Annotated in this window: 92 protein-coding genes, 2 tRNA genes and 1 pseudogene; 37 read left to right on the forward strand and 58 right to left on the reverse strand. The window is 61.8% G+C overall.

All coding sequences use genetic code 11. The features are described from left to right. Window positions 1-257 precede the first annotated feature (257 nt). The 8 genes from ABD842_RS18980 to rpmH all read right to left on the reverse strand — a co-directional run bounded on the left by ABD842_RS18980 (window position 258) and on the right by rpmH (window position 8,239). Complete coding sequence (locus ABD842_RS18980) at window positions 258-1,580, reverse strand: serine hydrolase (protein ID WP_345117367.1); 1,323 nt, start codon at window positions 1,578-1,580, stop codon at window positions 258-260. A gap of 99 nt (window positions 1,581-1,679) precedes the next feature. Continuing rightward, window positions 1,680-2,891, reverse strand: a complete 1,212-nt coding sequence (locus ABD842_RS18985; protein ID WP_345117369.1) for a hypothetical protein — start codon at window positions 2,889-2,891, stop codon at window positions 1,680-1,682. Between the two features lie 92 nt (window positions 2,892-2,983). Further along, the gene (locus ABD842_RS18990; RefSeq protein ID WP_345117371.1) at window positions 2,984-4,300 is read right to left on the reverse strand and encodes an APC family permease; all 1,317 of its coding nucleotides are present in this window, start codon (window positions 4,298-4,300) and stop codon (window positions 2,984-2,986) included. Window positions 4,301-4,450: 150 nt separating this feature from the next. Beyond that, window positions 4,451-4,963: a DUF2480 family protein gene (locus ABD842_RS18995; RefSeq protein WP_345117373.1), complete on the reverse strand. Its 513-nt coding sequence runs from the start codon at window positions 4,961-4,963 to the stop codon at window positions 4,451-4,453. Window positions 4,964-5,053: 90 nt separating this feature from the next. Further along, a complete protein-coding gene (gene tsaB, locus ABD842_RS19000) occupies window positions 5,054-5,749 on the reverse strand; it encodes a tRNA (adenosine(37)-N6)-threonylcarbamoyltransferase complex dimerization subunit type 1 TsaB (protein ID WP_345117375.1) in 696 nt (231 codons plus the stop codon). A 140-nt stretch (window positions 5,750-5,889) separates the two neighbouring features. Beyond that, window positions 5,890-7,596 (reverse strand): S41 family peptidase, encoded by a 1,707-nt coding sequence (locus ABD842_RS19005; protein WP_345117377.1) that lies wholly within the window; start codon window positions 7,594-7,596, stop codon window positions 5,890-5,892. Window positions 7,597-7,623: 27 nt separating this feature from the next. Continuing rightward, window positions 7,624-8,040, reverse strand: coding sequence for a ribonuclease P protein component (locus tag ABD842_RS19010; protein ID WP_345117379.1), 417 nt, complete (start codon window positions 8,038-8,040; stop codon window positions 7,624-7,626). A gap of 40 nt (window positions 8,041-8,080) precedes the next feature. Then, the gene (gene rpmH, locus ABD842_RS19015; protein WP_073104628.1) at window positions 8,081-8,239 is read right to left on the reverse strand and encodes a 50S ribosomal protein L34; all 159 of its coding nucleotides are present in this window, start codon (window positions 8,237-8,239) and stop codon (window positions 8,081-8,083) included. Window positions 8,240-8,481: 242 nt separating this feature from the next. Between rpmH and ABD842_RS19020 the strand changes: the two genes are divergently transcribed. Together ABD842_RS19020 and ABD842_RS19025 are read left to right on the forward strand one after the other, a co-directional pair. After that, the gene (locus tag ABD842_RS19020) at window positions 8,482-10,215 is read left to right on the forward strand and encodes a M61 family metallopeptidase (RefSeq protein ID WP_345117381.1); all 1,734 of its coding nucleotides are present in this window, start codon (window positions 8,482-8,484) and stop codon (window positions 10,213-10,215) included. Window positions 10,216-10,241: 26 nt separating this feature from the next. Next, a complete protein-coding gene (locus ABD842_RS19025) occupies window positions 10,242-11,054 on the forward strand; it encodes a hypothetical protein (protein ID WP_345117383.1) in 813 nt (270 codons plus the stop codon). 109 nt (window positions 11,055-11,163) lie between these two features. Here the strand turns inward: ABD842_RS19025 and ABD842_RS19030 are convergent, their stop codons facing one another. From ABD842_RS19030 to ABD842_RS19040, 3 genes are all read right to left on the reverse strand, one after another. Continuing rightward, complete coding sequence (locus ABD842_RS19030) at window positions 11,164-11,493, reverse strand: hypothetical protein (RefSeq protein WP_345117385.1); 330 nt, start codon at window positions 11,491-11,493, stop codon at window positions 11,164-11,166. Between the two features lie 144 nt (window positions 11,494-11,637). After that, window positions 11,638-12,585: a PfkB family carbohydrate kinase gene (locus tag ABD842_RS19035; RefSeq protein WP_345117387.1), complete on the reverse strand. Its 948-nt coding sequence runs from the start codon at window positions 12,583-12,585 to the stop codon at window positions 11,638-11,640. Window positions 12,586-12,684: 99 nt separating this feature from the next. Then, window positions 12,685-12,758 (reverse strand) — tRNA-His (locus ABD842_RS19040). A 181-nt stretch (window positions 12,759-12,939) separates the two neighbouring features. Between ABD842_RS19040 and ABD842_RS19045 the strand changes: the two genes are divergently transcribed. Next, the gene (locus ABD842_RS19045; protein WP_345117389.1) at window positions 12,940-14,352 is read left to right on the forward strand and encodes a DEAD/DEAH box helicase; all 1,413 of its coding nucleotides are present in this window, start codon (window positions 12,940-12,942) and stop codon (window positions 14,350-14,352) included. A gap of 148 nt (window positions 14,353-14,500) precedes the next feature. On the opposite strand, the gene ABD842_RS19050 is transcribed toward ABD842_RS19045, so the two are convergent. The 3 genes from ABD842_RS19050 to ABD842_RS19060 form a co-directional block, all read right to left on the reverse strand. Continuing rightward, window positions 14,501-14,908: a hypothetical protein gene (locus tag ABD842_RS19050; protein ID WP_345117391.1), complete on the reverse strand. Its 408-nt coding sequence runs from the start codon at window positions 14,906-14,908 to the stop codon at window positions 14,501-14,503. Between the two features lie 265 nt (window positions 14,909-15,173). Continuing rightward, complete coding sequence (gene upp / locus ABD842_RS19055) at window positions 15,174-15,851, reverse strand: uracil phosphoribosyltransferase (RefSeq protein WP_345117393.1); 678 nt, start codon at window positions 15,849-15,851, stop codon at window positions 15,174-15,176. Next, complete coding sequence (locus tag ABD842_RS19060) at window positions 15,827-16,786, reverse strand: GNAT family N-acetyltransferase (protein ID WP_345117395.1); 960 nt, start codon at window positions 16,784-16,786, stop codon at window positions 15,827-15,829. Before ABD842_RS19060 ends, upp begins: the two co-directional genes overlap by 25 nt. 146 nt (window positions 16,787-16,932) lie before the next feature. Between ABD842_RS19060 and ABD842_RS19065 the strand changes: the two genes are divergently transcribed. Both ABD842_RS19065 and ABD842_RS19070 read left to right on the forward strand, forming a co-directional pair. After that, window positions 16,933-18,936 (forward strand): hypothetical protein, encoded by a 2,004-nt coding sequence (locus ABD842_RS19065; protein WP_345117397.1) that lies wholly within the window; start codon window positions 16,933-16,935, stop codon window positions 18,934-18,936. Between the two features lie 12 nt (window positions 18,937-18,948). Continuing rightward, window positions 18,949-19,308 carry a hypothetical protein gene (locus ABD842_RS19070; protein ID WP_345117399.1) on the forward strand — a complete coding sequence of 120 codons (360 nt, stop codon included), beginning with the start codon at window positions 18,949-18,951 and terminating at the stop codon, window positions 19,306-19,308. Window positions 19,309-19,430: 122 nt separating this feature from the next. On the opposite strand, the gene ABD842_RS19075 is transcribed toward ABD842_RS19070, so the two are convergent. Further along, window positions 19,431-19,871 carry a QcrA and Rieske domain-containing protein gene (locus tag ABD842_RS19075; RefSeq protein ID WP_345117401.1) on the reverse strand — a complete coding sequence of 147 codons (441 nt, stop codon included), beginning with the start codon at window positions 19,869-19,871 and terminating at the stop codon, window positions 19,431-19,433. A 103-nt stretch (window positions 19,872-19,974) separates the two neighbouring features. Between ABD842_RS19075 and ABD842_RS19080 the strand changes: the two genes are divergently transcribed. From ABD842_RS19080 to ABD842_RS19095, 4 genes are all read left to right on the forward strand, one after another. Beyond that, window positions 19,975-21,816 (forward strand): ABC transporter ATP-binding protein, encoded by a 1,842-nt coding sequence (locus tag ABD842_RS19080; protein ID WP_345117403.1) that lies wholly within the window; start codon window positions 19,975-19,977, stop codon window positions 21,814-21,816. 162 nt (window positions 21,817-21,978) lie between these two features. Next, complete coding sequence (locus ABD842_RS19085; RefSeq protein ID WP_345117405.1) at window positions 21,979-22,488, forward strand: hypothetical protein; 510 nt, start codon at window positions 21,979-21,981, stop codon at window positions 22,486-22,488. Window positions 22,489-22,498: 10 nt separating this feature from the next. After that, entirely contained in the window at window positions 22,499-23,083 is a 585-nt protein-coding gene (lpcA, locus tag ABD842_RS19090; RefSeq protein ID WP_345117406.1) for a D-sedoheptulose 7-phosphate isomerase, read from the forward strand. Between the two features lie 123 nt (window positions 23,084-23,206). Beyond that, the gene (locus tag ABD842_RS19095) at window positions 23,207-24,745 is read left to right on the forward strand and encodes a YifB family Mg chelatase-like AAA ATPase (protein ID WP_345117408.1); all 1,539 of its coding nucleotides are present in this window, start codon (window positions 23,207-23,209) and stop codon (window positions 24,743-24,745) included. A 53-nt stretch (window positions 24,746-24,798) separates the two neighbouring features. Here ABD842_RS19095 and ABD842_RS19100 read toward each other — a convergent pair. Continuing rightward, a tRNA-Lys gene (locus tag ABD842_RS19100) sits at window positions 24,799-24,874 on the reverse strand. Window positions 24,875-25,113: 239 nt separating this feature from the next. Here ABD842_RS19100 and ABD842_RS19105 point away from each other — a divergent pair. Beyond that, on the forward strand, window positions 25,114-26,145 hold the full coding sequence (locus ABD842_RS19105) for a quinone-dependent dihydroorotate dehydrogenase (protein ID WP_345117410.1): 1,032 nt from the start codon (window positions 25,114-25,116) through the stop codon (window positions 26,143-26,145). Between the two features lie 6 nt (window positions 26,146-26,151). Here the strand turns inward: ABD842_RS19105 and ABD842_RS19110 are convergent, their stop codons facing one another. Both ABD842_RS19110 and ABD842_RS19115 read right to left on the reverse strand, forming a co-directional pair. Beyond that, window positions 26,152-26,850: a DUF2306 domain-containing protein gene (locus ABD842_RS19110; RefSeq protein WP_345117412.1), complete on the reverse strand. Its 699-nt coding sequence runs from the start codon at window positions 26,848-26,850 to the stop codon at window positions 26,152-26,154. A gap of 183 nt (window positions 26,851-27,033) precedes the next feature. Next, window positions 27,034-28,161: an acyloxyacyl hydrolase gene (locus tag ABD842_RS19115; protein WP_345117413.1), complete on the reverse strand. Its 1,128-nt coding sequence runs from the start codon at window positions 28,159-28,161 to the stop codon at window positions 27,034-27,036. A 276-nt stretch (window positions 28,162-28,437) separates the two neighbouring features. On the opposite strand from ABD842_RS19115, the gene ABD842_RS19120 reads away from it, so the two are divergent. From ABD842_RS19120 to ABD842_RS19135, 4 genes are all read left to right on the forward strand, one after another. Beyond that, a complete protein-coding gene (locus tag ABD842_RS19120; protein WP_345117415.1) occupies window positions 28,438-29,184 on the forward strand; it encodes a porin family protein in 747 nt (248 codons plus the stop codon). Window positions 29,185-29,439: 255 nt separating this feature from the next. Continuing rightward, on the forward strand, window positions 29,440-30,138 hold the full coding sequence (locus ABD842_RS19125) for a porin family protein (RefSeq protein WP_345117417.1): 699 nt from the start codon (window positions 29,440-29,442) through the stop codon (window positions 30,136-30,138). Window positions 30,139-30,144: 6 nt separating this feature from the next. Further along, entirely contained in the window at window positions 30,145-30,732 is a 588-nt protein-coding gene (locus ABD842_RS19130) for a porin family protein (RefSeq protein ID WP_345117419.1), read from the forward strand. Window positions 30,733-30,862: 130 nt separating this feature from the next. Beyond that, window positions 30,863-31,474, forward strand: a complete 612-nt coding sequence (locus ABD842_RS19135; protein WP_345117421.1) for a porin family protein — start codon at window positions 30,863-30,865, stop codon at window positions 31,472-31,474. Window positions 31,475-31,536: 62 nt separating this feature from the next. Here ABD842_RS19135 and ABD842_RS19140 read toward each other — a convergent pair whose 3' ends face one another. From ABD842_RS19140 to ABD842_RS19155, 4 genes are all read right to left on the reverse strand, one after another. Continuing rightward, entirely contained in the window at window positions 31,537-32,901 is a 1,365-nt protein-coding gene (locus tag ABD842_RS19140) for a dipeptidase (RefSeq protein WP_345117423.1), read from the reverse strand. Between the two features lie 68 nt (window positions 32,902-32,969). Continuing rightward, window positions 32,970-33,386 (reverse strand): STAS/SEC14 domain-containing protein, encoded by a 417-nt coding sequence (locus tag ABD842_RS19145; protein WP_345117425.1) that lies wholly within the window; start codon window positions 33,384-33,386, stop codon window positions 32,970-32,972. Between the two features lie 202 nt (window positions 33,387-33,588). Beyond that, entirely contained in the window at window positions 33,589-34,275 is a 687-nt protein-coding gene (locus ABD842_RS19150; protein WP_345117427.1) for a hypothetical protein, read from the reverse strand. 626 nt (window positions 34,276-34,901) lie between these two features. Continuing rightward, on the reverse strand, window positions 34,902-35,456 hold the full coding sequence (locus ABD842_RS19155; protein WP_345117429.1) for a papain-like cysteine protease family protein: 555 nt from the start codon (window positions 35,454-35,456) through the stop codon (window positions 34,902-34,904). Between the two features lie 173 nt (window positions 35,457-35,629). On the opposite strand from ABD842_RS19155, the gene ABD842_RS19160 reads away from it, so the two are divergent. Beyond that, complete coding sequence (locus ABD842_RS19160) at window positions 35,630-36,082, forward strand: hypothetical protein (RefSeq protein ID WP_345117431.1); 453 nt, start codon at window positions 35,630-35,632, stop codon at window positions 36,080-36,082. A 4-nt stretch (window positions 36,083-36,086) separates the two neighbouring features. On the opposite strand, the gene plsY is transcribed toward ABD842_RS19160, so the two are convergent. From plsY to prmA, 3 genes are all read right to left on the reverse strand, one after another. Then, on the reverse strand, window positions 36,087-36,725 hold the full coding sequence (plsY, locus tag ABD842_RS19165; RefSeq protein WP_345117432.1) for a glycerol-3-phosphate 1-O-acyltransferase PlsY: 639 nt from the start codon (window positions 36,723-36,725) through the stop codon (window positions 36,087-36,089). Between the two features lie 295 nt (window positions 36,726-37,020). Next, window positions 37,021-42,480, reverse strand: a complete 5,460-nt coding sequence (locus ABD842_RS19170; RefSeq protein ID WP_345117434.1) for a hypothetical protein — start codon at window positions 42,478-42,480, stop codon at window positions 37,021-37,023. Window positions 42,481-42,510: 30 nt separating this feature from the next. Next, window positions 42,511-43,341, reverse strand: coding sequence for a 50S ribosomal protein L11 methyltransferase (prmA, locus tag ABD842_RS19175; RefSeq protein ID WP_345117436.1), 831 nt, complete (start codon window positions 43,339-43,341; stop codon window positions 42,511-42,513). A 309-nt stretch (window positions 43,342-43,650) separates the two neighbouring features. On the opposite strand from prmA, the gene ABD842_RS19180 reads away from it, so the two are divergent. Continuing rightward, window positions 43,651-45,285, forward strand: coding sequence for a S8 family serine peptidase (locus tag ABD842_RS19180; protein WP_345117438.1), 1,635 nt, complete (start codon window positions 43,651-43,653; stop codon window positions 45,283-45,285). A gap of 104 nt (window positions 45,286-45,389) precedes the next feature. Here ABD842_RS19180 and ABD842_RS19185 read toward each other — a convergent pair whose 3' ends face one another. The 5 genes from ABD842_RS19185 to uvrA all read right to left on the reverse strand — a co-directional run bounded on the left by ABD842_RS19185 (window position 45,390) and on the right by uvrA (window position 51,317). Beyond that, on the reverse strand, window positions 45,390-45,767 hold the full coding sequence (locus ABD842_RS19185) for a 7(1) septoil knot domain-containing protein (RefSeq protein WP_345117440.1): 378 nt from the start codon (window positions 45,765-45,767) through the stop codon (window positions 45,390-45,392). Window positions 45,768-45,901: 134 nt separating this feature from the next. Beyond that, complete coding sequence (gene tpiA, locus ABD842_RS19190; RefSeq protein ID WP_345117442.1) at window positions 45,902-46,666, reverse strand: triose-phosphate isomerase; 765 nt, start codon at window positions 46,664-46,666, stop codon at window positions 45,902-45,904. A gap of 483 nt (window positions 46,667-47,149) precedes the next feature. Further along, the gene (locus ABD842_RS19195) at window positions 47,150-47,956 is read right to left on the reverse strand and encodes a hypothetical protein (RefSeq protein WP_345117444.1); all 807 of its coding nucleotides are present in this window, start codon (window positions 47,954-47,956) and stop codon (window positions 47,150-47,152) included. Window positions 47,957-47,993: 37 nt separating this feature from the next. Beyond that, entirely contained in the window at window positions 47,994-48,407 is a 414-nt protein-coding gene (locus tag ABD842_RS19200) for a DUF2251 domain-containing protein (protein ID WP_345117446.1), read from the reverse strand. Between the two features lie 72 nt (window positions 48,408-48,479). Continuing rightward, window positions 48,480-51,317 (reverse strand): excinuclease ABC subunit UvrA, encoded by a 2,838-nt coding sequence (gene uvrA, locus ABD842_RS19205; RefSeq protein ID WP_345117448.1) that lies wholly within the window; start codon window positions 51,315-51,317, stop codon window positions 48,480-48,482. A 303-nt stretch (window positions 51,318-51,620) separates the two neighbouring features. Between uvrA and ABD842_RS19210 the strand changes: the two genes are divergently transcribed. Together ABD842_RS19210 and ABD842_RS19215 are read left to right on the forward strand one after the other, a co-directional pair. Further along, on the forward strand, window positions 51,621-53,105 hold the full coding sequence (locus ABD842_RS19210) for an alpha/beta hydrolase family protein (protein WP_345117450.1): 1,485 nt from the start codon (window positions 51,621-51,623) through the stop codon (window positions 53,103-53,105). A gap of 202 nt (window positions 53,106-53,307) precedes the next feature. Beyond that, window positions 53,308-54,714 (forward strand): alpha/beta hydrolase family protein, encoded by a 1,407-nt coding sequence (locus tag ABD842_RS19215; RefSeq protein WP_345117452.1) that lies wholly within the window; start codon window positions 53,308-53,310, stop codon window positions 54,712-54,714. Window positions 54,715-54,758: 44 nt separating this feature from the next. Here the strand turns inward: ABD842_RS19215 and ABD842_RS19220 are convergent, their stop codons facing one another. The 7 genes from ABD842_RS19220 to ABD842_RS19250 form a co-directional block, all read right to left on the reverse strand. Next, window positions 54,759-56,972, reverse strand: coding sequence for an LA_2272 family surface repeat-containing protein (locus tag ABD842_RS19220; protein ID WP_345117454.1), 2,214 nt, complete (start codon window positions 56,970-56,972; stop codon window positions 54,759-54,761). A 97-nt stretch (window positions 56,973-57,069) separates the two neighbouring features. Next, window positions 57,070-58,149 (reverse strand): FecR family protein, encoded by a 1,080-nt coding sequence (locus tag ABD842_RS19225; protein ID WP_345117456.1) that lies wholly within the window; start codon window positions 58,147-58,149, stop codon window positions 57,070-57,072. A gap of 120 nt (window positions 58,150-58,269) precedes the next feature. After that, window positions 58,270-59,112 carry a DUF4249 domain-containing protein gene (locus ABD842_RS19230; protein ID WP_345117458.1) on the reverse strand — a complete coding sequence of 281 codons (843 nt, stop codon included), beginning with the start codon at window positions 59,110-59,112 and terminating at the stop codon, window positions 58,270-58,272. A 6-nt stretch (window positions 59,113-59,118) separates the two neighbouring features. Next, complete coding sequence (locus ABD842_RS19235; RefSeq protein ID WP_345117460.1) at window positions 59,119-61,488, reverse strand: TonB-dependent receptor; 2,370 nt, start codon at window positions 61,486-61,488, stop codon at window positions 59,119-59,121. 109 nt (window positions 61,489-61,597) lie between these two features. Continuing rightward, window positions 61,598-62,326 (reverse strand): head GIN domain-containing protein, encoded by a 729-nt coding sequence (locus ABD842_RS19240; protein ID WP_345117462.1) that lies wholly within the window; start codon window positions 62,324-62,326, stop codon window positions 61,598-61,600. A 107-nt stretch (window positions 62,327-62,433) separates the two neighbouring features. After that, window positions 62,434-63,012, reverse strand: coding sequence for an RNA polymerase sigma-70 factor (locus tag ABD842_RS19245; RefSeq protein WP_345117463.1), 579 nt, complete (start codon window positions 63,010-63,012; stop codon window positions 62,434-62,436). 99 nt (window positions 63,013-63,111) lie between these two features. Continuing rightward, entirely contained in the window at window positions 63,112-64,419 is a 1,308-nt protein-coding gene (locus ABD842_RS19250; RefSeq protein WP_345117464.1) for an MFS transporter, read from the reverse strand. 255 nt (window positions 64,420-64,674) lie between these two features. Between ABD842_RS19250 and ABD842_RS19255 the strand changes: the two genes are divergently transcribed. The 5 genes from ABD842_RS19255 to nth all read left to right on the forward strand — a co-directional run bounded on the left by ABD842_RS19255 (window position 64,675) and on the right by nth (window position 67,703). Continuing rightward, on the forward strand, window positions 64,675-65,103 hold the full coding sequence (locus ABD842_RS19255) for a hypothetical protein (RefSeq protein WP_345117466.1): 429 nt from the start codon (window positions 64,675-64,677) through the stop codon (window positions 65,101-65,103). A gap of 85 nt (window positions 65,104-65,188) precedes the next feature. After that, a complete protein-coding gene (locus ABD842_RS19260; protein WP_345117468.1) occupies window positions 65,189-65,755 on the forward strand; it encodes a DUF6799 domain-containing protein in 567 nt (188 codons plus the stop codon). 314 nt (window positions 65,756-66,069) lie between these two features. Then, window positions 66,070-66,705 carry an RNA polymerase sigma factor gene (locus ABD842_RS19265; RefSeq protein ID WP_345117470.1) on the forward strand — a complete coding sequence of 212 codons (636 nt, stop codon included), beginning with the start codon at window positions 66,070-66,072 and terminating at the stop codon, window positions 66,703-66,705. Then, complete coding sequence (locus ABD842_RS19270) at window positions 66,644-66,874, forward strand: hypothetical protein (protein WP_345117472.1); 231 nt, start codon at window positions 66,644-66,646, stop codon at window positions 66,872-66,874. The genes ABD842_RS19265 and ABD842_RS19270 overlap by 62 nt, the downstream gene beginning before the upstream one ends. Window positions 66,875-66,983: 109 nt before the next feature. Then, window positions 66,984-67,703, forward strand: a complete 720-nt coding sequence (gene nth, locus ABD842_RS19275; RefSeq protein ID WP_345117474.1) for an endonuclease III — start codon at window positions 66,984-66,986, stop codon at window positions 67,701-67,703. 37 nt (window positions 67,704-67,740) lie between these two features. Here nth and ABD842_RS19280 read toward each other — a convergent pair whose 3' ends face one another. Both ABD842_RS19280 and gldB read right to left on the reverse strand, forming a co-directional pair. Next, on the reverse strand, window positions 67,741-68,943 hold the full coding sequence (locus tag ABD842_RS19280; protein ID WP_345117476.1) for a glycosyltransferase family 4 protein: 1,203 nt from the start codon (window positions 68,941-68,943) through the stop codon (window positions 67,741-67,743). 118 nt (window positions 68,944-69,061) lie between these two features. Then, window positions 69,062-70,057 (reverse strand): gliding motility lipoprotein GldB, encoded by a 996-nt coding sequence (gene gldB / locus ABD842_RS19285; protein ID WP_345117478.1) that lies wholly within the window; start codon window positions 70,055-70,057, stop codon window positions 69,062-69,064. Window positions 70,058-70,164: 107 nt separating this feature from the next. Between gldB and ABD842_RS19290 the strand changes: the two genes are divergently transcribed. Further along, entirely contained in the window at window positions 70,165-70,860 is a 696-nt protein-coding gene (locus ABD842_RS19290) for an outer membrane beta-barrel protein (protein ID WP_345117480.1), read from the forward strand. Between the two features lie 97 nt (window positions 70,861-70,957). Here the strand turns inward: ABD842_RS19290 and ABD842_RS19295 are convergent, their stop codons facing one another. The 3 genes from ABD842_RS19295 to ABD842_RS19305 form a co-directional block, all read right to left on the reverse strand. After that, complete coding sequence (locus ABD842_RS19295) at window positions 70,958-72,568, reverse strand: Rne/Rng family ribonuclease (RefSeq protein WP_345117482.1); 1,611 nt, start codon at window positions 72,566-72,568, stop codon at window positions 70,958-70,960. A gap of 328 nt (window positions 72,569-72,896) precedes the next feature. After that, entirely contained in the window at window positions 72,897-73,790 is an 894-nt protein-coding gene (locus tag ABD842_RS19300; protein ID WP_345117484.1) for a tetratricopeptide repeat protein, read from the reverse strand. Between the two features lie 73 nt (window positions 73,791-73,863). Continuing rightward, window positions 73,864-74,169: an HU family DNA-binding protein gene (locus tag ABD842_RS19305; protein WP_345071469.1), complete on the reverse strand. Its 306-nt coding sequence runs from the start codon at window positions 74,167-74,169 to the stop codon at window positions 73,864-73,866. A gap of 194 nt (window positions 74,170-74,363) precedes the next feature. Here ABD842_RS19305 and mutY point away from each other — a divergent pair, with 194 nt between their 5' ends. The 5 genes from mutY to ABD842_RS19330 all read left to right on the forward strand — a co-directional run bounded on the left by mutY (window position 74,364) and on the right by ABD842_RS19330 (window position 81,042). After that, window positions 74,364-75,455 carry an A/G-specific adenine glycosylase gene (mutY, locus tag ABD842_RS19310; RefSeq protein WP_345117486.1) on the forward strand — a complete coding sequence of 364 codons (1,092 nt, stop codon included), beginning with the start codon at window positions 74,364-74,366 and terminating at the stop codon, window positions 75,453-75,455. A gap of 94 nt (window positions 75,456-75,549) precedes the next feature. After that, window positions 75,550-75,969, forward strand: coding sequence for a single-stranded DNA-binding protein (locus ABD842_RS19315; RefSeq protein WP_345117488.1), 420 nt, complete (start codon window positions 75,550-75,552; stop codon window positions 75,967-75,969). Between the two features lie 160 nt (window positions 75,970-76,129). Next, window positions 76,130-76,726 carry a gliding motility lipoprotein GldD gene (gene gldD, locus ABD842_RS19320; RefSeq protein WP_345117490.1) on the forward strand — a complete coding sequence of 199 codons (597 nt, stop codon included), beginning with the start codon at window positions 76,130-76,132 and terminating at the stop codon, window positions 76,724-76,726. 66 nt (window positions 76,727-76,792) lie between these two features. After that, window positions 76,793-78,886, forward strand: coding sequence for an ATP-dependent DNA helicase RecG (gene recG, locus ABD842_RS19325; RefSeq protein ID WP_345117492.1), 2,094 nt, complete (start codon window positions 76,793-76,795; stop codon window positions 78,884-78,886). A gap of 749 nt (window positions 78,887-79,635) precedes the next feature. Then, the gene (locus ABD842_RS19330) at window positions 79,636-81,042 is read left to right on the forward strand and encodes a hypothetical protein (protein ID WP_345117494.1); all 1,407 of its coding nucleotides are present in this window, start codon (window positions 79,636-79,638) and stop codon (window positions 81,040-81,042) included. 126 nt (window positions 81,043-81,168) lie between these two features. Here the strand turns inward: ABD842_RS19330 and ABD842_RS19335 are convergent, their stop codons facing one another. The 9 genes from ABD842_RS19335 to ABD842_RS19375 form a co-directional block, all read right to left on the reverse strand. Beyond that, a complete protein-coding gene (locus tag ABD842_RS19335) occupies window positions 81,169-82,599 on the reverse strand; it encodes a Glu/Leu/Phe/Val family dehydrogenase (protein WP_345117496.1) in 1,431 nt (476 codons plus the stop codon). A gap of 296 nt (window positions 82,600-82,895) precedes the next feature. Then, a complete protein-coding gene (locus ABD842_RS19340; RefSeq protein WP_345117498.1) occupies window positions 82,896-84,680 on the reverse strand; it encodes an acyl-CoA dehydrogenase family protein in 1,785 nt (594 codons plus the stop codon). A 189-nt stretch (window positions 84,681-84,869) separates the two neighbouring features. Next, window positions 84,870-85,190: a 50S ribosome-binding protein YggL gene (locus ABD842_RS19345; RefSeq protein WP_345117500.1), complete on the reverse strand. Its 321-nt coding sequence runs from the start codon at window positions 85,188-85,190 to the stop codon at window positions 84,870-84,872. 73 nt (window positions 85,191-85,263) lie between these two features. After that, window positions 85,264-86,442: an acetyl-CoA C-acyltransferase gene (locus ABD842_RS19350; RefSeq protein ID WP_345117502.1), complete on the reverse strand. Its 1,179-nt coding sequence runs from the start codon at window positions 86,440-86,442 to the stop codon at window positions 85,264-85,266. A gap of 102 nt (window positions 86,443-86,544) precedes the next feature. Continuing rightward, window positions 86,545-87,018 carry a four helix bundle protein gene (locus ABD842_RS19355; RefSeq protein ID WP_345117504.1) on the reverse strand — a complete coding sequence of 158 codons (474 nt, stop codon included), beginning with the start codon at window positions 87,016-87,018 and terminating at the stop codon, window positions 86,545-86,547. A gap of 39 nt (window positions 87,019-87,057) precedes the next feature. Continuing rightward, window positions 87,058-89,466 carry a 3-hydroxyacyl-CoA dehydrogenase/enoyl-CoA hydratase family protein gene (locus tag ABD842_RS19360; protein WP_345117506.1) on the reverse strand — a complete coding sequence of 803 codons (2,409 nt, stop codon included), beginning with the start codon at window positions 89,464-89,466 and terminating at the stop codon, window positions 87,058-87,060. A 165-nt stretch (window positions 89,467-89,631) separates the two neighbouring features. After that, window positions 89,632-90,111 carry a MarR family winged helix-turn-helix transcriptional regulator gene (locus ABD842_RS19365; RefSeq protein ID WP_345117508.1) on the reverse strand — a complete coding sequence of 160 codons (480 nt, stop codon included), beginning with the start codon at window positions 90,109-90,111 and terminating at the stop codon, window positions 89,632-89,634. 147 nt (window positions 90,112-90,258) lie between these two features. After that, on the reverse strand, window positions 90,259-91,029 hold the full coding sequence (locus tag ABD842_RS19370) for a carboxypeptidase-like regulatory domain-containing protein (protein ID WP_345117510.1): 771 nt from the start codon (window positions 91,027-91,029) through the stop codon (window positions 90,259-90,261). Window positions 91,030-91,160: 131 nt separating this feature from the next. Then, on the reverse strand, window positions 91,161-92,939 hold the full coding sequence (locus tag ABD842_RS19375) for an AMP-dependent synthetase/ligase (RefSeq protein WP_345117512.1): 1,779 nt from the start codon (window positions 92,937-92,939) through the stop codon (window positions 91,161-91,163). 234 nt (window positions 92,940-93,173) lie between these two features. Between ABD842_RS19375 and ABD842_RS19380 the strand changes: the two genes are divergently transcribed. From ABD842_RS19380 to murQ, 3 genes are all read left to right on the forward strand, one after another. Then, window positions 93,174-94,325, forward strand: a complete 1,152-nt coding sequence (locus ABD842_RS19380; protein ID WP_345117514.1) for a formimidoylglutamase — start codon at window positions 93,174-93,176, stop codon at window positions 94,323-94,325. Window positions 94,326-94,492: 167 nt separating this feature from the next. Continuing rightward, window positions 94,493-94,756, forward strand: a complete 264-nt coding sequence (locus ABD842_RS19385) for a cytochrome b5 domain-containing protein (RefSeq protein WP_345117516.1) — start codon at window positions 94,493-94,495, stop codon at window positions 94,754-94,756. Between the two features lie 60 nt (window positions 94,757-94,816). Continuing rightward, entirely contained in the window at window positions 94,817-95,617 is an 801-nt protein-coding gene (murQ, locus tag ABD842_RS19390) for an N-acetylmuramic acid 6-phosphate etherase (protein WP_345117518.1), read from the forward strand. A 21-nt stretch (window positions 95,618-95,638) separates the two neighbouring features. Here murQ and ABD842_RS19395 read toward each other — a convergent pair whose 3' ends face one another. Continuing rightward, entirely contained in the window at window positions 95,639-96,109 is a 471-nt protein-coding gene (locus ABD842_RS19395) for a S24 family peptidase (RefSeq protein WP_345117520.1), read from the reverse strand. 143 nt (window positions 96,110-96,252) lie between these two features. Between ABD842_RS19395 and ABD842_RS19400 the strand changes: the two genes are divergently transcribed. Then, a complete protein-coding gene (locus tag ABD842_RS19400) occupies window positions 96,253-96,408 on the forward strand; it encodes a hypothetical protein (protein WP_345117522.1) in 156 nt (51 codons plus the stop codon). Window positions 96,409-96,698: 290 nt separating this feature from the next. Next, entirely contained in the window at window positions 96,699-96,911 is a 213-nt protein-coding gene (locus ABD842_RS19405; protein WP_345117524.1) for a hypothetical protein, read from the forward strand. 73 nt (window positions 96,912-96,984) lie between these two features. Here ABD842_RS19405 and ABD842_RS21245 read toward each other — a convergent pair whose 3' ends face one another. After that, entirely contained in the window at window positions 96,985-97,263 is a 279-nt protein-coding gene (locus tag ABD842_RS21245; protein WP_425553210.1) for a T9SS type A sorting domain-containing protein, read from the reverse strand. Next, a pseudogene (locus ABD842_RS19415) lies at window positions 97,246-99,714 on the reverse strand (choice-of-anchor I family protein); the annotation flags it as partial. The pseudogene ABD842_RS19415 and the gene ABD842_RS21245, both read right to left, overlap by 18 nt. 316 nt (window positions 99,715-100,030) lie before the next feature. Between ABD842_RS19415 and ABD842_RS19420 the strand changes: the two are divergent. Then, on the forward strand, window positions 100,031-100,597 hold the full coding sequence (locus ABD842_RS19420) for a hypothetical protein (RefSeq protein WP_345117531.1): 567 nt from the start codon (window positions 100,031-100,033) through the stop codon (window positions 100,595-100,597). 114 nt (window positions 100,598-100,711) lie between these two features. Here the strand turns inward: ABD842_RS19420 and ABD842_RS19425 are convergent, their stop codons facing one another. The 3 genes from ABD842_RS19425 to era all read right to left on the reverse strand — a co-directional run bounded on the left by ABD842_RS19425 (window position 100,712) and on the right by era (window position 103,522). Then, on the reverse strand, window positions 100,712-100,969 hold the full coding sequence (locus ABD842_RS19425) for a hypothetical protein (protein ID WP_345117533.1): 258 nt from the start codon (window positions 100,967-100,969) through the stop codon (window positions 100,712-100,714). Between the two features lie 169 nt (window positions 100,970-101,138). Continuing rightward, window positions 101,139-102,461: a ribosome biogenesis GTPase Der gene (der, locus tag ABD842_RS19430; protein ID WP_345117535.1), complete on the reverse strand. Its 1,323-nt coding sequence runs from the start codon at window positions 102,459-102,461 to the stop codon at window positions 101,139-101,141. A gap of 161 nt (window positions 102,462-102,622) precedes the next feature. Beyond that, the gene (era, locus tag ABD842_RS19435; RefSeq protein ID WP_345117537.1) at window positions 102,623-103,522 is read right to left on the reverse strand and encodes a GTPase Era; all 900 of its coding nucleotides are present in this window, start codon (window positions 103,520-103,522) and stop codon (window positions 102,623-102,625) included. Window positions 103,523-103,757: 235 nt separating this feature from the next. Here era and ABD842_RS19440 point away from each other — a divergent pair, with 235 nt between their 5' ends. Further along, window positions 103,758-104,801 carry an NAD-dependent epimerase/dehydratase family protein gene (locus ABD842_RS19440; protein WP_345117539.1) on the forward strand — a complete coding sequence of 348 codons (1,044 nt, stop codon included), beginning with the start codon at window positions 103,758-103,760 and terminating at the stop codon, window positions 104,799-104,801. Here ABD842_RS19440 and ABD842_RS19445 read toward each other — a convergent pair. Beyond that, entirely contained in the window at window positions 104,749-105,759 is a 1,011-nt protein-coding gene (locus tag ABD842_RS19445) for an AraC family transcriptional regulator (protein ID WP_345117541.1), read from the reverse strand. The two genes, ABD842_RS19440 and ABD842_RS19445, sit on opposite strands and share 53 nt — an antisense overlap. A gap of 95 nt (window positions 105,760-105,854) precedes the next feature. Here ABD842_RS19445 and hemH point away from each other — a divergent pair, with 95 nt between their 5' ends. Then, window positions 105,855-106,898, forward strand: a complete 1,044-nt coding sequence (gene hemH / locus ABD842_RS19450) for a ferrochelatase (RefSeq protein WP_345117543.1) — start codon at window positions 105,855-105,857, stop codon at window positions 106,896-106,898. The last annotated feature ends 99 nt before the right edge of the window (window positions 106,899-106,997 follow it).

The following is a 106,997-nucleotide window of genomic DNA, read 5'->3' on the forward strand; positions in this document are numbered from 1 at the left end:
ACCCAACTCTTTTTTTCAACCCCCTCCCCCGCAGAGGCCGGTCCTGAAATGCAGGCGAAGCAGGAAGTAGCGCCCTGCCGCGGTCCGGTTTGGGAGTGCAAAAGTGCAGGTCTTTTTTCGCCCTCGCAACCCCTAACCCAAGATTTCTCGTTCTGCTTGATCTTGCCAGGCATCTCTGAAGCCAGTAAAGCTTGGTTGGCTATCTGGAACACAACCGCTTATAAGAAAGTAGTAGACTGGCAGAAAACAAAGAAAATTCAATGGCTTGGGGTTGCGGAAAAGAGTTCATCTAGCTTTGGCCGTATCAAATACTGCCTTTTAGCTTCATATTGATACAATGTCTGGCCTAGCTCAGCCAGAAAGGGCAAGCCAATAGAGGTGTATTCATAGGCGCCATCGTTAATGATGCCATCATTGTTGACATATACGACTGCGCTTAGCATGAACTCAATCTGCTTGAGTGAGTCGGCGAAATAGGCGACATCAGCCAAATAGCCGTGTGACATCCCTACCACATTATACAGGTGTAGTCCTTGCTGAAGGGTTGAATTGGGATTGCGGCCGTAATAAAGATACTTTTTGTAAGCATCGAAGTACTTGTCAGAAGCAAAGGGCCGGAAAGCGGCGGCGTGGGGGGAACTGTGCAGATAGTAGCGGAGGTAGGCGTAATCGGTGGCCATAAGGTTGAAACGCTGGGCGGGGGCCACGGCCTGCGGGAAGATAACGGCCTGCAGAATATCGGTTGCTGACTGGAGCGGCAGGTAGTTGGCCGTGGTGAAATCATACGGGCGCGCCACCAACTGGCCGCCGCCGCGGTAGCCCCGGCCTTTTAGTATTCGACCTAAAGGAAAGCCTAGGGCGGTAGAATTGACGGCGGCGGGCTGCCGGTAGGCTACGGCACCCTGCTCGGTGTAGAGGGCAATGGGATTGGTATAGCGGTTGGCCGTCGTGTCGCAGGGAGCAAAGCGGCGCACGATGCGGATCTGCGGGTAGCCAAGCTGCCAGAGACGCTCGTTGAGGGGGCGCTGGCCGAGAAATTCGTAGAGGCGGTTGTAGGCGTTGTTATCACTGGCCAACAGCATCCGCTTGCAATAGTTGCCAACAGTGTTGAGGCGGTCGGAGTCGGCGGAGGCGACGTAGGAAACGGGGGTCTGGCAGCGGAAAGCAGTGCCCGTGGCCATGGGGCTACGCCGGGTGAGGCCGGCCTGGTGGAGACTATTGAGCTTTTCCAGCGCCAGCGCGGCTACCGGTAGCTTGACGAGGCTGGCGGGGTTGAAGTATTGTCGGGCATCGAGGTGGAAGCTGTGCTGGGTGAACTGCGGCCGGTTTTGCGTGTCGCGGTTTATCTGCGTGTAAATGATTTGCAGCTCATATTTCGCCGCCTTGTTGATAACGGGTGCCAAACGCGGGTTAGCGCGCAGCAAACTGTCCAGCAGCGGACTGTCGACGGGACGACTGGCGGCAATCCGGAGCCGGGGGGCGCGGCGCGGCGCGGCAGCCTGGCTGGTCAGCATCAAGCCCAACGCCAGGAGCGGCAGCGGGGCAGCGAGCAGACACAGAAGATTGCGGGGGTTTCGCATACCTATATTATAATAAGGAAAGGATCCGGGCTCCGGCGCTGCTGCCATTAAAAATGGAGCTGCGGGGAGGCAGCTCCATTTTTAATGGCAGCCAATGGCTTAGCTGGCCGGAGCCACGCGGCGGCGGGCCAGCAGCAGGTTGGAATCGTTCTGCCGCCAATTGTAGCCGGTGCCGAAGGGCAACGGGCGCGGGCGGCGGGTGGAGTCGGCGTAGGCTTTGGTCAGCGCGGGCTGGTACTGCTTGGCGAACAGGTTGATGGGCCGCTTGTAGACGCCGTAGTAGGTAAACTGCCAGTCGGCGGGGCGGAAGTACCTCATGGCAATGCCCGAGTCGTCCTGCAAAACGAAGCTGCTGCGCTCCAGCACCAGGTTGCGCACCTTGGAGAAGTAAGCTTTATGCATCAGGTAGGTGGCCGACTTGACGTAGGTAACCAGCGGCCCCAGGGTGCGGACGTATTTCAGTGCGGCCTCCTTATTGGTGCCCAGCTTCCAGTCGCTGAGGTCGGCGGAGAAGTAGTAGACCTGCTTTTTGCGGCCGGCCTGGTCCAGCAGCTGCATTTCGACCCCGGGAATGACTTTCAGGCCGGGCTGGCGGATAACGGCAGTATCGGCAGCAGTGAGCTGGCCCTGGCCATCGAGCTGCACGTAGCGGATAGCCGCCACCTGGTGGCCGGTGCGGGCGGCAAACAGCATCAGCAGGGGCAGCGAACCATCCAGCTCCACTGACTTCAGGTCAACGGCCATGTCGTTGGTGCGAAAGAAGCTGAAGTTGAGCACCGACCAGAGTGAGGCTTTCAGGGCCGGAAACAGCTTGGGATTTGCCAGCGTGCTCCGGCGCGGCACCGTGCCCACGGGCTCCAGCCCTACCAGTACGTAGGTCTGAGTGGCGGGGAACATCGTTGCCACGTTCAGAAAGTCGGGGCCGCTGAAAGGGTAAAAAACGGTTTGGGCGGCCCGGCGGGCCGAGTCCAGCTCGGTGGCGGCCCAGGGCTGGATCTTGTCGGTCCGGGTCTGGTGGTAACCAGCCCAGCTTTTGTCGGCATCGGCGGCAAAAGTCCGCCAACCCGGCTGGCTGGCCAGGGCACGCAGCTCCCCCTGCTGGCTGACGGGCATGCCGGCCAGATAGGCGGCCACATCCTGCACGGCAGCCGTATCGGCAGCGGCAGGCGCGGGTGGCGGCGGTACCGCGGCTACGGAGTCTACGGAAATTGGAGCCGCGGGCTTTTGCTGTTCGGTGGCCGTGGTTTTTTGCTCAGAGCAGCCAAAAGCGAGAAGAAGCAGCGGCAGCAGCCGCAGAACAGGGTAACGCATGGGAAGGAATGAACGGAGTGGAGCGGCAAGATACCGGGTTTGGGCTGCTTGTCCGGAGCTACTCCCCTCGCCGGAGGCTGGGCAAGCGGAGACTATGCCGGCCGGGTTCTTTTGCCCAGAAAGTAGGCTCCCAGGCCAATGAGCAAGGTCAGCAGACCAAAAAGGGACTCGGTGGGCTTGTCGCGCAGGATAAAAATCAGCGTCCAGCCGCTTAGCGCCAGGAAGATCAGGGGTGTGACGGGGTAGCCCCAGGTGCGGTAAGGCCGGGGCAGGTCAGGCCGGCGCAGGCGCAGGATAAACAGGCCCAGCACCGTGAGAAAGGTGAACAAGCTCAGTACGAAGCCGGCGTAGAGCAGCACTTTCTCAAAGGTCCCGGTGAGCACGAACAGCAGCGTGAGGCCGGTTTGCAGCAGCATGGCCCGGACCGGAATACCCGCCCGGCTGACGCGCGCCAGACCGCGCAAAGCCGGCAGGTCCTCCCCCATTACCTGCACGAGCCGGGGGCCGGCAAAAATCATGGAGCTGACCGTGGACACCAGCAGCCCGGCAATGACAACGCCCATCAGCCGACCCGCCGCCGGACCGAAAAGCTGGCCGGCGACCACGTAGCCGACTTCCAGCTGCCCGGCCAGCTTTGCAATCGGTGTGGAATAAAGAAATACGAAGTTCAGCCCAACATACAGCAGCAGCACCACGGCCGTACCGGCCAGCAGAATCCGGGGTAGGTTGCGCCCCGGCTCGGCCACTTCGCCGGTCAGGTACACGGCGGCATTCCACCCCGAATAGGCGTACGACACATATACGAGTGAAACGGCAAAAGCCGGGCTCAGCAGCTGCTGCCAGTCGGCGCGGAAAGGCACGAAGGAAATGGCCTGGGGCTGGGCCGTCAGCAAACCGGCCCCGATAAAGAACACCAGCACCAGCACCTTCACGGCCGTTATGACCACCTGCAGGCGGCTCCCTACCTGGCGGCTGGTGGCGTGCACGGCCGTCAGGGCTACCACTACCACCACCGACAGCACCTGCGGATTCAGCTCCGGCCACACGCTGGCGGCGTATTTGCCCAGCGCCAGGGCCGCCAGCGCGGTGGGGGCGGCAAAACCCACCGTGGCCGACACCCAGCCCGAGAGAAACCCGACGGCCGGGTGGTAGATCTGCGAGAGGTAGTGGTACTCGCCGCCGGAACGGGGCATGGCGGCGGCCAGCTCGCCGTAGCACAGCGCGCCGCACAACGCAATCAGGCCCCCCACCACCCACAGCATCAGCAGGGCAAAACCGCTCTGAATGCCCAGCACCTGAAACCCGAGGCTGGTAAACACGCCCGTACCCACCATGTTGGCAATGACAATGGCCGTGCCGGCCAGAAAGCTGATTTTGTAGGGGGAAACGGCAGCAGTAGCGGCAGACATAAGGAGGCGAGTGAAGCCCAAAGATGCGCAACAACGCGGCAGTAGAGCGACAAGAGGCACTAGACCGGAAAAAGGGGCCGCAAAAAGCCCCGCGCTCCAGGGGTGGAAGGCGGGGCTTGTTACGGGCAGGACAGACAACCGGCGGCCGGCTCAGGCTTTCGGGCGCTTGTACAGCGGCACGGTGCTGCACGGCTCGCCGTACATGATGCTGCTTGCCACCGGCAGCAGCTTCTGCATGATGGCCACGTAAGCATACGTGGGCACCGGAATGCTGCCGCAGCCCTTTACCACCACCTTCGCGTCGCGGTACGCTTCGGCGTCGATGCCGGCAATGGCTTCCTGGAACAGCTCCTGGTCCAGGGCTTCCAGGTTGCCGAATATGTAGCGGTGGGCGTGGTTTTGGAGCTTGGATGCCAGCAGCATGTAGGCCCAGGTAGGCACAATGGCATCGGCCGAGCAGATGATAGCCACGTTCCGGCCGTCGTACTGGGTCCAGTCATGGGTTTTCACAAACTCGCGAAAGTCCTTTTCGCGCAGCATCAGCCCGTGAAACAGGTTTTCCTTGATGTCATATTCTACCCGCTCACCCGGATGGATCAGCTCCTCCAAGTTCAGGGTAGTCAGCGCGCTTTGCGCCACGCGGTTGACAAAGATTTCTTCCATGGTTTTATGTCTGAGAGCTTAGAACGTGGATAGTAGAGCTTGGAATCTTGGCGTTTTTCTGCCTGATTTCTAAGCTTTGGGTTCTCTCATCTAACTTCTGGCCTTCGGGGTCGTGGTGTACACTTCTTTCAAATAAAACGGCTCGTAGTAGGCCACGTCGCGGAAATCCTGCCGTTCGAAGGCCGCCTGCGCCAGCATGCCCACCGCAACAGCGGAAGGCTCAACGCCGGGCAGGAAGCCCGCATTCAGCTGATCTGCCACGAGCGGCTGAAACTTCGCTGCGCCACTACCAAAGAACAACAAGCGGTGATGGGCTAATTGTTCGGCCAGCGTGGCTGAATCCAGCAGCAGCGGCGCGGGCGCCAGCACTTCCCGGCCGTCGGGGCGGTACAAAGCACTGTACACTTCCATCCGCCGGGCATCGAGCATGGGGCAGAACAGCACGTCGGCGGCCCCGGCGGTGCAGGCGGCCACCTGCGCCGCCATAGCGGGCAGGGTGCCAACGGCAATGAGGGGAATATCCAGGGCGAAGCACAGCCCCTTGGCCGCCGCCGCCCCGATGCGCAGCCCCGTGTACGACCCCGGCCCATCCGACACGGCCACCGCCGCCAGCTCCTGGAGCGTAACCTGGCTGTTTTCGAGCAGCTGGTTGACCAAAACGCTCAAATGGGACGAGTGCGACTTCTCCAGCCGCAGCTCCGACTGCCCCACGAGGCTACCGTCGCGGTGCAGGGCCACCGAGCAGATCGGGGACGAGGTTTCGAGGGAAAGGATGAGGGTGGGCATGCGGCAAAGGTACGCGCTTCACTTCTGCAGTTTCGTGCGCGCCAGTCATCATAAGGCCCAAGGCGAAAAAAGCTTGGTGTAAAAGCAGAAAAGCAGCCCCAGGATGAGGCTGCTTTCGATACCTTACAATACTTGGTAGGCTACTTCCCTCCCGCCGTCCTGCGGTTCGCCTCGGGCCGGGTCTTGGCTTCCGGGGTACCGGGCTTGAGCAGGGCGGTATAACGGGCCGGGTCGTTGAGCACGTTCATGGCCGTCAGGATGTTCGGGTCGTCGTCGAAGCCGGCTTCGATGCTGCCCTTCTGGAAGTAGTAGCGCGACACGATTTCCTGCTCCAGCATCTCCCGGATTTCGGGCTTGAAGCGCATCAGGTCGTTGCTCTTGTTGGTCGAAACCTTCTTGCGCATGGCTTCCAGCTCGATCTTCACGTCGTCGTAGTGCTTTTCGTCCTTGGCCTTTTTAGTCAGGTCGGTCAGGCTCTTCTCCATGTCGGTGCTGTAGCTGATGTCCTTGGTTTTCAGGAAATCGACAAACTTCTGGTAGTCGGCGTCAGCCAGCTTGAAGTCGCGGGCCGGGGCAATGGTAGCGTGCTCGGCGCGGTAGCGGGTGGCGTAGTCGAAGAGGTAGCTCTTCTGGATGAGCACCCGGGAAATATCGGCTATTTCCTTGTCGGCTACGGCCACGTCGGGGGCCACGCCGCCGCCGTCGTACACCACGCGGCCGGCCTGGGTTTTGAAAGCCGTGCGCAGCGAGTCCGGGAATTTACCCAGCGTGCCGTCGTCGGCGCGGTGGGCATAGTCGACTTCCTGAATGCAGCGGCCGCTGGGAATGTAGTATTTGGCCGTCGTCACCTTCAGCTGGGAGTTGTAGCTCAGCGGCCGGGTAGCCTGCACGAGGCCCTTGCCGAAGGTCCGCTCGCCCACCACCACGGCCCGGTCGTAGTCCTGCAACACCCCCGACACGATTTCGGAGGCCGACGCCGAGCGGTTGCTCGTGATGATGACCACCGGAATCTGGGTATCCAGCGGCGCGTCGAGGGCTTTATAGGTCTTGTTCCACTCCGTCACCTTGCCCTTGGTGCTCACCACGTCAAGGCCTTTATCGACGAAGATGTTGGAAATATTCACGGCCTCGTTGAGCAGGCCGCCGGGGTTGTCGCGGATGTCGAACACGATTTTCTTCGCGCCCATTTCCTTGAGCTTGCCCAGGGCCACGCGCACTTCCTTGCCGGCATCCACGGTGAAGCCCGTCAGCTGGAAGTAGCCGATTTCGGGCGTCAGCATGCCGTAGTACGGCACGTTGTCGACCTGAATCTTGTCGCGGGTGATGTTGACTTCGACGGGCTTGTCCTGGCCGTAGCGCGTTACTTCGAGCTTGGCCAGGGAGTTGGCCTGGCCCTTCAGCAGCTTGCTGATGTCGGCGTTGTTCTTTTTCTCAACGTTAACACCATTGATGGTCAGAATCTCGTCGCCGGGGAGCAAACCGGCTTTCTGGGCCGGATAGCCCTCGTAAGCCGCCTGCACGATGGTTTTGCCGTTGCGCTTCACCACCACCGCCCCGATACCGCCGTACTGCCCGGTGGTCAGGGTGCGGAAGTCCTCGATATCGTCCTCGGGGATGTAGTTGGTGTACGGGTCCAGCGACTTAAGCATCGCGTCGATACCGGTTTTTACCAGCTTGCCGGGCGTCACCTCGTCCACGTAATAAGTGTTCACCTCCTTGAAGAGGGTGGCGAAAATGTCGAGGTTCTTGGCGATTTCGAAGTACCGCTCGTTGTCAGAGGCCGGACGAAAGGATACGAGCAAGGCGGCGCTTCCGAGGAACAGGCCGGCAACGATCTTTTTACGCATAAAATCAGCTGGAGGCGAAAAAGTGAGCTACGAAGGAGACACCGCGGCAGCCGCGGGAGTTGCGTCTTGCAGCAAACGCTCCAGCCCTGAAATTAATTTTTTTTCAACCAGCGTAAAAGGCTTTTTTTCCTTGCCCGTGTAAATGAGGGCCAGCAGCGCCACCGGATGCCCGCCCGGCGCTTCCAGCAGCCGGTATTTGTTGAGCCGGTAGGCCTCGCGCAGCAGCCGCTTGAGGTAGTTGCGGTCAACGGCACGCTTAAAGCTGCGCTTCGACACGCTGACCAGCACCTGCGGCGGGGCCGTAGTAGGCGCTTCGGCCGCAATCCAGACGAGGCGCAGGGGGTATAAGCCAAAAGAAGAACCCCGGCCGAAAAGCTCAGTAATGAGCTTTTTGCGGCACAAGTGTTCTTCTTTCGGAAACGAGTAAGAGCGCGCGGCCGGCATCTGAGCCGGTTCGGGCGCCACGGCAGGAGCCGTCAGCGGTTTAGCGCTTGTGTTTGCCTTCGTCGGATACGGTCAGGCGCTTGCGGCCTTTGGCACGACGACGGGCCAGCACGCTGCGGCCGTTAACAGATTCCATACGCGAGCGAAAACCGTGTTTGTTGCGGCGCTTGCGCTGCGAAGGCTGGAAGGTACGTTTCATGATATGTTGAAGACTTCAGTGGCAGGTAAGGCCGGCAAAGGTAAGACCTTGATTTGGAAAAGACAACGCCTGCGCCGGCTTTTTCCGCTGGGCGCTAAGTTGGCGGCCCAGCAGGCTGTTAGGGCTAACTGCCGACCCTACCCCCCGGAATCCCGTAGGAAAGAATGGCGGGCTGCGGTTGATTCCGGGCGGATAGCCCTAGCTTTACCTTGGAATTTTCGGCCCTGCCGCCCTCTCCCTGCATGATTCACTACCACGTCGCCTTCGAGAACCCGCTGACCTTCTACCTGCAGCTGCAAATGACTTTCGAGGTGCCCGCCACGGCTCCCGAAGCCTTGGAGCTGCAGCTGCCGGCGTGGCGGCCAGGGCGCTACGAAATCCAGAATTTTGGCCAGAAGATTCAGCGCGTGACGGTGGAAGATGCCGCATCGGGGGAGAGCCTGCGCTTCCGCAAGCAGACCAAGGACCGCTGGGAAGTGACGGGCGCGGCGGGCCGCGCGGTGCGGGTGCGCTACAACTTCTACGCCCACCAGATGGATGCCGGTGGCTCCTGGCTCGACGAAACCCAGCTGTACCTGAACCCGGTTCAGGCCTGCATGTACGTGGACGGCCGCCAGCAGGAAGCCTGCGAAATGACGCTGGCGTTGCCCGAGGGCTGGCAGATTGCCTGCGGCATGCCCCAAAGCGCGCCCAATACGCTGCGGGCCCGCAGCTTCGAGGAGTTGGTCGACTGCCCGCTGATGGCCAGCCCGACGCTGGTACACCGCACCTACGAAGCCCAGGGCCTGCCTTTCTACTTCTGGGTGCAGGGTGAGTGCGCGCCCGACTGGCCCCGGCTGCTGCGCGACTTCAAGGCCTTCACCGAAGAGCAGCTGGCGCTGTTCGGCTCGTTTCCGGTATCGGACTACCACTTCCTGAACCAGATTCTGCCCTACAAGCACTACCACGGCGTGGAGCACGCCAACTCCACAGTGATTGTGCTGGGGCCGGCCGAGCTGCTGATGACGGAAGGGCTGTACAAGGAGCTGCTGGGCGTCAGCTGCCACGAGCTGTTTCATACCTGGAACATCAAGCAGATCCGGCCCGCCGAGATGATGCCCTACGATTATACCCGGGAAAACTACTTCCGCACCTGCTACATCGCCGAGGGCGTGACCACCTACTACGGCGAGTACCTGCTGGCCCGGGCCGGGGTGCGCACCGCCGAGCAGTATTTTCAGGAGCTGAACGTCGTGCTGCGCAAGCACTACGACGACGACGGCCGCTTCAACCTGTCGTTGGCCGATGCCTCGGTGGATTTGTGGCTCGATGGCTACAAACCCGGCGTGCCCGACCGCAAAGTATCGGTCTACCATAAGGGCGCGCTGGTGGCCCTGCTGCTCGACCTGACGCTGCGTCGCCTGAGCCACCACGAGCGCAGCCTCGACGACGTGATGCGCCGGCTGTGGCTGGAATTCGGTCAGCCCGGCATCGGCTACACCGAGGACGACTACATCCGCCTCGTAAACGAAGTGGCCGGGCGCGACATGCAGACCTACTTCGACAAGTTTGTGTATGGCACCGCGTCGCTGGAGGAGCCGCTGGGCAAAGCTCTGGAGCTGGTGGGCTGCCTGCTGCTGGCCGAACCGAACCTGTCGGCCTCAGAAGGGCTGTTCGGGTTCCGCACCATCGTCAGGAATGAGCGGACTGAGGTGACGGATATCCTGCCCGGCACGCCGGCGGCAGCTACTTTGACTGTCGATGATGAAATTATTGCGGTGAATGGCAGGAAGGTAGCCATGAATCTGCAAACTTTGCTGGACGATGGTGCCGCCAGCTACCAGCTCAGCGTATTCCGGCAGAACCGACTGCTAACCGTGACGCTGACCGCCAATCCGGAGCAGCCCTACTGGCCGAAAATCACCGTGCAAAAGCGGCCGGATGCCACGCCTGAGCAACGGGCCAGCTTCCGGCAGTGGCTCAAACAAGACTTCTAATACGCGCACTTCTTTACCTCCTTTTTATGTCTCGGCTTGGTGCGGTGGCAATAGCTCTGCTGGTGGCAGCAGGGCTCACGGCCTGTTCGCTACGGATGCAGCCCGCCGAACGGGCGCGGCCGTCGGTGAAACCAGTTCCGGCCGTGGCAGCGCTGCCACCGCCCAAGCCGCCGCGCATCTACCGCCTGGCCCACCTCGACACGCTGGTGAAGCTGCCCGGCCGCGTTATCAGCCTCTACCCGGCGCCGCGCCGCACCTACGAGCAGCTGCCCCCACCCGCCTGGCTGGCCCCACCAGCCGCCGAGTCGGAAGCCGAGGAGCTGGACTTGACGGTGGAGGAAAAGCGGCAGCTGCAGCAGGCGGGGCCAAAGGTGAAGCGCGTGGGCAAAACGCTCTGGCTACGCCCCACCGCGGCCCCCGCCGTGCAGCTGGTGAACAAGCTGGCCGACGATGACACCTACACCACCTACGAATACCTCACCGCGCTGCCCGACATCCACTACTGGCTCGTCTCGGTACACCTCTACGAAGGCGGCTATTACCTGCTGATAAACCAGCGGACGGGCAAGCGCACCCGGGTCTGGAGCCCGCCGTCGGTGGCGCCCGATGGCCGGCACTTCGTGTGCGGCAACTCCGACGTGCTGGCCCGCTTCGAGCCCAGCGGCCTGCAGGTGTGGTCTACCGACGGCCCGGCCCCGCGCCTGCTCTGGGAGCGGCAGACCGAGTGGGGCGTCAGCGGCCCGCGCTGGCTCGACAACAAAACCATCCTCTTCGAGCAGGACTTCTTCGACAACGGCGACGTGGACACCCGCGTGGTGCGCATGACGGTGGTGCCGTAGCGGCGGCCGGCCAGTGGTCGTCATCCGCAGCAGTTATGAAAGCCCGTAAACAAAGAAAACCCCGCCAGAATCCTCTGGCGGGGTTTTTCGTATGGAGTTGAACGCTCGATTAGTGCTTGGTGTCGCCGCCTTTGCCCACTTTGCTGTTGCCGTCGACGGACATGGGCTTGTTGCCCTGCGGGTTGTTGCGCGGCTTGTTGGCCGGCGAGGTGCGCTGGTCCTCGTTGTTACCGTCGCCGGGGGTGCTGTTTTTGGTCGGGTTGCCGGCTTCGTTCAGGCCGTTCTGATTCACGTTCTGCATGTGCGTGCCCCCGCTATTGGACTGCGCCTGCCCCTTGAAGTCCATGGACTCCTGGTTTTTCGGCTCCTGCCCGGACGCGTCGGCCGGCTTCTTCGATTTTTCCGAGTTCGTGGGCGCTTTATCTTGATGCTTGGTCATGGCGGTAAAAGCTTAAGTGGGAAATTTCTTTGTCTTTGTACCGCCCCCGCGCGCAAATAGTTGTGCCCGATGGCGCACAAAAAACCCTGCTGGTCCTTGTCCGGGGCCAGCAGGGTTTCGAAACAAAGGGCGACGGGCGGTCGGCTACACGTTTTGCACGGCCGTGGCGGGAACTACCTCCACCAGGTCGGCAAACTGCTTTTCGCGGGCTTCAATTTCCTCGGACTGCAGGTTCAGCAGCCGCTCGGTCCCGAACTTCTCGACGCAGAACGAGGCCATGGCCGAGCCGTGGATGACGGCGCGCTTCATGTTGTCGAAGCTGATGTCGTCAGTGGCGGCCAGGTAGCCGATAAAGCCGCCCGCGAACGTGTCGCCGGCGCCGGTTGGGTCGAACACTTCCTCCAGCGGCAGAGCCGGGGCGTAGAAAATCTTCAGGCCTTCCTTGGCGTGCTGAAACAGCAGCGCGCCGTGCTCCCCCTTTTTGATGATGAGGTATTTCGGCCCCATATCCAGGATCTTGCGGGCTGCCTTCACCAGCGAATACTCGCCCGACAGCTGCCGGGCTTCCTCGTCGTTGATGCTGAGCACGTCCACCATCTCGATGGTCGCAATCAGGTCTTCCAGGGCAATATCCATCCAGAAGTTCATCGTGTCCATTACGATGAGCTTGGGGCGGTTTACGAGGCGCTGAATCACCAGGCGCTGCACCTGCGGGGCCAGATTGCCCAGCATCAGGTACTTGCAGTCCTGGTAGGAATCGGGCAGAATCGGGTCGAAATCGGCCAGCACGTTGAGCTCCGTCACCAGCGTTTCGCGCGAGTTCAGGTCCTTGGAGTAGATGCCCGACCAGAAGAACGACTTCTCGCCCTGCTTGATCTGCAGGCCTTCGGTATCCACGCCGTGCTCTTCGAGCAGCAGGATGTCGGCCTGCGGAAAGTCGTCGCCGACGACGGCCACCAGCTTCACTGGTTTCAGCGAGTAGGAAGCCGACAGGCTGATGTAGGTGGCGGCGCCGCCGATGATTTTGTCGGTTTTGCCGAAGGGCGTTTCCAGGGCGTCGAAGGCGACGGAACCGATAACAACCAGACTCATAGTCAGTGGGGTAAGGGGGTGTGGGCAAAATACCGGTGCGGAAACAACGGTGCAATCAACAAAAAAGTCCCCGAAAGAAACTTCCGGGGACTTGCTACGGGTAAATAATGGGGCTCGAACCCACGACCTTCGGAATCACAATCCGACGCTCTAACCAGCTGAGCTATATCTACCGTGTTGGGGTATTGGAGCGACAAAAGTAGCCGCCGCAATGGTTTTATCCAAGGATCGGGCGCTTTTTTTTCTGGTCCGCGGTTATTCCCGGCCGGGCATTTCGGCGCTTTCCCCTGATACTTAGCCTGCCCCGACTACATTCCCCGTACCTTTGCGGTTCGTAATCCCTTTTTTGCTGTCATGTCTGAGTCGCCTGCCCCCATTTCCTTCGCCGATTTTAAGCTCAACAAACAACTGCTCACGGCCGTGGCCGAGGCCGGTTTTGAGCAGCCCACCCCCGTGCAGGAGCAGACGATTCCGCTGCTGCTGGCCGGCCACGACGTGCTCGGCATTGCCCAGACCGGCACCGGCAAAACGGCCGCGTTTGGCCTGCCCCTGCTCATGAAGGTGAAGTATGCCCAGGGCACGCACCCGCGGGCCCTCATCATGGCTCCTACCCGGGAGCTGGCCATGCAGATCGAAACCCACCTCAAGCGCCTGTCGACGCACACCGACCTGCGGATTTTCTCCATCTACGGCGGCCTGGGCCCCAAAACCCAGATCGAAACGCTGGCCGCCGGCGTGGATATCCTGATTGCCACGCCCGGCCGCCTGCTCGAGCTCTACCTGCGCGGCGACCTGGTGCTGAAGGAGCTCAAGACCCTGGTGCTCGACGAGGCCGACAAGATGATGGATATGGGCTTTATGCCCCAGATCCGGCGGATCCTGGAAATCATTCCCCGCAAGCGCCAGAACGTGCTGTTCTCGGCGACTATGCCCGACAAGGTGGCCACGCTGAGCGAGGAGTTCCTGGAGTTTCCGGTGCGCGTGGAGGTGACGCCGGCCGCTACCTCGGCCCAGAACGTGAGCCAGAGCCTGTACCGGGTGCCCAACCTGCTCACCAAGATCAACCTGCTGGGCTATCTGTTCAAGGACGAGGAAACCTTCAACCGGGTGCTGATCTTCTGCCGCACCAAGGAAAACGCCGACAACGTGGCCCACTTCCTGGCCCGCAAGGTGAGTGAGGATACCCGCGCCATTCACGGCAACAAGGGCCAGAACGTGCGCATCAACGCCATGGACGCCTTCCGCGCCGGCGAGCTGCGCTTTCTGGTATCGACCGACGTGGCGGCCCGCGGCATCGACGTGCCCCAGGTAAGCCACGTGATTAACTTCGACGTGCCGCTGGTGTACGACGACTACGTGCACCGCATCGGGCGCACGGGCCGGGCCCAGCACACCGGCGCGGCCATTACCTTCGCCAACGAGGCGGAAATGCACCACATCGAGAAGATTTCGGAGCTCATCAACCAGCCGATTCCCGAGCTGCCGCTGCCCGAAGGCGTGAAAGTGATGGAAACCATGTTCGATGAGAAGCAGTCGATGGACCGCGAAATCGATGACCGCCGCCGCCGCCTCGACCCCGATTTCAAGGGCGCCTTCCACGAGAAGAAAACCCCGCTCCAGAAAGGCATCGACAAGCGCACCGGCCAGGCCTACGTGGAAGGCCCGAACCGCAGCCAGAAAGGCAAGAAGAAGCGGGCCTCGCCGGGCAAAACCCAGTCGCCGGCCGCCAAGGCCTCGGCCAAGCTGCGCAACTCCCGGCACAAGTAGGTTTTGGGTGAGTGGTTTTTAGCTCAACCTCTACAAAGAAAAAGAGTCCGCAGCATAAGCTGCGGACTCTTTTTCTTTGTAGAGGTTGAAAGACCAAAGGCAGTAGGTGGTCTGGTCTAAAAACCAAAAGCCACCCACCAAAAACCAACTAGTGGTGGAAGAACGGCAGGTGGCTGAAGCGGACACTGATCATGGTGAAGGCCGCGCCCCAGAACATGGCGCTCCAGAGCATGTGTAGAAAGATGCGCAGGCGCGGCACGTGCAGCTGGGTGGCAATGACGGTGCCGCCGATGGGGCTGAACAGAATCGGCGTCAGAAAGGCAATGCCCGGCATACCGAAGCGGCGGAAAAAGCGCACAATATTGCGGCTGCGCTTGGTAAACACCGGCTTGCCCTTCAGCTGGCGGCGGCGACGCTGGTGCAGGGCCCAGGCCTGCCCGACGCTGGATATGATCAGCACCGTGGTCATCATGCCGGCTACGGTGAGGCCCAGGGTCAGCATGTAGTTCAGGCCGATGGACACTCCGGCAATGGGGCCGGCAAAGAACTTAACCATGCTGAGCAGGAAAACGGAGGCGCATTTGAAAAAGTAGGGCAGCACGGTCGTTTTCGAAGCTAAAAGAGTGACGCAGGTAATCCCGCCGGAACCGCGGAAGGCAAAGCTACTAAGGAGGCCTACCGGGATTTGGTTCCGGGGCATTATGCCTTTGTTGCTTCTGACCGCCCGGCAAAAATCGGGCTACGCTGCCAAAAATGCGGAGCCGGGCTACGGCAGGCGGAGCCGAACGGGCGGGCTGCCCCGGGTTTGCCCCGCTCCGACCCTACAGCTTGCTGCCGTACGACAGGTCGCCGGCGTCGCCGAGGCCGGGCACGATGTAAGCCTGCTCGTTGAGCTTTTCGTCGATGGCGGCCACCCAGAGCGTGGCTTCGGGAATCTCGCGGGTCACGTACTCCACGCCTTCGGGACTGGCAATGACGGCGGCAATGTGCACCTGCCGCGGCTGGCCGAAGCGCAGCATGGCCCGGTAGGTCTGCACCAATGACTTGCCGCTGGCCAGCATCGGGTCGGCCAGAATCAGGACCCGCTCGTCCAGGCTGGGGGCCGACAGGTAGTCGACCTGCACGCGCACCTGGGCCGTGCCCTCGATGCGGTAAGCGGCGGCAAAGGCACTCGGCGACTGGTCGAAGTAATTGAGGAACCCCTGGTGAAACGGCAGTCCGGCGCGCAGCACCGTGGCCAGCACCGGAAAGTCGTGCAGCTGCTTGCTGACGGACTCGCCCAGCGGGGTTTTCACGCTTTTCTCGGTGTAGCTGAGCTGGGAGCTGATTTTGTAGGCCATGATTTCGCCCAGGCGCTGCAGGTTGCGGCGGAAGCGCAGACTGTCGCGCTGCACGTCCACGTCGCGCAGCTCGGCCAGGAAGTGGTTGGCAATGGAGGGTTCGGCACACACAATGTGCACGCGTTCGGGGTGGCTCAGGCTTGGCTTCGGCGTTTCCATAGTAGATACCAGGGCAAGGAGGTTTGGGTGAGCGCCGCGTAAGGCACGGGGGCGGCGCCGAAGTTGGCAAAAAAACGGGCAATCGACGGAATCATGCCGCCTTCAAAGTCCAGCACCAGGCCGGGGGTGCCGGCGTAGCGCCGGATGAGGTGGTCGGGCAGCAGCAGCGGGGCACCGGCCTGCTTGCCCGCGGGCGAGGCAGCGGCAAACAGGTAGATGAGGCGGCGGGCCGTGACGACGAACACGGCCCCGGCCAGCAGCGCACCGTCACCAGGACTGCGCACTTCCAGGATCTGCACCTGCTGCCGGGCCTGCAAAGCCGTTACCAGCTGGCTTAGCTGGCGGTAGTGCCGCGCTTTGAGCCCGGCTACCGCCCCGCCCTTAAATTCTTGAAACAGCTCGATTACAGCTTTGGCTGACGCAGCCTCCGAAATGAGCAGCGGCGTGGCCTGCTGCTGGTGCTGGCGCAGGCGGCGGCGGTAGTCGGCGGCGTAGCCGGCCAGCAGGGTGGCATAATCCGCGGCCAGCGGCAGCAGATAGGTCTGCCGCTGGGCCACCGCGAAAGCGTCTGGCACGTGGCCGACCGGGTTTTCCGCGTTGAGCTGGAGGTAGAACCGCGCGTAGCGGTGGGCCAGCAGCGCCAGGTACTCGGCCGGCTGGCGGTGCCGGCTGCGGGCCGTGGTGAGCAGGCCCAGCTGCTGGGTGAATGCCGGCTGGTAGACCTGCCGCCCCCAGGGCCGCCGCTTCACGGGCAGCGCCAGCACCGACAGATACCGGTCCGACGCCTCTTCGACTTCGACCACGGCATCCCAGCGGCCGGCCGTGGCCCGCAGCCACGCCGCCTGCGCGTAGGGCACCGCCTGCTCAGCCGCCGCCACGCAGGCATCCCAGGCGGTCAGGTTGAGGGCGGAAAAAGGCAGGTATTGCAGCGGCACGGGGTAAAGGTAGAGAGTTCGGGCCGGCTGAGGCCGGGAAAATCCGCCGGCTGCCGTCAGGTTGGGGCAACCTAAAGTCCACTCCTGCGGTAACTGCGTAGCTTTGCGTAAGCCGGAGACTCTCCCGAAGCGCGGCTCTGCCTCCTATGAACAAATTCCTACTGCTCCTGCTGCTGCCGGTTTTCAGTGCCCTGGCACCCGCCGCCACGGCCCAGACAACACCCACCCAGACTACCCCGCCGGCTTCCACCGATAAAGATCCGGTCTGGCTGATTTTCGACCATCCGATTACGCCCGAGGACGGATCCAAGCCTAAGCCGGCCCCCCGAAGCTCGTCGCCGAAGCCGGCCAAAATCGATACGCCCGCTGTAGCGCCGGCCCCGGCCCCGGCCGGTACTGAGCCTGCGCCGAACATAGCCAGCCCGCCGCCCGCCGCTGGCTCTGCGCCGGCCGTTTCTGCTCCGGTGCCCCCCGCTCCCAAGATGCGCTATTCGGGCAGGGCCACGCAGGGCTCTACCTACGTGCCGCTTGACCAAGATGTGTACCGCCTCATTGACCGCTACGCCATCAAGTACGGGTCCGATTCGCTTGGCGACCCGCACACCTCCGTGCGACCCTACCACCGGGCCGGCGTGGCCCGCCTCGGAGAGCGAATCTTAAGCGAAGACAACGCGGCGGGACTTTCGGCGGCCGACCAGTTTAATGCCACCTATCTGCTGCGTGACAACTGGGAATACACCGACGCGGCCTCGACCGTAAACCAGCGCCCGCGGCCGGTGTTCAAGTATTTCTATACGAACCAGTCGGACGTGTTTCACGTCGCCAAGCCGGACTTCACGTTGCGCGTGAACCCGGTAGCGGGCTTACAAGCCGGCTACGACAACCAGAACGGCGGCCTGCGCTACCTCAACACCCGCGGCCTGCAGGTAGAAGGCACCATTGATGGCCGCCTGGGCTTCTACACCTTTCTGGCCGACAACCAGATGGCGGTGCCGGCCTACGTGCAGAACCGGGTGCAGCGCGACAGTATCGTACCCCACGAAACCTTCCTGAAAAACTTCAAGGGCCGCGCCGACCAGTACGACTTTTTCTCGGCCCGGGGCTATCTGACCTACGCGGCTACCAAGCATATCAACGTGCAGTTGGGGCACGACCGAAACATCATCGGCAACGGCTACCGCTCCCTGATTTTGTCCGACTATTCGGCCCCCTACTTCTTTCTGAAGCTGAACACGCGCATCTGGAAGTTCAACTACCAGAACTTGTTTGCCGAGCTCAACGCCAATGCCATTGGTACCAACCAGGTGTACCCCAAAAAGTACATGGCCATGCACCATCTCAGCCTCGACGTGACTCCCAACTTCAACGTAGGTGTGTTTGAGTCGGTGATGTTTGCCCGGGGGAAAGGGCGCTTTGAGCTGCAGTACCTGAACCCGATTATTTTCTACCGCAGCATTGAGCAGCAGGTGGGCTCGGCCGACAACGCCCTGCTCGGCGCCGACTTTAAATGGAACATCCTGCACCGCGGCCAGATTTACGGGCAGCTGATGCTCGACGAATTCGTTATCAGCGAAGTGCGCGCCGGCAATGGCTGGCAGGGCAACCGGCAATCCTTCCAGCTGGGCGGCAAATATATCGACGTGGCCGGCATCCGCAACCTCGACCTGCAGGCGGAGTTCAACTACATCCGGCCCTACACCTACCAGCACGTGAGCGAATACACCAACTACCAGCACTACCGGCAGCCGCTGACTCACCCAATGGGGTCTAACCTGTACGAGATTATCGGCATCGTGAGCTACCAGCCGCTGCCCCGCCTGAACGTGGTGGCCAAGGCTTTCTACTCGGAGCAAGGGCTGGATAACGCCACCCCGGACCCCGCTTCCCAGCCCAACTACGGCGGCAACGTGCTGAAGCCCTACACCACCCGCGTCAGCGAGTATGGCAACAGTGTGGGCCAGGGCAACACCACCCGGCTGCTGCACGGCGACCTGACGGCTACTTATCAGCTTCACCACAACCTGTGGCTCGACGCCAAGCAGATTGTGCGCCGCCAGACCAGCGCCACGCCGGCGCTGGGCAATGGCACGGAGGCGTTTTCGTCGGTGACCGTACGCTGGAACATTGCCCAGCGTCTCCACGAGTTTTAAGCCCGGCCCCCGATGCGCCACGAACCGGCTGCGCTGCTGCTTTTCCGGCCCGTCGATCAGGCGGAGCTGGACTTGATTGCCGCCACCGACTGGCTGGCGTTTCCGCCCGGCGGACCCGGGCAATGGGTCTTCTACCCCGTGCTGCAGGAGGAATATGGCACCCAGCCGGCCTGCGACTGGAGCGGGCCGGACTCCGGCGTGGGCTACGTGGTGCGCTGTGCCGTTGATGCCGACTACGCCGCACAGTTTCCGGGGCAAACCGTAGGCCACGCCCACCATGAGGAGCTGTGGGTGCCGGCCGCCGAGCTGACCGAATTCAACCGCAACATTCTGGGCCGGATCGAGGTGGTGGCTATTGTTCCGGCCGGCTGACCCGCGGGAAGCCACCCGCACCCGGCGGCTGCTTTCAACAAACCGCGCCGCCTGCAATCGGCGCGGCTGGTTATGGGTGGCAGCAGCCGGACGGCTGGATGGCTTCGTGGGGGCCGGCAGAGTCAGCTGGTTACGCGCAGCAGATTGCCGGTCTGGGTGGCCGTGTAGCGCCGCAGCGCCCGGTTGGCGGGCCCCGTCACCACCGTGCCGTCCAGGGTGAAGACGGAACCGTGATTCGGGCACACAAACTGGCTCGGGCCGGACTCAAAGACGATGGTCGTGCCCTGGTGCGGGCAGGGCGCCTGCAGCGCCGCGTAGCCGCCGGCCGCCGTTTTGACCACGATTACCTGCTTGTTGGCTCCGTACACGTAGCCCCGGGCCGGATCGTGCAGCGCCGCGTTTTCGGGGGCCATCAGGTCAAGCGTAAAATCGACCTGGGTGACGACCGGCGGCGGGCCGGGCGCCGGGTCCGGGTCTTTGCTGGCGCAGCCACCCAGGCAGCCCGAGGCCAGCACCGCGGCGGCGCCCATTCCGAAGAGGTGAATAAATTCCTTGCGTTCCATAAGTTGGGGTCAGAGCTGGGAGTAGAATATGGGCTGAACTCGTGCGTCGGCCGCAAAAGGTTGCCCGGCCCGCAACAGAATGCCGGTTACCTTTGCTGCCCCCATGAAGACTTACCTCCGCATTCTGCACTACGCCCGGCCGTTGGCCGGCTTTCTGCCGCAGTACCTGCTCTATACCGTGCTGACCATCTTTTTCAGCATCGGCAACTTCACCCTGATTATTCCCCTGCTCAAAGTCCTGTTCGACAAAACGGACAAAGTGCCCCTGCTGGCCCCCGACCGGCTGCCCGCCTTCCGCCCCACCATTCAGTGGGTCACCGACACGTTCAACTTCTTCTTCGCCGACGTGCTGGCCGACCGCGGCAAGCTCGGCGCGCTGGCCTTCGTGTGCCTGGTAGTGGTGGGCTCGGTGCTGCTGAGCAACGTGTTCCGCTACCTGAGTCTGCGCCTGCTGGCCAAAATCCGGGCCCGCGTGATTCAGAACCTGCGCCGCGACCTGTACCACCGCATCATTGGACTGCCGCTGAGCTTTTTCGGCGGGGAGCGGAAAGGTGATTTGATGTCGCGCTTCACCTCCGACGTGCAGGAAGTCGAAACTTCGGTGGTCAACACCATGACGGCCGTCATCAAGGAGCCACTGACCATTGTGGCCTATTTCGTGGTCTTGTTCCACATTTCGGTGCCCCTAACCTTGTTTACGCTGATTCTGCTGCCCATTTCGGGGGGCGTTATTGCCGGCGTGGCCAAGCGCCTGCGCACCCAGGCCAAGCTCAGCCAGAAAACCCTGGGTACCATGCTCTCGGTGATTGACGAAACCCTGGGCGGCATCCGGGTTATCAAGGCCTTCAACGCGCAAGGCTACATCAAGGGCAAGTTTGAGGAGCAGAACGACCAGTACGCCCGCACCTCCCGCACCATCGACAACACCCGCGACCTGGCTTCCCCGTTTTCGGAGTTTGCGGGCGTGACGGTGGTGGCCGGGCTGCTCTACTTTGGCGGCACGCTCATTCTGGGCGGCCAGTCGAACCTGACGGGCGAGGTATTCATCGGCTACGTGATTCTGTTTTCGCAGGTGCTCACGCCGGCCAAGGCCCTTTCCTCGTCGTTTGGCAACATCCAGCGCGGCCTCGTGGCGGGCGAAAGAATCCTGAGCATCATCGACACCGAGCCCGCCATCCGCGACAAGCCCGACGCGCAGGTGCTGCCCGCTTTCCAGCGCCAGATTGAGCTGCGCAACCTGCAGTTTGGCTACGGCGACCAGCTGGTGCTGCAGGACATCAACCTGACCATCCAGAAAGGCAGGACCGTGGCGCTGGTCGGGCCCTCGGGCGGGGGCAAATCGACGCTGGCCGACCTGCTGCCGCGCTTTTACGACCCCACCGGCGGTCAGATCCTCATCGACGGCCACGAGGTGCGCGACTGCACCATTCACTCCGTGCGCGACCAGATGGGCATCGTTACCCAGGAAAGCATCCTCTTCAACGACACCATCTTCAACAACATCCGCTTCAATACCGAGGCCACTGAGGAAGAGGTTATCGAAGCTGCCCGTATTGCCAACGCCCACGAGTTTATCGTCCAGACGCCCGAGGGCTACCAGACCACCATCGGCGACCGGGGCTCCCGGCTTTCGGGCGGGCAGCGGCAGCGCCTGAGCATTGCCCGCGCCATCCTGCGCAACCCGCCCATTCTGATTCTGGACGAAGCCACTTCGGCCCTCGACACGGAAAGCGAAAAGCTGGTGCAGGAAGCCCTGACGCGGCTGATGCAGAACCGCACGTCCCTGGTTATTGCCCACCGGCTGAGCACCATCCAGCACGCCGACGAAATCATTGTGCTCCAGCACGGCCGCATCGTGGAGCGCGGCACCCACGAGGATCTGCTGCGGGGGGGCGGGCTGTATCAGCGCCTGAATCAGATGCAGACCAACGGCCTGCTGGCCTAAGGTCAGCCGCGGCAGCCAACGGTAAGCCGGATTCCTGCGTTTAGCCCCGTAGCCGCGGCTTGTTTGCGCGCCCGAATTGGCAAAGCCCTATATTTAACCCGCCAATGAGGCCTCCGCGTGGTGTAGCCATCGGTTTCTCCGAAATCCAACTCCGTTTTACTCATGCTTGCCATCAAACGTCTCGTCACCATTCTGGTAATGGTTTTTGTTCTGCTCGGGCTGCTGCTCATGCTGGTGCCCTCGGTGAATGCCACCGCCCAAGGGATGTTCAGCAGCGGGCCGGTCGGGCTGTATAAAGCGCTGTTCATCACCGGCTTGGTGCTGCTCGGGCTGCAGCTCATCACCGAAAACCTCGACAGCGTGCTGCTGCGCCGGGAAGTAGCCCTGCACAACGGCAAGATCAACGAGCTCAAAGCCCGCCTCTACGACCAGCAGACCAACCCGCGCGCCGAAGGGCAGCAGCGGGCCGGCGGCACCACTACCCTGCCGCCCGTGGTGGCTCCCGAGCCCGCCTACACGGCGCCGCCCGCCCGCCCCGAAGCCGCGCACGACGGGCAGCATCCCACCTTCCCGCAGTCGGACCCCGGCCTGCTGAATGTGCCCCTGGACCAGCCCAACACAATCATTACTCCTTCCCCAGCTTCGGACCCCCACAACCGTCCGGCGCTGTAACTCCGCCGCCGTGCCTGCACCGCTCACCGAACTTATCCGGGCCGAACTAACCGAAGCCCGCACCGTCCTCGACCAGTTTCTGGCCGACCCCAACCAAATCAGCAGCATCGAGCAGGCTGCCCGGCTGATGGCGGAAAGCCTGCGGGCCCAGGGCAAAATCCTGAGCTGCGGCAACGGTGGCTCCCTGTGCGATGCCCAGCACTTTGCCGAGGAGCTCACCGGCCGCTACCGCCAGGACCGGCCCGCGCTGGCCGCCATTGCCCTCACCGAAGCCTCCCACATGAGCTGCGTGGCCAACGACTACGGCTACGAGTACGTGTTCAGCCGCTACGTGCAGGCCCTGGGCCGCCCCGGCGACGTGCTGCTGGCCATCAGCACCAGCGGCAACTCGCCCAACGTGCTGCGCGCCGCCGAAGCCGCCAAAGCCGCCGGCATGAAAGTCGTGGGCCTCACCGGCAAGGACGGCGGCCAGCTGGCCGGCCTCTGCGACGTAGAAATCCGCGCCCCCCACGCCGGCTTTGCCGATCGGGTCCAGGAAATCCATATCAAAGCCATTCACATCCTGATTCTACTCATTGAGCAGCTGGTGAAGTAGCCCCGCCTACTGCGGTGATACCGACGAAAAGCCGGTTGGTTCAGCTTAGCTGGGCCGACCGGCTTTTCGTGTTCTAAACGTTCTATATTTAGCCAGTTCTTCCCGTCCTATCCTTCGTGTGCTATGCTTACCAAAACCTACGGCTCGGCCGTGCAGGGCGTAAACGCCAACACCATCACCATTGAAGTGGTGGTGTCACAGGGCACCAATTTCTTCGTGGTCGGGCTGCCGGATAACGCCATCAAGGAAAGCCAGCAGCGCATTGAGGCGGCCCTCAAATTCCGGGGCTACAAAATGCCGCGCACCAAGGTAGTGGTGAACATGGCGCCCGCCGATATCCGCAAGGAAGGCTCGTCCTACGACCTGCCCATTGCCCTGGGCATCCTGCACGCCTCCCAACAGCTGCTTACCGAGGAGCTGGGCCACTACATTATCATGGGCGAGCTGGCCCTCGACGGAGCCCTGCGGCCCATTCGCGGCGTGTTGCCCATTGCCATTCAGGCGCGCAAGGAAGGGTTTAAAGGCATCATGCTGCCCGTCGAAAACGCCCAGGAAGCGGCCATCGTCAATAACCTCGACGTGATTCCGGTCGAAACCATGCAGCAGGCCATTGATTTCTTCGAGGGCCGGCTGGCCATAGCGCCCGTCACGCTCGATACCCGCCGGGTATTCCAGCAGGCCGCCAACCAGTACACCGCCGACTTTGCCGACGTGCAGGGCCAGGAAAACATTAAGCGGGCCCTGGAAATTGCGGCGGCCGGCGGCCACAACGTCATCATGATCGGGCCGCCCGGGGCGGGTAAAACCATGCTGGCCAAGCGCCTGCCCGGTATTCTGCCCATGCTCACCATGCTGGAAGCCCTGGAAACCACCAAGATTCACTCCGTAGCCGGCAAGCTGGGCGCCAATGCCTCCCTGCTCAGCAGCCGCCCGTTTCGGTCGCCCCACCACACCATCTCCGACGTGGCCCTGGTGGGCGGCGGCGGCAACCCCCAGCCGGGTGAAATCTCGCTGGCCCACAACGGCGTGCTGTTTCTCGACGAGCTGCCCGAGTTCAAGCGCACGGTGCTGGAGGTGATGCGCCAACCGCTGGAGGAGCGCCGCGTCACTATTTCGCGGGCCAAGGTCAGCATCGACTTCCCCGCCAACTTCATGCTCATCGCCAGCATGAATCCCTGCCCCTGCGGCTACTACAACCACCCCGAGAAAGAGTGCGTGTGCGGCCCCGGCGTGGTGCAGCGCTACCTCAACAAAGTCAGCGGACCGCTGCTGGACCGCATCGACCTGCACGTAGAAGTCACGCCCGTCACCTTCGACCAGATGACCGAAACCCGCAAGTCGGAAACCAGCGCCGCTATTCAGCAGCGGGTCGAGCAGGCCCGGCAGGTGCAGGTCGGGCGGTTCCAGGAGTTTCCCGACGTGCACTGCAACGCCATGATGCCGCCCCAGATGGTGAAGGATATGTGCCAGATCAACGACGCCGGACGTACCCTGCTCAAAACCGCCATGGAGCGCCTGGGCCTCTCCGCCCGCGCCTACGACCGCATCCTGAAAGTGGCCCGCACCATCGCCGACCTGGCTGGCACGGAAGACATCCGCCTCGAGCATCTGGCCGAAGCTATCCAGTACCGCAGTCTCGACCGGGAAGGATGGGCCGGCTGAACCCGGCCTCAGGCAAACAAAAAACCCTCACCGCATAAAGCGGTGAGGGTTTTTGGTGATCCCGCTGGGATTCGAACCCAGGACCCGTACATTAAAAGTGTACTGCTCTACCAGCTGAGCTACAGAATCATTTCCCGGGGAGCGAAGGTCATTTTTTCGCTCTGTGGGGGTGCAAAAGTGCTAGACTTGTCGTTGGTATCCAAACTTTCGGCGGCTTATCTGCCGACGCCCGGGCGACTCACGGCGGTATCTGATTTACTGTCATACACATAACGATGCAAAAAAAAGTCGGAGCAATGCGGGTTGGGCGCGCGTTATTCCCGCCGAATAAGTAGGAGCTTTGCACTCCGTACTCATTGTGGCCCGCCATGTACAAAGCCCTGCTTAAACCCCTGCTGTTTCAGTTGGATGCCGAACAGGCTCACCACTTCGTATTTGACAACCTGAAGCGCAGCTTTCGGCTACCGGGCATGGCCGCGCTGATGCGCCAGCTCTACGACTTTGAGCACCCGGCGCTGGAGCGGGAAGTGTTCGGGCTGAGATTCCGCAACCCCGTCGGGCTGGCGGCCGGCTTCGACAAAAACGCTGAGCTGCCCGACGAGCTGGCCGCGCTGGGGTTTGGCTTCGTGGAAATAGGAACGGTGACGCCGCGGCCCCAGCCGGGCAACCCCAGCCCGCGCCTGTTCCGGCTACCGCAGGACGCGGCGCTGATCAACCGCATGGGCTTCAACAACGACGGGGCGGCCGCCGTAGCCCAGCGGCTGCGGCAACGACGCACCGGCCTCATTATCGGGGGCAACATCGGCAAGAACAAGGACACGCCCAACGAGCTGGCCGCTGCCGACTACGTGGCCGGCTTCGAGGCCCTGTTCGATGTGGTCGACTATTTCGTGGTAAACGTCAGCTCGCCGAATACGCCCAACCTGCGGGCCCTGCAGGAAAAGGAGCCGCTCATCCGCCTGCTGCAGCAGGTACAGGAGCGCAACCTGGCCCAGCCCCGGCCCAAGCCCCTGCTGCTCAAAATTGCGCCGGACCTTACCGACGGCCAGCTCGACGACATCCTGCTCATTGCCCGCGAAACCCAGCTCAGCGGCCTGGTAGCCACCAACACCACGATCAGCCGCGCCGACCTGCGCACGCCGGCAGCTACCATCGGAAGTATGGGCGCGGGGGGCCTTAGCGGCCGCCCTCTGCGGCAGCGGGCTACCGACGTTATCCGTTACCTGCACCAGCACTCCGGGGGCAGCCTGCCGATTATTGGCGTGGGCGGCATTGCTTCTCCGGCTGATGCGCAGGAAAAGCTGGCCGCCGGTGCCGCGCTAGTGCAGCTCTACACCGGCTTCATCTACGAAGGCCCGGCGCTGGTAAAGCGCATCAATCAGGCGCTGGTGCCGCAGTAAGGTAGCTCAGGGCCGGGCAGCGGCCCGCTGGATGCGGATTTCCACCACTTCGGCGGCCGGCGCGTGCGCAAGCCGGGCCCGGTAGCGGCGCTGCGCCCATATCAACGCCGGCACCATCACCAGCGTGGGCCACAGGAAGTTGAGCGGAAAGGGAATAAACGCAAGGCTGGTGGCCGAAAAAGCCGATACGGCCGCAATGTACGAGCCCACGAAGCCCGACATATGGTTCAGCAGCCACTGCCCGGCCGGCCAGGGACCCTTACGCCGGAAAGCCCTGATCTGCCTGGTAGTCGTCATCAGCCCGATGGCCCCGAACACGATGGGCACCGGATTCTGGCGCGCGTGCAGCAGCCCGTACCCGATGGTGCCCGCAAATACGAGCGTGCCCAGCCCCACACCCAGCCAGTCGGCCAGGGCCGGCGCGGCCTCCCCGCGGGCCAGCTGCTTGTGGTAGAGGGAGCGGTAGCCAAACCAGGCCAGATACAGGCTAAAGACCCCCGTGAGCAGCAGAAAGGTGAGGCCGTGGTACGTCGCCGATACCAGAGCCGTGCTGCCGGCCACCACCATGGCCCAGAAGAAAATCCGGCCCCACAGGCGGTGCGCCGGGCCTCCCTTGCGCACATACAGGGCCGCCGGGGCCACGAAGAAGCCGATAAACCCGGCCGTAATATGAATCCAGCGGTTGGCAAGCAGAAACGTTTCCATGGGCGAACTGATAAGCGTGGACGCCGGCAGTAGGGCACCAGCGCAGGGGCTAAGTAAGCGCACTGCGCCGCCGCAAGCCACTCGGCCTTACCCAACCGTCGGATCAGCTGGCTGAAGCACCCGGTATGACTACCCAAGCGGTGAGCCGGACTCGGTCTTTCCCTCGTTTCGGCCGTCGCGGCTCTATAGCGTCGTCCCGACTTTCAGCTCGACCACGTCGGCCGCACCGCGGTGCACTTTCAGGTCGACGGAGCCCCAGAACCGGTCGCTAACGTGGTACTTGAGGCCCAGCCGCTCGTAGTAGAACTTGTTGGACTTGTAGGGATTGTACACGTAAAAGCCCAGGTGCGACCCGAATGCCAGCCGCCCGAACAGCAGCTCGTGGCCCACGAACACGCCGGCTTTCTTCACGTCGGGCAGGGCTTCGCCGGTTCGCGTGGTATCCTGCAGCTGGGCCAGCAGGCTGCGGTCATAAAACCCTTCCAGGCCGACTACCAGGTTGCTCTTGCGGTTTATCCGGCGCCCACCCATCACCGTTACCGAGTTGACGGCGTACTTGCGGCGGTCCGACTCATTGCGCTGCTTCCAGCCGATGCTGGTGCTCAGATCCAGAAAGTTGTGACCGAGGTCGGCGGGCTCGTCCGTTGCGGGGTTGATGGCAAGCGGCTGAAACGGCCGCTGCTGGTGGTAGTTGAACCCGACCAGCACGGTGGGCAGGTTGATGCCGAAGTTGGGCTTGGTTGTCGCGCCGTTGGAGTAGTGGTTGAGCGCCAGCCCCAGCAGCAGCCCCCAGTGCTCGGCTACGGCCACGTCGTACTCCAGGCGCAGCTGCAGCGTAGCATTCAGCCGCGAGCTGACGATGGTGTTCTTGTGGTTGGTGGCCAGATCGAAGCGCACGGGAAAGTAGGCGATGCCGGTGCCGAGGCGGAAGTTGAGCTCGTGGCGGGCCGTGCGCAGAATGCTCTTGTTGAGGTAGATGCTGCTGGCGTAGGAGCGGCCCAGCACCGGGTTACGGTAGTCGTAGTAGACCAGGTTGACCCCGATTTTGGGATACTTGTACCAGGCGTGCCAGGGTTCCGAGCCGTTGGTCTGCCGCTGCACGTTCAGCTCCAGGCCCGTGGGGTGCGACACGGCCAGGTGCTTTACCGCCGGCGTGTGGGCAATAATAAAGCTGCCCTGCGCGTAAACGCCCAGAATCAGCGGGCCTTTGGGCGCGACGGCACTGGCCGGCTGCGCCGCCGCGGAAAACGAGCCCAGACCAGCCATTCCGACCAGCACTACCCCAGGAAAACGACCAGCAACAGAAAGCATAGACAGGCGAAGCAAGGCGTCAAAAATAGTAAAACCCGGGGCAGGGCGGCCGGAAACTTCGCGCCGCCGGGCAAATTCTAAGCCGCTACTACTGTTGAACTTCCCCGGAAACGGGCCGGCCGCCAACCGGTTAATTCTGAATGAAATCTGCAGTAAAGCGCAACCCTGACCGGGCAACTTACGATATGAGGCCCAGTTACCAGCTTGCGTGTCGACTTCATCGGAAGAAAGCTGCCACCCCACCCACCCTCATCTTCACTTTTTACCAGACTTGCCATGAAAAAGCTTGCAATAGTTACCTGTGCCCTGGCCGCTGCCAGCTTCGGAACCGCCCACGCTCAGGATGCCGGCGGCTTCCGCCTCGGCATCAAAGCCGGCGCCACCTACTCCAATATCTCCGGCGACAACGTGCAGCAAATCACCGGTGCCAACTACAGCACCGACCTGGGCGACTATAAGCTGGGCTACAATGCCGGCGTAGCCGTAACCATTCCGCTGACCGACGATGGCTTCTTCTCCTTCGCTCCGGAGCTGCTCTACAACCGCAAGGGCTACGAAATCCAAACCACCCAAACCAGCAACCTCGCCGCCAACATCAAGTCGGTAGAGCAGGAGCAGCAGCGCGTGCTGCACTACTTCGACGTGCCGCTGCTGGCTAAAATCAATGCTGGTGGCCTGTTCTTCGAGCTGGGTCCACAGGTAAGCTACCTGTTCGGCTCCAAGAATAAGTCGCAGACAACTACCAAATACACCAACGGCGAAAAAGACAAGGTAGAAGCCAACAGCGGCTTCCTCGACTACACCGGCGTCAGCCGCGACGATGCCTACAAGTCCGACCTCGCCCAGTTTGACATCAGCGGCCTGGCCGGCCTGGGCTACCAGACCGAAGGCGGCCTGAGCGTGGGCCTGCGCTACGCCCGGGGCTTCAACTCCCTGATCGACTCGAAAAATACCGACAACGAGCCCAAGGCTTTCAACAACGCCTACACGCTGCAGCTCGGCTATTTGATTCCGACCAAATAGTCAGCTTAGGCTAACCGCAAAAAAGGTGGCTGCCCTTCCGGGCGGCCACCTTTTTTGCATTTGCGGGCCGGCCGACCGGGGGAAGCGGGCAAAAAGCGCTTTTCCTAATCCCCTGAAAACGTGGCGGCAACAGGCCACACGGCGGAGTATTGGCAGCAAACCGCGCAGATTGGCCTGAAAATGGTGCGGGGCGCCTGACCTGCCGGCTCCGGTTCGGCAGCCTCGGGCATTGCTCACCAACATCACTTTGGCCTCATGAAAAAGACCTCCTTCTTACTGGCCTCGCTGCTATCGGCAGCAGCGTTGTTTTCGTCGGCCGCGCACGCGCAGGGCGTACGGCTGGGCCTGCGGGCCGGCGCCAACTACTCCAACCTGGCCGGCAACCTGGAAAACGAGACGACCTACAACAACAAAATCGGGTTTCTGGGCGGCGTAATTCTCAATGCCAGCCTTAGCGACGACGAGTTCCTGTCGGTGCAGCCGGAGGTACTGTTTTCGCAGAAAGGATTCGAGAACAAGTCGGCCGAGTACAAAAACATCTTTGGCACCACCCAGCGGCGCGAAGGCAAGGTCAACTACAACTACCTCGACGTGCCCGTGCTGCTCAAGGTCAACGCCGGCGGGCTGGTCTTCGAGGGTGGTCCGCAATACTCCTACCTGCTCAGCGTGAAGGACGAAACCACCATCACCCGCACAGGCGGCCTCAGCGGCAACACGTCCACGACCACCGTGCACAGCCAAAAGGATTTGAGCGGACTGAATCGCAACGAGCTGGGCTACGTAGCGGGCGTAGGCTACCAGGCCGATACTGGCGTGAGCCTGAACCTGCGCTACACCGGCGCCTTGGGCGACTTCGTCAAGAATGACGACGGCAGCTACTTCGACGGCGACCTGAACAATGCCCGCCACTCGGCCTTCCAGCTTTCGCTGGGCTACCTGATTCCCAACAAATAACGCCCTATGATGATGATGATGATGCGTCGGATCAGCCTTCTGCTCGTTCTTTTTGCCGCGCCAGTCCTAGCTGCGCAGGCTCAGCTCAAGCTGGGCGTGAAAGCCGGGGTTAGCTACACCACGTTCACCGGCTCCAGCCTCGGCGCCTATAAGGTGGGGGGCCACGGGGGCTTGGTCGGCAACGTGCTGCTCAACGACTTCCTTTCCCTGCAGGGCGAAGCACTGATATCGATGAAGGGCGACCAGACCCGGGACCTAGCTGTCAACATCAAGAACAACCTGCTCTACCTGGATGTGCCGGTGCTGCTGAAGGTGCACGCCGACGGTCTGTTTTTTGAAGCCGGCCCGCAGGTGGGCCTGCTGCTGGCCGGGAAGCAGAAGCCGGGCAGCGACCTGAATACCAAAAGCCAGTACCGCCCTATCGACCTCGGCTACGTGGCCGGCCTGGGCTACCAGTGGAAAAGCGGCCCTAACCTCGGGCTGCGCTACAACGGCGGCATCATCACCGCCAACGACCCCGGCGCGCAAAATTTGTTTAGGCGCCGCAACAGTGCCTTCCAGCTCTACGGCGGCTATATCTTCGGCGGCTGGTAGCCGCCGACGGTCTTCGTTTACCCTCAGAAAGGCTGTTTCCTGCACAGGAAGCAGCCTTTTCTGTTCCTGGGCCGGCCTCGTCATACCAGGCCACCGCTCCGGCCCGTTACTGGTTTTTTGGCCTGGCTCTATGAAAAAGCTATTACTACCCCTCACCTTATTCAGTACCCTACCTACCGGCGCCGTATTCGCCCAGCAGTCGGTGCCGGGGCTGCGGGGCGGCATCAACTCGGCCACCTACGCCGGCTCCGCCAACACCGCCGCGCTGGTCGGGGGGCTGGCGGGCGTCACGGTGACCACGCCGCTCAACCAGGCGGCCACCTTTGCCTTTCAGACGGAGCTGCTGTACGCGGGCAAGGGCAGCAAGCTGACCGGCGTTACTTTCGCGGGCATTCCCGGGCTATCGGGTACGCAGCGGCTGCACTACCTGGAGCTGCCGCTGCTGGTGCAGTACCGGCCCCACAACTTCGAGCTGGAAGCCGGGCCGCAGGTCGGCATGCTGCTGGCCCAGCAGACGGAGCTGTCCGACGGCGGCAAAAACCGCTTCAGCAGCACCGGAACCGGGGGCCTGCGCACCTTTGAGGCGGGCTATATCTTGAGCGCGGGCTACCGGCTGCCCCAGGGGCTGGGGGCGGGTCTGCGCTACAACCGGGCGCTGTCGGGCATCAGCGGCGGCCGGCTCCACAATTCAGTTATCCAGCTCCAGCTCAGCTACCAGTTCCGCAAGAACCGGACGACTTAAGAAAGCCAAAAGCCCGGTGCCTGCGCAGGAACCGGGCTTTTTTTACGGCCAGGGCCGGGCGGCTACTTCTTCATGGCCGCCGTGTAGTTGCGGTAGAAGTGCGGGATGGTTTCGATGCCCTTCATAAAGTTGAACACGCCGAAGTGCTCGTTGGGTGAGTGGATGGCGTCGGAGTCGAGGCCGAAGCCGAGCAGGACGGTATCCAGGCCCAGCTCGCTCTTGAACATGGCCACGATGGGAATGGAGCCGCCCCCGCGGGTGGGGATGGGGCGCTTGCCGAAGGTAGTTTCCATGGCGTCGGCGGCAGCTTTGTAGGCTACCGAGTCGGTGGGCGTTATTACCGGCTCGCCGCCGTGGTGGGGCGTTACCTTCACCGTCACGCCGCTGGGGGCAATGCTGGTGAAATGCTGCTGGAACAGGGCCGTGATTTCGTCGGAGGTCTGGTGGGGCACCAGGCGCATCGAGATTTTGGCGTAGGCCTTGGAGGCAATGACGGTTTTGGCACCCTCGCCGGTGTAGCCGCCCCAGATGCCGTTCACGTCGAGCGTGGGGCGGATGCTGGTGCGCTCCATGCTGCTGTAGCCCTTCTCGCCGTAGATATCGGTCAGGCCGATGCTCTGCTTGAACTCGTCGTCGGAGTGCGGGGCCTTGGCCATTTCGGCGCGCTCCCCGGCGCTGAGCTCCGCCACGTTGTCGTAGAAGGCGGGGATGGTAATGTGGTTGTTCTCGTCGTGCAGGGAGGCAATCATCTTGCACAGCACGTTGATGGGGTTGGCCACCGCGCCGCCGTAGAGGCCCGAGTGCAGGTCGCGGTTGGGGCCCGTCACCTCCACCTCGTGGTAGCTCAGCCCGCGCAACCCCACCTCGATGCTGGGCACGTCGTTGGCCAGCATGCCGGTGTCGGAAATCAGGATGACGTCGGCCTTGAGCTTTTCCTTGTTGGCCTTCACGAAGAGGCCCAGGTTGGCGGAGCCCACTTCTTCCTCGCCCTCAATCATGATCTTCACGTTGCAGGGCACGCCGCCGTCCTGCAGCAGCACCTCGAAGGCCTTTACGTGCATATACACCTGGCCTTTGTCGTCGCAGGCGCCGCGGGCGTAGATCTTGCCGTCCTTGATGACGGGCTCAAACGGCGGCGAGGTCCACAGCTCGTAGGGGTCGGCGGGCTGCACGTCGTAGTGGCCGTAGACGAGCACCGTGGGCAGGCTGGGGTCGATGATTTTCTCGCCGTAGACGATGGGGTTGCCGGCGGTCTGGCACAGCTCCACGTTTTCGATGCCCACTTCTTCGAGGCGGGCCTTGAGGAAGTCAGCGGCCTTGAGCACGTCGCCGTGAAACTTAGGATCAGCCGAAACGGAGGGGATACGCAGCCAGTCGAGCAGCTCGCTTAAGAAACGGTCCTGGTTGCTTTCGAGGTAAGAAGCCATGCGGGCGGTGGGTTTGGTTGGGATATGGGGGTAAAAGTAGGCAGAAGCCGGAAGTTAGGAACCAGCGGCTAGCGCTTGGGGGGGCGCACGGTGCGCAGCCAGGCTTTGCCCTCTTCGTCGGTACCGAAGAGGCGCACCTCGAAGCCCTTGAGCTGGGCGTAGAACTTGGCCGCCGAGGCGTCGGCCATCGAGTCGGGCGTCGAAATCATGGCGAAGTAGCGCACGCCGGCCGTCGTGGCGTTGGGGGCCCACTCGTTCAGCACCCACTCCAGCGAATGGTCCCAGGGGCCCAGCACCTTACGCGTGTCGTTCAGCACGCAGTGGAAGCCCGCCTCGGCTACCGCCGCAATGTAGGCCGCGGCCCCGGCCTTGATGCTCTCGGCGGTGAGGTAGCCGGCCCAGTCCACTGCAATCCAGCGGTTCAGCGGGTCATCCTCAATAGTAATGTAGGGCCGCCCCAGGGCGCTTTTTAGTTCTAGTTTCATACAAAGTGTGGCAGGGCCGACCCGGGGGCCGGGCAGCAGCAAGGAGGGCGAAAAGGCGGGAGGTGGCAGCAGCACGCTGCCACCGATAATTGTCTTAAAGATACCCCCCCGCCCCCGCCTTCCCTAGCGCCCCGGACCCAAAAACGCCCCGGCAGCCGAAATAAGCGGTAGCCGGGGCGGGCGGCGGGCAGGGCGCTGCGGGCTACCCGGCCACCGCCGGTTTGGGAGTGGCCGGCCCGATGGGGTCCACCACGTACTCGCGGGCCCGGGTGGCATCGGTGAGCTTCCACACCGACTCGCCGGCGGCGCAGAGCTGCACCAGCTGCCGGTAGAGGCCGTTGGCAAACAGGATACGGGCCCGGGTGGCCCCGCTGCGGGTGTTTTCGGCCTCCTTACGGCTCATCAGGCCCTCGAGAAAAGCCTCGTTGTGTTGCTCTACCGCGTCGAGCATGGCGGCGGTGAGGCCTTCATCTTTGTATTCTTCGAGGTACTTGCGGCCCTGGCGCACGAGCATGGTAGCGGCCAAATGGAGCTTGGCCTCGCCCAGGCTGGACACGTCGGACACCCCAAACCGCTTGTAGCGGGGCGTCCGGGGGTCGTCTTTGAGCATGATGATGCTCATTGCGGCCTGCATGCTGGTTTCCAGATCCTGCACCACCGCGTCCTTTTCGTCGGTCACGGCCGCTCCTTCCTGCACCACTACCGTGTCGGGGCTCATGTCGCCGAAGGCGGCGGTATCGAGCCGGAACTTGGTCAGGCGCCCCGCCGTGACGCCCCGCTTGGCCAGCTCCGTGGTATCACGGCTCAATGACGGCTGAAGGTCGAGGCAGCGCTGCCACAGCTGGGCCTGGGTAAAGGGGTATTCGGCAATGGGATTCTTGTCTTTCATAAAGGCGGGAATAAGGAAGGGAGAGGAATACGCCGACTATCAGCCCGGTAATCGGGTGCTTCTAAAGTATTCTTCCTCACGAATATATCCTAGGCCCGCGGCTGAATTATCTGCCGGCGAGCCCGAAGCCCCAGCCAGTAGTTCCCCCAGGTTTCCCGGCGTAGCCGAAGAAGCTACCGGCGTAACCCAAGAGCCTCCCGGCGCTCCCGAAGGCCTGCCCGGCGCAACCGAAGAGGTTTCCGGCCCGACCGAAGCAATTACCGGCGCTGCCGAAGCCGTTTGCGGCGCAACCGAAGAGGCTATCGGAGCTCCCGAAGAGGTTACCGGAGCTATTTTCACTTCTTCAGTCGGGCCGGATGTGGTTTCGCAGAAGCCGGTGGCTGCCTGAGTGGTACTTGTCGGAGCTTCGGGGGTTCCAGGTGGGGCTTCGGCCGTGCCGAATAGCGTTTCGCCCGCCGTCGCTCGGCTGTGCCGGGTGACGACTACGCTTTGAGCAGCTGCGTTGCCGATTCGTAGGCGGCGTTTGGCAGTAGATAGCGGTGCAAGACGCTTGCAGTGTAGCCTCTCCGGCGTAAGCCCTACTCGGCATTGCCGAGCAACGGCGCCCTAGTGTATAAGTAGACAAGCTAATACACAACTATGGCTGCTCTCCAAATAGAGTAGAGCTGATTGAAATCGACTGGCCTAACATAAATGGACATCGGGTCATTTAAATAAAAGATGGGCATCATGCCATCAGGAGTGTTTTGCCACGCCATTCCTCGTAAGACAACAAAATGACCAATTGTAGGACTTGTTTGAAGATAAATGACAACTGCTTTATTGTTAAGCAACGTGTTGTATAAAACACTGGGGCTGGCGGGTGGAGCAATACTTGAATAATGCCCGCCATACGCTAGAACTAGATTCTGAATATCAGTTAAGCTCCCTGGAACACTACAGGCCCCCACTGTGGTACAGCATATCATCGGATTGGCATGCTTAGCAGTGGCCACTAGCTGACATTGCGAAATATCGTTACCCGTCAACCAATAGATTATCTGCTCAGATGCGGCTGCCCAACACCACATTGGGTCAATCTGTACCCTATTTTCAATATTTAGGATAGGATCTTGTGCTTTCGTCGCACCAATGCTGCTTAAGCAGAAAACAATACCAAGGAGTACGTGGCGATATTTCATATCAAGTCCTACACAATGAATCTCAAACAGGGTCAGCCGTCAGGTCTATCTACAAATGATGATGCCGCCCACTCTAAAGTAATCTAAATAATAGCATTCACAATATATAAGGGCAAATAAATATGGTATTAGTCTAAATTTTCTTATACTCGTTTCTGCTATGCCTGATTACAATGCCTCGCTTCACATCTTCCCAAATCACAAGCATCCTTGTTGCGTTAATTGGCGCACTGGCAGCTATTATCGTCCCCATCTATGTCCACTACAAATCATTGCCCACTACTGTCGACGAAAGCGTTTTGAAAGGCCTCGAGCGCGAGAAGACAATCTCACAGAACTTGGTAATTGCCTTCCGAGAAAAACGCTACTTGGACGTGTGTGAAGACTTCAGTGCGGTCACGAAAGTGGCACTTCCTGTCTCTTCCATTCAATCATCGAGTGATACGGTGCTGGTGCGCTTAGGCCAGCCTCTATCCAATTCCGAACCGATGGTTATTCAAAACCCGCAGGGTGATTTAGTTGTGATTACTCAACGGTTTACTAAAGGCAACCTTGTCATTCAAACAGTGTTTAACCAAGAACGCACCAAAATTATGCAGCTTTGGATGCAGCCTTACTATCGTTAGAATATTACTTCCGCCCAAACAGCGGCACCCGGCTCTCATTGCCGGCCCGCAGCCGCCCGATATTCGCCCGGTGGGTGTAGATGAGCAGGGCGGCCAGGATGAAGCCGAAGTAGAGCAGCAGTGGGTTCTGGGGGCGGAAGGCGGGCAGCAGCTGGAGCAGGGCAAAGGCCACGCCGGCCGACATGGACGCCAGGGACACGTAGCGGAACAAGACCAGCACCACCAGAAACACGAGGATGCAGACGCCGACCGTGGCCGGGGCAATGGCCAGCATCATGCCCAGCACCGTGGCTACGCCCTTGCCCCCTCTGAACTGGGCGAAGACGGGGTAGATGTGGCCCAGCACGGCCAGCACCCCGCAGGCCAGCTGGAAGTAAAGCAGCTTATCGGCCGCAATGGCACCCTGCTGGAGCATCACGGTGGCCATCATGGTAGCGGCCCAGCCCTTGAAGATGTCGATGGCCATGACCACCGAGCCGGGCTTCTTGCCCAGCACCCGGAAGGTGTTGGTGGCCCCGGCGTTGCCCGAGCCATGCTCCCGGATGTCGAGGCCGAAGAAGCGCCGCCCCACCCACAGGGCCGTCGGGATGGAGCCGATGAGGTAGGCGGCGAGCAGCAGGGCAAGAATAAGGGGCAGGTTCATGGGCAGCAGAGCGGGGAAAGGGAGTTGGCCAAAGATAGGTGTTGCGTCAAAAGAACGGCATGACGAGCGAAGCGAGACATCTCGCGGGCTGATGGTGTCGGAAAAAGGACGTCGGGCCCGATCTGGCTTCCGCTTGCCGAAGCATCTTTACTACAATGGCAATTCCTGTAGCAACGAAGCGGGAGAGATGCTTGGCGGGACTCAGCATGACGTCCCTTTTTGATGAGGGTTAAAAAAAACAGCCCCGCGCCGGAGTCCGGGCGGGGCTGCTGTAGGGCATAAGGGAAGGTCCGGCTCAGGAGTCGCCGAAGGGGTCGTCGGCGTTCTTTTTCTTCTTCTTCTCGTCGTCCTTAGCTTTCTTCTCCTCTTCCTTCCTGAGCTTTTCGGCCTCCTTGGCTTTACGTTCCTCCTCCTTCTTGGCGGCCGCGGCTTCCCTGGCGGCGTCTTTCGGGTCAACGGCCGCCGGAGCGTCAGCGGCGGCGGGAGTAGCGGCGGGAGTAGCGGCGGGAGTAGCGGCGGGAGTAGCGGCGGGAGTAGCAGCGGGTTGCTCCACTACGGCTTCCTTCTTTTTCTTGCTGGTGTCCTCGGCCGGCGGAGTGGCCGTGGCGTCGCCGTTGCTGAAGGGGTCGTTGGCGTCGTCCTTTTTCTTTTTCTTCTTGCCCGTGTCTTCTACCGGCGCATCGGCGGGCGCGGTGCCATCCTGCACGGCGGCGTCCTCCTTGTTCTTCTTTTTCTTCTTCTTGTCGGCCTCCATAAAGTCGAAGGTATCGGTGGCCCCGCCCCCGCTGCCGGAGCCGGAAGCCACGGCCTTCTTCTTGCTGTTGTCGCCCAGGAAGTCCTTGCGGAAGTGGCGGGTGAAGTTTTCCTTTTCCTGGTCGTCGCCGAGGTAGAAGCCGTACTCGGTGGCCGTGTTGTAGTCGCCCTTGGCCTTGAAGCCGATGATTTCGTCGAAGGAGCCGTGCTGGGCCTTGGCCAGCAGCACGTTGTTGGCGTAGCGGATGTGGTACCAGGTCTGGGGCTCGGCTTCGAGGTACATTTCCACGGCGTCGCCGGTGGCTTCCTTCTTGATTTCGATGTAGCCGTCGATCAGGGCGTTGATGTCCTTCTTACCGATGCTGACCAGCCCGATCTTGCCCACCGAGTACCAGGCGCTGAGCTTCGGGCTCCACACCAGGTTCACCTGGCTCAGCACCAGCGTGTGCAGGAACTTGGCCGACACCTTCTGCAGGGCCGTGTAGCCGCCCTTGCGGTCGGAGTAGCTCTGCACGGCCTTGCTGCCGATAAACTCGCCCATCTTGTAGAGCTGGGCCTGCGAGCCGTTCAGCGCCTCGGGCAGGCCCTTGGTGTTGGTGGCCATATCGGTGCCCATGGCTTCCACGGCTTTCTCCGGCATGTTGATGTCGAAGTTCATGAAGGTATCGAGGCGGTAGATGTTGCTGTCGGGCTTGGCGTAGCCCAGGCCGGCGGCGTTCAGGGTGTAGTCCTTGTTGGAGTTGATCAGGTTGAGCTTGCCGCGCAGGTTGACGGCGCCCGTGGAGTCGGCCACGGTCATCACGCTGCCCTCGTACACGTTCGGGTCGGCCAGGTCGTTGCGGGTGATGGTGTACACCTTCTTTTTGGCGTCGAAGCTCAGCGTGCCGTCCACCTGAAACAGGTTCATGTCGGTAATGCCCGGCTTCACGGCCACAAACAGCGGGTACACCTTCATCGAAGCGTCGGACACGAACAGGCCCGCCACCATCGGCGTGCCGTCTTCCGACTTGGGCGCGGTCAGCCGGATCCTGATGCCCTTGGGGTCGATGCTGTCCTGGACTGCAAACCACTCGGCGGCCGCCTGGGACTTGCTGAACTCCAGCCGGCTCTGCCCGTCGAAGGTGAAGCCGCGCTTCTTGGAGTTCAGGTTCACGGCCCCGCGGTAGGAAATGCGCGGTGCCAGGTGGAATTTCTCCTCGGCCTTGAGGGAAGCCACGGCGGTAGTCGGCGGGGCAAACGGCTGGCCGTCGTCCTTTTTCTTGAGCAGGCCCTTGCTGACGGCCTTGCCGCCTTTCATTGGCTTGCCGCCCAGCGCCGCGGCCGAGTCGACGGCGAAGGAGCTGAACTTGATGGCGAAGGAGTCGGCGGCGGCGTTCTTGTAGCTGTACAGGGCGTTGCCAGTGAAGGCCGTGCGCGACAGAATCTTGATTTCGCCCTTGTAGAGGTGGTGGTACTTGTAGAGCGAGTCCATCACGATGTTGGCGTTCTGGAAGGTGCGCATCTGGGCGTTGGCCAGCACGTACACCTTGTTGCTGTCGGGCTCAATCCAGGCGTCGGCGGCGGCAATGTAAGGCACCCCGCCGGCCACCAGACGGTAGCGGTTCAGGTCGTACAGCCCGGTGCTGGCCCGGAACTTCAGCCCCTTCTGCTCGGGCTTGGTAGAGTAGAAGTAGGAGCGCGACGAGTCGGCGCCGGCCGCCACGCGCATCTGCACGATCTTCTTCTTGAAGTCCCACTTGCCGCCGCTGAGGGTGGTTTTGTAGTCCGAATACGGCAGGTCGATGCTGGCCTTGCTGCCTTCTTCGCGGGCGAAGTCGGCGTAGCCCTGCTTGATGTTGTAGGTGAAGGCCACGTCGTTGGCCGTCAGGGCGGGCTTGTTCACCTCCGCCGACTTGATGCTCAGCGTCGACTTCTTGCCCGAGTAGCTGGTAGGCTTAAACACAAAGGCGCGGGAGCGGATAAACGACTGCGGCCCGTCCATGCGGCCGTCGCCGTAGAGGCCGCCGGGCGTCAGGATGGTGGTGCCGCGGAAGGCGTAGTCGCCGTTGTAGTACTTCATGGCCTGGGCTTCCTTGGAGGTGCTCAGGTACATCGAGTCCTGCTTCACGGCCCACTTCATCTGGTAGCCCGGCAGCAGCGTGACCTTGGCGAAGTCGACGCCGTTGAGCGGCCCCTGGCCGATGGTCGCCGTTTTGCCCACCGTCACCACCGAGTCGCGGTAGAAGATGAACTGGTCGCTGAGAAACTCGCCGGTCAGGTAGTTCATCTTGCCCACGCCCTGAATACCGCGGTTGCTCATGCTGACCTTGTTGAACAGGCGCGCTTTGCCCCCGTACACCGGGAAGCCTTCCTTGGGCACGTCGTAGACGAAGCCCAGGGAGCCGTCGTCCTGCAGGCTCAGCTTGGTCTGGAAGCTGGGCATGATGCCGCCCGACACAAACGTGCCCTTAAAGCCCACGGCTGAGCGGTTCTTGTTGTTGAGCGAGTCGAGCTTGAAGGGCGGAATGTCGAAGTAGACGGCCGTGTCGTAGGCGCCGCCCAGCACTTCGGGCTTGTTGAAGAACACGTAGGCGCCGGTGCTGGCGTCGAACGAGGGGAAGGCCCCCAGCTTCTTGCGGCCCGACTTGTTGTTGGGCGCGTTGATGTAGAGGCGGCCGGCGGAGGTCTTGTTCTTGTTGGTCAGGGTGAAGTCCGACTCCTTGCGGGCCTTCATCACCGAGCCTTTCGAGCCCTTGCCTTTCACGATGATGGAGTCAATCTTGACCAGGTCGACGTAGAAGCCGTCGTAGTCGAACTTGAACTCCTTGCCCTTGAAGATGAAGGCCGAGGCTACCACGGTCCCGTTGAAGAGCACACCGCGGTTTTTCTGAATGCGGATGGTGCTGGAGTCGGGCTTCACAAACACCGTTATGGAGTCGTCGGAGAAGTTGAAGCGGTCTACGCCGCGCACAATCAGGTCGTTGCTGTTCAGGTCGAGCGTGGCATTCTTGCCGTTCGGCGACAGGGACTTGATGGCAATATGGTCGTAGTCCTTCTTGCCCCGCGACGAGTTCACGTAGTGCGAGGCCTTGGGCAGCAGCGTCACCTGCTCGTACTGGGGGTTCCACTTCACGTAGCCATCCCGGGCCAGGCCGGCAATGGCGGAGCGCACGTTGTCTTCCTTGAGCTTGAGGTTGGTGGCCATGTCCTGCACGGTGAAGGTTTTCACGTTGCCGTGGGCCTGGCTGTAGCCCACCACCATCTGCAGCGGGTGCAGCTTGTTGATGGACTTGATCTGCTGGTAGCGGGTGTTGGTGTAGAACTCCTTGGACTCGAAGTTGGCCGTCACCTGGTTTTTGGCCGTCAGGATGGCAAACTGGATGTTGGGCGTGCGCAGCGGCCAGGTCAGCATCTCGGTCTGAATCTCCATCTGGTGGTAGGAGTCGGCGTAGGGCGTGGTCTTGTAGAGGCCTTCCTCGCGGGCCAGCTGCAGAATCTGGCGGGTTTTGGAAAACTTCAGCTTCACCCCGGGGTGGGTGAGCGAGTCCGTCTTATCCTCGAAGATGGTGACGGCCGCCCGGTTTGCCGTTATCAGCGAGTCGCCGAGCACGTAGGCGCTGGACGAGGCCCGGAACTTGGGCTTACCGTCGATTTCGACGATGATGCGCGAGAGGCTGCCGTCGAGCGAGGCCGACAGCGTGCGGCTGCCGGCCAGCGAGAAGCCGCCGTAGTAGCGGATGTTGTCGCCGATGTTCTTGACGCGGGCGTCGTTGGTGAGCGAAATAAAGCGCGGGTAGCCGGAATCGGTGGCACCGGGCTTTTTCTTCAGGCTTTTGTAGGCAAACGCCCCCTGCACCGGCGCTTCCAGCACTGCCGGGTACGTCAGCGTCATGGGCTGGGCCGTGAGTTCGGCCTTGGTGAAGTCGAAGTCGAAGTTGGTGAAGTCGGCTGTCACCAGGTTCTGCTTTACCGACCACACGTACTGCCCGCCCTGCCCCACGAAGCGGCTGGTGCCGGGCACCACGGCGCCGCTCACCTTGCGGATGAAGATAGAGTCGCCGGCGGTGGCCATAAACAGGTCCGCATCTTTGAGCAGCAGCACCGGGCCGCGGGTGGGCGGAGCCACGTAGGTGTCGTAGGAAGCGTAGGAAGGAGCCGGCTCGGGCTCCGGCTCCGCTACCGGCGCGGCGGCCTTGGTGCCGGGCGTGGTTTTGGCGGGCGCTTTCGCTAACGGCTTTTTCTTGGGCGTCCCCCAGCCGTCGTCGCTGCCCCAGCCGCTGCCGCTGTCGCCCCACAGGTCGGCCGTATCCCAGCCGCTGCTGCTTTTCTTTTTGGCGGGTTTGGGCTTAGCGGGCGTCGTGGTGGTTTTGATGGGCGCGCCGGTGGTTACGGGCGTCGAAACCGGGGAAGGGGCGGCGGGCTGGGGTGGCGCGGGGGCCACCGGCTGGGGCATATCGGTTTCGTTGTAGGCAAAGCTGAACGTGCCGCCAACAACGCGCAGCTTGTTGTAGCGCGAGCTGTAGAGAAACTTGGTACTGAGAAACTGGGCCGAGGTCTGCAAAAACTTCTGGGTGGCCAGCACCGGCTCCCGCTCCAGGGTTTTGGCCACCACGTCCAGATACTCGTCCATCTGCTTGTCGGAGAAGTTCTGCACCGTGGCGCCCGCCGTTACGGCATTGAACAGGGCCTCAAAGTCGGGCCGGGGCTTAAAGCGCCGCGCCAGCATCTGCTGGCTCAGCACCACGATGCGCCCCTGCTGGGTGGCCGTGAGCTTGTTGCTGGCCCACAGCTGCTGGAGCCGGGCCGCGCTGGCTTTGGCCGCCGTGTTGTTGGTCGTCACCATCATCGACTGCACGTCGGTGATAAACTGCGCCGGCTCACTGGAGAGCTTGCCGGTGAACTTAGGCAGCACCGGCGCGGCCGGGGCCGGTACGGGCTGCTTAGCCGGATTCTTCTGGGCCCACGCGGGGGCGCTCAGTCCCAACACCAGCGCGCAGAGCCACCCAAAAACAAATTGCTTCATATTTTTTTCCGTCGGGGCCTAGTATACCGCCTACAATTTCGTGAAAATCGCCGAGACCCAGTTATTCTTGGTCCGGTGCGACTGGTACGCCAATCCGTGCTGGCCGGCTTCGGCCTCAATCTTGGATAAGTCCTCTTGGTAGAAGCCGCTGAACAGAATAGGCCGGCCCGCGGGCAGCAAGGCGGCGTAGGCGTGCATATCATCCAGCAGCACGTTGCGGTTGATGTTGGCCAGGATGATATCGAAGGGCGCCTCGCCGGCCAGCACTTCCACACCGCCCAGGCGGCACTCAATATTCGTGCAGTTATTTTCCGCCGCGTTGTCGGCGGCGTTTTCCACCGTCCAGGGCTCCACGTCCACGGCCAGCACTTCCCGGGCGCCGAGGTGGGCCGCCATGATGGCCAGAATGCCCGTGCCGCAGCCCATATCGAGCACGCGCAGGCCCTGGTGGCTGATGTCGAGCTGGTTTTCAATCATCAGGGCGGTGGTTTCGTGGTGGCCGGTGCCGAACGACATGCGCGGCATAATCACGATTTCGTATTCCAGCCCTTCCGGCTTCGCGTGAAACGGCGCCCGCACCGACACCCGGTCGGCGATGATCAGGGGCTGGAAGTTCTTTTCCCACTCGGCGTTCCAGTTCTGGCGCGTAATCACGCGGTGGTCGTAGCCCAGCTCGCCCTGCCCCTCGTAGCGGCTCATGATTTCGGCTACGGCATCGTTGTCGAAGTCGCCTTCGCCTATATAGGCGCAGAAGCCCTCGTCATTGTCTTCAAACGTATCGTAGCCTACCTGGCTGAGCTCGGCTACCAGAATATCGGCCAATTCGCGGGGGGCCTGCACGCTCACTTCTACAAAATCCATCGGTTCAGTTGTTGGGGACACCGGCGGCGGGAAAGCCGCCGTCATTGAGCCGGCAAGTTCGCACGAAAAAACCGGGGCGCAGCAACTGCGGCCCGGCCCGCCGGCGTCGGGCAACAGCGGCCGCACCGGCTCCGGTTCCCGGCGGCCGCCGGAGTGCGCCGCCATGCCAGCGGCCCGCCGCTTTCCACCGAAAACGGAGCCCGGCCTGGCTGGCTTCGGGCCTCGGAAAGCAGGTTTTTTGGTTGTATCTTCGGGTATGCGCGCCAGTTGGCCCCCACCGTTATGTCTCATCCCTTACCCCTAACCCCTATGCAACACCTCCTACCAACCCTGGGCCTGCTGGCCGCTTTCTGGACCACTACCACCGCTGCCCAGGCCCAGGCCCCGCGCCTGCTGGTGCGCCTCACCGACAACGTGGCGGCGGAGCTGGCCCCGGCCAGCCCTACCCACGACCGCCTGCTGGCGTTTGAGCAGCTAAACCGGACGCACGGCGCCCGGCAGGTGCAGGCGCTGAATCCGGGCCGCACCCGGAGCGCCGACGCTGCCGAGCCGGCGCCCTACCTCATTGAGCTGCCCGCCGGTACCGACGTGCAGCAGGCGCTGCGCGAGTATCAGCAGAGCGGGCTGTTTCAGTACGTGGAGCTGGATGCCACCGGCCGGAGCGGCGGCGTGCAGGGCTTTGCCCCCGACGATGCGCTTTACAGCCGCCAGTGGAGCCTCAAAAATGTGGGTACCTTCAGCCTCTCGCCGGCCCGCGCCGGCGCCGACATCAAGATGGAGGATGCCTGGGCTATTACCCGCGGCGACTCGTCGGTGACGGTGGCCATCATCGACAGCGGCCTCAAGCTCGACCACCCCGAATTCAGTGGGCGCCGCATCTGGCGCAACCGCCAGGAGGTTCCCGCCAACGGCCTCGACGACGACCAGAACGGCTACGTGGACGACGTGAACGGCTGGAACTTTGCCTACAACACCAACAACCCGACCGACGACCAGGGCCACGGTACCAACGTCACGGGCATTATCGGCGCCACGGGCAACAACGCCCTGGGCTACGCCGGCGTGAACTGGGGCTGCAAGCTGATGGTCTGCAAGGGCCTGAACGCCCAGAACTCGGGGCAGTACGCGTGGTGGGCCAGCGCCATTTACTACGCCGTCAACAACGGAGCCCGGGTGATTAACATGTCGGTGGGCGGCAGCGGCTACTCTCTCACGCTCCAGAACGCCATCGACTTCGCCATCCAGCGCGGCGTGGTGGTGGTGGCGTGCATGATGAACGAAAACAACGCCGTCACCTACTACCCCGCGGGTTTTGCCGGCGTGGTGGCCGTGGGCTCGACCAACCCCAACGACACCCGCACCAGCCCGTTTTTCTGGAGTGCTACCAGCGGCAGCAACTACGGCCAGCACATTTCCCTGGTGGCGCCCGGCAACTACATCTACGGCCTGAGCCACCTTTCCAACACCAACTACAACAGCTACTGGGGCGGCACTTCCCAGGCCACGCCCCACGTCGCCGGCCTCGTTTCGCTGCTGCTCACGCTGAAGCCCCAGCTCACGCCGGCCCAGGTGAAAACGCTGCTGCAGGCCACGGCCGACGACCGGGTAGGCGGCGCTGACGATACGCCGGGCTGGGACCAGTACTACGGCCACGGCCGCCTCAACGCCGCCCGCGCTCTGCTGTCCATCGTGACGGGGACCAGGGCCCCCCAGCTGGCGGCCGCGGCCCTGCAGCTGTACCCCAACCCGGCCCACGACCAGCTCACGCTCCAGGTGACCGATGCCCGCCTGCTGCCCCAGGACGTGCGCATCTTCAACGGCCTGGGCCAGCTGGTTCACCATCAGCTGCTGACCGGCCCGACCACGCAGGTGCCGCTGGCTTTGGCCCCGGGGGCCTACTGGGTGACGGTGGCCGGCACCGGCCGCAAGCTGCTGGTAAACTAGAGGCCGGTTTCGCGGCGCCGCAGCAGGCAGCACCAACCCCAGAGCAACAAGCAAAAGGCCCTTCCACGCGGTTGGAAGGGCCTTTTGCTGTGTCTGACAATTCGCTAGCGCCGCCGGCAGCCGGCGAAGGAGCGGATGTCGGTGTACTGAATGCTGAAGTCGGCCAGGGCGCGGTTGTCGGTGACGAAGAGCACGTAGTCGGCAAAGTTGGGGCCGGTGGCCAGGTACCAGAACCCGGCTTTATCGGCAAACAGCTTGTTGTCTTCGCGGTACACCAGCACGTCGGCAAAGGCTTCTTCGGGCTCCAGATACACCGTGCCGAAGCAGAAGCCGCGCCGGGCCGGGTTGGTTTCCAGGAACACCGAGCCGTAGATGCGGCAGGGCTCGACGGAGCCCACCGGCGCCGCCACAAACGGGACGCGGGGCTGGGGCAGCACCGGATGCAGCGCCAGCAGGCCGGCAACGAGAAGGGCAGCAAGCATTTTTCAGGAGAGCTTAGAGTTGAGAGATTCCAGAACTTAGAAGCCGACGAAAGCAAAGAGCCGGCCACTTGACCACCAGAACCAGCCAAGCGACAAGCTAAGTTCGAAGCGCTCCTATTCTAAGCGCTGAAAGCTTAGAACGACTTGATAATCTCGGTGAAGTCGCGCGACTTGAGGGCGGCGCCGCCGATGAGGCCGCCATCCACGTCGGGCTGCGAAAACAGCTCCCGGGCATTCTGGGCGTTGGCCGAGCCGCCGTAGAGAATGGTCGTGTTCTGGGCCGCGGCCGCGTCGTAGGCCCGGGCCACCTGCTCGCGGATGAAGGCGTGCACTTCCTGGGCCTGGGCGCTGGTGGCCGTTTTGCCGGTGCCAATGGCCCAGATGGGCTCGTAGGCAATGGTTACCTGGTCAAACTCCTCGTTGGAAAGGTGAAACAGGCCGTCTTTAAGCTGCTTTTCGAGGTGGGAGAACGTCTCGTCCGCCTCGCGCGTGTCCAGCGTTTCGCCCACGCAGAAGATGGGCTTCAGGCCGGCGGCCAGGGCGGCCTTCAGCTTCTGGCTCAGCAGCGCATCGTCCTCGTGGAAATACTGGCGCCGCTCGGAGTGGCCCAGAATCACGTATTCCACGCCCACCGACTGCAGCATCCGGGCCGATACTTCGCCGGTGTAGGCGCCGCTCTCCTTTTGGTGGCAGTTCTGGGCGCCGAGGTGGATGGGGCCGCCGGCCGGCAGCAGCTTACCCACCGAGTGCAGGAAGGGAAACGGCGGACACAGCACCACTTCCACGGAGGAGCCCGTGGCTTCGTCGGCCACCATGTTGGTGATTTCGGATACCAGCGCGAGGCCGTCCTGGTAGGTCATATTCATTTTCCAGTTGCCGGCGACGAGGTTCTTGCGCATAAGAAAGAGTTGGGAGGGAGAATAGGTTGACGGGCGCAAAGAAACGACAATTCGCCCAAGCGCCCCCGCCGGCCACGGCCAAGGACCCAAGGCCAGCGGCTGGCATCGGAGCCGGCTTTGCTACCCTTTTTTCCGGCCCGGTGAAAAAAGAGCCGCCGCTCTGGCTTCTAGAGGGTAGGGACAGGAACCGAAAAGAACGTCCTGCTCATCCAGCGTCCGCGAAGTCGAAGCGTCTCGCGTGCTGACGTCAGGTTACTACTCAGGCGTCAGCACGCGAGATGCTTCGCTTCGCGGACGCTGGATGAGCAGGACGGCCATTTTTCCTTGCTATCCACCCACTCTAGTCAGATTTTTGGTCGCTCGAAATCTCACTAGACCTCTCGGCTTCTAGTGAGATTTCCGACGACCAGAAATCTGACTAGAACCCCAGGACTCTATCCGGATTTCGCGCGGCTCATAAGTTGGACGGAGCCCTCCCCGCCCCTACTCCGCCACCCGGCCCCGGTGCGGGCGCAGACTCAGCCCTAAGCCCCCCAGCGCCACCACGCCCGCGCCCACCAGCGCCGCCAGGGCCAGCTCGGGGTACGTGCCGCCGCGCTGGGCCACCCAGATGGCCACCAGCGCCCAGGCAATGACTAGCGGAAACACCACGCTGCGGAACACGCCACCGATGGCGAGGCCCAGCCCGACCACCACGGCCAGCAGCACAAACGTGAGCAGCACCGACCCGTTGGCGGCGGTTTGCCAGCCCAGCTCCCGCAGGCCGATGGTGGCGTTGATGACCAGCGCCACCGAAATCCAGCCCAGGTACAGGGCAAACGGGATGCTGACCCAGCGCGGGGCCAGGCCGGCGCGCACCCGGCGGCGTACCCGCCCAAAGGCCACGATGAGGGCGCCCAGAATCAGCAGCATCACCAGCACGCTCAGCGGCATCAGCTCGTAGGCAAACACCACCAGCCAGCCGCCGGTAGCCACGCAGGCCAGGGTGAGCGGCCGGGCCACGGCATCGGGCAGCTGCGCAGTACGCTGGGCGGGCAGCAGCTGCCAGACGGCATACACGAGCAGGCCCAGAAATATCAGCCCCCAGATGCTGAAAGCATAGCCGGCGGGCGTGAGCAGCGTGGGGTACTTGCCTGATACCACGGCGTTGGTCTGCCCGTTGAAGGGACGGGCATTAGCCCAGTAGTTGACGAAGACGTTGCCGAAAACGGCCAGCGCGGCCACCCAGCGCCAGAGCAGGCGGCGGGCCGAGGGCGAGTAGGCGGCGGGGGGAGTGGCGGTAGGTTCCATGGGGCAGGCAGCAGGTGGCGAAGAAAATATTTCCGGATCAGGCGGCAAAGTACTTTTCTACCAGCTCGTCGGTCAGCTCCCGGGAACCGGGCTGGCCGTGCGGGGCGGGCGGAAAGGCATTGCGGCAGAAGCCGGCCCGCCGCTGGAAGTCGTACAGGGCGTGGCAGTAGCCGCCCACGATAAGTACGGCCGTGGTCTGGGCCTCGTCCCAGAAAATCTGGGCCGTTACGGGCACGTCCTGGTCGGCCACGTCCTCCACGTTGTACACGTGCAGGGCATCGAGGATTTCGGATTCCTCGGCGTCATGCACGGCGTAGAAGTAGCCGGTGGTGCCGTCGTCCTCAAACATCACCTGAAACTCGTGGTTGGCGGCCACACTGCTCAGCAGAAAGTTTTCCGCGCCCGGCTCCGGCACGCCCACCCGGAATTGTTCTTCGGCTCCTAGAATCATGTCAGCAATAAAAGAAGGAGCCGCCTGGTAACGGGCGGCTCCTCGGGTTTACGGGTAATCGGCATCGGGGGCCTACAGCTTCTCGGCCAGGAACCGGGCGGTGTGGTTGGTATCCCGGAGCCGGGCCAGGTCCTCGGGCGTGCCCTCAAACAGCAGGTGGCCGCCGTTGATGCCGCCCTCGGGGCCCAGGTCGATAAGCCAGTCGGCGCACTTGATGATGTCCATGTTGTGCTCGATGATGAGCACCGAGTTGCCCTGCTCAATCAGCGCGTTCAGGGCCGTGAGCAGCTTGTTGATGTCGTGGAAGTGCAGGCCGGTGCTGGGCTCGTCGAAGATGAACAGGATCTTGTCCTGCTGCAGCGTGGCGCCCTTGGTCAGAAACGAGGCCAGCTTCACCCGCTGGGCCTCGCCGCCGCTCAGCGTGTTGGCCGACTGCCCCAGGCGGATGTAGCCCAGGCCCACGTCGTCGAGGGGCCGGAGGCGGTCGGCTACCTTGGGCTGGCCCTTAAAAAACTCCACGGCGTCGGCGACGGTCATTTCCAGCACGTCGTCGATGCCCATGTCCTGGAACTTGACGTCGAGGATGTCCTGCTTGAACTTACGGCCGCCGCAGCTTTCGCAGGTCAGGTAGATGTCGGCCATGAACTGCATCTCAATCTTGACCTGGCCTTCGCCCTGGCACACCTCGCAGCGGCCGCCTTCGATGTTGAAGCTGAAGTGGGACGGTTTCAGGCCCCGGGCCTTGGCCAGCGGCTGGTCGGAAAACAGGGTGCGGATGGCGTCGTAGGCCTTCACGTAGGTCACCGGGTTCGAGCGGCTGCTCTTGCCGATGGGGTTCTGGTCCACGAACTCGACGTGCGACACCTGGCCCTGCACGCCCATCAGGCGGTCGAACTTGCCGGTAGCCTCGCCGGCCCCGCCGCCGAGCTGCTTGGCCACGGCTGGCGCCAGAATGCGCTTCACCAGCGTCGACTTGCCCGAGCCCGACACGCCGGTTACCACCGTCATCACGCCCAGCGGAAACTTCACTGACACGTTCTTCAGGTTGTTTTCGCGGGCGCCCAGCACTTCCAGCGCGTTGCGCCAGGGCCGGCGGCTGGTGGGCACCTTCACCTCCATGCGGCCGCTCAGGTACTGGCCGGTGTAGGTTGTGGTGTTCTTCAAAAGCTCCGGATACGAGCCCTGGAACATGAGGTGGCCGCCGCCCGAGCCGGCCTCGGGGCCGATGTCGATGATCTGGTCGGCCTGCTCCATCATCTTCTCCTCGTGCTCCACCACAATCACGGTGTTGCCCAGCTGCTGCAAGGAGCGCAGCACGCCAATCAGCTGCTCGGCATCCTTGGGGTGCAGGCCGATGCTGGGCTCATCGAGGATGTACATGGAGCCCACCAGCGCCGAGCCCAGCGAAGTAGCCAGCGAAATGCGCTGGCTCTCGCCGCCCGAGAGCGTGCTGCTCAGCCGGTTCAGCGTCAGGTAGCCCAGGCCCACGCGGTTGAGGTAGCCCAGGCGGTTGGTGATTTCGGTGCTCAGGCGCTCGGCAATCTTGGCGTCGTGCTCGTTCAGGTTGAGCTTCTCAAAGTACTCCAGCGCCCGGCTCACCGGCAGCAGCACGATGTCGGTGATGCTCTGCCCGTCGATTTTGACGTACTGGGCGTCCTTGCGCAGGCGGGTGCCGCGGCAGTCGGGGCAGGTGGTGCGGCCCCGGTAGCGGCTTTGCAGCACCCGGTACTGGATTTTGTGGCTCTGCGTGGCCACCCACTTGAAGTAGTCGTCGAGGCCCTCGAAATACTTGTTGCCCTTCCACAGCAGGCTCCGCTCGGCTTCGGTCAGCTCGTTGTAGGGGCGGTGAATGGGGAAGTCGAAGCGGATGCCGTTTTTGAGCAGCGGCTTGAGCCACTCGCTCTGCTTGTCGGTGCGCCAGGGGGCAATGGCGCCCTCGTACACCGTCAGGCTCTTGTCGGGAATCACCAGGTCCTCGTCGATGCCCAGCACCGAGCCGAACCCCTCGCAGGTCTGGCAGGCACCGTAGGGGTTGTTGAAGGAGAAGAAGTTCACGTTCGGCTCCTCAAACACCACGCCGTCGAGCTCAAACCGGTCGGAGAACGTGCGCGTCTCGTTGTCGAGCCGGATCAGGCAGGTACCGTGGCCCTCGAAAAACGCCGTCTGCACCGAGTCCGACAGGCGGAACATCAGGTCCTCGTCGCCGGTCCGGATGACGGCCCGGTCAATCATGATGCAGACGTCGCCCTTGATTTCGGGCTTGCCTTCCCCGATCAGGTCTTCGATAAAAGCGGTTTCGTCGCCGTTCACCACCACCCGGCTGTAGCCCTTCTGCAGCAGCAGGTCCAGCTCCTTGCTCATCGCGCGGCCGTCTTCGGAAGGCAGCAGCGGCGCCAGAATCGTGGCCTTGGCGCCGTCGGGCAGCTTAAAGAGAAAGTCGACCACGTCGGCCACGGTATCCTTGCGCACCTGCACCCCGCTGACGGGCGAAAACGTGCGCCCCACCCGGGCAAAGAGCAGCTTGAGGTAGTCGTAAATCTCGGTGCTGGTGCCCACCGTCGAGCGGTTGTTCTTGATGCTGACCTTCTGCTCGATGGCAATGGCCGGCGAGATGCCGCGGATGTAGTCGACGTCGGGCTTGTCCATGCGGCCCAGAAACTGGCGGGCGTAGGAGCTCAGGCTCTCCACGTACATGCGCTGCCCCTCGGCATAGAGCGTGTCGAAGGCCAACGACGACTTGCCCGAGCCCGACAGGCCCGTGACGACGATAAACTTATTGCGCGGCAGCGCCACGCTGAGGTTTTTGAGGTTGTGCACCCGGGCATTCTTGATGAGAATGTACTGCCGCGGGTCGAGCTGGTCAATCGGGTCGGCCGCGGGGGCGGCTACTTGCAAAGATTCTTTGGCCATAGAAGTAGGAAACACCGCAGGTAGCCGGGAAGGTTTCCGCAGTGGCGTTTGGACTGCCGAAGGTACGGCTTTGCCACCCGCCGCGGAAGCTCAGACGCCGGTAATTGCGGGGGAAGGGCGGCGGGCAATTGCGCTCCACCCCCGACTTTGGACACTTTATTGCGGTGAATCAGTATTCCTGGTCCTAGGGTTAAAACCTCGAATATCCCATTCACGTTAGGCTGGTAACATTGCGGCTTTTTTGGTACTTTTAGTTTCTTTTCACCCGTCTTACTGCACTAAGGCAGCATAACTTGTTACTTTATGAGGAACCGTTTACTCTTCACGCTGCTGCTGTTCTTGGTTCTGTGCTTTCCCCTGTTGAGCTTGGCCGGCCGGCCGGGCGGCGGCCCCTCCCTGCTGGGCGGACAGTGGAAAGGGCAGCTGGCCGTGCCCGGGGGCAGTCTGGGCCTGATCATCACCATCGTGCCCCTGACCAACGGCTCCTACTACGCCGCGCTGGACGTGCCGCAGCAGAAAATCAGCCGGATGCCGGTGGAAGTAATCCAGAAGGACAACGAGGTAACGCTCAGCATTGAGCAGGCCGGCAGCCGCTTTGCCGGCAAGCTCCGGCCCGATACCGGCGCGCTGAACGGCACCTGGACCCAGCCCGGCCTCACGGCCCCGCTGATCCTGATCCGCAGCAACGTGGCCGTCACGACCGCGCCCAAGTTCAAAGTGGCCCTTCCTTACCGTCTCGACGACGTGATTGTGCCCAACAAAGTGGCCAAGCTGCGCCTGGGTGCCACCCTTACCATGCCCCAGGGCAGCGGCCCGTTTCCGGCCGTGGTGCTGGTATCCGACTCCGGCCCCCAGGACCGGGACGCGGAGCAGGAGGAATACCGCATGTTTGGGCAGCTGGCCGACTACCTCACCCGCCACGGCATCGCCGTGCTCCGCTACGACGATCGGGGCATGGGCAAATCGACCGGCACCTACTCCTCAGCGACCACCGCCGACCTCGTCACCGATGCCCAGGCCGCCATGGGCTACCTGCGGGCCCATTACCGCGTCAACAAAAGCCAGGTGGGCATCATCGGCCACGGCGAAGGCGCCAACATTGCCCTGCTGGCCGCCAGTCAGCCCAAAGCGCCCGATTTTGTGGTGTCGCTGGCCGGCTACGGCATGACGGGCCGGGATGTGCTGCAGCGGCAGCAGGTCGAAATCATGCGCCTGATCGGGGCCAACCCGGCGCAGGTAGATGCGGCGTTGAAGATGGACGACCGGCTGGTGGCCGTGGTACGCCAGACGCCCGACGACGCGCTGGCCCGCGCCAAAGTAGGCGTGCTGCTGCGGCAGAGCAATGCCAACATTGACCCCGCTATGGCCCGCGCCCGCGCCGTGCAGCTCACCTCGCCCTGGTACCGCTACTTCATCGACTTCGACCCCCAGCGCAACATGGCCGGCATCAAATGTCCCATCCTGGCCATGAACGGCACTGCCGATTTGCAGGTGACGGCCAACAAAAACCTCACGGCCCTGCACAAAGGCCTTAGAACCAGCGGCAACCGCCGGGTAACGGTGCAGAAGCTGAACGGCGTGAACCACCTGTTCCAGTCCGACCCGTCGGAATGGCCCGTATTTGAAGGCGAGCAGAAGGCCTCTTTTTCGCCCGAGGCGCTGAAGGTGATGCACGGCTGGATTGCCCAGCAAGTCATCATCATCAAACCCGCCGCCGTCCCGATTACCACCAAACGGGTAGCGCCGGCCGCTTCCAAGTCGGCTACGCCAAAGCGGGGCCGCAGCTAAGCTGGATACCAAAGCAAAGAGCCCCGGCTGCCCACGCGGGCAGCCGGGGCTCTTTGCTTTGGTATCCAGCCGGAAGCTACCAGAGCGAAGGAATGGCAGCAGCTGGGCACGAGAAACAATTTTTCTGCCTTCATTTAGTTATTTGTCTAAATATCATTCTTACACTTGCACCCATCTTTCTATTTTTCCTATTCCGCTTCCTATGAAACTCCTCATCTCCCACCTGCTGCTCCTGACTGCCCTGCTGTTGCCCACGGTTGGAGTAGCATCACCTATGCCCACAGGAACCTGGCACGGGGTGCTTGAAGCTCCCAACGGTCGGCTGGGGGTTGAGTTTGTAATCGAGCAGCAAACTTCCGGGGCCTACTCCGGTACCATGGCCGTGCCCCAGCAACGCATGACGGCCCGGCCTCTGACCAGCGTGCTCGTGCGCACCGACAGCGTATATCTGGTTATGAGTAGTCTCAGAGGTCAGTTTCAGGGGCGCCTCTCCCCCGACGGCCAGCAGCTGGCGGGGCGCTGGCAGCAAAACGGCGCTTCCCTGCCGTTGAGCCTGCAGCGCGGGCCGGCACCAGCCGTTGCCGTTGCCCCAATTCCAACCCGCCCCCAGACTCCCAAAGCGCCCTTTCCCTACCGCAGCGAGGAAGTGAGCGTGCGCAACGCGGCTGACCAGCTCACGCTGGCCGGCACCCTGACTCTGCCCCAGGGCAAAGGCCCCTTTGCAGCCGTAGTGCTCGTCACGGGGTCGGGACCACAGGACCGCAACGAAACCGTGTTCGGGCATCAGCCTTTTCTGGTGCTGGCCGACTACCTCACCCGCCGCGGCATTGCCGTGCTGCGCTACGACGACCGGGGAGTAGGCCAGTCGGAACGCGGCGCGGGCGGCGCAACCACCGAGAATTTTACCCGGGATGCGCAGGCCGCCATGCAGTATCTACGGACCCGCCCCGACATTCAACCCAAGCGAGTAGGTCTGATTGGGCACAGCGAAGGCGGCCTGATCGGGTGGATGGCCGCGGCGCAGCCCAATCCGCCGGCATTTCTGGTGTCTTTGGCTGGTACGGGCGTATCGGGGGCGGAGCTGCTGCTCCGGCAGCAAACCGACCTGGGCCGCGCCGGGGGTGTCGATACCACTCAGCTGGGCCTGAGTCAGCGGCTGAATAGCCGCCTGTACGCGGCGTTACGCCAGAATCCGGCGCTGACCGCGGCCCAGCTGGCCCCGCAGCTGGAGGCCATTGTGCAGCAGACTATTCCCGGTACTCCAGCCACCGCCAGCCAGAGCACTACCACCCAACTGCTGTCGCCCTGGATGCGCTATATCATTACGTATGACCCCCAGCAGGCGCTGCGCCAGGTGCACTGCCCGGTGCTGGCCCTCAATGGCTCCAAAGACCTGCAGGTAGCCGCCGAGGTGAATCTTCCCGCCATTGAAAAAGGGCTGCGGGCCGCCGGCAACCGCGACGTTACCACCCGCACCCTGCCCGGTCTGAACCATCTGTTTCAGACCGCCACTACCGGGAGCGTAGCGGAGTATGCCACCCTGGAAGAAACCTTCGCGCCGGTGGCCCTGCAGACGCTGGGCGACTGGTTGGTGCAGCACACGAAGTAGCAGCAGTCTACCGCCAGCCGAACGCCTTTGGGGTTCCGGGTCGATCAGAACCGCAGCCCGATGTGCACGCCGGGCCAGAGGCGAGTAAGGCTGCGGTTGGAACTGGTATTGATCAGCAGCTTCTGATTCTGGCCAAAATCCCAGGCGGGGGCGCTGGTGGAATTATAGGCCAGAGCCAGGTTAAGCGTGGGCGCCAGCACCAGCTGCAGGTGACCCGCGGCTTCCATCTGCCAGGCCACCGCCGGGCGGAGCTGGGTGAGCAGACGGGTCTCGGTAACGGAAATGGCGGGCTCGGCCAGGGCCCACTGCATCACGTCGAGGCTGTAGGTGAAGCGGCCGTGGGCGCGGCTGGCCGTGCCGATACCGAAGCCGGAAGCCCAGCGGAACCGGGTGCCAAACGGCTGGGTGGCGGCGCCCAGCATAGTGTAGTAGTGCCGGACGCCCAGCTTGAGCACGGCATTCAGCGGCAACGACTCACTGGCCCACACCTCCCCGTGCAGGTAGCCGTGCCGCACGATGTTGATAATTCCCAGCGTAACGCCATCCACTGAGTCGGCCACGTTGACCAGGCCCAGCTGCACCCCCCGCACGTGCTTGCTGACATTGACCAGCCCGAACTGGGCACCCCGCACCCGCCGGGCAACGTTCAGCAGCGGGGCCGTTTGCAGGCCGGTTACGTCGTTGCCGGTCAGGTTGCATAAGCCTGCGGCCTGCAGCAGCGGCCCGGGTCGGGAGCCCGGATTGGACGCGCCCGGGCTGCTGGCGGCCGAGTCGGTGGCCAGCAGCCGGGGCAGGCCCAGCAGCCGCCGGGCCATAGTGGGCCGCGCGGGGTAGCGCCGGGAGCGGGCGGCCCCTCCGCCGATGTTGAACAAGCCCGCCAGCTGCAGCCCGCGCACATCGTCGCGGCCAATGTTGCCCAGTCCCGCGACCTGCACCCCGTAGGCCGAGCCACCGATGACGTTGAACAGACCCGCCAGCTGGACGCCTTTCACTTCCGTGCCCACCACGTTCAACAGGCCCGCCAGCTGGACGCCCAGCACGGTGTCGCGCTCCACGTTGACCAAGCCTCCGACCTCCACGCCCTGCACCCCGGCCGCGTAGCCCGCCAGAATATTGAGGGAAACCCGGTTGACGGTGCGGCCGCTGCGCAGCCCATTGGTGCCCAGCGGCGACACGAAGCTGACCTGAGCCGGCCGATGATAGTATAGTGGGCCCACCGGCGGCGGCGGCGCTACCGTTACCAGGGCCAGCAGCGTGTCCCGATCGATCAGGCCACTGCGTACCGCCACCGGCCGCCGGGCCAGCGTGTCGCGCCGGCCCGGGTCAGCCAGGCGCCGCACGCCAGTGAGCAGGGACGGCGCCAGCTTGTTGGGAGCCGCGGCCAGCGAATCGGCCAGCGCGCGGGCGGCCCCGGAGAGCTGGCCGGCCCCGCTGTTCAGCGCCTGCCCGGTGTGTCGGGTAGTGCGGGCCAGCGCCACTGCTGCCGTCTGGGCCTGGCTCTGGGCCTTCTGCTTCAGGCGGCTCAAGCCCGGAAGCCGCCGGGCTGCCGGCGTTTTTTGGGCCGAATCCGGGCCGGGCAGCGGCCGGCCGCCGGCTCTGGAATCTACAGCGACGGCACCTGGCGGGGCGGTACCTGCCTGGGCCGCCAGCGGCCGCGGGGCCACGGGGGTCAGGCGGGAATTGGTAGCGCCAACAGGGCCGGCGCGGTGGTCGGCGGGGTTTTGTGCCACTACCGATGAGCGGCTAGCTGGGGGCGCAGGAGCTGCCGGGCGGCGTAGTGGGGCCCTTGGCTCACTGGTACTGGCCGCTCGCACCAGGCGCGGGAGTCGGGCTCTACCGACGGCCGTAGTGTTGACTGGTCTTCCCCCAGCCGGCGGCGGGTACGGTAGCGGGCGGGCAGACCCGACAGGGGCCGCCGCCCCCGGGTCTGGCGGCCTTTCCCCGGTACGCCACAACACGATCTGGCCGCCGATGAGCTGGTAGGAAATACTCCGGGGACGCAACAGCTGGTCGAGCACCGCGCCTACCGGCTGTGCCCCGCTGGTATGCAGGGTTACGCGGCGCTGCAGCGGAATAAAGGTGCTGCTGTAGCTGAAGGGCACTTTGCTCTGGCGGGCAATATCGCGCAGCACCTGCTCCAGGGGCGCCTCGGTGGCCGCCACCCGCACGGGTCGCGCCAGCAGGACCGGAGCCTGACTTGCCGCGCCCAGCGGCAGTAGCAGCAGTAAGCAGATGAGCAGGACAGCAGAAGGCCGCATGGCAGCTAGGATGAGCGTGATGAGGCAAAGTCGATAAGGGCCACGGGCTGGTTGCCGCTGGTGTTGGCCGGCTCGGGTACGACCCCTTTCGCCAGCATTACCGACAGCCTTTGCCCGCGAGAATGTAGCCGTTGCGGGCGTCGCCGGATAAAGCGGCGTTGGTAGCTACGCTCACCACCTGCAGCACCTGGGCCGGGTCGGGCTGGTGGAAGGTGCCGGTGAAGCGGCAGGAGAGCAGTCCGGCATCAGCAATGCTGACGTTGGTGCCAAAAGCAGCGCGCAGGGTGCGGATGACGTGGCGTACGGGCGCGTTATCAAACACCAGGTCCCCGGTCTGCCAGGCGCGGAAATTGGCATCCACGGTGGTGCTGCGGTGCAGCGCCGGCCCGGCCGCAGCAGTAGTGGAGCCGGCCGCTGCCGCCGCGCCGCGCAGCACCCCGCGCATACCGGGCAGCAGCAGCAGGGTATCCTGCTGACGGCCGCGGCGGGCCAGCGCCACCCGGCCCGTCACCACCGATACCTCCACCGAGTCTTCCGCCGCGTAGGCCCGCACGTTGAACGAGGTGCCCAGCACCTGGGCCCGGGAAGCTTCGCTCAGCACGGTGAAGGGCCGGCCGTGGTCTTTGCGCACCGCAAAAAAAGCCTCTCCGCTAAGCTGCACCTCCCGCGTGTCGCGGCGGAAGTCGGCAGCGTACTGCAGCGTAGAATGGCGGTTCAGCCAGACGGTGCTGCCATCGGGCAGCGCAACCTGCCGCGGCTGGCTGGTGGCGGCCACCACTACGGGCGCGGCCGGGGGACTGCTGCGAAAGAAAAATACGGCCCCCAACAGCAGCAGAATCGTGGCGGCCAGGGGCAGCAGCCAGGGTATGACGGCCGGCGCCGGCGGCAGCGCAATCACCTTGCCCGGCGGCGCCGGCGGCGGGTTTTCCGGCTTGGCGCCCACCATCAGCGGCCGGAGCCGCTGCCAGGCGGCGTCCACGTCGGCGGAGCTGAACAGGTCCGGTACCGGCCGGGCCCCGGCCCGCTCCCAGGCCCGGGTGGTGTCGGTGAGCAAACCCAGGCGCTGCGGGTCGGCCGCAACCCAGGTGCGCAGCGCCTCCCGCTCCCCGGGCGTGGCTTCGCCCGCCAAGTGCTTGGCCAGCAAATCCCAGGGTGCTTCGGTATCGGCGGGGAGCATGGAGGTGGTCTTTGGCGCGGGTTTTTTTGTGTGCGGAAGCGGTGGCGGCCGGCGGCCCCGGCGCGCAGTAGTACAAAGATGTCATGGATTCCAGAACTACCAACGGGCCGCCCGGTCGCCTCACCGAATTACCAGCGAGTCGGCGCGGACGGTGTGGCCGGCGAAGTAGCCCACGGCCGCCTTTTCGGAGCCGGGGCGCACGTTGCGGATGTTGGTGCGCACGTTGGCCGGCGGCGTGGCAAACAGCCCCACATTGTTGAGCTGCGTGACCATCTCGCTCAGAAAGTAGAAATAGTCGCGGGGCAATGACTCGGCCTGCACCCGCACCCGGTCGCCCTTGGCAAAGGGCTGGTCGTTGGCTCCTTTCTCGTTGGTGAGCTCTACGCCGCCGATGTAGTTGCCGTCCACCTGCTCGTCGTTGGTTACAATCAGGTCGTTGGGCCTGTTGAGCAGCACCCCGTTGTGAAACACCTTGAAGCGGTAGTAGTCGCCCACGCCGGGCGTTTCCGCCCCGTAGTACAGAATGTAGTAGCCCTCGTTCTGGGTGCTGGCTCGGGGTCGGTACTCGGCCCGGATGCTGTCGATTTCGGGCGTGCGCCGGATTTCGGTTTCGGCCCGGTACTCCTCCCCCTCGGCCTGAATGGTCAGCACGTACTGGTTGCCAATTTTGCCTTGCAGCGTGCTGGTGGCGTAGGTGCCAGGCCTGACTTCGCGCAGCGTTTCGCGGTGGCCCTCATTGTCGGCTAAGGTCAGCACGGCGCCCTGCACCCGGGGCAGGGCAACCTCGTCGAAGTAGGGGACGGTTTTGGTAAGCGTAATCAGGTAGGGACCGGGCTGGTCGGTGATTTCGCCCTCCACGGCCAGCAGCGGCTGGCCCTCGGGGATTTTCACGTCGACCACGTCGATGCAGCCGGCCAGGAGCAGGGGGCTGAGCAGGAGGAGAAAAGGAGCGAAGCGGAACATGGCAGCTTAGAAGTTGAAGTTGTAGGAAGCCGACGGCAGCACGCTCCCAAACACCGACAGGCGCACCGCCTCGGTCTTGAGCGGGTTGGCCTCGTTCTGGCGGAAGTAGATGCTGTAGGCGTTGCGGCGGGCGTAGGCATTGTACAACGAGAACGTCCAGCTGCTGTGCCAGCGGCGGCTAGGGTCGGTTTTGCCTTCCCGGGTGGCGGCCAGGTCGAGGCGGTGGTAGGTGGGCACGCGGTAGTTGTTGCGCACGTCGCCGTTCACGTTGGGCACAATCAGCCCCTGGTAGGAATAGCGGCTGTCGGGGAAGGTGGTGGCAATGCCGGTGCTGTAGCTGAAGGTGCTGGAAAACGTCCAGCGCGGATTCAGCTGGTACATGCCCACCACCGAGAGGTAGTGGGTTTTGTCGTACTTGTTCACGTACCACGCGTCGTTGTTAATCCCGTTTATCTGCCGCTCCGAGCGGCTCAGCGTGTAGCTCACCCAGCCGGTAAAAGCGCCCTCGTTTTTCTTCCCGTAGAACTCGACCCCGTAGGCCCGGCCGCGGCCGTAGAGCAGCTCGGCTTCGAGCTGCTGGTTGAGCAGGGTATTGGCCCCGTTGATGTAGTCGACCTGGTTGTCCATGCGCTTGCCAAACACCTCCACCGAGGCCTCGTAGGCGTTGTCGCGGAAGTTGCGGAAGTAGCCCACGGCCAGCTGGTCGGCGTGCTCGGGCTTGGTGTTGTTGGTACTCGGCGTCCACACGTCCAGGGGCGAAGAGGCGGTGGTATTCGACACGAGGTGGATGTACTGCACCATGCGGTTGTAGCTGGCCTTCAGCGAGCTGGTTTCCGTGAGCGAGTAGCGCAGCGAGGCCCGGGGCTCCAGGTTGGGGTAGCGCTTGATGACCTTGCCCGCCCCGAACTGCCGCGGGTTGACCGGCGTTTTCTGCCGCCCGTCCGGGCCTTCGTAGTCGTACACGGTGCCCGAGCCGAGGTAGTCGAACAGGCTGATGCGCAGGCCGTACTGCGCCGAGAGCCGGGGCGAAAACGTCTGCTCATTGTCGAGGTAGGCGTGGTATTCCACGGCCTGCTGCTCGTCCAGGGCCAGGGGCCGAAAGATGGACCCGGCGTTGCCGGGCGTGACGCGGCCGGGCACAAAGGTGTAGTAGATGGCGCCCGTGCCGAAGTTGAGCGTGCTCTGCGGGGTGCGGTAGTAGTTGAAATCGGCCTTCAGGCTGTAGTTGACGATGTTCGACGTCCAGTCGAACGCCTGGTTGCCTTCCGGCACGCCCAGGCCGTAGTCGTACTTGCTCACCACGCCGGTCACGTTGGCAAACAGCCGGGAGCTCACCACGTGGTTCCAGCGCACGGTGCCGGTGCGGTTGCCGAGCGTATTTTTAAAGGCCTTGCCGAAGGCGAAAACGTCGCGCCCCAGGTAGCCGCTCAGGTACAGCCGGTCCTTGTCGCCCAGGGTGTAGTTGGCCTTGGCCGAGAGGTCGTAGAAGTAGGCCTGGTTGTCTTTCTGCTCGGGAATCAGCTTCAGAAACAGGTCGCCGTAGGAGCGGCGCCCGGCCACGATAAACGAGCCTTTGTCCTTCACAATCGGGGCCTCCACCGCCAGCCGCGACATAATCAGCCCTACGCCGCCGCTGACGCCCAGGCGCTGGGAATTGCCTTCCTTCATGCGCACGTCGAGCAAGCTCGACAGCCGCCCGCCGTACTGGGCCGGAATGCCGCCCTTCACCAGCTTGATGTCCTTGACGGCGTCGGGGTTGAAAGTCGAAAACAGCCCGAACAGGTGGGACGCGTTGTAGATCGGGGCCTCATCGAGCAGAATCAGGTTCTGGTCGACGCCCCCGCCGCGCACGTTGAAGCCCGAGGCGCCCTCACCCACCGTACTCACGCCGGGCAGCAGCTGGATGCTGCGAATCACGTCGACTTCCCCCAACAGCGCCGGCATCAGCTTCACGGTTTTCAGGTCCAGCCGGCTCACGCTCATCTCGGTGCTTTGCACGTTCTGGTCGGGCCGCTGCCCCGTCACCACCACTTCGCCGGTCTGCACCCCGCGGAGGGCCAGCCGCACCGAGCGGGTCTGACTGGTGGTTAGCGTGAGGGTCGTTTCCTGCCCCTCGTAACCCAGGTAGGTGTAGGTGATGACGTACGTGCCCCGGGGCAGCGTGAGGGAGTAGAAGCCGTACTCGTTGGCCGTGGAGCCCACGGCCAGGGATTTGACAAACACGGACGCGCCCACCAGGGCCTCGCCGTTGGCCGCATCCCGCAGGTAGCCACTCAGCGTAACTTTACCGAGCGGGTCCGGGGTTTGGCCGGGTGTGGCCGACTGGGCCACGGCGGGCCGGCCGGGCAGCAGCAGGGCGAAAAACAAAAGCAGCATGCGGTACATAAACAACCAGAAAAAGAGCGGCAGGGTAGATTGAAAAGGCCAGGCGGAGCCGCGGCCCGGGGCCGGTTGGGCCAGTACGGCGGGCGGCAGCGGAACTGCGTTAGTTGGAATCCACGACGCGGCCGGAGCCGGAAATGCGCACCGTCACGCCGGGGTGACCTTTGTAGTACACTTTGCCCGAGCCGCTGATGGTGGCCCGCAGCGCCTGCGCCGCCGTGAGGTAGCCGGAGCCCGAGCCGCTGATGCTCACGTCGGCCGTCTGCAGGCGCAGGGCGTAGGAATTCAACTGGCCCGAGCCGCTGATCTGCACGGTATGGCCCTGGGCTTCGCCGCCGAGGCCCACGCTGCCCGAGCCGGAAATGCTGGTGTCCAGGCTGCGGGCCGTCAGCTGATCAAACCTGACAGCGCCGGAGCCCGACACGCTCAGCGCCAGATCCTGCACCTGCCAGCCTTCGCGTCCCAGCAATTCGCCGGAGCCCGATACGCCCGCACTCGTCAGACCGGGCGTGGTGACGTACACGCGGATGGGCTCGTGGCGGCGCACCTGTACGCGGCCAAAGCTGATGGTGAGCTTTTCGTTGCCGACGGTGGTCTGCAGCACTTCGAGCACGTTGCGCTGCGCCTCCACCCGGATGCTGGCCGTGGGCCCCTGAGTAAGATACACAGTGCCGTTGACAGCCAGATCGACGCCACTAAAAGCCGGCAGCGACCGGCTTTCGGCTACCGTCGGGCCGCTGCCGCTGATGCGGTCGGGACAGATGTCGTTATGGTCGCAGCTCGTGAGCAGCAGGCTCAGGGCCACCAGGGCGGAGGGAAGGAGGGTTTTCATAGCGGTAAACGGGTTGGAGGTTCAGACCGGATGACGGTTTCAAGGGTCTGATACCTTACTGGCCCGCTACCCCTACGCCGGGGCAAAAAATAATTACTTTACCCGCCCTACAGCAGCAGATACAGGTTTTTGAGCAGCCCGCTCAGCTGCCGACGCAGGATGCGCAGGGCCTTGCCCATCTGGTTTTCCACGGTCTTGGGTGAAATCTCCAGCGTGTCGGCAATCTGCTGGTAGCTGAGCTCATCGTAGCGGCTCATGGTAAACACCACCCGGCACTGCGGCGGTAGCAGGGCTAGCGCGGCCGCCACCGAAGCTTGCGCTTCCTGCTCGTACAGGGCGTGCAGGGCATCATCGGTGGCCGGCTCGGCCGAGGCGGGGGCCGCTGTCCAGGCCACCTGCCGCTGGCTCCGCTCCGCGTGGCGCAGGGCCGCATTCAGCGCGGCCCGGTAGAGGTAGGCGCCGTAGGTGGTACTGATGGTCAGCGTCTCCCGGCCGTTCCAGACCCGCAAAAACACGTCCTGCAACAGATCCTCGGTCACGGCGCGGTCCTGCACTACGCGGTTAATCACGGCACCCAGGGGGCGGTAAAACTCCCGGAACAGCAGCTCCAGGAAGGCCTCGGCATCGGTGGCCCGTAACTGGGTCAGCCGGGCTTCGAGGGCAGCTTCGGACGCGGGAGTAGCCATAGCGCGGGGTGGCAGCGGGGCCGTAAACGGCCGGGGGCTGGCATAATTCGGAGGCAAAGCTACACTATATAGCGTTTTACCCGATGGCGTATCCCCTATTTATGCTGCAGTCTTTTTCTCCGGAGTCAGGTCCAGCGCCCGTAGCTTATCGGCCCGCCACGAAGTAATGGCGACTACCACCAGCGTCATCACTCCGCCAAACACCACCGAGGGCACCACCCTCAACAGCTTGGCCATAGCGCCCGACTCGAAGGCCCCGATTTCGTTGCTGGAGCCGATAAAGATGTTGTTTACGGCCGAAACGCGCCCTTTCATGTATTCCGGCGTGAAGGTGTGAATGAGCGTGGAGCGCACAATCACCGATACGGAGTCGAATACGCCGGTCAGGAACAGCAGAAACAACGACAGCCAGAAGTTGGTGGACAGCGCAAAGGCAATGGTGGCTGCCCCGAAGCCCGCTACGGCCCAGAGCAGCTTGCGCCCCGCATTGCGCCAGAGCGGGAAGTAGGTCAGCAGCACCGCCATCAGCACCGAGCCCACGGCCGGGGCCGCGCGCAGATAGCCGTAGCCCTGGGCGCCCACTTTCAGAATCGAGTCGGCAAAGATGGGCAGCAGGGCTACGGCCCCGCCAAACAGCACGGCAAACAGATCCAGTGACAGAGCTGCCAGCACCAGCTGGTTGCCGAAGATGAACTGCACCCCCGTCAGCAGGCTTTCTTTCAGGCTCAGCTTCTCTCCTTCCCGGACGGGCAGCGGCCGGCCGGCAATTGAAACAAACAGCAGCAGGGCTACGGCCATCAGCAGCGCATCTACCGCGTAGGCCGTCGTGATGCCGGTTTCGGGATGCACCCGGCCCGCCAGCCCAATGATAAGGCCCCCAATAGCCGGCCCGATAACCGACGAGGCCTGCCAGGTAGTGCTGTTCCAGGTAATGGCATTGGACAGCCGCTCCCGATCAGGCAGCAGCTGGGGCATAAAGGAAAACAGCGCCGGCCCTAAAAAACCCCGCGCAATGCCGCTCACGAAAAGAATGCTGTACAGCGGCAGCGTATACAGCGCGTCTTTGTGCAGCAGCTCCCGCCCTTGCGGGCCCGACAGCCACCACAACGATACGGAGCACAGCAGCAGCACCGCTACGGCCACCACGATAATATTCTTGCGCCGCACGGAGTCGGCCACATGCCCGGCGTACAGTGACACCACAATGCTGGGAACAGCTTCCGCCAGCCCGATCAGACCCAGCGCCAGCGGGTCGCCCGTAAGCTTCAGAATCTGCCAGCTCACCACGGCACCCTGAATCTGGGTAGCAATAACCATACTGGCCCGGGCCGAAATCAGCCGTCGGAAGTCGGGAATCCGCAGCGCGGCGTAGGGGTCGTGACGAACAGAGGCGGAAGCAGCAGCCATAGAAACTAACGGGGTAGAAGCGCGGCAAAGGTAACCTGAAACCCCGGCCCGCGGCTACGGTTGCGCTTGCCCCGACGGGCTGGTTTTTGCAACCTTACGGTACGCTTTCGGCAGGATGCCTCGCTGGCCAGCGGCCCGGTTTCGGCCGGGCAGAATTCATCCGCCTCGTGCGGCGGGCGCTGTGGCCCAGCTGGTTTCCCGCCGCTCCGGCCGGGGCGGCCTGTTTTCCTTATCTTCCGCCTCAAGCTTTTACCCATGCCCGCCGCCCCGACTTTAATTGCCGATATCATGGAGCTGGCCTTCCGCTCCGACGTTGGCACCCTGCTGGGGCGCTGGCTCCGGCCCAGCACTACGGCAGAAGTGCAACAGGGCTACGAGGCTACGCTGCGCTTTGCCAGCACCTACCGCTCCCGCTACTGGCTGCTTGATCTGCGCCGCCGCGGTCCGGTTAGTGAAGACGGCACCCACTGGGTCCTCGAATCATTTTTGCCCCGTCTGGCCCCGCTGCTCGGCGGGCGGGTATACGTGGCCTTTTTAATGTCGCCGGGCCACCTGAGCGCCATCGATCAGGAAAACGGCGCCCCACTGGTTTCCAACGCCCGCTGTCACGTGCGCCTGTTCAGCGACGAAAGCAACGCGGCCGAATGGCTCCAGCGCCGCCAGCGCCACGACGGGGAGGCGTAACCCTGGCCCGCCAAACCTCGTCAGTAATATTAGCGGGTATCCCTGCCGCAACTTTCCCTTGTTTTCCAACTCTCCCCCGTTGCTTATGCGTTTTCTTACTCTTGCCTGCTGCGTGGTAGGGGGCCTGCTACTGGCGGCCGCACCGGCATTTGCCCAGACGTCCTCTTCCGCCCCCGCCCAGGTTAGCTCCCTCAAGGATGGCGTGTACCGAAAGGGGGGCCTCACCATGCGGCTGCAGGCCGGGCAAACCAGCCGCCTTTCGGCGCCTGTCACGATGTCCAATGGCCTCGTAATTCGCCCCGACGGCATTATGGTCAGCAAGGACGGCACCCGGCAGATCCTGGAAGAAGGCAAAGCCGTAAATCTGCAGGGTCAGATCGTAAACTTCACCGACGATATGATGTCGGCCCCCGCCATTGAGCAGCGTGCCCGCCGGGTGGCCGGCGTTACCGAAACCATAATAGCTATGCCCGATGCCGGCCCCGTCCCGGCCCGCCTCACCGCTGAGCTGCTGCGCACCGAGCGTCGCCTGGCTCTGCTCCAGCAGCTCGCCGACCGGCTGGCCCAGCGGACAGCCGCGGGCTCGGTCGGGTCCAGCACGGCTACCCTCGACGCCCAGCTTCAGGAAATCGACGCTCAGCTGAAGCGCTGAGCATCGTCGCACAAAAAAGCCCGCTGTTCTAGCGGGCTTTTTTGTGCCTCCTCATCCTAACCGTTCTACCACTGACGTGGCTTAATACCGGGGCAGGAGGAAGCGCGGGAAAACCGTGTATGGGACTTATTTAATACTGGGTTTCAAAATTGTATAAAATTATTTCCTTTTTGACTGCTTACCCATTGTGTTTGGCTTTGCAGTTCTCTACATTTGATTTTCCCAACCACCCCTTCCTTCCCGGGTTCTTTCCCATTCATCGGCAACTGCACTCTATGGCCTAAAGCTCTACTTCCCTTTAACTAGTAGTCTTTATGGAAACCATGCAGCCGAGCGATTCCGCTCTGATTTCGCTCTATATTGCCGGCAAGGAGGATGCCTTCGCCACGTTGCTCGAGCGGCACAAAAGCCGTGTTTTTACCACGATAATGCTTATCGTGCGGGATGAGGACGTGGCCGACGATTTGCTGCAGGACACCTTCATCAAGGCGATTCACACCATGAAAGGTGGGCGCTACAACGAGGAAGGCAAGTTTTCGTCCTGGATCTGCCGCATTGCGCACAATCTGGCCATCGATTTCTTCCGGCGCGAAAAACGCAGCCCTCTTTTAAATCTCGATACAACAAGTCACGCCTTTAACTCGTTGTCACTGGCAGAAGAGGGGGCCGATGTATCCATCTCCCGGGAGGAAACCTACGCCCGTCTTCGTGAACTGATTCAGGACCTGCCAGCGGCGCAGAAAGAGGTGCTTGTGATGCGGCATTACGGCGACATGAGCTTCCAGGAAATTGCCGACGCAACGGGGGTCAGTATCAACACTGCCTTGGGGCGCATGCGCTACGCCCTGATCAACCTGCGGAAGAAGATGGCCGCACAACCCGTTTTCTATGATCAAAACCTTTACCCACGAGAAGCTCCTGCGGTACGTGTACAACGAGTTGCCGGCTAAGGAGCACGCCGAAGTGGAGCAGGCCCTGCTCCACGATGCTCAGCTGGCCACCGTTTGCGCCGATATATTGCTGGCCCAACGCTGCCTGGACGGTTTGCAGCGGCAGCCCAAGCAAAAGACCACCGATTCGATATTACAATATTCGCGCACCTTTCTGAAAGCGGGGTGACACCTCCTCCCGGGGGGAAAGAGTAAATAGCGCCGATGGCGTGGGAAAGACCTGCTGAACCAGCATCTTTGCCCCGGTATCCGCTCCGTTTATCCTTTCCCTCTTTTTCATGCGCAAGCCCGAACGGTTCCGCCGCTTCCTGGCGTACTTCACCACCCACTTTCCCGAGCCGGAAACGGAGCTGCACTACGGCAATCCGTACGAGCTGATCGTGGCCGTAGTGCTTAGCGCCCAGTGTACCGATAAGCGCGTCAACCAGATTATGCCCGCGCTGCTGGAGCAGTTTCCCACGCCCGCGCACTTGGCCGCCGCCGCCGCCGACGATATTTTCCCCTTCATTCGCAGCATATCCTACCCCAACAACAAGGCCAAGCACCTGGCCGGGCTGGGCCGGATTCTGACCGCGGAATTCAACTCCGAAGTCCCCAGTAGCCTCGACGAGCTGCAGCGCCTGCCCGGCGTGGGCCGCAAGACGGCCAATGTTATCCTGTCCGTGATTTATAATCAGCCCACGATGGCTGTCGACACGCACGTATTCCGCGTGTCGCACCGCATCGGGCTGGCCGCGCTGACGGCTACCACGCCGCTGGCAGTAGAAAAAGAGCTGGTCCGTTATATAACCGAAGCACTTATTCCCAAGGCTCACCACTGGCTTATTCTGCACGGCCGCTACATCTGCGTGGCCCGGCAGCCCAAATGTGCCATCTGCCCGCTGAAGGATTTCTGCAAATACTACAGCCAGCATTTCGCCCTACCCGCGCCCAGCGCCCGGCAGGGCGTTATCGAGCCTCCACTTGAGGGAAATAACTTTGCCGAAAGTACAACATAGTATAAAACTAGTCATAGTGGGTACACCCCTGACGCGACTACGCCCCGGCCGCGTTTTCCAGCAGGCGTTGTATGGTAGCAGCAATCTGCTGTCGGTCAAATTCCCGGCTTGCCACCTGCTGGCCATTGTGGCCGGCCTGCCCAAGCTGCTGGGGCTGGTCGAGTAGCTCCCGAAGTCGGGTAGCCAGAGCGGCCGAGTTACCGGCCGGCACATACCAGCCGCAAGCATGCTTCTCGACCAGCGTTTTGGTCCAGCCCTGGTTGGTAACAATGACGGGGGTTCCAACGGCGAGACTGTCGTAAAACTTGGCCGGGGAGTTGGCATCCAGTACCGGCAGATTCAGAAACGACACGACTGAGATATCGGCCAGCCGAAACCACTCGAAGACGGCGTGGCGCGGCTGCGGGGGCACCAGCCGGATATTGGCGCACCGCTCCGCCGCCGCTCGTACCAGCGGCTCGTGGAACCCTAGCCCCATGAACAGCCAGACCACGTTGGGCCGCTCCGAGGCCAGCCGCTCCGCCGCCGCCACCAGAGTAGGAATGTCATTGGCGCGGCCAAAGGTACCGGCGTAAAGCACCACCTGTTGCCCCAGCAGCTGGTGCTGCTCCCGCAACGCCGCCACGGTTTCGGCCGTTGCCCGCGCCGCCAGCGGCAGGTCCGTCCCGTTGAGGACTGTCGTGATTTTATCGGCCTCTATCCCCTGCTGCTGCACGTAGCGCGTCATGTCGGGCGAGAGGGGCAGGATGTGATGGGCGCTGCGGTAGAGGCTCTTTTCCAGGGCGAAGAGCCGCTGCTGGGCAAACCGGGTCGGGACGGCCCCCATGGCAATGGGAAAGGCGGGCCACAGATCCTGCACTTCGAACACCCACGGCACCCGCCGCTGCCGGGCCACCTGCGCCGCCGCCCACGCGGCTGTGAGTGGCGTAGAAATACCCCAGATTACGTCGGGTCGCTCCAGCCGCAGACCTTCCCGCACGGCGTAGGCGGCGTATTGGCCGAAAGCCAGTACCCGCCGGGCGACGCCCATCTTGTTTTGGTAGGACACTTCCGCCGCACGAATTTCCACCCCCGCCGGCACCCACGGATACTGGTGCGTCAGGCGCTGGGCTTCCCAGGTACGGGTTGTAAGCAGCGTAATCCGGTGCGTCTTCGCCAGGTGCGCCAGCAACGAATAGTGCCGACTGGTTGCCGGACAATCGGGGTTCGTGTGGTACTGGCTGAAAACGGCAATGTGCACGAGAGGTCAATTAAGAATTAGGAATTAAAAATTAAGAATTCGCTTATGCTCAACTTGGCTGAGGTTATTGCTGCCGAGCAGTTTTCAATTCTTATTTCTCAATTTTTAATTGAGCGCGTCAGCGCTTGGGCCGGTAGTGCGACTCGCTCAGGATGCGCTGCGGGTCCTTTTCGGCCATCAGCTGCTTGAGCGTCACGTTGGGGTGCTGGCTCATGTACTTGCGCACGATCTGCCAGCCCAGCCACACGCCGACCCGGCCGGGGCAGGTCTTCCCGATTTCGGGCACGTTGGGCCGCTCCCCCAGGTACTTCTGAATGGTAAACGGAGCCGTGCTGTAGAGCATATTCTTTTCGATGAAGTGCGCCCAGATCTTGCTCTCGTTGAACTGTACACCCGCCATTTCGGCCCCCGTGAAGCCCACCAGCAGAGTGTCGGCGGTGCAGGGCAGCACTTGCTCGGCGAAGTAGAGCGACTTGCCGAACTGCACCATCTCGCTGAGCATAGTCTGGTTGGTGAGCTGGTGCTGGTTGTACTTGCTGCTGACGGCCAGCGCCGCCGTGGGCAGCAGATAGGCCGGCGCGTAGCGACGCTTGATGTACTCGGGCACGTTGGGCCGGACGCTGGCCTTGGGCCCCACAAAGAAGTCCAGGCTCAGCACCATCAGGCTGTCATTCACAAACAAGTCCTGACTCAGGCCGCTGACGAAGGTTTTCACGGCCGGCACCCGAAAATCGGGGAAGTAGTAGCGCACGTGCTGAAACAGCAGTTGCAGCTGCCCCTGCAGGGCTTCGGTATCCTTGAACTCTGCTTCGGCCTGCTGGCCCAGCTTCTGCAGGCCGGCATTGGTAGCCAGTCGCACCATCGCCTGGCCCAGCACTTCCTCCGACGGATACTGCTTACGCTGCAAAAACTGGTCGGCAAACAGCGGGTGCTGCCGGATGAACTGCTGGGCGTCGGCGGGGCTTCTCAGCTGAAAGAACGGCCGCTCCAGGCGCTCCACCCGCACGTCGGCTTCCACGCGGGCTACTTCCGGATTTAGCTCGCACTTGCTATCCTTGCTGCAGCTGCTGAAAAGTGCTACGGAGGCAAAAATGGCCGTTAAGACAAGGCGCATGGGGCAGGGTTGTAAGTCACGCTTCTATATTTGGGTGAAAATAGCCTAAATCGAAACGCCAAGCGGCAGGCTTTCGTCTAAAGCTCAACTTCCTCTTCCCATTTTCTATGAAAAAACCGTTTCTGGCCCTGCTACTGCTGGGTGCTTCCGCCGGGGCCGCCTCCGCCCAGGTTGAAATTGGCCTGAAAATCTCGCCTTCCGTCACCTATCTGCGGGCGGACTCCCCAAGCGCCCTGAACTTTCAAAACGACAAGAGCAAGCTCAGCCTCGGTGGGGGCCTGGTGGTGGATTACTTCTTCGGTCAGAACTACGCCTTCAGCACGGGCTTGCTGCTGGTCAGCAAAGGCGGGACCGTCACTTATACCGACCCGGCTCTTGTGGTCCTGAACCCCAACGACCCGGCCTCGGTCAGAAGTCAGAAAATCGGTCTGCAGTACCTGGAAGTGCCGCTTACTGTGAAGCTGTTTACCAACGACGTCGCCACTGACACGAAGGTGTACTTCCAGCTCGGCGGCTCCATCGGAGGGCTCATCAGCGGCCGCATCAACGGCGACAAACGCTACACGGACGTCGGCAATCAGAAGGAATCAGAGTCCGTCAAGCATTTCATCATCCCCGACGCCGCCGCGCTGGTTGGGGCCGGTGTGGAGTACCAGCTGGGCCAGAGCACCAAAGTATTCGGGGGCCTTTCCTACCACCGCGGGCTGGTCAACATCGAAAAGTATTTCGATGAAGAGCGCGGCTTCCAGGATGTCAGCCTCAAAAACAACGAAGTGGCGCTGGACCTGGGACTGAAGTTCTAGACTGGCACCGTGCCACGAAAAAGCCCCCGCTGCTCATCCGAGCGACGGGGGCTTTCTTCGTATCAGGAGGGCTTTTCGCAGAAAAAACCGTTGATCATTAATCCGTTAACTCTTCTACCTCCCGGTCCTGGAGGCGGCTCATGGCGGCGGCGGGGGAATGCAGTTCGATTTCCTCGCCCCGCTCATCCTCGATGCGGTAGTCGGTGAGGCCTAAGGACGTATCCTTCATGACCTTCACCCACTTGTAATACTTCAAATACCACTTCATCTGCTTCGACACCAATCCCTTGGTGTAATAAGCGTGCAGGAAGGGGTGCACGTACAGCGAAATTCCCGACTGGTTCTGGGTGACCAGCAGGTCTTCAATGCTGTTGTCGATTTCGTCCGTTACGAGGATAGAGGCCGAAATCTTGCCCGTTCCACCGCAGGTGGGGCACACCTCGCCGGTGATGATGTTCTCGGCGGGACGTACGCGCTGCCGCGTAATCTGCAGCAGCCCAAACTTGGTGATGGGCAATATGGTGAAGCGCGCTTTGTCGTGCTTCATGACGTCGCGCACGGCATCTTCCACCTTTTTGCGACTCTCAGCACTTTTCATGTCGATAAAATCGACTACGATGATGCCGCCCATGTCGCGCAGGCGGAGCTGACGGGCTACCTCTTTGGCCGCCAGCATGTTGATCATGAGAGCCGTAGCTTCCTGGTCACTTTCCTGGTTGCTCTTGTTGCCCGAGTTCACATCGATGACGTGCAACGCCTCAGTGTGCTCGATGACAAGGTAGCCGCCGCCGGGTACGGTCACGGTTTTGCCAAACAGCGTTTTGAGCTGCTTTTCCAAACCGACGTGCTCAAACACCTTCACCTTGCCGGTGTGAAGCTTGAGCAGACCGAGCCTGTCGGGTGCAATCTTCTGGAGGTAGCTGCGCATTTCCTCGTACATCGGCGCCGAATCCACGGTAATGGAGTCGAAGCTTTCGTTGAGCAGGTCGCGTAGCATAGAGCTGGAGCGGCCCAGCTCGCCCAGCACCTTGTCGTTCGGCTTGGCCGTGCGCAGGGTGTTGAAGAGCGTGTCCCAGTTGGCCGTCATGCTTTGCATATCCTTGTCGAGCTCCGCCACCTCGCGGCCTTCGGCCACGGTACGGATAATCACGCCGAAGTTGTCGGGCTTGATGGAGGCAATGAGCCGCTTAAGCCGCTCCCGCTCCGTCTTGCTGACAATCTTCTTGGATACGCTGATGGTGTTGGAGAACGGGACCAGCACCAGGTAGCGGCCGGCCATGGAAATGTCCATGGACAAGCGCGGACCCTTGGTCGATATCGGCTCCTTCACAATCTGAACCAGCAGCTGCTGGCCCTTCTTGAATACGTCGGCGGCCTTGCCGACTTTGTCGAGCGTGCCTTCAAACTGGAAGGTTTTGAGCGCGCCCACGGTAATTTTCTGCGATTGTACGCCTTTGCTCCACTTCATCATCGAGGGGAATTGCTCCCCCAGGTCGCCGTAGTGCAGAAAGGCATCCTTTTGGTACCCGATGTCAATGAACGCGGCGTTCAGACCGGGCATAACTTTCTTGACCGTCCCCAGGAAGATGTCGCCAACGGAATAGTTGGTGTCGTTGCGGTCGAAATGGTATTCGATGAGCCGCTTATCCTGGAGCAGGGCAATCCGTTCTCCGTCCTGAGTAGAATTAATAACTAATTCGTTACTCAATGGGTCAGTTGGTTAAGTGAGTGTTCCTGCCGTGACGAGCCTACGCCCCCGAAACCCGCAAAGGGAAGCCGGTGCGCGCGGCACCAGCTTCCCTTCCGAGGCCACGGGGAAAGCGAAAAACCAGCCACTCTCAGAACACTTACGTGAGAGATAGGACGAACCTGGGGCCGAGGCCACATGGTCCGACGAGCAAACCCCGGGAGGCTTACTTCTTCTTGTGACGGTTCTTGCGCAGACGCTTCTTCCGTTTGTGCGTGGCAATCTTATGACGCTTTCTCTTTTTACCGCAGGGCATGATGAGGAGGTTAGGGTTTGTAAAAAAGGTTACTTACTTCAATTGAGCTAGCTGCTCATCCACCGACGCGGACAGCGCCGGGTCTGTGCTCAAGCTTTTGGCTTTCCGGAAAGCCGCCTTGGCTTCTTCCTTCGCGTTGGTTTTAGCGAGGGAGACGCCGAGGTAAAACTGACCGTTGATGTTGTCAGGATTGACTTTCGTCAACTCCCGAAAACGCTCCACGGCCTTATCGTACTGGTTACTCTGAATCGAGAGCAGCCCCAGGTTGTAGAGCGCATTTTCGTTGCGCGGATCCGCCACTAGAACTTCGCGTAGCAACGTAACGCCCTTCACGGGGTTGTCGCTGGCCATGTAGGCCATGCCCAGGTTGGTCTTCGCGTCGAGGTTTTCGGGGTTGTTCTTCAACACCTTCTCGTACAGCTCACGGGTTTTGGCAGCCAGCATTTTCTGCCGCTCTTCCGTGGCCGCGAAGCTGAACGCCTCGAAGTACGAGTCGGCCGCCCGCTTCCAGGTTTGTTCGCCCGGACGGGCTACCGCCAGCTGCTCGTAGTAGTAGCCCGCACTGTCGAATTTCTCGACTGCCTTGTACTGGGTGGCCAGGTCGGAGGCCACGCGCAGCTTTGCCATCGGGTCCTGCTCGGCCGAGTATTTGGCCAGCAATCCGTCGATTTCCTTGCGTTGGGCGGGGGCCATCGTCATGTGCGGCTGCGCGGCCGTGGCTCCGGCGGGCGCGGCTTCCTCCACGGAAGTCGTGGAGGGCGCCGCGGCGCCGTTGTCACGGTTGGCGGTGCGGGCGGCCTGCTGGCTCATCTCGCTTTTGCCTTCCTTGGGCTTCACAATTCCCTTGGGCAGCACGTACAGGCCGGCCGTTACCGCGAGGGCGACGACCACAAGAAGAAGCTGATGCGAGGATTTGAAGGATGCCATAGGGAAAAAGCAGGCCGCCGGGTTCCGAAGACGGATACCCGGCGGCGCGCCGCAATGTTACGAAGAAAGCAGTTTAGGCCTGGGCCATCTCTTTAATCTTCTTGCTGTTTTTGATCTTGCCGATGAAGGTTTTCGACGGCTTGAAGCTTGGAATGAAGTGCTCGTCGATGATAATCGACGTGTTTTTCGAGATGTTGCGGGCGACTTTTTTAGCTCGTTTCTTGTTTACGAAGCTGCCAAAGCCCCGCACGTAGATGTTGTTGCCGTCGGCCATCGAATCTTTTACCACTTTGAAGAATGCTTCAACGGTAGCCGATACGTCTGCTTTCTCAATGCCGGTCTTGTCGGCGATTTCGGCGATTACTTCTGCTTTAGTCACGCTGGTAAGTGTACTAGGGTGTGAAAAATGGGTACTGGGCAAAACGCCCCAATTCAAGACGTAAGCCCTTGCCCGGTAAGCTGTTGTTTGCGAATTGGGGCCACAAAGGTACCCGGACTTTTTGGTTTTGCAATACTTTTCCCACTTTCCATTTCGACTGGCTTTTCCTCAGCAAACCTCTATCTTCCAATATTTTGCCGCACCCCAGTACCTTATCTGCCGCCCCCTACTTCGCCCCGGCCCTCTTGGAATGGTACCCGCGGCACCGCCGCGACCTGCCCTGGCGCCATACCCGCGACCCGTATGCCATCTGGCTGTCGGAAGTGATTCTGCAGCAAACCCGGGTCAAGCAGGGTCTGCCCTATTACCTGGATTTCATCAGCACCTACCCTGCCGTGCACGATTTGGCCGCCGCGCCCGAAGATGAGGTGCTGCGCCACTGGCAGGGGTTGGGCTACTACTCCCGGGCCCGCAACATGCACCATACGGCCCAGCAGGTAGTGCGCGACTACGCCGGGCAGTTTCCGGCTACTTACGCGGAATTGCTCAAGCTACGGGGCGTGGGCCAGTACACGGCCGCGGCTATTGCCTCCTTTGCCTTCGGCGAAAAAGTGGCCGTCCTCGACGGCAACGTGTACCGGGTTCTGGCCCGCGTGTTTGGCATTGCCGCCGATATTGCCGCGCCCAGCAGCCGCAAGGAGTTTCAGGCCCTGGCCGACACGCTCATCCCGGCGGCGGCCCCGGACGAGTTCAACCAGGCCATTATGGAGTTCGGGGCCATCCAGTGTACGCCCCTGAAGCCGGACTGTCTGTTTTGCCCGCTCCAGCACCAGTGCTTTGCCTTTCAGCACGGGATGGTGCACGAGCTGCCCGTCAAGAGCAAAGCCAAAGCCAGCCGCACGCGCTACTTTCATTACCTCGTGCTGCGCCACGGCGAAACGGTGTATATGAAGAAGCGCGGCCCGAAAGACATCTGGCAGGGACTTTACGATTTTGTCCTGACCGAAACCAACGCGGCCGAGCTGCCGGCTACCGACCTGGTGGATGCGGTGACGGCAGTTGGCGGCCAGGTGGCCACCGGGCGGGCGGAAGAGCCGGTGCAGTCGTTGCGCCACGTACTCAGCCACCAGAAGGTGGAGGCTCGTTTTCACACCATCTGGCTGCGGCAGCCGCTGGCCGGCCCGGATTTGCGGGCTACGGGCTTAGCGGCCTTCACAGCGGAGCAAACCCATGCGCTGCCCAAGCCCGTGCTGATTGCTAATTTTCTTGACAAAGGCTGGAAATAAAAACTAAATAATTTGGATATCGGATAAATAACTGTTATTTTTAATACAAGAAAAACTTCTTATATATCCTCTTTAACACCTTAACAATCAAACCATGGCAGGCATTAACAAAGTAATTCTGGTAGGTCACCTCGGCAAAGACCCGGAAGTTCGCCATCTGGAAAGCGGGGCCAGCGTAGCCAACTTTACGCTGGCTACCAATGACTACTACAAGGACAAAAGCGGCACTCGCGTGGAGCGGACCGAATGGCACAACATCACCGCCTGGCGCGGCCTGGCCGAAGTAGCGGAGAAGTACCTCAAAAAAGGTCACCAGATCTACGTGGAGGGCAAAATCCGGACCCGGCAGTACCAAGACAAAGACAACCAAACGCGCTACATCACCGAAATCGTGGCCGACGAAATAACGATGCTGGGCGGCCGGCCCCACGGCGACGGTCAGCAGAATCAGGCGGTGCCGGCCGAAGCCCAGACTTTCCGGCAGGAGCCCGAGATTGATCAGCTGCCGTTTTAAGACCCTGCTCATTCGTTTCTGGAAAAGCCCTGGCACGCTGCCGGGGCTTTTTTCGTTGGGGGTAAGCCCAGCGGCGGCTTTACCCCTCATCCGCCTTAGCTGCCGCCCGGCTACTGCCCATTTCCGGCTACCTTTGGCTACTCAACCCGCATTGCTCAAAATGCCTGCTTTCCAACTTCTGCGCGGCCTGGGGCTCCTCCTGGCCTTGGCCCTGCTGACCACCGGCTGCTCGGCCCCGGCCGACTTCACGCCCAAGCCCAAGGGCTACAACCGCATCGACCTGCCGCCCCACGCCTACCAGCAGCTGGCTCCGGGGCATCCCTACACCTTCGAGTACTCGCGTCATGCCAAAGTGCGGCGCGACTCCTCCTACCTGGCCCAGCCGCACTGGATCAACGTGATTTACCCGCAGCTGCACGCCAACATCCAGATAACCTACATGGACGTACAGAACGACCCGCGGCGCTTCAGCAAGCTGATGGAAGACGCCCGCAAGCTAACGGCCAAGCACCAGATCAAGGCGACGGCCATCGACGAAAGCATCATCAAAACTCCAAACGGCATGCGGGTGGCGGTGTTTGAGCTGTCGGGCGAGGTGCCGAGCCAGTTTCAGTTTTACACTACCGACAGCACCCGGCACTTTTTCCGCGGCGCGCTGTACTTCCCCACAGCCACGGCCAACGACTCGCTGGCCCCGGTTATCGACTACGTGAAAAAGGATATTGTGCAGCTGCTGAACACGCTGAAGTACCGATGATCTGCCAGCTGACTCCCTTTTCTGCGTATTTATAAGAGCGAACAGCCGTCCGCCAGCAGCTTCTGAATGAGCTTTTTCAACACCAAAATCGAAAACCTGCGGGGCGTAGGGGCGCAGCGGGCGACGCTGCTGCAGAAGGAGCTGAACATCTTCACCTACGGCGACCTGATTCAGCGCTACCCCTTTCGCTACCTTGACCGGACGCAGTTCTACAGCATCGTCGATTTGCACGAAGACCTGCCTTATGTGCAGGTAAAGGGCGTGCTGCGCAACCGTGAAGTGCTGGGCGAGGGGCCCAAACAGCGTATGGTGGCCAAAGTATCGGATGGCAGCGCGGAGCTGGAGCTGGTGTGGTTCAAGGGCGTGAAGTGGCTGCAGAGCGTGGTCAAAAACCACCAGGAGTACATCGTCTTCGGCAAGCCCACCGTGTTCAACGGCAAGCCCCAGATGGCCCATCCGGAACTGGAAGAGGTGACCGAGGCCAAGCCCGGGCAGAGCTTTCTGCAGCCGATGTACAACACCACTGAGAAGCTCAAGAACTACCACCGTATCGACAGCAAAGCCATTGCGCGCCTGGTTTCAGACCTGCTCAAGATTGCCTTGCCCCACGTGCTGGAGTCGCTGTCGCCGGCCCTGGTGCAGCAGTACGGGCTGATGAGCAAGGCCGAGGCTTACCAGCAGATTCACTTTCCGCAGACGCCCGAGCTGCTGCAGGCCGCGCGGTTCCGGCTCAAGTTTGAGGAGCTGTTCTACGTGCAGCTCAAGCTGCTGCGCCAGCGCGACCAGCGCAAGGTCACCCTGGCCGGCCAGATTTTCAAGGAGGTGCCCACGCTGGTGCACTTTTACAAAAACGTGCTCACCTTCGACCTGACTGGGGCCCAGAAACGGGTTATTCACGACATCTACAAGGATTTCTGCACCGGCCAGCAGATGAATCGCCTGCTGCAGGGCGACGTGGGCTCGGGCAAAACCATTGTGGCCTTTATCAGCATGCTCATGGCCGCTGACAACGGCGCGCAAAGCTGCCTGATGGCGCCCACCGAAATTCTGGCCGACCAGCACTACGTGGGCCTGAAGGTGTACGCTGATTTGCTGGGCCTCAAGCTGGGCAAACTCACCGGCAGCACCCGCACCGCCGACCGCCGGGTGCTCCACGAGCAGCTCCGTAGCGGCGAGATGCACATGCTGGTGGGCACCCACGCCCTGCTCGAAGACGTGGTGCAGTTCCGCAACCTGGGGCTGACCATCATGGACGAGCAGCACCGCTTCGGCGTGGCGCAGCGCTCCAAGCTCTGGCAGAAAAACCCCAACGTGATTCCCCACGTGCTGGTCATGACGGCTACGCCCATCCCGCGCACCCTGGCCATGACGCTCTACGGCGACCTGGACGTGTCGGTAATCGATGAGCTGCCGGCGGGCCGTAAGCCGATTGTGACGGTGCACCGCTACGACGCGAACCGGCTCAAGGTATTCCAGTTTCTGCGCGACCAAGTTGCGTTGGGCCGGCAGGTGTATATCGTGTATCCGCTTATCGAGGAGTCGGAGACGATGGACTACAAAGACCTCACCGACGGCTACGAAAGCGTGGCCCGGGCTTTCCCCGAGTTTCAGATCAGCATCGTGCACGGCCGCATGAAGGCTGAGCAGAAGGACTTCGAGATGCAGCGCTTCGTAAACCGCGAAACCCAGATTATGGTGGCCACCACCGTTATTGAGGTAGGCGTGAACGTGCCCAATGCTTCGGTGATGATCATCGAAAGCGCCGAGCGGTTTGGCCTTTCACAGCTCCACCAGCTGCGGGGTCGCGTGGGCCGGGGCGCCGAGCAGAGCTACTGCATCCTGATGACGGGCTACAAGCTCAGCAAGGACAGCCGCACCCGCCTCGAAACGATGGTACGTACCAACAACGGCTTTGAAATTGCCGACATCGACCTGAAGCTGCGTGGCCCCGGCGACTTGATGGGCACCCAGCAAAGCGGCGTGCTGGACCTGCTCATTGCCGACCTGGCCAAAGATGGCCGCATTCTGAGCGAGTCGCGGGCCGCAGCCCAGGAGCTGATCAACGACGACCCGGGGCTGGCCAAGCCGGAAAACTTTAACATCCGCCGGCATATTGCTTCCCTGCCCGCCACGGCCGTCAACTGGAGCCGAATCAGCTAAGTACGGCCGGTAATACTACTGGTGACGGGCATAAAAAAGGCGGCCTTGAAAGAGCCGCCTAGTAGGGTTATTCCAAAGAGACTGTTGTTCGGGCCGCGGGAGCCGTGGCCTGCCAAAGACGGCTGCCACTCCCAGCCGAAACTGGCTGCGGGTTTGCCTGACGGGTAAAAAACGAGGTATGCTGAACCGGAGTTTCCGGAGCTGCAACCCGGGCAGCAGAAGCCGTAGCTGGTTGCTTAACAAGACGACCTCCCACAATGAGAGCAAAAAGTAAGACGAAACGTAAGAAAGATTTCATATCAAAAACGCAATAGTGAGCGGCGCGGGCCAGTACAAAGTTAAGGCCAGAAATGTATCTAAAGCCAAAAAAAGAGAATTTTAACAAGGAAAGCTCGAAATGTCCTTACTCCAAACCTCCTAAAAAAGTTGCGATGACTGCAAGCAACTGCACATTTTTAATTAGAAATGTACAATATATTGAGCTATCAATACTTTCTACTGCTGTGCGCTTGTTTTTGACAAAGGAAGCGCACAAGCGGGGCAAAATTGACCATCCACGCGTTAAGGAAGCGTGAATAAATCGTTACCGACGGGCCGGCTGCCGGTGGGGAGCGGGGCGTGTACGCTCAGCGCTAAGGAATGGATACCTTTGGAGAGTGCTTTTTTTGGCTTTGATCATTTTTTCATCTTAACTGGCTTTTTCCGTGCGACTTACAAAACTCATTGCAACCAGCCTTTTACTGACCGGTTTGCTCGCGGGCAGCCAGTGGACGCAGGCGCAAAAGGTTAAGTCGGCCCCGTTCAACTACTTACCCGAGCAGGCCGAAGACCGCTACAACCAACGGGTAACCCGTAAAATGCTGCCGCTGGAAAGTGGCGGCTTCATTATTCTGGCGCACAAGTCGGCCACGGAATACGCCGTGGAGCGCTACGATGCCGACCTCAAACAGCTCTGGACGGCGACTGTACCCGTGGGAGCCGGGGAGAGCATTGAGGCCTTCCGGCATAGTCCGGAGCAAGCCTGGGTTGTCATTCACCACAAAGACAACGCCAGCCAGAATCTGTCGGTACTGCCCATTGACCTGCGCAACGGGCAAAAAGGGGCACTTAAAAAGCTGGTCGACGCCGCCGCCCGCGACCGGCGCCCGAGCATTGCCGTGTCACCCGATGGCACCAAGCTGGTCGCTTACCGCTACCTCACCCGCGACGTGCAGATCAAAGCCATTAGCGCCAGCATCTACGATCAGAAGCTGACCAAGCTTAAAGACCGCACTTACGACTTCCACAATCTGGGCGACCTGTTCTCTCCCACCGTGTTTGTGGCCAACGACGGCACGCAGTACGCCACGCTCGTCAGCGACCATATGCAGAAGCTCACCGTGCGGCGCTACCGCAACGACAACCCCGACATCAAGGTGATGTCGGTGGCCGTAGGCGGCACGTTTGGCGGCAAGGCCGTCACGGTGTTCGACTCGCGCTTCACGCTGCAGCCCGACAATATGCTGTACGCCGCGGCCATCTGCAACGAGCGGGAAAGCGGCCTGTACTACAGCCTGAAGGTGGTTAAGTTTGACTTTTCGGATAAGGGCGATATGAAATTCGCGCCCGAGTTCCGCTTCACGCCCGAGTATCTGGCCGAGGTCAACAAGGCCGGCCAGACCAGCGCCAAGCGCCTCGAAGACGTATACCTCGCCGACCTGCTGCTGACGGCGGAGAAGCAGCTGGTCGTTATTGCGGAGAAGAAGTACGAGGAAGGCGGCGACGAGTCGCCGGTACACGCGCGGGAGCTGCACCTGTTCGGCTACAACGAGTTTCAAAGCCCCACCTGGCACAGCATCATTGCCAAAGACCAGGTAGCGCCGCCCGCTGAGTCGTTCACGGGCATCGGCTACCGCGCCGCCATCTTCGGCCCCGAAATCCAGCTGCTGACCCAGGAAAAGCTCAACGGCAAATCAGACCTGTACGTGCGCCGGGTAAGTACCCAGACCGGCGTGGTGCAGCCCGCCAAAGGCCTCGGCCTGTCCGTAGCTTCCGACCAGAGTCTGGCGTACGTGAAGGACTTCACCGGCTGGCTCGATGCCAAAACGATCATTGGCGTGAGCCGGCCCAGCAAGAAGTCGGCGGCGCTGATGCTCAATAAGATTGTAGTGAAGTAATCTGAACCACGAATTCGCCCGGATTTTTCGGGATACCCGGATTTTGTGGACGATTGACCAATACCAGTAAGGCCGCTCCTGAGCTCAGGAGCGGCCTTGCTGTATCTGAACTTACGCTCTGGCCGGTTACGGGAAGATGCCCAGCGACTGGTAGCTCACGCCGATTTTCTCAATGGCAGAATAGAAAGCGGCCGTACGCAGATCGTCGATACCTTCTACCTCGTTCATCACTTTGCGAATAGACTGGTAAGCGACAATCATAGTATCCTCCAGCCCGGAGCGCACGAGGTCTATTTCATCGGCCCCGTGCACAATCAGCAGCCGTTCCTCGGGCGTGACGGTTTTTCCGGTCGTACGCTCAATAGTTTCCACCAGGCGGCGCATGGCATTTTCCTCGGCCCGCTTGCCCATGCGGCCGAAGCGCACGTTAGACAAGTTTTTCAGCCACTCAAAGTAGGATACCGTTACGCCACCGGCGTTCAGGTACAGATCGGGCAGAATAACGATGCCGCGCGCCACCAGAATTTTCTCGGCGCTCTGAGTTGTCGGCCCATTGGCACCTTCGGCAATAATTCTGGCCTTGATGTTGGCGGCGTTACCTTCGTGAATCTGATTTTCCAGAGCGGCCGGCAGCAGCACGTCGCACTCATATTCGAGCAAATCCAGGGAGTTGGTTACATCCTGAGCGCCTTCGAAGCCCAGTACGGAGCCAGTTTCCTCCCGGTGCTTGAATACGGCCGCTACATCGAGGCCATTGGCATTGAAAATACCTCCTTCGCGCTCCGCAATACCGGTAATAATGGCTCCTGCTGCCTGACAGAAGTGGGCGGCGTAGTAGCCTACGTTGCCCAGGCCCTGCACAATGATGTGCTTGCCTCTGATACCAGGCGTCAGGCCGGTTTTCTGCACCATGGGCTCATCGAGCAGCAGCTCGCGCAGGCCGTAGAACACCCCCAGACCCGTCGCCTCGGTCCGCCCCCGAATACCGCCCTGACCCACCGGCTTGCCGGTTACGCAGCCCAGGGCATTCGTGTCGCCATATTTGAAGGTCATGTAGGTGTCCGCAATCCAGGCCATTTCGCGGCTGCCGGTACCGTAGTCGGGGGCCGGGACATCCATACCTGGTCCGATAAGGTTCTTCTTGATCAGCTCACTGGCGTAACGGCGCGTTACGCGTTCCAGCGTTTGCACGGACGTGGTGCGCGGGTTTATTTTCACTCCCCCCTTAGCCCCGCCGAAGGGTACATCCACGAGGGCGCACTTGAAAGTCATGAGCGTAGCCAGGGCCATGACTTCCTCCTCATCGACATACACGCTGTAGCGGATGCCACCCTTGCTGGGCAGTTTGTGGTGACTGTGCTGCACCCGGATGCCTTCGAACACCTGCACGTGGCCATCCACCTCCACCGGGAAATTCACCTTGTATATGCTGTTGCAGGCCCGGATCTGGGCAATGATGCCAGGATCCAGCTTAGAGAAGCTCGCCGCATGGTCGTAGAACTGCAGCACGCTCTCGTAAAATTCCTTGCCCTTTACCTGCTCGTTGGTATTGTTCATAATCTGGTGGGAGTTAGGAAGTGGAGTGTTCCTCTGCAAACGGCCGGTAAGGTTCCGGCGTTGCGTATAAGAGCCAGAACGACCGACCCGGCCAGTCCCGCCTGGGGCTGCCGGCGATTTTTCGGACCGTTGCCCATTCTACTAATTCCAAAAGCAGAAAGCCGCCCCCGGTTTCGGGAGCGGCTTTCTGCTTACTTAGAATTTCAGAACTGGTCGGAGAGCGGAACAGCGGCCTGCCAGCAGCCGACTACAAAATCCGACCAACTCGAAAAATCCGGACGAATCCGTGGTTCAGGTTAATACACGTACTCGTTGGCGGCAATCTGCTTGTCGGCGATGCGGCGACGGGCTTCTTTGGCGTTGTACAGGTCGGCTTTGGTGAAGCGCTTCAGGCCCATGGCCAGCAGCTTCTGCTCGTCGCCCTCGGTCATGGAGGCCAGGGCATCCTTGCCGGCTTTGTTGACCAAGTCTACCGTGTCGTAGAGATATACGCGGGCAATGTCGATCTGCGTGGCCACGGCTTCCTCGCCCTGGGCGGCGGCTTCCTTCTCCACGCGCAGCACGGTGCTTTCGGCGGTGTACACCTTGATGGCCATGTCGGCAATGTTCATCAGCACTTCCTGCTCCTTGGCCAGCGAGTTCATGTACTTCTGCACGGCCGTGCCGGCGACCATCAGGATGGCCTTCTTTAGCTTCTGAATAGTCTTTTTCTCGGCGGCAAACAGGCCGGTTTCCTCTTCCGTGTTGAAGTCCGGAATAGCCATCAGCTCAGCCTGCACGGCCTGGGCCGGACCCATCAGGTCCAGCTCACCCTTCATGGCCTTCTTCAGGATCATGTCGACGGCCAGCATGCGGTTGATTTCATTCGTACCCTCGAAGATGCGGTTGATGCGTGAATCCCGGTAGGCACGGTCCATGGGGTAGTCGGCCGAGAAGCCGTAGCCGCCGTAGATCTGCACGCCTTCGTCAACCACGTAGTCGAGCACTTCCGAGCCTTCTACTTTCAGAATGGCGCACTCCACGGCAAACTCGCGGGCGGCGCCCAGCAAGGCCTCGTTGTGGCTCTGCCCCTGGCTGAGCAGCTCCTGCTCCATGCGGGCAATGTCCATGCCGGCGCGGTAGATAGCCGACTCGACGGCGTAGATACGGATAGTCTGCTGGGCCAGCTTGTACTTGATGGCGCCGAACTTGGCAATCGGCATCTTGAACTGCACCCGCTCGTTGGCATATTTCACGCTCAGCGTGGCAGCCATCTTGGTAGCGCCCAGGCAGGCCGCGGCCAGCTTGATGCGGCCGATGTTCAGGATGTTGAAGGCAATCAGGTGGCCCTTGCCGATTTCGCCCAGCACGGCTTCCTTGCCCACCTTCACGTCGGAAAGGAATACCTGCCGGGTCGAGGAGCCCTTGATGCCCATCTTGTGCTCCTCGTTGCCCAGGCTCAGGCCGGGCGTGTTGCGCTCCACGATGAAGCCGGTGAACTTGTCACCATCCACCTGGGCAAACACGATGAACACGTCGGCGAAGCCGCCGTTGGTAATCCACATCTTCTGACCGTTGAGCACGTAGCCGCCGTCTTCGGTCGGCATGGCCTTGGTCTTGGCGCCGAGGGCATCGGAGCCGGAGCCGGGCTCGGTGAGGCAGTAGGCCCCCATCAGCTCGCCGTTGGTGAGGCCGGGCAGGTACTTGGCTTTCTGCTCCTCGTTGCCGAAGTACAGAATCGGCAGCATGGCAATACCGGTGTGGGCCGCGAAGGCTACCGGGAATGAGTGGCCGCCACCCACGCCTTCCGTCACGCGGAGCGAGGTGGTGAAGTCCATGTCGAGGCCACCGAACTGCTCGGGGATGCTCACGCCGAACAGACCCAGCTGACCGGCTTTTTCCATCAGCCCGCGCATCAGGCCTTCCTCGTGGTTGTCGAGGCGGTCCAGCAGCGGGTGTACTTCCTTGTCCACGAAGTCCAGCGCGGTCTGGTGCATCATGTTCTGCTCCTCCGAGAAGTCGGCGGGGGTGAATACGTCCTGGGCTTCCGTTTCCTTGATGAGGAACTCGCCGCCTTTCACAAGCTTGTTGGTTACTTCCATGACTAAAGGGAGTTTTTGAAGTTGGGTTTTTGAAGTCGAAAGAAGCGGCAAACTGTTCGGCTTGCCGAGTATTATGAGCCGAGGAGGCCCAGAGTGCTGTCGTACCGAAAGATACGAAATTATGTTATGCTTGCCGAGTACTTTTCGAAAAAAGAAGCTCCGAACGGATCAGAGCTTCTTTTCACGGCGCTACTGCGGGAAAGGGCCGTACCAGGCATCCGTCAGCGCCGAGCTGGTAGCCTGTGCCACTTCGGGCCGCTGGCTCAGCCACTGCTGCAGCTGCAGCTGCCGGTCCTGCGTTTGTTCCTTGGTCATCCGGACGACGGGCTGCACGAAGAAGGAAACCAGGGAGCCGCCCATCAGCAGGTCCAGGGCGTCTACCTGCTCCATCAGAGGCTCCCACAGAGGCGACTCCTTCGGCGGCTCGTCGCTCTTTAAAACAAGGGTGACGTACCAGCCGAACTCCTGGAATTCGCCGATATATTTCTTCCTGCGAAGGCGCTTTTTCATGACTGGCTATTTAGCGGATAAGACGAATAGTGGGGGGACGAAGCCCTGCGGGCAATTCGTCCCCCCACGTCGGTTACTTCAGCAGCTCGTAGATACCGGCCACACCCTGGCCGCCGCCCACGCAGGCGGTGACCATGCCGTATTTCTTGCCCTGGGCCCGCAGCTCGTGAAACAGCTGGATGCTGAGCTTGGCGCCCGAGCAGCCCAGCGGGTGACCGAGGGCAATGGCCCCGCCGTTCACGTTCACCTTGCTCTGGTCCATGTCCAGCTCGCGCATCACGGCCAGCGACTGGGAGGCAAAGGCTTCATTGAGCTCAAACAGGTCAATGTCTTCGAGCTTCATGCCAGCTTGCTTCAGCGCCTTCGGAATGGCTTTGATCGGGCCCATGCCCATGATGCGCGGGTCGATGCCTTCAGTGGCGTACGTCACCATACGGGCAATGGGCTCCAGGTTCAGCTCCTTCACCATCCGCTCCGACATGACGATGACGAAAGCCGCGCCGTCGGAAGTCTGCGACGAGTTGCCGGCCGTCACCGAGCCGTTGGCGGCAAACACGGGGCGCAGCTTGCCCAGGGCTTCCAGGGACGTGTCGGCGCGCGGGCCTTCGTCGGTGTCCACCACGAACGAGCGGGTTTTCTTTTTGCCGGTGGCCTGGTCGAGGTAGGTTTCCTCCACCGTCACGGGCACAATCTGCTCCTTGAACTTGCCCGCCTGGATGGCTTTGATAGCCTTCTGGTGGGAGTTGTAGGAGAACAGGTCCTGGTCTTCGCGGCTGATTTTGTAGTCCTGGGCCACAGCTTCAGCGGTCAGGCCCATGCCGAGGTAGTAGTCGGGGTGTTCCTTGGCCAGCTTGTAGTTGGGCACGGTTTTCCAGCCCACGGTAGGCACCAGGCTCATGCTTTCGGTACCGCCGGCCACGATGCAGTCGGCCATGCCGGCGGCAATCTTGCCGGTGGCCATGGCAATGGTTTCCACGCCCGAGCCGCAGTAGCGGTTCACAATCAGGCCCGACACGTTCATCGGCAGGGCCAGCAGGGAAATCAAACGGCCCATCTGCAAACCCTGCTCGGCTTCCGGCACGGCATTGCCGACGATAACGTCGTCGATGCGGGTAGGATCGAGGGCGGGCACTGAGGCCACCAGGTGCTTGATAACGTCGGCGGCGAGGTCATCGGGACGGGTGAAGCGGAAACCGCCGCGGGTGGCTTTGCCAACGGCCGTGCGGTAACCGGCTACGATATATGCGTTCATGTTTTGAGTATTGAGTAGTGAGACGTGAGTAGTTAGATGAAGTTCTAGAGCTACTCCTTTTCGGTCAGAGACTTCTGTAAACCAAATAGCATTTTCTGCAATTCAGTGAGTTCTATGGAAATAGTATTGAGACTTTCGACCGAGATATATAGCAGTTTCGCGAACAGTGTAGCGGTTGCATTCGCTCCGGTCCGACGGCTTTTTCCGCCGTCCGACCGGTCGTTGTAGGTCCGATGTATTTATCGGCAGCCAGCGACGACCGGTCCGACGGCGAAAAGCCGTCAGACCGGGTACACCGTTCACGAAACCGTTATAGCCAAACGAATTGGCGAGTAGCAACTGTGTTTCCAGTTCGTAAGCTGAACCATTGGCAATTGCCAGAAACTGCCGGAATTCAAGCCTCGAATTCCGACCAGCACCCTCCGCAATGTTAGAAGGCATTGAAACCGCTGCCCGCCGCATCTGTGAAACCAAGCCAAACCGTTCATTGTCCGGAAAGCCCGCGCAAAGCCGGTAGGTGAGTTTCGTGATGCTCATTGCCTTCTGCCATACCTTTAGTTCTTTGTACTGGTGCATGGCGCGAAAGTCTCAATACTCAATACCAACTACTCAATACTAGTTGCGCAGCGGCTTTCCGGTGGTCAAAATCGACTGAATCCGCTCCAGCGTTTTCCGCTCGCCGGTCAGGCTCAGGAAGGCTTCGCGCTCCAGGTCCAGCAGGTACTGCTCCGATACTTCGGTGGGGCTGCTCAGGTCGCCGCCGCACATGATGTAGGCCAGCTTGTTGGCAATCTTCACGTCGTGGTCGGAGATGTAGCGGCCTTCGCGCATGGCCGAAACACCGGTCATGAACATCCCTAAAGCACCTTTGCCATGCACCTTGATGTTGGTTTTCTGGATCGGCTGGGTGTAGCCGTCTTCGGCCAGCTCAATGGCGGCAGCCTTGGCCTGGGCAATAACCCGGTTGGAGTTCACCACGATTTCGTCGCCGCGGCGCATGAAGCCCAGATCGAAGGCTTCGGCGGCCGAAGTCGACACCTTGGCGGTGCTCACGGTCATAAAAGTATTGCGTAGCAGGTTGAACTCCGGCTCGCCTTCCTCGTACTTGGCCGCGGTGCGCAGGGTCATTTCCTTAGTGCCGCCGCCGCCGGGAATCAGGCCCACGCCGAATTCCACGAGGCCCATGTAGGTTTCGGCCGAGGCTACCACGCGGTCGGCGTGCAGGTTCAGCTCGCAGCCGCCGCCCAGCGTGAGGCCATGCGGGGCGCTGACCACCGGAATGCTGCTGTAGCGCATCCGCATCATGGCTTGCTGAAACTGCGAAATCATCAGGTTCAGCTCGTCGTACTCCTGGTCCAGCGCAAACATGTACACCAGGCCCAGGTTAGCCCCGGCCGAGAAGTTGGGCGCATCGTTGCCGACCACCATGCCGCGGAAGTCCTTTTCGGCAATTTCCACGCCCTTCAGCAGGCCCTGAATAACGTCGGAGCCCAGCGCGTTCATCTTGGAGTGGAACTCCACGTTCAGAATACCGTCGCCGAGGTCGAGCACCGAAGCGCCCGAGTTTTTCCAGATGACCTTGCCCGTTGCGCGCAGGTTGTCAAGGATGACGAAGTTCTCCACGCCCGGAATGGCCTGGTACGACTTCGACTCCAGATCGTAGAACTGCTTGGCGCCCTGCTCGCTCACCTTGTAAAAGGTGGTGTGGCCGGCGGCCAGCATCTCGGCTACCCACGGGGCTACCGTCTTGCCTTCGGCCTGGGCTATTTCCAGCCCCTTCTGCACGCCCAGCGCATCCCAGGTTTCAAACGGGCCCAGCTCCCAGCCGAAGCCGGCGCGCAGCGCGTCGTCAATCTTGTAGAGCGAGTCGGTGATTTCCGGAATCCGGTTCGATACGTAGGCAAACAGGCCGGCGAAGGTTTTGCGGTAGAAGTCGCCGGCTTTGTCTTTGCCGGCGGCCAGCACCTTGAAGCGGTCCGCCAGCTTCTCAATCGGCTTGGTGGCTTCCAGGGTGGCAAACTTCACCTTGGCGCCCGCCTTGTATTCCAGCGTGTTCAGGTCGAGGGCCTGGATTTCGGACTTGCCGCCTTCGCCCTTTACTTTTTTGTAGAATCCCTGGCCGGTTTTGTCGCCGAGCCACTTGTTCTCGCCCATCTTCCTGAGGAAGTCGGGCAGTTGAAACACGTCCTTGGCTTCGTCGTTGGGCAGGCCCTGGGCCAGGCCGTTGGCCACGTTCATGAGGGTGTCGAGGCCCACCACGTCGGAGGTACGGAAGGTGGCCGACTTGGCGTGACCGATAACCGGGCCCGTCAGCTTGTCTACTTCCTCCACCGTCAGGCCAAGCTTGGTCATCACCTGCAGCACGTCGAGAATGGCGAAAACGCCCACCCGGTTGGCAATGAAGGCCGGCGTATCCTTGGCCAAAACCGTGGTTTTGCCCAGGTACAGGTCGCCGTAGTGCATCAGGAAATCAACCACCTTCTGATCCGTGTGCGGCGTCGGAATGATTTCGAGCAGCTTCAGGTAGCGCGGCGGGTTGAAGAAGTGCGTGCCGCAGAAGTATTTCTTGAAGTCGTCGGAGCGGCCCTCCGTCATCAAATGAATCGGGATGCCGCTGGTGTTGGAAGTAATCAGCGTGCCGGGCTTGCGGAACTGCTCCACCCGCTCAAACAGGCTCTTTTTGATGTCGAGCCGCTCCACCACCACCTCAATCGTCCAGTCGCAGCCGGCAATTTCCTGGAGGTTGTCGTCGAAGTTGCCGGTCTTGATGCGCGCGGCATCCGGCTTGCGGTACAGTGGCGACGGATTGGCCGCCACGGCCGCCTGCAGCGAGGCATTCACGATGCGGTTCTTGACCGCCGGATTGTCGAGCTTCAGGCCCTTGGCTTCCTCGGCGGGCAGCAGCTCCTTGGGGGCAATGTCGAGCAGCAGCACCTGCACGCCGATGTTGGCGAAGTGGCACGCAATGCGCGAGCCCATGACCCCGGAGCCCAGCACGGCTACTTTTTTGATTGTACGGTTCATTCGGGAGGGAATGAGTGGGTGAGAAATGAAAGAAAAGCAATCAGCTGTCAGCGGCAGGCTACCAGCTTTTTTTAGATCAAACTACTCGTCATGCCGAGCTTATAGAATCACGAAGGCGCCTTAAAATTCTAAGGCTCAAAAGCAACTACTCCGGACCCGCCGCGGCTAGACCGCGGAAGATTCGGAGCGCAGGGGTTTCAGCTTGAAGTCGTCGTAGAGGGTTTTACCCTCAATCATGCCCGTGATCTGGCTGACGACTTTGAAAAACACGGTCAGCTCGCTCTGCGGGATTTTGTCGCGCACCTTCAGGTTGAAGTGGCGTACCGTCTGCCGGGAAATTTCCTTGCCCCGCAGGCCTTCCTCGGTCAGAAAGATGCGGACCGAGCGTTTGTCCTGAGTGTCGGCCTGCTTGTAGATCAGGCCCTTTTCCTCCATGCTGCGCAGGATGCGGGTCAACGAGCGGGTTTCGAGACCCAGCAGGGGCGCAATCTTGGTAGCCGGAGTTCCGTTTTCCTGATCTATATTCAGCAGCACAAAGCCGATGCTGGTGGTGATGTCGTGCTTGGCGGCCTGGGTGTTGTACATGCGCGAAATGGCATGCCAGGCTACTTTGATGTTATAATCGACGGTTTCTTCGGGGGTCATGGCAGCAATAGAAGTCCGGTAAACATACAAATAATATGTTATGCTTGCATACTAGTTCGCCGGAAAAAAGTTTGGGCCAGCCCCGGATTTTACGAATCCGGGAGCTGGCCCAAAGTCCAGTCAGCCAGGAGCAGAACCTACGCGGTGCTACAGCACCACGCTGGCCACGTTGGAAGGCGTCGGGCTGAGCGACGTAAACACAAACCGGCCGGTGGTCGGGTCGGTGTAGCTCGCCAGGTTGGCCGCGCTGCCGTAGGCTACCACGTATACAGTAGTGCCAACCGGGAAGCCCGCATTGGTAAAGCTGGTTTTTGAAAACGAAGTATTCGTCGTCCCGGGGCCATTCAAAACGAATGTCGTTAGCAGCGTGCCATTGGCGGAGGTTACGTTCGGCGAGGTGCTGGCAAAGAACGAAACCCGATAGGTACTGTTCGCCGGATTGGGGTTGTTGAGGGTAAACGTAGCGGGCACAAACGTGGTGGAGGCAGTACCAAAGCTCAGGTTGGAGACCAAGCTACCGGAAACCTGGGTTACGAGCGTGGTGCCCAGGAACGTAGGCTGGTCGCCGCCGACGTGGGCTACGGCAAAGCGGCGGGCGGTAGCGTAGCCCGCGCGGGTGTAGGTCAGGTTGTAGGTACCGTTGCGCATGTTCAGAAACTCGAAGCGGCCGTTGGCATCGGAGGTTGCCGTTTGGGAAGTGGCACCCTCCAGGGTTACGGTGACGCCGTTTTTGGCTACTGAGGAGCCGTTTTCGTCAACCGGGTTCACAAAGCCGTAGATAGTGCCGGTCAGGTTCTGGCCCGAAGGACCCGTTGGGCCGGTAGACCCGTTTGCGCCGGCGGCACCAGCCGGACCCGGGTCACCGTCTTTGCCGGCGCAGCTGGCCAGCAGCGACAAAGCGCAGATTGAGGCAAACAAAAGATTGGTAACCTTCCGCGTACTAAGGAATTAGGCAGAGTGAAAAAAACTGCCAAAAATAAGTATTGTCAGACAATAAAAAAGGTGCTCCCCGGGAGGTAAGCACCTTTTTTTAACACCTCTTGCCACCTCTACCGCCGGTCATCCTGGCTGTAGAGGCCGTCGATAATTTCCTTGTTGTTCTCGGTGATGATCTTGCGCTTCACCTTCATGGTAGGCGTCATTTCGCCGGTTTCGACGGTCCAGAGGCTGGGCAGCAGCGCAATCTTCTTCACCTGCTCCCACTGGGCGAAGCTCTGGTTGTACTTCTTCACCAGGTCCTCGTACATGTCCACCACCTTTTCCTTTTTGATCAGCTCCTCGTTCGAGCAGTTGCAGTCGACGCCGTTGCGCTTGCACCAGCCTTTGAGGTCCTCGAAGGCGGGAATCACCAGGGCGGAGGGGAATTTCTGGTCGGCCCCGACGACCATGGCCTGCTCAACCAGCGGCGACTCTTTGAGCTTGCCCTCAATGACCTGCGGGGCAATGTACTTGCCGCCGGAAGTTTTGAACATCTCCTTTTTGCGGTCCGTAATCTTCAGGAACTTGCCTTCTACCAGCTCCCCGATGTCGCCGGTGTGGAACCAGCCGTCGGCGTCGAATTCCTTGGCCGTCAGCTCGGGCTGGTTGTAGTAGCCCACCATCACCGACTCCGACTTGGTCAGAATCTCGCCGTCGGCGGCAATCTTGACCTGGGTGTTGTCGATAACCGGGCCCACGGTGCCAATCATGTTGTTTTCGGGCTCGAAGCCCCCCACGGCAATAACGGGCGAGGTTTCGGTGAGGCCGTAGCCTTCCATCACCCGGATGCCGGCGGCCCAGAACACCCGCGCCAGCCGGGGCTGCAGGGCGCCGCCCCCGCTCACGATGCAGCGCAGGTTGCCGCCCAGCGCTTCCCGCCACTTGTTGAAGATGAGCTTGTTGGCCAGCGCCAGCTGGGTGTTGTAGAGGAAGCCGTGGTTTTTCTGGTTGTCGTACTTCAGCCCCAGGTCCAGGGCCCAGAAGAACAGGCCTTTTTTCGCGCCTTCCAGCGCATGGCCCTTGGCGACGATCTTATCGTAGACTTTCTCCAGCAGGCGCGGCACGGTGGTGAAGATTTCGGGCTTCACCTCGCGCAGGTTGTCGGCAATGACTTCCATGCTCTCGGCGTAGTAGATGCTGACCCCGTTGAACATGTAGAGGTAGGTCACCATGCGCTCGAAGATGTGGCAGAGCGGCAGGAAACTCAGGGCCTTATCATTGGCCGTGACGGGCACGAAGCGCTGGGAGTTGCGGCAGTTGCTCAGGATGTTGTTGTGGCTGAGCATCACGCCTTTGGGGTTGCCGGTGGTGCCGCTGGTGTAGATGATGGTGAACAGGTCGCTGGGCTCGACGGCCGCCTTCAGGGGCTCCAGGGTTTTGGCGTCGCCTTTTTTGCCCATTTCGAGCAGCTCGCCGAAGTGGCGGGCGCCGTCGACCTTATCGAAGGTAAAAACGTCTTTGACCTCGGGCATGTCGGCCGTAGCCTCCTTCACTTTGGCGTAGAGCTTCTCGTCGGACACGAACACGGCCTTCACGCCGGCATCCTTGAAGATGTACTTGTAGTCTTCGACCGTGATGCTGGGATACATCGGTACGCTGGTGGCCCCAATCTGGGCAATGCCGAAGTCGGCAAACATCCATTCGGGCCGGTTCATGGCAATGATGGCGACCTTATCACCTTTGCCGATACCTAGCGCAATCAGGCCCAGGCTTACCTGGTTAGCCGTTTCCTGGGCTTGCTGGGTGCTGGTTTTCTGCCAGGTGTCCTCAATTTTAGCTGCGAAGCAGTCGGCCTTGGGCGTAGTGGCCAGTTGGTGGGTCAGGATATCAAATGAACGGCGGACTTCCATGGAGAATCAGAGACAAAAGGGTGGGAAAAGCACCCCGCCAGGCGGAAAGAAGCCGGGCGGAAGGCTTGGTTGGCAGATCAGGCGGAGCAAACCCGAAGGGAAAGGCTGCTTAAATAAATGGATTTTTTGCCGTAAACCCTATTTACGGAGCAGCTTGCCTGCTCTGCTAGCGGCGGAAAACGCGCAGGGTGGCAGCTTTTGCGTAGTTTTGTTGGCCTGCCCTTTCCGCGCCCGATGAATCTGGCCATCTTCTTTGATCCGCTCCCCGAGGAGCTTACCGCCCCTGCGGCGGCTTCCACTACGCTGGCGAATTACGCCACGCGCTTCCAGGACACGACGTTTCCGGACTGGCGCGCTGCCGATCTGGCCCTTATCGGGCTGGACGAATGGCGGGGCAGCGCCGCGGGCGCCCCGGCCCAGCACGGTGCCGATGAGGTACGCCGCCATTTTTACCAGCTGCAGAAAGGCTCGGGCTCTATCCGGCTGGTTGATCTGGGTAATCTGCGGCCGGGCCTGACGCTGGAGGACACCTACCTGCGCCTGCGCGAAATCATCAGCACGCTGCTGGAGCATAATACCGTGCCGATTCTGCTCGGCGGCAGCCACGACCTCGACTACGGACAGTTCTTGGCCTACGAAAATCTGGACCGGGCCGTGAGCTTTGCCACCGTGGACTCGCACGTAGACATGGCCGAGCACGACGCGGCGGCGCCCGAGGCCTCCCACCTGCGGCGCATCCTGATGCACGAGCCGAACTTCATCTTCAATTTCGCCCAGCTGGCCCACCAGCAGTACCTGGTGGCGCCCGATGTGCTGGCCGCGCTGGAAAAGCTGCATTTTGAGACCCTGCGCCTGGGCCAGGTGCGCGACGATATCCGCCAGGCCGAGCCCCTGCTGCGCCAGGCCGACTTCGTGAGCTTCGACGTGGCGGCGCTGCGCTGGAACGACGCGCCCGGCTACTACCCGGCCAACCCGTTCGGCCTTACCAACGAGGAAGCGGCCAAGCTGGCCTGGTACGCCGGCCACAACGACCAGCTCAGCTCCTTCGGCCTCTACGGCTACCGCCCCGACTACGACGTGCACGGCCTGGCCTCCAGCACGCTGGCCACCATGCTGTGGTACTTCGTGGAGGGCTACTACCACCGCCGCGGAGAAACCGACTTCCAGAGCCGCCGCTTTATCCGCTACGCCGTGGGGCTGCCCGGCTCGCCGGCCAAGCTGGTGTTTTACAAGGCCCGCCGCACCGAGAAATGGTGGCTGGAAGTGGAGAGCCTGGCCGACAGCGACATCAAGCGCATCGTGCCCTGCAGCTACGAGGACTACTTTAAAGCCGCCCAGGGCGACCTGCCCAACCGCTGGATCCTGACGCAGGCCCTGTTGGGTTGAGTTGCCAGTTGCCAGTTGCCAGTTGCCAGTTGCCAGTTCGGAAAGGAGCAATAATAAATAAGCTGACAATCGGCCCCGCCCAGCTGACAAATCACAATTCGTAACCCGCAGCCGAATAACCCTAGGAACTGATAGAATGAACTGGCACCACGCAACTGACAACTGTAATGACCCTGGCAACTGATACCCTCCCCGAATACACCCGCGCCCAGCTGGCGCTGCGCAACGGGCAGGACCGGGACGAAATCTGGGTGGGCTACCAAGGCCTGATTTACGACGTGACCAGGTCGCGGCTGTGGCAGCGGGGCAACCACTACGAACACTGGGCCGGGCAGGACCTGACCCGGGAGCTCCACCAGGACGCGCCGCACACGGAGCACGTATTCGACAAGTTCCACGCCGTGGGCCGCCTGAAAAACCCCGCTTCCTAAATGCAGTATACGTCAGGGTGAGCCCCAGAATCCCCTAGCTCCTTATTTTCCTATCCCACCGTGAGCAGCACCGAAAGTCCCTCCCACTTCAACCACCTCGAAACCTTCTCCACGCGCGAATTGCTGGCGGGCATCAACAGCGTGGATCAGACCGTGCCGCAGGTGGTGGCCGGGGCGCTGCCGCAAATTGAGGCGCTGGTGGATGCCACCGTGGAGCGGCTGCAGCGCGGCGGCCGGCTGTTCTACATCGGGGCCGGCACCAGCGGGCGGCTCGGGATTCTGGACGCCTCGGAGTGCCCCCCCACGTTTGGCGTGCCGGCGGGCCTGGTAGTCGGCATCATTGCCGGCGGCGACTCGGCCATTCGCAAAGCGGTGGAAAATGCCGAAGACGACCCCCAGCAGGCCTGGCGCGACCTGGCTGCTTTCAAAATCACGGCCGACGATATGCTGGTGGGCATTGCGGCTTCCGGCCGGACGCCCTACGTGGTGGGCGGCATGGCCCTGGCCCGCCGTCACGGCATTGCCACCGGCTGCATCGTCTGCAACCCCGACTCGGCCGTGGCCGCCGTGGCCGACTATCCGGTGGAAGTGGTGACGGGTCCGGAGTTTGTGACGGGCAGCACCCGCCTCAAGGCCGGCACTGCCCAGAAGCTGGTGCTCAACATGCTCACTACGGCCACCATGATCCGGCTGGGCAAGGTGAAGGGCAACAAGATGGTGGACATGCAGCTCTCCAACCTCAAGCTGGTGGACCGCGGCGAGAAGATGATTATGGATGAGCTGGGCGTGGTGCAGGCCGAGGCCGCCGCCCTGCTCAGGCAGCACGGCTCGGTGCGGGCCGCCATCGAGGCGCACAGTTAAGCAACCCCGGTTGCTGCAGCCTTAGCCCAGGCGCGCCAGCAGCTCTTCGACCTGCCGCGCCAGCCGCGTCACCCGTTCCTCCACCGTGGACGGCGGCCGCAGGTGAGTGGTGAAAACGGCCTTTACCTCCCAGATTTCCAGCGCCTGCTCCAGGGCAAACTCCTCGGTTCCGTAGTCGGGGTTGTCGGCGCGCAGCTTGAGCACGTTGTCGGGCCGGCGCTCCGAGAGGCGGCGCACCATCAGCCGGCTCTGGGTGACGAAGGCGTAGATGCGGTGCACCCGCAGATTCGGCTGGGCCAGATCCATGCGGCGGCACAGCACCACGTCCTGGTGGCGCAGGCCCTGCTGCTGGTGCTGCATTTCCGCGCCCACTATTTCGAAGGCGCGCGTGCCGGGGCCGAGCTGGTGCGGAAACGTGAGGGGCGGCAGCGTATTCAGAAAAGCGGCGCTGTGGTGCTGCACAATGTACTCAAGCAGCCGGTCGGCGGGCACGAAGGGCGTGGCCGCGCCCGGCTCAGCATCCGGGGGCGTTGCGGGCAGCGCCGAAGTCAGGGCCGGCGGGCCACAGCGCTGTTTCAGCAGTCGGCAGCCACACTCCAGGACCAGCCTGCCGCCTAGCTTCAGCTGATCCGGCAGTGGCTGCAGTCCTCTACCTGCGCCAGACACCGGCGGCGGCGGCGGCGCTGGCCGGATTCAGCGACGAGTGCGCGGTTCTGCTGCAAATGCTGGACAAGCTGGAAAATATTGCCGGTGGCCTGAGCGGAATTCGCGAGGTGCTGGAGCGGGAATAGGTACGGGCCACGCCTTATTCGTTGCTCGCCTGCCCGGACCCGGGCCAAAATTTCCGATATTGCGCCTTCTTTTGCTCACAAGGCCGCGTGGCCGCCCTAGGGGCAAAAGAGGAATGCCTATTTCTGCCAACGTAGCAACAAGTCCCAGGACGCTGCCGTTGAGCAAATGACGCGAATACGCGGCGGCCTTCGAGGCTGTCCTGCTCAGTTTGGCGGCCGAAAGGCGTGCTACTCAGCGGTTCGCGTCAACACAAACGAATCCTTTTGGTCACTTATCGTGTTAACCAAGCATGTCAACATCTGTTAAACGCACCCGCACCCGCAAAGTCAGTGAAACTGCCGCTGCTCCCGTCTCGCACGCCGAACAACTCGTCGCGCTTTATTCCCGGGAGGAAGGCAAAACGGTCATGTACCGCCACGATGCCTGGGGCCACCTGGAAACCCGGTTCGTACGCACCCAAAACGTGAAAATCTGGCAGGAAAAGGGCTTTTTAGTTCGCTAAATCTCCCCGTAGCCCACAGCAAAAAACCTCGGCCCGCTGGTCGAGGTTTTTTGCTGTGGGCTACAAGCTAAGCTTACTGCACGACCAGCTTCGCGCTGACGCCATCGTTGGTGCGGAGCACGTACACACCCGGCGCCAGACCCGCGCTTTCCAGGTGGGCGGCCTGCCGTAGGGTGCGCACCGGCCGCCCGGTCATGTCGTGCAGCGTGCCCGACACCGGCCGGCTCAGGTACACGCGGCCGTGCTGGGTTGGGTTCGGATAGAGCCGCAGCGGCGCGGCGCGCGGCGCCTGGGCTGTAGCCGTCACCGTGCCGCGGGTCTGGACGTTATAGACGGATACGGTGCTGCTCACCTCATTTGCCAGCAGCAGCAGCGGCTGGTTGGTGGGGCTGTTGGCAGCCGAAACGAACAAGATGCCTTCCGGGCCCTGGTCACCGGTGCCGCTGGTCAGGCTGCGGTTGTTCACGTACTGCACCAGCTGGGGCTGAGTGGGGTCATTGACGTTGAACACGGCTACTCCCCCGATGCGCTCCAACGATACGAAGGCATACACCGTGTCGCGGATCAGGCCCGTGGTTATGCCTTCGGGCTAGGGCCCTTTATCGTCGGAGCGGTTTTTCCGGCTGGGCGTGCCGGTGGTATTGCTGGCGTTGAAAATAGCTCCAAACGCTGCATCGGTGCTGGTAATGCGCTCCAGCAGGTCGCCGCTGTCGTGCACCAGCGCGCCGGTGCCCGCGTTGAAGATGCTGAAGGAGCGGCCCCCAAAAGCATAGATTTCATCGAAGTCGCCATCGTTGTCCGTGTCGCCGAGGCGGTTGGTGACGTTGAGGCGGCCCAGCACCTGGTTGTTTTTCAGCAGGGCGGCATTGGGAAAAGCCGTTGCATCGAGCAGATAAGCGGCGTCGCCTACCCGGGTAGCTTCCGTCAGAGCCGAGTACTCGCGGGCATCCCCCTCGTTGGCGGTGAGCAGATAGCGCTGCCCGCCCACTTCAAAAGTCGCAATGGCATCGGGCTGCCGCATGCCCTTGATGGGCCAGTTCGCCAGCAGCACCTCCGGGGTCTGGTCGGAAGCATCAAGCGTGACCCCGGCCTGGCTGTGGTTCTGGTAGCCTATCGGCCGCAGGCTGGTAAACTGCTTGGTCGTCAGGTCGAGGGTGGCCAGCGCGTTGTTTTCCTGCAGCGTGATGTAGGCCAGCTGCGAGTTGCCGGACACGGCCAGATACTCCGGCTCCAGATCCTGGGCGACCGTGCTCGGTACGGCCGTAGTGCCGCCATACAGGCGGATGCCGGCCGTACGCAGGGCGGCCGCCTGGCTGTTGTAGCCCGTGAAGCCCACGGTCGTTACGCTGGCCTGGGTCACGCCCGCTACGTCCCCCGCGAAGTCGATAATCGAAACCGAGCCTTCCGGGTCTGCGGAATAGTCGGATTTGGGCTCCCCTTCGTTAGCCGTAAGAATATACTGGCCGTTGGGCGAGAAAGTAATCATGTCGGGCAGGGCGCCCACGACTACCTGCTTGAGGAAAGCACCGTTCTGATCGAAGAATACCACGGAGCCGTTCTGCTGCGGATCGGTGTTTTCCATGGCGCACACCACTATGCCGTTGCGTACGGCCACCGAGTTGATGCCGCCGTAGGGCAGAATGTTGATGGAGGCGAAAGGCGTCAGGGTCCCGGAGCTGGCCAGCGTCAGAATATCGAGCTTGCCCCCGATAGAGTTAGCTACGTACAGGCGCTGGGTGGTCGGGTCATGCGCCACGATTTCGGCCGAGTTGGCCCCGGCCACGCCGTTCTGATAGGAGCCCAGGCGGTTGAGTGTCAGGCTGCGCGTCTGGGCCGGCGCCGGGCTGTCGTTGTCTCTGATGTACACCAGCACCTCGGCAGCGCCGGCGGCCAGCGTGGCGTTGGTCGGGTTCTGCAGCTTCAGGGTGAAGTATTCGGCGCCTTCCGCCATGGCATCATCCGTCAGCGGAATGGTCAGGATCTGGGGGGCGGTGGCGCCAGCCGGGAAGGTCAGCGTCTGGGTAGCCGCGTAGGTGAAGTCGAAGCCGGCCGTGGCCGTGCCCAGCCCCGGCACCAGAGCTACCTGCACCGTGCTGGCCGTTGGGCCGGGGTTGGCGATGGCAACGGGAATGCTGACCGAGCCGGCACTTTCATTCACTACGGCCGTCGCGGCGGCCAGGCGCAGTTCCGGCACTACGGTAGCGCGGCTCAGCGTCACCTCATCCCAGGCGGCCCAGTCATCATTGCCGTTTTGGCGGGCGGCCAGCCGCAGGCGCACCGCGGTGGCAGCGGGCGGAATAGCGACGTTTACCGTCTGGTAGGCCCGGTTGTCTTTGGTGAGCTGAGCGTAGGTTTTCGGGGCCGGCCACGCCGTTCCGTTATCGAAGACGACCACGTAAGCCAGTGAGTCGGATCCGTCGAAGGCATTGCTGAAATACTGAAAAGACACCGTCGTGGCGGCCGCAGGACCGCTTTGCAGGGCAATGGGCGCAAAATCCAGAAAGTGCCACACCGAAACATCGGCCGTGGCCGGGCCTTCCAGGTCGCGCATACCCCAAAGCGCGGCCCCGGCCGCCGGCAGCGCCGCCACCCCGGCCGAGCCGGTGGTGCCCACCGTCGCCAGGGCCGCCCACTGGTCGGTGCTGACCGGAATATTGTAGGTAGCCGGAGTGGCCGTGAAAGCCCAGGTATCGGCCGCAGTGCTTTCGAAGCCCTGACGTACGCTCTGCGCCACAGCCGGCGCGGCACAGGTGGCCAGCAAAGCCAGCACGGTAGAAGTGGCAGAAAGTACGAGTTGACGCATCCAGCTGAGCAGTTGGTGAAAAGATGCGCCAAAGCTACCGGGACACTGTTAGGGCAAGTTTATGAGGTGGTTATCGAATCGTGAAGTGCCGGTTCGACCGGCAACCCAGCCCGGGCCACGGAAGCCTCATCCGCGGGGCCGCTACGGCCGATGCCGACTGCGCCCCGCAGCCGGGATCAAGCCCTATCCAAATGTAGCCGCAGTGGAAATAGCCCCCTTGCCTCAGCCACGGCCACTAGAATCCGCGTATCATCCGGAGCTTTTCCTGCCGCCCGTTGTTGCTAGTTTATCCGTTTACCCTCATCCGCGTCCCGCCGTGCACACCATTGAGCCGCACTACAACTGGATTGACCAGTACTCCGCTTCCGAAGACCCCCGCTCTCCCCTCTTCGAAGCCGAAAACAGCCTTGAAACCTTCACCAATACCATCTACGGCTATTATATCCATCCCCAGTGGGACAGCCTCGAATCGGACACGCTGTTCCTCAAAATCCTGTTCGTGGACTACGACGAGGGCATCGGCATCATTGAGCTGATCGGGGAGTGGAACGACGCCATTGAAAACGATGTGATGCAGCTCAAGCGCAACATCATCGACCTGATGGTGCACGAGGGCATCCGCAAGTTCATCCTCGTCGGCGAAAACGTGTTCAACTTCCACGGCTCCGACGATTCCTACTACGAGGAGTGGTTTGAAGACGTGGAGGACGGCTGGATTGCCGGCGTCAACTTCGCCGAGCACGTCATCCGCGAAATGCGCCAGTACAACGTGGACAGCTACATCAACTTTGGCGGCCAGCTCGACGAGCTTCCCTGGCGCACCTACGAGCCCCGCAGGCTGTTCAAGGTAGTTGACAAGCTCATCAGCCACCGCCTGGGCTAGGCTCCGTACCAGCGCGGCCGAACGGCACTGCGGCCACGCTCCTGCCGCGCGCCCAAAAAAAAGAGGCTCCCCGGATTGGGGAGCCTCTTTTTTTGCCTTTGCAGGCTAGGTCAACTACTTGGTAGCGCCTTCAGCTGGGGCTGGGGTAGCCTGGCTTGGGTTGTTTACGTCGGCAGCATCTTCCATTTTGTCGGCAGTAGCATCAGCCGAGTCACGTACGGCGTCAGCCTGGTCTTCCATTGCGTCAGCTTTGGCTTCGCCGGAAGCTTCTACGTTCTCAGCAGCATTTTCCTGAGCGTTTTCGGTCTTGCTGTCGCAAGAAGTGAAGGTGAACGAAGCAGCAGCCAGAGCGAGGAACAGAACTTTTTTCATGATAAGGGTTTGTTGGGGAGAATGAAAAATCAATTGGGAGTGAATCCGGCGACTTTCCCGACGGGGCCGCGGCCAGATTCGGGGTTTTATACCACCTGCTCCAGAAGGTAACCCGACAGCCCCGAAAAAAAATTTCGCTACCGCCGGACCAGCCGACAGGCCGCTTTGGCTACTTCTTGCGGAAGATGACGCCAATCGGGACGCCTTCGAAGCCAAAGTTTTCGCGCAGGCGGTTTTCCAGGTAGCGCACGTAGGAGTCGCGCACGTACTGGGGCAGGTTGCAGAAGAAGGCAAACACCGGGTTGTGCGTCGGCAGCTGCGTCACGTACTTAATGCGTACCATCTTGCCCTTCACCGACGGCGGCTGGTGCTCCTCGATGGCTCGCAGCATGATTTCGTTGAGCTGGGACGTCGGGATTTTCTTGGTCTTGTTCTCGTACACCTGAATGGCCGTCTCAATGGCCTTGTGCACGCGCTGCTTGGTGAGCACCGAGGTGAAGATGATGGGCGGATAGGCAATGGGCGCAATCTTCTCCAGAATCTGGTCCTCGATTTTCTTGGTCGTATTGGTTTCCTTGTCCTCGATGAGGTCCCACTTGTTCACCAGAATCACGATGCCCTTGCGGTTTTTGTCGGCCAGGGCAATGATGTTCACGTCCTGGGCCTCAATGCCGCGGGTGGCGTCGAGCATCACGATGCAGACGTCGGACTCTTCCATGGCCCGGATCGAGCGGAGCACGGAGTAGAACTCGATGTCTTCCTTCACCTTGGTCTTCCGACGCAGACCAGCCGTGTCGATCAGGATGAACTCGTTGCCGAAGGCGTTGTAGCGCGTCTTGATGGCGTCGCGGGTGGTGCCGGCAATTTCGGTCACGATGGTGCGCTCCTCGCCCAGCAGCAGGTTGACCAGGCTCGACTTGCCCACGTTGGGGCGGCCCACCACGGCAATCTTGGGCAGGCCTTCGTCCTGCACCTCTTCCCACGGGTCTTCGAAGTGCGACACGACGGCATCGAGCAAATCACCGGTGCCGGAGCCGCTCTGGGAGGAAATGGTGAAGATGTCGCCGTCGCCGACGCCCAGGGCGTAGAACTCGCCGGCCGCGTGGGCGCGGGCGTTGGTGTCGGCCTTGTTGGCCACGATGTAAATCGGCTTTTTGCCCTGGTAGCGGCGCAGCACGTTGGCAAACTCCTCGTCGAGGCCGTGCATGCCGGCGTCCACGTCGACCATGAACAAGACCACATCGGCCTCGTCGATGGCGAGCTTTACCTGGCGGCGGATGCTTTCCTCAAACACGTCGTCGGAGCCGTGCACGTAGCCGCCGGTGTCGATGACGGTGAAGTGCTTGCCGATCCAGTCGCCGTAGCCGTAGTGCCGGTCGCGGGTGACGCCGCTCTGGTTGTCCATGATGGCCTTGCGCTGGCCAACCAAGCGGTTAAAAAGGGTGGATTTGCCCACGTTCGGGCGCCCCACAATGGCAATGGTATTCTTCATATTGTCGACTCCAGCCGCCAGCCCGACCAAGTTTGGCAGTGCCCGGAGTAGTTAAGTGAATGTGAGGTCGGAATTTCAGGAGCTTAGGATCCTGGGGACCCAGGGTCTTGGATGACGTTCTGCTATCCAAGACCCCAAGACCCCAGGATCCTAAGACCCCGTTACTGTTTGTACCCGAAGCGGTTCAGGGCTTTGGGGTCGGTGCGCCAGTTTTCGTTGACCTTGACGTAGGTTTCGAGGAAGACCTGCTTGTTGAAGAATTTCTCCATCTCCTCCCGGGCCCAGATGCCGACTTTCTTCAGCGCGGCACCCTTCTGGCCAATGATGATGCCCTTCTGGCTGGCCCGCTCCACGTAGATGATGGCCCGGACGTGGATGATGGCCTCTTCCTCCTTGAACTCCTCGATTTCGACCTCGCAGCTGTAGGGAACTTCCTTTTTGTACAGCTTGAAGATCTTCTCCCGGATCATCTCGGCGGCGAAGAAGCGCTCCGGCTTATCGGTCATCTCGTCCTTGGGGTAGTAGGCCGGATGCTCGGGCAGGTAGCCCAGAATCAGATCCAGCAGCTCGCCGGTGCCAAACTTTTCGAGCGCCGAAATAGGCAGCACGCGGGTGGCGTTGGGCAACTGCTCGCGCCAGTAGTCCACCTTGGCTTCCACCTCGGCCTGGTCGGCCTGGTCGATTTTGTTGACCAGCAGCAGAATCGGCGTGTCCACCATCTTGCGCAGGCGCTCGACAACCGGCTCCTCGTCGTGCTTTTCGTAGATGTCCGTCACAAACAGCACCACGTCGGCATCTTCCAAAGACGAGTACACGAACGACATCATAGCGTTGTGCAGCTCATACTTGGGCTGAATGATGCCGGGCGTATCGGAGTACACCAGCTGGAAATCCTCGCCGTTGAGGATGCCCAGAATGCGGTGCCGCGTGGTCTGGGCCTTGCTGGTCACGATGCTGAGCCGCTCGCCCATCAGGGCATTCATCAGCGTCGACTTGCCCACGTTGGGCTTGCCAATGATGCTCACAAAGCCAGCACGGTGCGGTTTAGGGTCGGAGGTCACGATAGAGGAGGGTTTGCTAATCAGGGCGCAAAGGTACGGCTTTATGCCCGGTTGGGCAGCATGTGCTGATAAATAGGTGATTACAAGCCAGGTCGTTGGGCTGCTCACCCCGCAACCGGCCCGGACCCAGGGAAAAGATTTTCGCTTTTGGTCAAGCCGGCCTGCGGGTTTGGTCAGCAATCCGCGGCCGGGGCGCCCCGACCTTTGGGGAGTACTTCACCCCAGGTCTAACCCGATGACAACGAACTCACTTCCCCGCATTCTCGTCCTTGGCGGCACGGGCAGCATCGGCCAGGCCGTGGCCCAGAACCTGCTCGCCAAAGGCTACCGCGTGACGCTGCTGGCCCGCACGCCGGCCAAGGCGCAGGCGTTGTTTGCGTCCAGCGCCAACCTCACCATCGAGCCCGGCGACGCCGAAGATCTGCCGCGGCTGCTGGCGGTGAGCCGCGGGCACGACGTCATCTTTCACGGCATCAACTACCCCTATCACCAGTGGGAAGGCACGCAGGAGCGCATGACGCAGAACGTCATTGCGGCCGCCAGCCAGGAGCGGGCGCTGATTATCTTTCCCGGCAACATCTACAACTTCGGCCTGACCACCCCGATCCGGGAAGATTCTGCCCCGGCGCCCATCACAAAGAAAGGAGCCATCCGGGTGCGGCAGGAGCAGCTGCTGGCCGAAGCCGCCCGCGCCGGCCGCTGCCGGGTGCCCAACGTGCGCCTGCCCGACTTCTGGGGCCCGACGGTCGTCAACGACGGCACCATTCCCATCTTCGAAGGGGCACTGACCGGCAAGGCCCTGCCCTGGATTGCGACGGTCGACCTTCCGCACCAGTTCGTGTACACCCCCGACGCGGCCGAAATCATCAGCCGCCTGCTGGCCGCGGGGCAGCCGGAAGCGTACGAAGTGGTGAACTACGGAGGGCAGACGGTGCCGTCGGTGCGGGCCTTCTTTACGCGCATCAGCCAGATTGCCGGGCATCCCACGGTGCGCGTGCGCGTGCTGCCGCGCTGGCTGTTCGCGGTGCTGGCCCCGTTTCTGCCGATGATGAAAGCCATGCACGAAATGCTCTACCTCTACGACCACAGCATTCTGCTCGACGACACCGGCCTGCGCCGCCGTTTCCCCGCCTGGCGCGAAACGCCCCTCGATACCGCCATTGCCACCACGCTGCAGTGGTTTGCCCGGCACCGGCTAAACCAGAATTTCGTGCCCGCCGTGCCGGTTACGCCACCTGCTTTCGAAACCCACCCGGCGTCTGTCCCGTCCATTTTTTGAAGGAGCGCGCGAATACGCTCGGCTCCGAATAGCCCAGCAGAAACGCAATGTCGGTGGTGCTCAGGTGCAGCTCGCGCAGATGCCGCTGGGCCAGCTCACAGCGCACTTCGTCGAGCAGCTGCCGGTAGGTCAGACCGGCTTCTTTCAGATGCAGCTGCAAGGTGCGCACCCCCAGATTCAGCCGGTCGGCGACGGTACTGAGGGCGGGGTCGGCCCCCTTCAGCAGCCGCACGATTTCGCGCTTGACCAGGCCGGGCAAATCCGGCTGCTGCAGCTGCGCTACCAACTGCTCGGCGTGCTGCTCCACCACGGCAAACAGCACCGGGTTGGCATTCAGCACGGGCAGCGCCAATACGGAGGCCTCGAAAACCAGGGCGGTATCGGCCGCCCCAAATACCACCGGAGCCGGACCAAATATTCTTTCGTGCTCCCGCACGTCGGCCGGGGGGGGGTAGGCAAAGCGCACGACCCGGGGCTGCAGGGGCAGGCCGCTGAGCAGGCGCAGGGCCGCCAGATACGCCGACAGTTCCGCGTTCAGGGCATATGCCGGCCAGGTAATATCGGGGCTGATCAGCTCCACCACCAGCTCAACCTGCGTGGCATGACGGCGCAGGCTGGTGCGCGTGCCGTCGCACACGATATCCTGATAGCGGCAGAGCTGCTCCAGGGCTTTTTCGATTGTCGGGCTGTGCATCATCACGTACGCCAGCACCCCGTAGGCGACCGGGCTGACTTTTTCGCCCAGGTGCAGATCCAGGTGAGGGTCGCCGCTGGCGGCCACGGCCAGGGGCCAGAGCCGGTGCAGATCAGCCAGGGGCAGCCGGTCGTCGGGAGTTTGCAGGCGCCGGGGGTCGAGGCCAATGGATCGGCACAAGGCGGCCTGGTCCGCGCCTTTCTGCGCGGCGGCCCAGAGCAGCAGGTTAACCGAACCCATTGACACGGTATTGACGGAGGCCATCGGACGCGCAGCTAGAAGTGGAGACGCAAAATACCCGGTTTGCTGCAAACACTAGGGCCTTACCTTTGTATTCTACGGTCGACTCTTCCTTTTCTATGCCCGCTCCCGCTTCCGCCCAACGCCGCATCGGCGTATTGCTCGTCAACCTCGGCACGCCCGACTCGCCCCAGACGCCCGACGTCCGCCGCTACCTGAACGAATTTCTCACCGATGCCCGCGTAGTCGATATGCCGGCCGCCATCCGCTACCCGTTGTTCCGGGGGCTGGTGGTACCGCTGCGGGCCCCCAAGTCGGCCAAGATCTACCAGGAGCTCTGGACGGACCGCGGCTCGCCCCTGCTCTTTCATGGTCTTGACCTGCAAAAGAAAGTGCAGGAGCAGCTGGGGCCGAACTACGTGGTGGCCTTTGGCATGCGCTACCAGAACCCGAGCGTCGAAAAGGCGCTGGCGGAGCTGCGCGACGCGGCCGTAGAGCGCATCATCGTGCTGCCGCTGTTTCCGCAGTACGCCTCGGCCAGCACCGGCTCGGTACAACAAAAGGTGATGGAGCTGGTGAGCAAGTGGTGGGTAGTCCCCGGCATCAGCTTTATCAGCACCTTCGCCGATAACCCCGGCTTCATCGGCACCATCGTCACGCTGGGTAAGGAGGAAATGGCCAGGCATTCGTACGACCATATCGTATTCAGCTACCACGGCATTCCGGAGCGGCACGTGCTCAAAGGCAGCCACAACGACCATTGTAAGCTGGGCAGCTGCTGCGCCAGCTACAACAAGAACAACCGCTACTGCTACCGCGCCCAGTGCTTCGAAACCTCGCGCCTGGTCGCCGCGGGCCTGGGCCTGAAGTCTGACCAGTACACCGTGGCCTTCCAGAGCCGCCTGCAAAGCCGCCTGCGCGACCCGTGGCTGCAGCCCTACACCGACGAAGTGCTCAAGGAAATGCCGGCTAAGGGCCTCAAAAATGTGCTGGCCTTCAGTCCTGCTTTCGTGGCCGACTGCCTGGAAACGACCATCGAAGTCGGCTCCGAGTTTAAGGAGCTGTTCGAGGAATCCGGCGGCAGCCACTGGCAGCTGGTACCCTCGCTGAACTCGCACCCGCAGTGGGTAGAGGCCGTGGTGGACATGGTCAAAGCAAACTAGGGCGTGTTCTCAATTTAGCCAGAGGGTGATGGCGCGTAGTTGGATAAACGCGGCGTAGGAATCGGCGAGCTTATCGTAGCGCGTGGCCACGCGTCGGAA

Origin of the sequence: Hymenobacter algoricola, from assembly GCF_039539525.1 — a bacterium.
GTDB classification, from domain to species: domain Bacteria; phylum Bacteroidota; class Bacteroidia; order Cytophagales; family Hymenobacteraceae; genus Hymenobacter; species Hymenobacter algoricola.

What these genes read in the sequence shown, in the direction of transcription:
- ABD842_RS18980 (WP_345117367.1), bottom strand. Translation starts at nt 1,580, where the DNA reads ATGCGAAACCCCCGCAATCTTCTGTGTCTGCTCGCTGCCCCGCTGCCG.
- ABD842_RS18985 (WP_345117369.1), bottom strand. Translation starts at nt 2,891, where the DNA reads ATGCGTTACCCTGTTCTGCGGCTGCTGCCGCTGCTTCTTCTCGCTTTT.
- ABD842_RS18990 (WP_345117371.1), bottom strand. Translation starts at nt 4,300, where the DNA reads ATGTCTGCCGCTACTGCTGCCGTTTCCCCCTACAAAATCAGCTTTCTG.
- ABD842_RS18995 (WP_345117373.1), bottom strand. Translation starts at nt 4,963, where the DNA reads ATGGAAGAAATCTTTGTCAACCGCGTGGCGCAAAGCGCGCTGACTACC.
- tsaB (WP_345117375.1), bottom strand. Translation starts at nt 5,749, where the DNA reads ATGCCCACCCTCATCCTTTCCCTCGAAACCTCGTCCCCGATCTGCTCG.
- ABD842_RS19005 (WP_345117377.1), bottom strand. Translation starts at nt 7,596, where the DNA reads ATGCGTAAAAAGATCGTTGCCGGCCTGTTCCTCGGAAGCGCCGCCTTG.
- ABD842_RS19010 (WP_345117379.1), bottom strand. Translation starts at nt 8,040, where the DNA reads ATGCCGGCCGCGCGCTCTTACTCGTTTCCGAAAGAAGAACACTTGTGC.
- rpmH (WP_073104628.1), bottom strand. Translation starts at nt 8,239, where the DNA reads ATGAAACGTACCTTCCAGCCTTCGCAGCGCAAGCGCCGCAACAAACAC.
- ABD842_RS19020 (WP_345117381.1), top strand. Translation starts at nt 8,482, where the DNA reads ATGATTCACTACCACGTCGCCTTCGAGAACCCGCTGACCTTCTACCTG.
- ABD842_RS19025 (WP_345117383.1), top strand. Translation starts at nt 10,242, where the DNA reads ATGTCTCGGCTTGGTGCGGTGGCAATAGCTCTGCTGGTGGCAGCAGGG.
- ABD842_RS19030 (WP_345117385.1), bottom strand. Translation starts at nt 11,493, where the DNA reads ATGACCAAGCATCAAGATAAAGCGCCCACGAACTCGGAAAAATCGAAG.
- ABD842_RS19035 (WP_345117387.1), bottom strand. Translation starts at nt 12,585, where the DNA reads ATGAGTCTGGTTGTTATCGGTTCCGTCGCCTTCGACGCCCTGGAAACG.
- ABD842_RS19045 (WP_345117389.1), top strand. Translation starts at nt 12,940, where the DNA reads ATGTCTGAGTCGCCTGCCCCCATTTCCTTCGCCGATTTTAAGCTCAAC.
- ABD842_RS19050 (WP_345117391.1), bottom strand. Translation starts at nt 14,908, where the DNA reads ATGGTTAAGTTCTTTGCCGGCCCCATTGCCGGAGTGTCCATCGGCCTG.
- upp (WP_345117393.1), bottom strand. Translation starts at nt 15,851, where the DNA reads ATGGAAACGCCGAAGCCAAGCCTGAGCCACCCCGAACGCGTGCACATT.
- ABD842_RS19065 (WP_345117397.1), top strand. Translation starts at nt 16,933, where the DNA reads ATGAACAAATTCCTACTGCTCCTGCTGCTGCCGGTTTTCAGTGCCCTG.
- ABD842_RS19070 (WP_345117399.1), top strand. Translation starts at nt 18,949, where the DNA reads ATGCGCCACGAACCGGCTGCGCTGCTGCTTTTCCGGCCCGTCGATCAG.
- ABD842_RS19075 (WP_345117401.1), bottom strand. Translation starts at nt 19,871, where the DNA reads ATGGAACGCAAGGAATTTATTCACCTCTTCGGAATGGGCGCCGCCGCG.
- ABD842_RS19080 (WP_345117403.1), top strand. Translation starts at nt 19,975, where the DNA reads ATGAAGACTTACCTCCGCATTCTGCACTACGCCCGGCCGTTGGCCGGC.
- ABD842_RS19085 (WP_345117405.1), top strand. Translation starts at nt 21,979, where the DNA reads ATGCTTGCCATCAAACGTCTCGTCACCATTCTGGTAATGGTTTTTGTT.
- ABD842_RS19095 (WP_345117408.1), top strand. Translation starts at nt 23,207, where the DNA reads ATGCTTACCAAAACCTACGGCTCGGCCGTGCAGGGCGTAAACGCCAAC.
- ABD842_RS19105 (WP_345117410.1), top strand. Translation starts at nt 25,114, where the DNA reads ATGTACAAAGCCCTGCTTAAACCCCTGCTGTTTCAGTTGGATGCCGAA.
- ABD842_RS19110 (WP_345117412.1), bottom strand. Translation starts at nt 26,850, where the DNA reads ATGGAAACGTTTCTGCTTGCCAACCGCTGGATTCATATTACGGCCGGG.
- ABD842_RS19115 (WP_345117413.1), bottom strand. Translation starts at nt 28,161, where the DNA reads ATGCTTTCTGTTGCTGGTCGTTTTCCTGGGGTAGTGCTGGTCGGAATG.
- ABD842_RS19120 (WP_345117415.1), top strand. Translation starts at nt 28,438, where the DNA reads ATGAAAAAGCTTGCAATAGTTACCTGTGCCCTGGCCGCTGCCAGCTTC.
- ABD842_RS19125 (WP_345117417.1), top strand. Translation starts at nt 29,440, where the DNA reads ATGAAAAAGACCTCCTTCTTACTGGCCTCGCTGCTATCGGCAGCAGCG.
- ABD842_RS19130 (WP_345117419.1), top strand. Translation starts at nt 30,145, where the DNA reads ATGATGATGATGATGATGCGTCGGATCAGCCTTCTGCTCGTTCTTTTT.
- ABD842_RS19135 (WP_345117421.1), top strand. Translation starts at nt 30,863, where the DNA reads ATGAAAAAGCTATTACTACCCCTCACCTTATTCAGTACCCTACCTACC.
- ABD842_RS19140 (WP_345117423.1), bottom strand. Translation starts at nt 32,901, where the DNA reads ATGGCTTCTTACCTCGAAAGCAACCAGGACCGTTTCTTAAGCGAGCTG.
- ABD842_RS19145 (WP_345117425.1), bottom strand. Translation starts at nt 33,386, where the DNA reads ATGAAACTAGAACTAAAAAGCGCCCTGGGGCGGCCCTACATTACTATT.
- ABD842_RS19150 (WP_345117427.1), bottom strand. Translation starts at nt 34,275, where the DNA reads ATGAAAGACAAGAATCCCATTGCCGAATACCCCTTTACCCAGGCCCAG.
- ABD842_RS19155 (WP_345117429.1), bottom strand. Translation starts at nt 35,456, where the DNA reads ATGAAATATCGCCACGTACTCCTTGGTATTGTTTTCTGCTTAAGCAGC.
- ABD842_RS19160 (WP_345117431.1), top strand. Translation starts at nt 35,630, where the DNA reads ATGCCTCGCTTCACATCTTCCCAAATCACAAGCATCCTTGTTGCGTTA.
- plsY (WP_345117432.1), bottom strand. Translation starts at nt 36,725, where the DNA reads ATGAACCTGCCCCTTATTCTTGCCCTGCTGCTCGCCGCCTACCTCATC.
- ABD842_RS19170 (WP_345117434.1), bottom strand. Translation starts at nt 42,480, where the DNA reads ATGAAGCAATTTGTTTTTGGGTGGCTCTGCGCGCTGGTGTTGGGACTG.
- prmA (WP_345117436.1), bottom strand. Translation starts at nt 43,341, where the DNA reads ATGGATTTTGTAGAAGTGAGCGTGCAGGCCCCCCGCGAATTGGCCGAT.
- ABD842_RS19180 (WP_345117438.1), top strand. Translation starts at nt 43,651, where the DNA reads ATGCAACACCTCCTACCAACCCTGGGCCTGCTGGCCGCTTTCTGGACC.
- ABD842_RS19185 (WP_345117440.1), bottom strand. Translation starts at nt 45,767, where the DNA reads ATGCTTGCTGCCCTTCTCGTTGCCGGCCTGCTGGCGCTGCATCCGGTG.
- tpiA (WP_345117442.1), bottom strand. Translation starts at nt 46,666, where the DNA reads ATGCGCAAGAACCTCGTCGCCGGCAACTGGAAAATGAATATGACCTAC.
- ABD842_RS19195 (WP_345117444.1), bottom strand. Translation starts at nt 47,956, where the DNA reads ATGGAACCTACCGCCACTCCCCCCGCCGCCTACTCGCCCTCGGCCCGC.
- ABD842_RS19200 (WP_345117446.1), bottom strand. Translation starts at nt 48,407, where the DNA reads ATGATTCTAGGAGCCGAAGAACAATTCCGGGTGGGCGTGCCGGAGCCG.
- uvrA (WP_345117448.1), bottom strand. Translation starts at nt 51,317, where the DNA reads ATGGCCAAAGAATCTTTGCAAGTAGCCGCCCCCGCGGCCGACCCGATT.
- ABD842_RS19210 (WP_345117450.1), top strand. Translation starts at nt 51,621, where the DNA reads ATGAGGAACCGTTTACTCTTCACGCTGCTGCTGTTCTTGGTTCTGTGC.
- ABD842_RS19215 (WP_345117452.1), top strand. Translation starts at nt 53,308, where the DNA reads ATGAAACTCCTCATCTCCCACCTGCTGCTCCTGACTGCCCTGCTGTTG.
- ABD842_RS19220 (WP_345117454.1), bottom strand. Translation starts at nt 56,972, where the DNA reads ATGCGGCCTTCTGCTGTCCTGCTCATCTGCTTACTGCTGCTACTGCCG.
- ABD842_RS19225 (WP_345117456.1), bottom strand. Translation starts at nt 58,149, where the DNA reads ATGCTCCCCGCCGATACCGAAGCACCCTGGGATTTGCTGGCCAAGCAC.
- ABD842_RS19230 (WP_345117458.1), bottom strand. Translation starts at nt 59,112, where the DNA reads ATGTTCCGCTTCGCTCCTTTTCTCCTCCTGCTCAGCCCCCTGCTCCTG.
- ABD842_RS19235 (WP_345117460.1), bottom strand. Translation starts at nt 61,488, where the DNA reads ATGCTGCTTTTGTTTTTCGCCCTGCTGCTGCCCGGCCGGCCCGCCGTG.
- ABD842_RS19240 (WP_345117462.1), bottom strand. Translation starts at nt 62,326, where the DNA reads ATGAAAACCCTCCTTCCCTCCGCCCTGGTGGCCCTGAGCCTGCTGCTC.
- ABD842_RS19245 (WP_345117463.1), bottom strand. Translation starts at nt 63,012, where the DNA reads ATGGCTACTCCCGCGTCCGAAGCTGCCCTCGAAGCCCGGCTGACCCAG.
- ABD842_RS19250 (WP_345117464.1), bottom strand. Translation starts at nt 64,419, where the DNA reads ATGGCTGCTGCTTCCGCCTCTGTTCGTCACGACCCCTACGCCGCGCTG.
- ABD842_RS19255 (WP_345117466.1), top strand. Translation starts at nt 64,675, where the DNA reads ATGCCCGCCGCCCCGACTTTAATTGCCGATATCATGGAGCTGGCCTTC.
- ABD842_RS19260 (WP_345117468.1), top strand. Translation starts at nt 65,189, where the DNA reads ATGCGTTTTCTTACTCTTGCCTGCTGCGTGGTAGGGGGCCTGCTACTG.
- ABD842_RS19265 (WP_345117470.1), top strand. Translation starts at nt 66,070, where the DNA reads ATGGAAACCATGCAGCCGAGCGATTCCGCTCTGATTTCGCTCTATATT.
- ABD842_RS19270 (WP_345117472.1), top strand. Translation starts at nt 66,644, where the DNA reads ATGATCAAAACCTTTACCCACGAGAAGCTCCTGCGGTACGTGTACAAC.
- nth (WP_345117474.1), top strand. Translation starts at nt 66,984, where the DNA reads ATGCGCAAGCCCGAACGGTTCCGCCGCTTCCTGGCGTACTTCACCACC.
- gldB (WP_345117478.1), bottom strand. Translation starts at nt 70,057, where the DNA reads ATGCGCCTTGTCTTAACGGCCATTTTTGCCTCCGTAGCACTTTTCAGC.
- ABD842_RS19290 (WP_345117480.1), top strand. Translation starts at nt 70,165, where the DNA reads ATGAAAAAACCGTTTCTGGCCCTGCTACTGCTGGGTGCTTCCGCCGGG.
- ABD842_RS19300 (WP_345117484.1), bottom strand. Translation starts at nt 73,790, where the DNA reads ATGGCATCCTTCAAATCCTCGCATCAGCTTCTTCTTGTGGTCGTCGCC.
- ABD842_RS19315 (WP_345117488.1), top strand. Translation starts at nt 75,550, where the DNA reads ATGGCAGGCATTAACAAAGTAATTCTGGTAGGTCACCTCGGCAAAGAC.
- gldD (WP_345117490.1), top strand. Translation starts at nt 76,130, where the DNA reads ATGCCTGCTTTCCAACTTCTGCGCGGCCTGGGGCTCCTCCTGGCCTTG.
- recG (WP_345117492.1), top strand. Translation starts at nt 76,793, where the DNA reads ATGAGCTTTTTCAACACCAAAATCGAAAACCTGCGGGGCGTAGGGGCG.
- ABD842_RS19335 (WP_345117496.1), bottom strand. Translation starts at nt 82,599, where the DNA reads ATGAACAATACCAACGAGCAGGTAAAGGGCAAGGAATTTTACGAGAGC.
- ABD842_RS19340 (WP_345117498.1), bottom strand. Translation starts at nt 84,680, where the DNA reads ATGGAAGTAACCAACAAGCTTGTGAAAGGCGGCGAGTTCCTCATCAAG.
- ABD842_RS19345 (WP_345117500.1), bottom strand. Translation starts at nt 85,190, where the DNA reads ATGAAAAAGCGCCTTCGCAGGAAGAAATATATCGGCGAATTCCAGGAG.
- ABD842_RS19350 (WP_345117502.1), bottom strand. Translation starts at nt 86,442, where the DNA reads ATGAACGCATATATCGTAGCCGGTTACCGCACGGCCGTTGGCAAAGCC.
- ABD842_RS19355 (WP_345117504.1), bottom strand. Translation starts at nt 87,018, where the DNA reads ATGCACCAGTACAAAGAACTAAAGGTATGGCAGAAGGCAATGAGCATC.
- ABD842_RS19360 (WP_345117506.1), bottom strand. Translation starts at nt 89,466, where the DNA reads ATGAACCGTACAATCAAAAAAGTAGCCGTGCTGGGCTCCGGGGTCATG.
- ABD842_RS19365 (WP_345117508.1), bottom strand. Translation starts at nt 90,111, where the DNA reads ATGACCCCCGAAGAAACCGTCGATTATAACATCAAAGTAGCCTGGCAT.
- ABD842_RS19375 (WP_345117512.1), bottom strand. Translation starts at nt 92,939, where the DNA reads ATGGAAGTCCGCCGTTCATTTGATATCCTGACCCACCAACTGGCCACT.
- ABD842_RS19380 (WP_345117514.1), top strand. Translation starts at nt 93,174, where the DNA reads ATGAATCTGGCCATCTTCTTTGATCCGCTCCCCGAGGAGCTTACCGCC.
- ABD842_RS19385 (WP_345117516.1), top strand. Translation starts at nt 94,493, where the DNA reads ATGACCCTGGCAACTGATACCCTCCCCGAATACACCCGCGCCCAGCTG.
- ABD842_RS19405 (WP_345117524.1), top strand. Translation starts at nt 96,699, where the DNA reads ATGTCAACATCTGTTAAACGCACCCGCACCCGCAAAGTCAGTGAAACT.
- ABD842_RS19425 (WP_345117533.1), bottom strand. Translation starts at nt 100,969, where the DNA reads ATGAAAAAAGTTCTGTTCCTCGCTCTGGCTGCTGCTTCGTTCACCTTC.
- der (WP_345117535.1), bottom strand. Translation starts at nt 102,461, where the DNA reads ATGAAGAATACCATTGCCATTGTGGGGCGCCCGAACGTGGGCAAATCC.
- ABD842_RS19440 (WP_345117539.1), top strand. Translation starts at nt 103,758, where the DNA reads ATGACAACGAACTCACTTCCCCGCATTCTCGTCCTTGGCGGCACGGGC.
- ABD842_RS19445 (WP_345117541.1), bottom strand. Translation starts at nt 105,759, where the DNA reads ATGGCCTCCGTCAATACCGTGTCAATGGGTTCGGTTAACCTGCTGCTC.
- hemH (WP_345117543.1), top strand. Translation starts at nt 105,855, where the DNA reads ATGCCCGCTCCCGCTTCCGCCCAACGCCGCATCGGCGTATTGCTCGTC.